We start from the raw sequence: 115006 nt of genomic DNA, 5'->3' as shown, positions 1-115006 counted from the left end.
GGTGCGCACATAGCCGAGGGCCGTCTCCCCGTCGACCGTCTGGCAGCCGGCCTCCATGTCGAGGAGGGCGTTGTCGTCCTTGATGGCCTGCTCGGGGCAGACCTCTATGCCGTCCAGGGCGTCGACCATCCCCTTGAAGCCCTGGAAGTCGACGGACATGAAGTTGTCGATGCGCAGACCGGTGTTGGCCTCGACCGTCCTGATCGAGCAGGCGGCCGCGCCGGCGACCTCACCGCTGGAGCCGCCGATCGCGAACGCCTCGTTGATCTTCGCCAGGTGCCGGCCCGACGTACTGCCGTCGCCCTTCTCGCACGCCGCTATCTCGACCCACGAGTCACGCGGGAACGACACCACGGTGGCCCACTCCCGGTTCGCGGGGAGGTGCAGCACCATGAGCGTGTCGGACTGCATGGTGGTCAGGTCCTTGCCGTACTTCGCGTTGGCCCCGTCGCGGCTGTCCGAGCCGACCACCATGATGTTCTTCGAACCCGGGCTCAGATTGACCGGGCGGTCGCCGCCGAGCTTGCCGTCGACGTCGGCGCCCGTGATGTTGTTGTCGAGGTCCTTGTAGACCCAGGCCCCGACGCCGCCGACACCGAGGACGAGCAGGGCCGCGCCGCCGGCGAGCCAGCTCACCGTCCGGCCCCGCCGCGTCAGCCGCGTCCTCCCGCCTCCGGCACCCGCGCGCCGCCTACCCGTACCACTCACCGGCCCTCCCCCACCTCGGCCGCACCCGGCCGGTCGACTGCCCCCAGCACATCCGGCGGTCGTGATCACCGAACCCGCAGGACTCTACATGCAGGTAGATATACGGATCGGCGTCTCACACGACTCACCACGCCCCGCGCCCCCGGACGTCACAGAGGCGTCGCAGCGTACAGAGAGACGACCGTCGGCACGCCCGAGTTGCCCGAGGACCTGAACGGACCGACGGCAACCAGTGCCGCACGGCTGCGAGTTGGGAACACCTGTGGGCGAACGCCGCCCGCCGGGCGGCGCCTTGGGGGCGGCATCCGCCCCCTCCCCCGTGACGCCACTGTGGCGGCGCGGCACTGCTCGGCCGCGCCGCTCGCAGGAGCTGTCTCCACCGAGGGACCGCTCGCTCAGTGGAGCGCGGACCCGGAATCGTCCCACCTCGTCACGCACAGGGCCCAGATGATGAAGGCCGAGAAGGCGATCATCACGATGGACCAGACGGGGTAGTACGGCAGGGACAGGAAGTTGGCGATGATGATCAGCCCCGCGATGGCGACGCCGGCGACCCGGGCCCACAGGGATTCCTGGAAGAGGCCCAGACTGACCAGCACGGCCACGGCGCCGAGGGCGAGGTGGACCCAGCCCCAGCCGGTCAGATCGAACTGGAAGACGTAGTCGGGCGTGGAGACGAAGACCTCGTCCTCGGCGATGGCCATGACGCCCCGCAGGATGTCGAGAACGCCCGCGATCATGAGTATGACGGCGGCGAAGACCGTCAGCCCCTCGGCGAAGGGCCGTGACCGCTTGGCCGAGTGCATGTGTCCGGTGTGTGTGGTCATACCGTTGCCTCGATTCGGTGTCGTCGTGCGGTGAGTGTCGGATCGGCCCTCAGCGCCCGGCGGCGGTCGGGCCGACGCCCGTGCCCGCCGAGGCTCCGTGGCCGCTCAGGACCAGTTCCTTCGCGCGGCGGAACTCGTCGTCCGTGATGTCGCCGCGCGAACGGATCTCGGACAGCCTGGCGAGCTCGTCGACGCTGCTGGACCGTCCGTCGCTGCCTTTGGCCGTCTGCCTGATGTAGTCGTCGAAGGCCGCCTGCTGCGCACGCGCCTGCGACACCTCGCGGAGGCCCATGTTCTTGCCCCGGGCGATCACATAGACGAACACGCCCAGGAACGGCAGCAGGATCGTGAAGACCAGCCAGCCCGCCTTGGCCCAGCCGCTCATGTCGTCGTCGCGGAAGATGTCGACGACGACCCGGAAGAGCAGCACGAACCACATGATCCACAGGAACAGCAGGAGCATGGACCAGAAGACGCTCAGCAGCGGGTAGTCGTACGCGAGGTACGTCGGACCACTCATGTCTCTCCTCCGTCCCGGGCGTTCGCCCGGCAGGTGTCCTGCCGTCCTCGGCGCGCCCGTGGCACCACGGTCGGCGCCGATCCCAGCGTGCCCACGCCCGGGGCCGCCCGGCCTCACCCCGGGCGGGTGAGACCGGCCTCCTTCGGGGCGGGGTCCGCCGCGGCGGCGACCATCGACACCAGCGCCAGTACGGCCACGACCAGGACGGCGACCAGGACGACCGCGCCGACCGTGGGGCGGTTCCAGAGCAGCAGGGCCAGCGCGCCCGCCCCGAGGACCACACCGGTGGTCCAGCGGGGGTGGGCCGCCAGGCCTCGCCCGGCGCGCCCGGTGCTCAGTCCCGCGCTCCGCAGCGACCGCCCGGCCGCCGTGGTTCCGCGCCGGGACAGGGCCCGCACCCTGCGTGCGAGCCGCCCGGGACCGTACAGATAGGCGGCGAGGGCCGTGGCCAGGAAGAGGACGAGCAAGGTGCGCGTACTGTCGCGCAGGAAGCGCAGGAAGGTGTCGAAGATGGCCGCGGCCGCGTCGGGCGGCAGGGTCGCCGCAGGTACTGCGTCCAGGTAGACACGGCGGACGACGGCCAGCGCGACGAGCAGCACCCCCATCATCAGGCTGAGGCCGAGGGACGTGATCAGCAGCATCACCCGGTGGCCCGGGGCGGTCCACACCGCCAGGGCGGCGAGGGCGATCGTGATCACGGGCAGCCAGGTGCCGAGGATGTTCAGCAGCCGCATGGCGTCCTGCGCCTTGCCCAGCTCGTCGGTGTGGAACAGGGTGATCGTACGGTCGCTGTCGGGGATGGCGGCGGCCTTGTCGAAGCCCGCGTCCACGAGACGCTCCCGCACCTGGTCGACGACGGCGCCCACGTCGAGCTGGATCGTGTCGCCGGTGGCGCGCAGCGCGCCCTCCCGCTCGCCGGTGAGCATGTGCACCACGGCCGCGTGCGCCCGCCGGTTCGAGCCCTCCCAGACCTGCTGGAAGAGCTCGCTGGTGATCACGCGGGTGACGTTGCGGTCCACGACGGTCCTGACCACGGAGCGCAGCGGGCCGTCGAGAGCCTCGGCGCCGGCCACGACCTGCGGCGGCGCGCCGTTCTCGGCGAGCACCTTGGTGAGAGCGTCCGTCACCGCTTTCACGTCCACGTTCTTGACGACCTCGTCGGTGAGCCGCTCGATCACGACGTTCTGGATCGCCGGGTCGGACGCCAGCGGAGCGACCGTCTCGACGTACCGGTCGGTGTCGGCGACGGTGTCCTCCACCCAGGCCGCGACGACGGCGAGCGGAGCGAGCAGCAGGGTCACCACGAGCAGAACAGCGGCCCCTGCCTTGCGCAGCCGCCGATGCCGCACACCGGCGTGCCGCCGCAGCCGCTCGTACTCGGCCCGCTCCTCGGCACTGATCACATGCCCACCGCCCCCGGCGCCCCCGGCCGCCGAGCCGGCCCCACCGGCCGCCTGGCCCCCCTCGCCCGTGCCGGTCCCACCGCCCGAGCCGCTCCTACCGCGCGAGCCGGTCCCATCGCCCCCGGCGCCCGCGCCCATCACGCGACCCGCCGCGGCCCCCTCGCCCGGTTCGGGCTCGCCGCCTGATCCGGTCGCTCTGCCAGGCTCGGTCCCGCCCGGGCCGGCCCCGCCGGGGGTGGGTACGTCATCAGGCCCGACCGACGACACCGGCCCGGGTTCGCCGGCCCGACCGGGCTGTCCGCCCCGCTCGGTCCCCCCACCCCTGGCGGCGGCCCCGCCACCCGAGCCGGTGTCGTCGGTCGGGCCACTGTCGCCGCGCGGGTCGCTGTCGCCGCTCGGGCCGGCGTCGTCGGCCGGGCCGGTGTGGCCGCTCGGGCCGGTACGGTCGGCCGGACCGGTGCTGTCGGCCGGGGGGTCTGAGTTCGGTGGTACGGGGTCGTTGCCCGGGAACATGGCTCCTCCTCGGGGTGTGCGGGAGGCTCAGACGGCGCCCGTGGTCGGATGGGCGTGGGAGCCCGTGAGGCCCGCCCGGCGGAGGGCGGCCCGCCAGGCGAGGGCGACCGTCGCCTCGGCCAGGCCGAGCAGGACGAGCCACAGGCCGAGCAGCCGGGTCAGTGCCGTGGCCGACTCGGTCGGCAGGGCCAGCACCACGATCCCCGCGACGATGCCGAGCACCGCCACGCCGAGGACGAAGCCCCGGTGGGGCAGGCTCTTGGCGGCGAGGGCGGTGTAGAGCGTGAGGATGCCGGTCGCCAGCCAGACGATCCCCACGATCAGCGAGAGCGCGGTGATGGTCTGCAGCGGGTTCCGCAGGCACAGGACACCGGCCAGGACGTACAGCAGCGCGAGGAGGAGCCCCGGCAGCCGCTCGCCCGCCTCTTCCCGGGCGAAGACGTCGACGAACCGGAACGCCCCGATCGCGAGCAGGTACAGCCCGAGCAGAACCGCGATGACGTGCAGGGTCCCGTCCGGCCAGACCAGGAGGATGACGCCCGGCACGAGCGTGGCCAGCGCCGAGCCGAGGATCCATTTCCAGGACCGGCCGACCCTCCCCAGCGCCTCCGCCGGATCACCCAGCACCGCGGAGGCGTCCCCGCCCGGTATGGGGCCCGCCTCCCCCGGACCGGGCGCTTCGCCCGCGCCACCGGGCACACCGCCCCCCGCTCCGGGACCGGCCCCGGCCCCACCAGGCCTGTAGTCGTCCGCCCCGGTACGCGGTGCCGGGCCAGGGGACTCGGTCATGGCTCCTCCTCGCGTCCTCGCGTCGCGTCCTCGCGGCCGAGCGGGCCGCTTCCGCACCGTCGGCGCACGGCGGTGCGGTGACCTCACCGGGCCAGCGTCCCGCCCCCGCCCCGCCGGTCGGATCACCCCCCGCGGGTGATCCCCGGGCACCGCACGGCCGAGGAGGGTGGACGGAACGCCGGGCCGGCGGTTCAGGAGGTGTGTGTCATGACCAGCGCGAGCGCATCCAGGACGTCACTGACCGTGGCCGAGAGGGCCGCGCACGGCCGGGAGGCACGCAAACGCGCCTCCCGGTCCTGCCACGGCTGGTTCGAGTCGGACGCGGACGCCGACCGGACCGACCCCATCGAGGTGATCGAGCGTCAGTCGGCCACCCGGGTACCGGAGTTGGTGCCCATCCGCTACGGCCGCATGCTCGAATCCCCGTTCCGCTTCTACCGGGGCGCGGCGGCCGTCATGGCATCGGACCTCGGCCCCCTCCCCAACACCGGCCTGACCGTGCAGCTCTGCGGTGACGCCCATCTGCTCAACTTCCGGTTGCTGGCCTCGCCCGAACGCCACCTCGTCTTCGACATCAACGACTTCGACGAGACCCTGCCCGGCCCGTTCGAATGGGACGTGAAACGGCTGGCTGCCAGCTTCGTGATCGCGGGCCGGGCCAACGGCTTCTCCACCGAGGATCAGGACCAGGCGGTACGGACGTGCGTGAAGACGTACCGGCGCCGCATGCGCGAGTTCGCCGGCATGCCCACCCTGGACATCTGGTACGCCCAGGACGACGCCGACCGGCTGCGGGAACTGCTGGCCTCGTCTATGGACGAGAAGAGCCGACGCCGTACGGCCGAGGCGACCGCGAAGGCCCGTACGCGCACCCACCTCCAGGCCTTCGAGAAGCTGACCCGGGTCACCGCCGAGGGCCGGCTGATCGCCCCCGACCCCCCGCTGATCACCCCGCTCCGGGACCTGCTCGCGGACTCCGCCGTGGAGGGCCAGGAGAAGGAGCTGGGGAAGGTGCTGGACCTGTACGCACGGACCCTGTCGTCCGAGCGCCGGCATCTGCTGCGCCGCTACCACCTGGTCGACATGGCCCGGAAGGTGGTGGGTGTCGGCAGCGTCGGCACGCGTTGCTGGATCGTGCTGCTGCTCGGCCGCGACGACACCGACCCGCTGCTGCTCCAGGCCAAGGAGGCACAGGAGTCCGTGCTCTCCGCCCAGCTCGGCGGCGACAACTTCGACAACCAGGGCCGCCGGGTGGTGTCGGGGCAGCGGCTGATGCAGACGACCAGCGACATCTTCCTCGGCTGGACCCATGTCCTCGGCCTCGACGGACGCGAACGGGACTTCTACGTACGGCAGTTGCGTGACTGGAAGGGCATCGCGCGCCCGGAGACATGGGACCCGGGACTGCTGCGGCTCTTCGCCCGGGTGTGCGGCGCCAGCCTGGCGCGGGCCCATGCCCGCTCCGGCGACCCCGTCGCCATCGCCGCCTACCTGGGCGGCAGCGACCGCTTCGACCGGGCGCTCGCCGAGTTCGCGCAGTCCTACGCCGACCGCAACGACCGGGACTTCGAGGCGCTGGGCGTGGCCGCGCACACGGGCCGGGTCCGCGCGGAAAGCCTCTGACGTACCAGCGGCCCTCCGGGGTTCACTCCGGCAGCTGACGCATCTCCAGGACGCGCAGCCCCAGGGACTGGCAACGGGCCAGCAGCCCGTACAGATGCGCCTCGTCCACGACGTGCCCGAACAGGACGGTGTGGCCGGACATCACCACATGGTCCAGTTCGGGGAAGGCACCGGTCAGCGCCTTCGACAGCTTTCCGTCGACGCGGATCTCGTAGCGCATGAGCGGTGTACCCCCATTCGTCGTCTCTTCGATCGTCGGTCCTGCGGCACCGGCCCGGCCTCACCCCGGGGAGGTGAGTCAATGGGTCGGGGAGTCAGTGGGTCAGGTAGAGCTTGAACGCGATGATCAGGAGGCCGAGCAGCAGGTTCACCGACGCCGTGACGGCGACCAGGCCCCACGGGGCGCGGACGCGGCGGGCCGCCGCCACCGACCAGCCCACCTGTCCGGCCACGGCCACCGCGAGCGCCAGCCAGAGGGCGCCCGGCACATCGAGGCCGAGGAGCGGACTGACCGCGACGGCGGCGGCCGGCGGGACCGCTGCCTTGACGATCGGCCACTCGTCGCGGCACACCTCCAGCACGACCCGGCGGTCCGGATGCCGTTGCGCGAGCCGCGCTCCGAACAGTTGGGCGTGCACATGCGCGATCCAGAACGCCAGGCCGGTGAGCAGCAGCAGAAGGACGATTTCGAGGCGGGGGTACTCCCCCAGGGTCCCGGCGCCGATGATCACGGAGGAGGCGAGCATCGATCCGTAGACGCCGCCGGTGTAGTCGGCCCGGGCCCGTCGCTCCGCGTGGCGCTCGTCCCGGGACGCGGCTCGCCCTGTCGCGGACATCGTCCCCACCTCCTCTCGACGTCGGCCGAGTCAGTGTTCCGAGCGGCGCGGGGCGGCCGGGTCGCCCCGGGTGCCGGTGCCACGCGGCTGGGACCGGTCCGGCACCGGTGGCGTCTCCCGGTCCGTTCCCGGAGGTACCGGACGGCCGGTTCCAGGTGCTGCCGGACGGTCCGACCGTCCGCCCGGCAGTCCTGGGGTGACCAGGAACGCGGCGAGGGTGATGCCTCCGGTGGCGAGGATCGCCGCCTTCAGGCCGTCCAGCTGGGCCGAGGCATAGGAGTCGGCCAGGGCGTCGACCTCGGCCGGCGGCAGCCCGGCGCGCTCGGCCGCCGTACGCACCTGGTCGGTGGGGACGAAGCTGATCCCGGCCTCGAGCGCGACACCCGTCTGCTGCCTGGCCTCCTGCGACAGCGCCGGGTCATCCTCGACCTGTGAGGTGACGGCATGGGCCAGGGCGCCGATGAGCAGCGATCCGATGAGCGCGGTGCCGAGGGCGGAGCCCAGGTTCTGGGCCGTGAACTGCAGACCGCCGACCTCGCTGCGTTCCTCCTCGCCCGCGCTGGACTGCACCACGTTGCCCAGCTGTGAGGCGAGCAGCCCCATGCCGATGCCGAGCAGTGCCATGGCGAGCGCGAACTGGGTGTCGTCGATGACGGGGTCGATGGTGGACAGCAGCCACACGATGGCCCCGACCAGGGTCGCCAGCGCCAGCCGTACCACCCGGCGCGGTCCGGCCCGCCGGCCCAGCCGGGAGGCCACCAGGGAGGCGGCGAGCATGGCGACGGACACGGGGAGCAGCCGGAGTCCGGTCTGGAAGGCGTCGAAGCCCTGCACGACCTGGAGGTAGAGCGGGATGGTGAAGAACAGCCCGAGCAGGATCAGGTTCTGGCTGAGCAGGGCCAGCAGACCCGAGCGCAGCGGGGGCCGGTGCAGGAGGGGCAGGTGGACCAGGGGTTCGCTGCCACGGGCCGTGCGTCGGCGCTCCCAGCGCGCGAAGGCGGCCAGGACCAGCACCCCCGCACCGACGACGAAGAGGGTCGGGGCGAAGCCCATGACGGTGAACGGCGGGTTGCGGGGCTGCACCCAGCCCCAGGTGCTGCTCTGCAGCACACCGAGCACGCCGAGACCGAGGCCCGCCGCCGACAGCGCGGCGCCGACCCCGTCCATCGAGGGCCGGAGCCCGGTCCGGGGTGCTTCGGTGATCGCCCGGCGGAAGCACAGGACGGCCAGGACGACCACGACCTCGCCGGCGAAGACCAGTCTCCAGGTGAGGTACGTCGTCACCCAGCCGCCGAGCAGCGGGCCGACGGCGATACCGGCCCCGGCCAGCCCGCCGATGACGCCGTAGGCGACGGCACGGTCCCGGCCCCGGTAGGACTCGGCGACGAGGGCGGCCATGGCCGGCAGCACCATCGCGGCGCCGAGGCCCTCGATGACCGACCAGCCGAGGGCGAGGACCCACAGGGTGGGCGCGACGGCGGTCAGGGCCGAGCCGGTGCCGTAGACCACGAGCCCGAGGAAGAAGAGCCGACGGCGGCCGAAGATGTCGCCCAGTCTCCCTCCGATGATCATGAAGGCAGCCATGACCAGGGCGTACAGCGTGATGACGGCTTGGATGGCGGTGACCTCGGTGTCGAAGTCCTCGACCAGTTGACTGATCGAGACGTTCATGACGGACGTGTCCAGCACCATCAGGAACTGCGCCGTCCCGAGGACGATCAGAGCCCGCCACTGCTTCACGGTGTCCTCCTCGCCGATCAGACAGGGAACGCCACCGCCGCCACCCGGACGACGGCCGTTCCACCGTCTCCATCGCAGCTCAGAATCCGTGTCGGCACCTCACCCTCCACGGGCGAGGCAGCCGTCACACGGCCGACGACCACGATCCACCGGAGCTGCGGGTAGGTCCTGCCAACGGAGCCCGCGCGCCCGGCGCAACGCCGCAAAGAACGACCGCGATCAGGCCCGGGGAGAACCTGGGGAGTTTCGACCAGCGGTCGGGCTCCCCAGCAGTCCGACGATGACGGTGCGCCCCTTCCTTCCGGCTTCCGGGCTGAAGCGGACGCAGTAACGGAGCGTGACCGTTGGCGACGAGACGCGGGCCCTTTGGCTCGTGGGCCACTCTCGTGCACTGCCTCAGTAGACGGTTGCCCGTCTCAGGACTGAACGGCCGAGCGCAGCTCGGGCAGGGACAGGACCTCGTCCAGCACGTCGACGTAGAGATCCACGTGCTCGCGACGGAACGTCATGGGCGGTTTGATCTTCAGTACGTTGTCGTGCACGCCATTGGGGAAGACGATGACGCCTCGCTCCTTCATGAGCTCGGTGACCATGAAGGCCTGCTCGGTGGCCGGCATCTTGGTGGTGCGGTTGCGGACCAGTTCGACGCCGAGGTAGAGCCCTTCCGCCCGTACGTCACCGATGAGCGGTTGGCGCTGCTGGAGCTCGCGCAGCGACTGGGCGAAGTACCCGCCCACGCTCATGGCGTTCTCCCTCAGCCCGTCCTGCTCGACGATGTCGAGCACGGCCTCGCCGATCGCGCAGGAGACCGGGTTGCCGCCGAAGGTGTTGAAGTACTTCATGCCCGTGTCGAACGCGTCGGCGATCTCCCGGGTCGTGACCACCGCCGCGAGGGGATGCCCGTTCCCGAGCGGCTTGCCCATCGTGACGATGTCCGGGACCACCCCCTGGAGCTCGAACCCCCACCAGGGCCCGAGTCGTCCGACGCCGACCTGGACCTCGTCGGAGATGCACAGGGCGCCAGCCCGCCTGGCAGCGGTGAACACGCCGTCGAGGTAGCCGTCGGGGAACACGATGTTCCCACCCGATCCCATCAGGGACTCGGCGATGAAGGCGGCCGGGGGTCGGCCGTCGGCCGTGATCCGCTCGATGACAGCGGCGGCGTCGCGCGCATACTTGGCTCCGGCGTCCGCGTCGTCGTACCCGTAGGTGCTGCGGTAGCGGTCCGGAATGACGACCTCGTGGGTGGTCGCGGGCGCACCGGCACCGCCGGGGCCCTTGTAACGGTTCGGGCTGATCCCGGTCACCACGCCGGTGTTTCCGTGGTACGCGCCGTCGATGTTGACGATGTGCCGGCGCCCTGTCACCTGGCGGGCGATCCGCAGCGCCAGGTCGTTCGCCTCGCTGCCGGTGCACACAAGGAAGACGACCTCGAGCGGGTCGGGCAGGGTGGCCACCAGCTTCTGTACGTAACTGGCGATCTGCGGGTAGACGAAACGGCTGTTGGTGTTGAGCTTGCGCAGCTGTCGGGTGGCGGCGGCCGTCACCCGCGGCTCGGCATGGCCGACGTGGGTGACGTTGTTCAGCGAGTCCAGATAGGCCAGGCCGTCCTCGTCGTGGAACCACACGTCCCGCCCACGCACGAGGTTCATCGGGGTGCGGTAGTAGTTGCGCTGGGAGCGAGCGATGTGGCGACGGCGCACTGAGACGACGTCGTCAATGGTGGGGACCTCGGCGGGGGATTCGGTGAATCCGAGGAGCCGGGCGGGGTCGGGTGACAGGTGGCTCCACACCTGCCGTGCGGAAGGCGGCACGACACGAGGCGGCGGCCACGTGGCCATCCGCGCGGTGCGGTGGACCTGCACCTGGACGCAGGGCCCGAGCGGGTCCTTCTCCTCGCTCGCGGCGGCGCGTCCCAACAGCGCCCCGGCCGGGACCGTCGCCGCGACGGGCGGCGTGTCGTCGAGTCCCCACCAGCACGTCCAGAACTCCAGCCCCTCGACGGCATGTCGCAGCACCAACGGCATCCCGGCGCCACCGCGGGCTTCGACGACTCCGGACAGCGGGCTGGCAACCTCCTCGGTGTCTGCCACGATCAGCGAACCGCCGAGCTGAACCGTCGCGGGCTCGTCGGCCCCCGGGCGGCGCCGGTCCCCCAGGAGCAACGATGCGCCGAGGTGGGGCACATAGCCCCGCAGCCGTCGTCCGTCGAGGACATCGTCGATGTTCGCCCGCACCGCCCTGGCGTCGTGCCAGTCGACTTCGTCGAAGAGATCACTTGCGGGTCGCAGGTCGAGCGGCTGCGGGGCCGGTGCGTACGGGGCACAGTCTCGGGCCGCCTCTGCCAGAGCCTCTTCCAGACCCCGCTGCTCCCGCGTCGGGGGGAGCCCGCACGCGACCCGGAACGTCGCCTCGGCGACATCGGGGCAGACCTCGGCGACCTGCCTGATCGTGGGCCAGGTGTGTTGCATGCGGGTCCGCCCGTACGGCGTGTCGCTCTCGGCGACCCGGCGCGTCCACGTCACGGCGTTCATGCACAGCCGGGCGGCCGCCAACGGATAGACAGCCGCCAGTTCCTCAGCCGTGAGGGGGAGCACCGAGTGGAAACCGGCCACGACTTCGGCCGCCGCAGCGAGCGGGTCGGCCTTGCGGACCATGGCGTAGCCCGCCGCGATCGCCACCTCCGCCGCGCGCACACTGTAGAGCGAGTCGCCCAGGTCGACGATGCCCGAGATCCGCAGCACCCCGTGCGCGTCGACGTCGGCCAGGACATTGGCGTCATTGAGATCCTGGTGTACGACGCTCCGCGGCAGTCGGTCCCAGGCCGGCAGGAGATCGTCGTACCAGCCCATGATCGTGCGCACCGACTCCCGCCGGTCCGCATCCTGTACGGCGTGCAGCGACGCCTCGACGATCTCGGCGGCCCGGCGCATGTCCCAGTCGTGCGGTTCCAGGCCCACCGGTGGCTCCATGCTGGAGAGTCCGAGGCTCAGCCGCCCGGCGGCTTCTCCCAGCTGACGCAGAAGTGCCGCGGGGTGGTCGTCGAGTTCCGCCAGGACCCGGCCCTCGAGCCAGCTCATCACGCGGACCACGTGCGTTCGGCCGTCGTGGACGACGGCGGCAAGGAACTTCCCCTCGCGTGTCGGGACCAGCCGTGGCACCGGGAGGTCGGGAACGGTGGCGGCCAGATGCTGGAGAAGCGAGTTCTGCCAGAGGACGTCGGCCGAGTCCGGCTCCGCGCGGGTGACCCGTACGAAGTAGCGCATGCCGTCGTCGCCGGTGATCCGGACGTTCTGGTCGATCTCCCCTCCCAGTGGGTGCTGGACATATCCCTCGAGTCCGAAGGACTGCCGCAGCACGTGATCGAGGAGCGAGCCCGGCAGTTGGCCGGTGTGACCGGGGACGGTCGTTCCGTCCTGGCCGGTGGTGGACGCTGAGGTCATCGGTGCGTTCTCTCTCTCGTCGTCAGGTCGCGATCGATTGCGGTTCCCGGGGGTGACAGGCAGGGCTGCCGCGGCTGTGTCTCGATCGCTGCACGGGCTGCGCAGACTTTGGCCAAGTCGGCGACCGACAGGTCCAGAGCGAACTCCCCCGTTCGGTCCTTCCCCTCGATGCCCCACTCCGACGACCGCGGGGGCCGGGCCAGGACGCGCTCCAGCACCCGGTCGGCGATCAGGTCCGAGGTGGGCCGTCCGTCAAAGGCGGAGGGCCTCGGCGGGTTCCATCGGTCTCCTCATGGTCATCGGCCCTCGCCTTGAGCTCGGCGTAGTCTCTGGGGGAAGTCCTGGGTGATCTCGATCCCGCTCCGCCTGGCGAACCGCCGACACTGACCCGGGGAACGCGGCGCCCATGTCACGAGCTCTCTTCAGGTGATGCGTCAGATGAAACACCGCGGAGAATCCGGCAACAAGGGACGCGAGGCCGCGATATCGATCCCGTATTTTGTGCCTGTGCACAATTACTGCCAGGGAGCCCCACCGGCATTGCAGCGGCATCACCCGGAAACGGCCCCGGATCCGTCCGGTGACGGCTGTCGTCGGGAGAGGCGGTCCTCGTGAGCGGGCCGGGACGCCGTCAGGGCCGGGCCCGCCACGACGCCGTGCAGGCGATCGCGCGCCGGCTCCTCGAGGAACGGCTCGACGAACTGACCTCTCGCGCTCTCGAACAGCTGGAAGCCGAGGAGCCTGCCTACGCGTCGGCGGACTGGGACCCGGTCCAGAAAAGGGAGGGGATGCGACGAACCCTCGAACTCGCGCTGACCCGGCTGGCCGGCGGTCCCGTGCCCCGGACAGTCTCGCGCGCCACCGAGGACGTGGGACGCGAGCGAGCGGAGCAGGCTTTTCCCCTGACCGCTCTGATGCACTCCTTCCAGCTGGACCTCAGGACCCTGTGGGAGGCCGTGCTCGCAGAGGGGCGAGCACGTGGCATCAGCGCCGATCCCGACTTCCTCGACGGGCTGATCCGCGTCTGGGAGGCGACGGACGCCAACAGCGTCGAGGTCGTCGACGCCTACCGCCGCACCGAGCGCGACCTGGCGAGCCGTCGTACGGAGGTGCGCAACCGCGCCTTCAGCCGCCTGGTCCTGGAAGGGGAGCAGGATCCCTCCACCGTCGCCGAGGCCTCCACGTTGCTGGGCTTCTCCGAGAACGTCGCCCTGACCGTGGTCGTGGTCGAATCCGTTCCTACCGGGGACCCGGCTGTGTCCCAGGTCGACGATGCGCTGCGTCGGGGCGGCCTGGTACGTCACTTCGGATGGATGGGCGACGAGCTCCTCGGCATCATCGGTCACGGACGGTGCGATGAAGAGGCCATGCTTGCCATGCTCCGGCCGTTCGCCCCGTGGCGCTGCGGCGTCGCGGAAGTCCCCGGGCTGGCGCTGACGGCGCGGGGCATCCGGTTCGCACGTGCCGCGATCCGCAGCTCCGCGCAGCCCGGAGTGCGACACGTGGAGGGCCACTGGATCGGGGCGATCATGTCGGCGCAGGAGGAGCTCACCAGTGCGATGGCCGCCGACGTGCTGCGCCCACTGCTCAGGCTGCGCGACCGCGACAGCATCGTCGAGACCCTGCGCTGGTACCTCGACCTGGGCTCTGTCGCCGAGGTGGCCGCACGCACCTACCGTCACCGGAACACGGTGGGCAATCGCCTGCAGGCCGCGGAAGAGGCGACCGGGCTGAAGCTGTCCCGACCGAACGAGGCCGCCCGGCTGGTCCTCGCCCTGGCATGGCTGGAGACGGAAGCGGGCGCCCGCTTCCGGGCGACGACGTCCTGATCCACCGATCGCTGGACGGGCCTGGGCGACAACCGGGCCGGGGCCGCGACCGAGGGAGCTTGAGCCGAAGCGTGGCGGTCAGAGGCCATATGCGTTTCATGAGGACTGCAGCCTTGGCCGCCGAGCAGAACTGCATCGGAACCCCGACAGGAGATTGTGCACAAGCACAAAATACGCGGTCGATCTCGCGGCCTCACGTCCCTTGTTGCCGGATTCTCCACAGTGCTTCACTGACGCATCGCCTCAAGCCGGAGAGCGGCTCATCGCATCAGCATCCGCCGTAACAGGTCGCCGCCCCAACGCCTCGGCAGCTCCTGAACTTCCCATGCGGCCGACCTGGCCGCACTCGACGAGATCGTCACTCCCGTAAAAAGAATGCCCTTTATATCCGAAGAGAGGTTGAATATCATGCGCCAGATCGTCACCTTCGATGCCTACGGCACTCTGGTCGACTTCCAGCTCGGCCCCACCACCCTGAAGGTCCTGGCGGACCGGCTGGACCTGGACCGTCTGAACGTCGACGAGTTCCTCGACGACTTCCGCATCATGCGGTTCCACGCCGTCCTGGAGGCATACCGCCCCTTTCGCGAGCTGCTGCCCGCCAGCCTGGAGATAGCGATGCGGCTGCACGGCCTGGAGTACCGGCAGTCCGACGGCGAGGCCCTGGTCGCGGCCGTGCCCACCTTCGGCCCCCACCCCGAGGTCCCGGCCGCCCTGCGGGCGCTGAAGTCCCGGTACGAGATCGCCATCATCTCCAACACGGACGACGACCTCATCGCCCAGAACCTGGCCAACATGGGCGTCGAGTTCGACCATGTCATCACCGCCCAGCAGGCCAAGGCGTACAAGCCGTCCCGGCAGACCTTCGAGTACGCCTTCCAGACGATGGACATCGACCCCGCCCACGTCATCCACGTCGCCCAGGGCTGGGAGTACGACCTCATCCCGACCCGCGACCTCGGCCTCGCTCGCCGCGTGTGGATCAACCGCTACGGCCACAACGGTTCCATCGGCGCCCGCGGCAGCGCCGACTACCAGCCCTTCGACGAGCTGCCCGACCTGTCCGGCCTGCCGGCCCTGCTCGGCTGCTGAGCCGGGACCCGGACAAGACACCCCTGGACGACCCCGAGCAGGCGGACCTGGTGGTCATCGGCGGCGACCTCACCGGCCTGTCCACCGCCTACCACGCGGCACGCAAGGGCTCCCACGTCATCCCGTGGAGAAGGACAAGGCCGGCTCCGGCGCCTCCGGGCGCAACGGCAGCATGTGCACCCTGGGCATCACCATCAGTCCCGCCGAGGCGCGAAAGCACTACGGGCAGCCGCGGGCCCGGGATCTGTACGACGCCTTCCGCGAGGCGGTGGACCTGGCGGAGGAGCTGACGGTCAAGGAGCAGATCGACTGCGACTCCCACCGCGTAGGACGTCTGGGCGTCGCGTTCAAGCCGCAGCACTTCGAGAGCATACGGGCCAAGCAGCGCGATCTGGGCGACTGCTTCGGCCACGACACCACGCTGCTGAGCAAGAGCGATCTACGTGCCGAGCCGGGCTCCGACTACTACCACGGAGCCCTGCTCGACCCGCTAAGCGCGCATCTTCACGTCGGCAAATACGACCATGGCCTGGCCGAGGCCGCCGAACTCGCAGGGGCTCAGATCCACGAACGCAAGCGCCGCCACCGCGCTGCACCGCCTCCCCGAGGGTTTCCTCGTCGAGCCCCTGCACGGCACCATCCGCGCCACGCAGGCCATGGCGGCCACCGACGTCTACACCGACAGGGCCATGCCCTGGTTCCGCAAGCGGCCACTTGGGCGAGGAGGGGGCCCGGCAGCTCATCCCCAACAACCGCGTGGTCGTGTCCTCCGATCGACTATGTGTGGGGCGGCATGGTCGGGTTCTCCTTCGACCGCGTTCCGCACGCGGGCGAGGACAACGGCCTCTACTACTCCATGGGTTACTGCGGCCACGGCATCCAGATGGCCACCTACATGGGCCGCGCCATGGCCGAGGTCATGGACGGCCACCCGCAGGCCAACCCCATGCGCGGCTTCGGCTTCCCCGAGGTTCCGGTGCCGTTCTACAACGGCACCGCCTGGTTCCTGCCCTTCGCCGGGGCGTACTACAAGGCCAAGGACCGGCTGCGCTGACCCTCAAACAAGAGACAGCCCGATCGTGCGGTACGGCATGCCCGCGGCGCTCGAGCCGGGCGAGTAATCGGGCGAACGGCGAAGTTCAGTGTCCCCTGACGACGTGCGCCAGGAGCCCTGACCTGCTGCGCACCCGTGAGCGGCTGATGTCCGCGTCGGAGAGGTTGACCGGGCTCGCAGCGAGGCCGTACCTCGGTCGAGGGGATCCGCCGAGTCCGGCACTCAGGTCGCCCAGGTCAAGGCCTACCTCGGCGACCTGAGTGCCGAGGAACGGGCACAGATTCAGGAGGCCGTCGCCGTGGTCCGGCGCAGCCGCAGCATGAAGCTCGGCATGCCCCGTATCGGACAGCCCCTGCCCGACGTCCGCCCCCGGAAGTACGCATGATGCGCCAAGGCCGCCAGGACAGCACTGACCGCCGACAGCAGCGGATGGTCGGCGCCCTCGAAGCAGGGGCCCAGAATGGCTCACCCGTCAGCGTCTCCGGCGTCGCCCGACAGGCCGGGGTGGACCGCATGGGGATGCTCGGTATCACTGACCTCGCCACCCGCCGACTCGGAGAACTCTCCGGCGGACAGCGGCAACGCGCCCTGATCGCCCAAGGACTCGTCCAAGGACTCGCCCAAGAGTCGGACCTGCTCGTCCTGGACGAACCGACCACCGGCCTGGCCCCCGAAGCAAGGGACCGGATCGCCGCGCTGCTGACGGAGTTGGTCGCCGACGGCAGCACCGTCGTTCAGGCCACCCACGACCTGGGAACCGCACGCTCGGCGGACGCCTGCCTCCTGCTCCACGACGGTCGGCCGGCGGGGCAGGGACACCCCGAGCAACTCCTCACCGCCTCAACGCTCGCCCAGATATGGCAACCGGTGTGAGATCTGACGCGCCGGTAGGCAGCGGGGTCAGGACGCCGCTGCCATGCCGACCATGCCGAGGCGAGAACTGACGCACCACCCTCAACGACGCGACCTTCGTCTCCGAGTCCACCGCCCGAGCGGCGGATCACCTGGGGGAAGTGGGAGTGGTCGTGCTCTGCCACGGCGATTCCAGCAGTCCAGCTCGCTCGGGGAGACGACTGCCGATGACGCACGCGACCTGCTCGACAACAACCCCCTGAACGCGTTCCTGGTCATGAAGCTGACCGATGCCGCTCGATGCTCCGGTGATCGCGGCGTTGACATCCTGGAGTCTCATGTTCGTTCCCTGTCAGGCCAGCACCTGACCGCTGCCCGCCACGGCCTCTGGCCGCAGCAGGTCGGCGAGTGTCTCGGCGGGCAACAGGCCCTTTTCCAAGACGAGTTCGGCCACGCCCCGGCCGGTGGCGAGGGCTTCCTTGGCGATGTCGGTGGCGGCCGTGTAGCCGATGTGCGGGTTGAGGGCGGTGACCAGGCCGATGGAGTTCTCCACGGTCTGGCGCAGTGCCTCGGTGTTGGCGGTGATGCCGTTCACACAGCGCTCGGCCAGGGTCAAGCAGGCGGCCCGCAGGTGGGTGATGGACTCCGAGAGGGAGTGCAGGATGATCGGCTCGAAGGCGTTGAGCTGGAGCTGTCCGGCTTCGGCAGCCATGGTGATGGTGACGTCGTTGCCGATGACCTCGAAGGCGACCTGGTTGACAACCTCGGGGATCACCGGGTTGACCTTGCCCGGCATGATCGACGAACCCGCCTGCACCGGCGGCAGGTTGATCTCACCCAGGCCCGCGCGCGGCCCGGACGACAGCAGCCGCAGGTCGTTGCAGCTCTTGGACAGCTTCACCGCGATCCGCTTGAGCACACCCGACATCTGCACGAACGCACCGCAGTCCTGGGTGGCCTCGACCAGGTTGGCCGCGGTGACCAGCGGCAGACCGGTGATCTCGGCGAGGTGGCGGCGCACCGACTCCGCGTACCCCGCAGGGGCATTGAGGCCCGTGCCGATGGCCGTCGCACCCAGGTTGATCTCATGGATCAACTCGACCGCCTCGGCAAGACGGGACCGGTCCTCCTCGATCATGACGGCATACGCCGAGAACTCCTGCCCGAGCGTCATGGGCACCGCGTCCTGCAACTGGGTCCGGCCCATCTTCAGCACGTCACGGAACTCGACCGCCTTGCGCGCGAACGCGTCCTGAAGCACCGACATCGCCTTGAGCAGCCCGCGCACCGCGAACACCGTCGCGATCTTCACGGCGGTCGGGTAGACGTCATTGGTCGACTGACCGAGGTTGACGTCCTCGTTGGGATGCAGGTACCGGTACTGGCCCTTTTCGAACCCCAGCAACTCCAAAGCCCGGTTGGCGACGACCTCGTTGGCGTTCATGTTCGTCGAGGTGCCGGCGCCGCCCTGGATCACGTCGACGACGAACTGGTCGTGCAGCGAGCTGTCACGGATCTCCCGGCACGCGGCGACGATCGCGGCGGCCTTCTCCGGCGCCAGCAGCCCGAGTTCCTCGTTGGCGAGAGCGGCGGCCTCCTTCACGGCGGCCAGGGCGTCGATCAGATGCGGATAGGCGGAGATGGGAGTGCCGGTGATCGGGAAGTTCTCCGTGGCACGCAGGGTGTGCACACCCCAGTAGGCGTCGACGGGGACATCCCGGTCGCCGAGCAGGTCGTGCTCGATGCGGGTGGCGGCGTTCATGAGGCTGAGGGCTTCTCTCGGGAGGCAGGGGGGCCTTCCGCGCGGCTGCGCGGAAGGCCCCGTGGTGTCGCCGGTGTCGGTACCTGCTCAGAGCAGGCGGTCCTTCGCCTTGTAGTAGGCGCCGCCGAACGGCAGGAACCAGGGAGTGCCGTTGTAGAAGGGGACAGGCACCTTCGGGAAGCCGAAGCCGCGCATCGGGTTGGCCTCCGGATTGCCGTCCATCATCTCGGCGACCGCGCGGCCCATGTACGTGGCCATCTGGACGCCGTGGCCGCAGTAACCCATGGAGTAGTAGAGGCCGTTGACCTCGCCCGCGTGCGGGATGCGGTCCCAGGAGAAACCGACCATGCCGCCCCACACGTAGTCGATGCGCACCCCCGCGAGCTGCGGGAAGATCTCGGTCATCTCCCGCTTGAGGATGTCACCGCTCTTGACGTCGGAGGCCGGGTTGGAGGGAGCGAAGCGGGCCCGGCCGCCGAAGGCGAGGCGGTTGTCCGGCGTGAGACGGATGTAGTTGCCGACATTCTTGTGGGCGACCAGCAGGCGGCCGTTGGGGATGAGCTCCTTGGCGCGCGCCTCCCCCAGCGGCTCGGTGACGATGATGAAGCTGCCGACGTTGATCAGCCGCTTGCGGAACCACGGCATCGACTGGTCGGTGTAGGCGTCCGTCGCCGCCATGACCTGCTTGGCACGGATGGTGCCGCGCATGGTCTCCACCACGAAGCCGCCGCCAGGGAGGCGGGTGAGGCCGGTGGCGGCGTTGCGCTCGTGGATCTCGGCACCGGCACGCTCGGCGGCGTCCGCCAGGCCGACGACGAACTTGCCCACGTGCAGGGCTGCGCCGAGCGGGTCGAGCAGGGCGCCGTGGTAGTGGTCCGAGCCCAGCTCGGCGCGCAGCTCGCTCTTGCTCAGGACGACCGTCTCGTGGCCGAAGTTCTCGGCCAGGTCGCGCTGCTTGGCGTGCATGCCCTCGAGGTGCTTGGGCTTGCAGACCAAGCCGAGGCGCCCGGCACGGTGGAAGTCGCAGTCGATCTTCTCCTTGACCGCGATCTCCTCGACGAGGTCCACTGCGACACGGAACGCGTCGTAGAGCTCGCGAGCACGTTCCTGCCCGTATCGCTGGCGGGCCTGGGCCGGGCTGATGGTGATGCCGGGGTTGCAGTGGCTGCCGTTGCGCCCGGAGGCTCCCGAACCGACCTGGTCCTTCTCGACCAGGACGACCCGGGCGCCCTTGCGGGCGGCGTGGTAAGCGGTGGACAGGCCGGTGAGGCCGCCGCCGATCACCACCACATCCGCCTCGTCGGGCAGGTCCTTCCCGGAACGGTCGGGCAGGGCGGGGGCTGTGTCCATCCAGTAGGGGATCTGCTTCATGGCGTGCGTCCTCTGTGTTCTCGGTCTGTTTCGCCGTTGCGCCGTCGGTCAGCAGCCGAGCAGCTTCGGCAGGCCCGACAGGTCGGGCAGCTCGTCGTAGGGCTGGTAGTCGGCGCTGCCCTTGCGGCCGTAGCGGTTGATCCACACGCGGCGCTTCAGGCCGAGGTCGCGGGTCGGGATGTGGTCGTACTCCCAACCCTGGGCGACGTGAATGACCTGCGACGACTCGACACCCATGGTCCGGAAGGCGTGCTTGAAGGTCTGACGGTCCGGCTTGTAGGCGCCGGCCTGCTGAGCGGTGATGACGTAGTCGAACTCGACTCCGATGTTCTCCACGTTCCGCGCGATCAGGTTGTCGTCGGAGTTGGAGATGATGGCGATCTCGTACTTGGTCTTCAGCTTCCGCAGGGCCTCCGGGACTTCCGGCCAGGGGCCGAAGGTGGGGACGGCGTCCACGAGGGCCTCGCCGTCGGTCTCGCGGTACTCCAGGCCGTGCAGGCGCATGGCGTTGCGCAGGCTGGAGTGCAGGACCTCGTGGTAGGGGCGGTAGGCCTCCAGGACGGCCTGGAAGCGCATGACGCGGAAGTCGTCGAGGAACTCGTCGACATCCAGGTTGTCCAGGTCGAGCCGGTCCTCCAGAACCTTCAGGGTGGTGGGACCGAGCTCGAAGTTGATCAGGGTGGCGTAGGCGTCGAAGGTGACGATCTCTCGCATGGTGTCCAGCCTTGCTCTCGCGGTTCTCTCAACAGGGGGTGGGGACTTCAGACGACGCGTTCGCCAGGGGCGACGATCGCGTCGAGTACGGCCAGGTCGGCCGGGCTCGGTATCCAGTCGGCCGCCGCCGCGTTGGCGGTGACCTGTTCGGGGGTCATGGCGCCGCAGATGACGGAGCCGACGGCAGGGAGGGCCGCCAGTGCGCCGATCGCGACCTGGAGGAGGGTCAGGCCGCGATCGGCGCCGTACTCGGTGAGCGCCTCGACCTTGCCGAGGGCCGCGTCGGTGAGCCAGCCCTGCCGCCAGGACAGCCGGCTGCCCGGCGGGGGCTCCTCACCGCGCCGGTACTTGCCGCTGAGCAGGCCGTTGGCCAGCGGGTAGTACGGCAGCAGACCTACGCCGTGGCGCAGGCAGGCCGGGATCAGGTCCTGCTCCACGCCGCGGTCGAGCAGGTGGTAGCGGTTCTGAGTGGACACGAAAACGTCCGTGACGTACTCGGCGGGGAGGTTGGAGCAGCCGATGTACCGGATCTTGCCCTCGTGGACCAGCTCCTGGAGCGCGGCTTGCGTCTCCTCCAGCGGCGTGACGCCGTCCGGCTCGTGGTACTGGTACAGGTCGATCCGGTCGGTGCCGAGCCGGCGCAGTGACGCCTCCACCGCGTACCTGATGTAGGCGCGGGACCCACGCGGACCGTACAGGTCGGCGTCCCGGCTCATCTCCATGCCGAACTTGGTGGCCAGCACCACGTGGTCACGGCTGCCCTTGAGCGCTGCACCGAGGAGCCGTTCGCCGTCGCCGCGGGAGCCGCCCCGTTCGCCGGCCCCGCCGTACATGTCGGCGGTGTCGAACAGAGTGATCCCCGCGTCGAGCGCGGCGTGGACGACGGCCTTGGTGCCCTCCTCGTCGAGGCGGGCGCCGAAGTTGTTGCCGCCGACGCCGACCGCGGAGACGATCGGGCCGCGCTCGCCGAGCGTCCGGTATCTCATGACCGGTTCCCGAACCCGATGCAGACGTTCTTGGTCTGCAGGTAGCTGGCCAGGCCTTCGAGACCCTTCTCCCGGCCCCAGCCGCTGTGCTTGTAGCCGCCGAAGGGCAGCTCCACGCCGGTGCCGACGCCGGTGGCGTTGACATAGACCTGGCCTGCACGGATGCCCTCGGCCAGCCGCATCGCCTTGTCGATGTCGCGGGTCCACACGTACGAGGCCAGGCCGTACGGGCTGTCGTTGGCGATCTCCAGCGCCTCGTCCACGTCGTCGAACTCGATGACCGTGACAACGGGGCCGAAGATCTCCTCGCGGGCACAACGGGCCTGGTTGTCCAGTCCGGTGAGCACGGTCGGCTGAACGTAGTAGCCGTCGGCCAGTTCGGGGTCGGCGGGGGCACCTCCGCCGACTCGCGCCACGGCGCCCTCCTCCCGCGCCAACTCCAGGTAGCCAAGGACCTGGTCCCTTTGCCGTGCGGCGACCAGCGGGCCGACGTCCGGGTCGGTGAGCCCCGGCCCGAGGCGCAGGGACGCGACGTGCGCGACGAGCTTGTCCAGGAACTCCTCGGCGCCGCGCTGGAGGAGCAGCCGGGTGCCGGCCGAGCAGGTCTGCCCGGCGTTGCCGAACGCGGAGGCGGCTACCGCGCCGAGCGCCAGGTCGAAGTCGGCGTCGGCGAAGACGACGACCGGCGACTTGCCGCCCAGTTCGGTGACGGAGGGCACCACGTTGGCGGCGGCGGCCTGGGCGACCTTGATGCCGGTGGGCACGGACCCGGTGAAGGTGACCTGGTCGATGTCCGGGTGGCCGGCGAGGGCCGCGCCGGTCTCGCCGTCGCCGGGGACCACGTTGAGCACGCCCGGCGGAAGGCCGCACTCAAGGGCGATCCTGCCGATCTCCAGCGGGGTGAGCGGCGCCTCGGGGGACGGCTTGAGCACCACCGTGCAGCCGGCGGCCAGCGCCGGGGCGGAGCCCCTCGCCGTGTTCTGCAGCGGGTAGTTGAACGGGATGATGTGGCCGGATACGCCGATCGGCTCGCGGACGGTGTAGTCGAGCAGGCCGGGGCCGAGCGGGACCGTCGAGCCGCCGAGCTTGTCGGCGACGCCCGCGTAGAACTCGAAGTAGCGGGCGGCCGCTTCGACATCGGCCTTCGCCTGGCGCAGCGGCTTGCCGACGTCCTGGCTCTCCAGGCGGGCGAGCCGTTCGCTCTGGTAGCGGATGGCCTCCGCGATGCGGAACAGGATCCGGCCCCGGTCGGCGGCACGCATCCCGGACCACTCGGGAGCGGTGAAGGCCGCGCGGGCGGCGGCCACCGCCTGGTCCACGTCCGCCTTGCCGGCCAGCGCCACCTGGGCGATGGCCGTGTCGTTCGACGGGTCGAGGACCGTGAAGAAGCGTCCGTCGGCGGCCGGGACGTGCTTGCCGTCGATCAGCAGCTCGGTCAGTTGCAGTTCGGTCGGTTGCAGTTGGTCGCTCATGGCTGGATCTCTCCCAGCACCTCGCCGAAGATGACGACCTCGTCGCCCGGGCGGACCGTGCGGATCCGGCGGACCCAGAGCACGATGCCCTCCTGTGGGGCAATGACCTCTTCCAGCGTGTTGCCGTAGTGGTCGGTGATGGTGGCGATCAGGTCGCCTTCCTTGCAGGTCTCTCCCGGCTCGGCGCGGGCGACGAAGAAGCCGCCGGCGGCGGAGCGGGCGAAGGTGCCGGAGACCGTCGTGTAGGTGTCCCGCAGCTCCGCCTCGCCGTCGATCATGCCGAGGCTGCGCAGGATGTTGCGGATCGAGTGCATGTGGTGCTCGACGTTGGTCTCGCGGTAGGTGGCGCCGCCGCACTCGATGGTGATGGCGGGCTTGCCTGCTTCGAGGACGGGGTGGCGGACCGTGCCGCCCCACTTGCCGCCCTTCCAGACCAGCTCGTGCCCTGCGGCGAGGGCCAGGTCCGTCGCCAGGTCCTCGTAGCCGCCCTGGAGGATGACCAGCGGGGCGATCTCGCCGTAGGCGCCACCGGTGTGCAGGTCGACCACGGCGTCGACGGCGGGGACGACCTTCTCGACGAAGGTGGCGGCCAGACGCTGGGAGTAGGAGCCCTCCGCGTCGCCCGGGAAGATGCGGTTGAGGTTGAGGTGGTCGATGCCGCTGGCACGGGCCGCCGCCTCGAAAGCCGGGGTGTTGAGGCAGGGGATGCCGACGACGGTGCCGCGCAGGGTGGCCGGGTCGACCTCGGCGAGCACGCGGCGGATGGCCTCCTGACCGTCGTACTCGTCGCCGTGCACGCCCGCGTCCACACACAGGACCGGGCCGTCCTGGACGCCGTTGACGACGATCAGCGGGATGCCGAGCTCCACGCCGTAGCTGCTGGTGCCGACCGGGATCAGGCCCTGGGCGCGCTCGCCGGGGGCGACGGTCAGCGGACCGATGGAGTACATGTGGATCCTTTCCAAGAGGTGGATCAGATGCGGGCCGATGCCTCGGCGAGGACGCCCGCGATGATCGCGGCGATACGGTCGAGGACGGCGCGGTCGCTGATCAGCGGGGGCGCGATCTGGACCAGCGGCGCGGAGCGGTTGTAGACGCGGGCCAGCAGGCCGGCCTCGCGCAGCCGACGAGGGATCAGGTCGCCGATGAGTTCGGTTCGGGCCTTGGCGCTGAAAGCGCCGTCGTCGAGGTCGCCGACGAGTTCGCAGGAGTAGAAGAACCCGGTGCCGCGGACGTCGCCGACGATCGGCAGGTCCTTGAGCGCCGCAATGCGCCTCGCCAGGTTGCCCTGGAGACCGCGGACGTTGTCCAGGATGCGGTCCCGCTCCATGATCTCCAGGTTGCGCAGGGCGATGGCCGTGCTCAGCGGGTGCCCGGCGAAGGTGTAGCCGTGGTTGAGGACCGCGCCGGGGCGGTTGATGACCTCGGTGACCTTGGTACCGACCAGGGTCGCGCCCAGGGGGGCGTATCCGGCCGTGATGCCTTTGGCGACAGTGACCATGTCCGGGCGGGCGCCGTAGCGGTCACCGCCGAACCACTCGCCGATCCGGCCGAAGGCTGTGATGACCTCGTCGGCGACGAGCAGGAAGCCGTACCGGTCGGCGAGCGCCCGCAAGCCCTGCCAGTAGCCCTGGGGCGGGGTGATGCAGCCGCCCCGGTTCTGCACCGGCTCGGCGATCAGCATCGCGACGGTCTCGGGGCCCTCGGTCAGGATCGCGGCCTCCAACTCCGCGAGCAGCCAGGCCGTGTACACCTCGTCGTCCGCGAACTCCGCTGCAAGGCCCATGCGGTTGGTGTTCGACACGAACCTGGTGTCGATCGCCGGCTGGCCGTACGGCTCCGTCAGCCCGGGGTCGTCGTTGAACGACAGCGTGCCGATGGTCAGTCCGTGGTAGGCGCCGCGCCGGGCGATAGCCTTGACCCGTCCCGGCTCCCCGCGCAGGGCGTGGTAGCGGCGGGCGATCTTCCAGGCGGTCTCGACGGCTTCGGCGCCGCCGCTCGAGAAGAAGGTGTGCTCGATGTCGACGGGGGCGATCCGGGACAGCCGTTCGGCGAGCTCGATGGCCGAGGGGTGCGCGGACCCGGTCCACAGCGGGCTGTAGCACAGCTCGCGCAGTTGCCGTTCGGCGGCCTCGGCGAACTCGGGGCCGTAGGAGTAGCCGAGTTGGCAGCAGTACAGCCCCGACAGGCCGTCGATGTAGCGCCTGCCGTCCGCGTCCTCGACGTACGGGCCCTCCCCTCGCTGGACGACGAGGAGGTCTTCGCCCTCGTCGCCGAGCGATCCGTTGGCGGTCATGTGCAGCAGCAGGTGCCGCTGAGCGGTGGCCGCGGTCAGCTGAGCGGCGGCGGTGGTCATACGGCTTCGCCTCCCGGGTTGGCGACGCCGACGGTGTTCTCGACCGAGAGCAGGGATTCCTGCCGTCCGGAGCCGAGCCAGCGCACCAGGGCGACCAGGCCGAGCGCGAGGATCGCGAAGGCGATGAGGATCGCGCTGACCGCGGTGACGCTGGGGTCGATCTCGAAGGTGAGCGAGTTGTAGACCTGGACGGGGAGGGTGACGGTGTCGACGGAGGAGAGGAACTGGGAGATGTAGAACTCGTCGAAGCTGGTGATGAAGGAGAAGATCGCCGCCGCGATCATGCCCGGTGCCGCGAGAGGGAAGGTGATCTTCCGGGCGATGGTGAGCCGGCCGGCGCCCATGCTGGCGGCGGCGTCTTCGAGGCGTTCGTCGATGCCGCGCAGGGTCGCGATCAGGATCAGCACCGCGATGGGTGAGGCGAGGACGGTGTGGCCGAGGGCGATGGCGATGGGGCTGCCCAGCATCGCGGCCGGCTCGAAGAGCAGGAACAGGCCGAGTGCGGTGACGATCTGCGGGATCACCAGCGGGCCGAGGACCAGGGCGAAGACCGCGGAGCGCAGCGGGAGTTCGCTGCGGACGAGGGCGGTCGCCGCGGTGACGCCGATGATGAGGGAGAAGACGGTGCTCAGGGCGGCGATCAAGGCGGACAGGGAGAGCGCGGCGGGCCACTTGCTGCCGTCGGCGAACAGGGCCTTGTACCAGTTCAGCGTCCACGCCTCGGGCGGGAAGGCGGCGAAGGCGTTGTTGCTGAAGGAGGTGACGAGGATGACGGCGATCGGCAGCGCGAGGAAGAGGAGGATGACGGTGGCCACGGCGGTGAGGGCGATGCGGCCGGTGAGGGACTTGCGCAGTTCCATCATGTGGCGCTCCTCTTCTTACGGCTGGCGCCGAGCGAGGTCACGGCCTTGACCAGCAGCAGTCCGGCCAGGGTGAGGACCAGCAGGATCACGCCCTGCGCGGCGGCCCCGTTCCACTGGTTCTCCTTGGTCACCTGCTGGTTGATGAGGGTGGCGATCATCGTCTGGTTGGGGCCGCCCATCAGGGCCGGGGTGATGTAGTAGCCCAGCGACAGGATGAAGCTGAGCAGTCCGGCACTGGCCAGGCCCGGGGCGACCAGCGGCAGATAGATCCGCCGGAAGATGGTCACCTTGCCCGCGCCCATGCTGGACGCGGCCGCCAGCAGCCGGCGGTCCACCCCGCGCATCACCCCGTACAGCAGCAGCACCGTGTACGGCAGCATCATCGACGTCGTACCGATGACCACACCGAGCTCGTTGTAGAGCAGCTGGAACGGCGTCCCGGGGACCGCCATCGCGGCCAGGGACTCGTTCACCAGGCCCTTGTCGCCCAGCATGATGATCCAGCCATAGGTACGCACCAGCGCGCTGACGAAGTGCGGGACGACCACGACCAGCATGGCCAGACCCGCCCAGATGGGCTTGAGCCGGGTGATGGCCTGGGCCAGGACGAACCCGAACACCAGACTCAGCACCGCTGTCTCGGCGGAGATCCGCAGCGTCGTGAACAGCACCGACAGGTTCACGCCGGTCAGTGCGTCGGCGTACCAGTGCAGGGTGAACGATCCGTCGGCGTCCTTCAGGCTGAGCAGCAGCGTGGAGAAGATCGGGTAGACGAACAGCAGCAGCAGATAGACGACGACCGGCAGCGCGTAGAAGATCCCGACCCGCGTCCGGCGCGAAGCCAGCAGCTTGCGCGGACGGGCGGGAGCCCCCGCGGTGAGGGTGGCGGCCATGACTCACCCCGCCTTTTCGTCGGCGAAGAGGTTGACGTCCTCAGGGTCGGCGCTGATACCGACCCGCTCGCCGGCGACCGGACCCCGGCCGGCCGGGACCTCCAGGCGCAGCAGCGGCCCGTCACCGCCGTCGACCCGCACACCGGCGCGGACCAGAGTGCCCACGTAAGTGGCCATCTCGACCGTGCCCGTACAGAACCCGTCATCACTGGCACAGGCCCGCAGCCGGCCCGGCTGCACCGCAACCTTCACCGCGGTACCGGAGGGCAGCTGGTGGCGACGCGCCTTCAGCAAAGTGCCGCCGGCATCCAGGCGGACCAGGGTGTGCTCGTCGGTGTGCTGCTCGATGCGTCCGGGCAGGAAGTTGGCCGCGCCGAGGAAGTCGGCGACGAAGGGGGTCCTCGGCCGTTCGAACAGCTCCCGGGGGGTGTCGAACTGCTCGATCAGACCGTTGCGCATCACCGCGATACGGTCCGACATCACCAGTGCCTCTTCCTGATCATGCGTCACATAGATGACCGTCAGACCCAGTTCCTGCTGGATGGACTTGATCTCCACCTGGAGCTGATCGCGCAGCTTCTTGTCCAGAGCACCCAGCGGCTCGTCCATGAGAATCACCGGCGGGCGATAGACCAGCGCCCGGCACAACGCCACACGCTGCTGCTGACCACCCGACAGCTCACGCGGCTTGCGCCCACCGAACCCGGACAGGCCCGCGATCTCCAGCGTCTCCCCAACCCGCCGGCGGATCTCGGCCTTCGACACACCACGCAGCGTCAGCGGGAACGCGACGTTCTCCTGCACGGTCATGTGCGGGAAGAGCAGGTACTGCTGGAAGACGAAGCCCAAACCCCGCTTCTGCGGAGCCAGCCGCGTCACATCACGGTCCCCGACGGTGATGGTGCCGGAGTCGGGCTCACAGAACCCAGCGATCATCATCAGCGTCGTGGTCTTGCCCGACCCCGAAGAGCCCAGGAAGGTGACGAACTCCCCCGCCGCGATCTCCATGGACGCCTCGTCGACGGCGACGACGTCGCCGTAGGTCTTGCGCAGGGCCACCACCGACAGCGATTTGCCGGTCGCGGTGGCCGGCTTGTTGCCGGCCACCTTCACCGACGGTACGGCGATACCGAACTCAGCCACGAGCCCACTCCAACCAGCGCTTGGTGACGGCCGATTCGTTCTTCAGCCACCAGTCGATGTCCGCGTCGAAACCCTTGTCGTAGTACTGCGGCGCACCCGCGAGCGCGTTGCGCTCCTCCTCGGTGAGCTTGGCGTAAGCCACCGGCGAGGACGGGTTCGACGGGAACGCCTTGGCCAGAGCGGCCTGGCTCTCCGCCCGCAGCGAGAAGTCCATGAGCTTGTAGGCGTTGTCCACGTTGGCCGCGTCCTTGGCGATGGCGTAGCCCTGGAACTGGCGGCGCATCCCGTTGAGCTGCCTGGTGACCGGGACACCCTGCTTCTCCAGATCGGCGATCCGGCCGTCCCACACGGTGGACATCGTCACTTCCTGGCGGCTGAGCAGCACACCGGGGAGCGGGCCGCTGTCCCAGAACTTCTTGATGTCACCCCGCAGCCGCGTCAGCACCTTGAAAGCACGGTCCACATCCAGCGGGTACAGCTTGTCCATGGGAACACCGTCGGCCAGCAGCGCGAACTCCAACTCCGGCAGGTCACCGTCCGGGTTGCACATCGAACGGCCACCCTGGAACGCCTTGGTGTCCCAGAAGTCCGCCCACGACTCGGGCTTCTTACCCCCGAAAGCATCCGTGCGGTACGCCATACAGGCGCCGTAGAAGCTGTTCCCGATGGCATGGTCGGTGACCTGGCCCTCGGGGATCTTCGCGCTCTTGACGCTCTTGATCCGGTCGAGGTCCAGCGCCTCCAGCGCCTCCTGCTTGACGTACTTGTTGTGCGACATCATCGAGTTGTTGATCAGGTCGCACTGCGGCCGGCCCTGCTTGATCTGCGCCAGCAGCGGGGCGTCGTCCAGGTTCAGCACCTTCACCTGGATACCGGTCTCCTGCGTGAACGGCGTGTAGATCGCCTTCTGCAGAGCCGCGCCATACGAACCGCCGCTGTCACGGACGACCACCGTCTTGCCGCCGCCCTTGCCCCCGCCGGACGACACACGGCTGGTGCCGGTACCGCAGGCGGAGAGGGTGGTCGCGGCGGCGACACCCGCCGTGACCCCTCCTATTCCTCGCAGGAACAGTCTGCGGTCTATTCGGGCGTCTTTCATTTGGTGCCTCCTGGAGGTACTGGCCGTGAGAAAGGGCGGCTGGGGACGTGGGAAGGGGGGCGGCTGAAATGGGGGGTCTAGGGGCGGGGATCCGCCTCATCGGATCCGGCACCGAGGCCGGGGGCCCGGAGGGTGTCGGCCCGCTCTGCCGTGTCGGGGTCCCATGGGAGCGCGAGGGCGGCGAGTTCCTTGCCAGGGGCGACGGTGAGGCCGTGCATGCCGTAGAAGATCCGTCCGTCGGCCGGAGCGTGGACGGTGTGCTCCGTGCCGTCAACCGGGTCGATGATGCGGCCGAGGAGGTCGCCTTCGGCGACTTCACCGATGATGTCGGCGTCGAAGGAGAACTCCGGGTACCACAGGCCGGTGGCCTCGGCGGTGACGCCGGCGGACCAGACCCACTCGCGGATCGGTGCCGGAGCGGAACCGTCCTGGTCGAGGACGCCCAGGTGGCGAAGTGCTGTCAGCAGGCCGTCGACGCGGCGGAGGGCGGTGGCCTCATCCCGCTGGCCGAGCTGGCCCACCTCGACGAGGACCGCCGAGATGCCCCGGCGGGCGGCGGCCGCGTGGCTGTTGCCTCCCTCGGGCGTCAGCCCGAGGATGACGTCCTCGATGCCGAAGGAGCCTGCCAGTTCGGCCGTCGCCTTGTCCAGGTCCGGGTCACCGGTGATGCGGTAGCCGACGAAGTCCCGCAGGACCTGGTCGATGCCGCCGCAGTGCAGGTCGATGTAGACGTCGGCGCCGTCGAGGAGGTGGGTGAAGAGCCAGGCGGCCAGCCGCTCGGTGGGGCCGCCGGCCGCGTCGCCGGGGAAGACGCGGTTGAGGTTGACGCCGTCGACCGGGGAGATGTTGAGCCGACCCTGGTACACGGCGGGTGGGTTGGCGACCGGACAGATGATCACCTGTCCGTGCACCGCGTCGGGTTCCAGGCCGTCCGCGAGTCGCACGGCGGCGTCGATGGGCGGGAACTCGCCGCCGTGCACACCCGCGGTGAGGACGACCCGGGGGCCGGGGCGGGTCCCGTTGACGAGGGTCAGCGGAATGTCCGCGGTGAGAGTGCCCAGGTCGGCACGGACGGTGCCGCGGGCCTTGGTTCCCGGCTCGGCCACCAGGGTGCCGACGGAGAGCGTGGTGTCGTTCATGGTCATGCCTCCGTACGGCCGACGGTGGACAGGAAGTCGATGGGCTGGGGCGAGGCGCCGTCCAGCGCGAGGTCCGCGGCGATGTCGCCGAAGGCGGGCGAGAGTTTGAAACCGTGACCGGAGAAGCCGGCGAGGAGGATGACGTTCTCGGCGCCGGGCAGGGGGCCGACCAAGGGGCGGCTGCTCTCCGTGTAGCCCTCCATGTAGACGGAGAGGCGGGTGGGGTCCGGGTGCAGGTCGGGCAGGTATCGCCCGATCAGCTCGGAGAAGATGTCCAGCTCGTCCGGGCGCACGGTGCGATCCAGCTGGTTGGGGTCGTCGGCGAGCCGATGCAGCGCACGGGACAGTCCGAGCTTGACCGAGATGCCGTCCGGGGAGGGCAGGCCGTAGCAGTGGGTGGGGGCGGTGCGGATGAACGCCGGGCGCTCCTCGCCGAACCAGGCGTCGGGGGCGGTGGGCACGTACCAGGCACTGACGAGCCGGCGGACCTCCACCTCCCAGGGCAGGTCGGGCAGGAGGTCGTTGACCCAGGGACCGGGGGTGACGACGACGGTGTCGAAGCGCTCGCTGCCGGAGTCGGTGCGGACTTCCACGCCGCCGGCGACGGGGACGATCTCGCGGACCGTGCTGTAGCGGTGGATCACGGCGCCCAGCTGCTCGGCGCGGCGCGCGGCGGTCTGGATCGTCAGCTCCGGGCGGATGAACCCGGCGCGGCGGTCGAGTACGGCCGCGTCGCCGTCCTCGATGCGGTACTGCGGGAAGCGCTTGGCGAGCGTGTCGGCGTCCAGTACCTCGTGGTCGAGGTCGTGGTCGGCGATGGACTCGAGGACGGTGGCCATCTGCTGGTGGTCGGTCGGCCCCATGAGCAGGCATCCGGTCAGGCGGCGCAGCTCGCGGCCGGTCTCCTGCTGGAGCTGCTCCCAGAGGGCGTCGGCGTGCTTGAGGAGCGGGACGTACCGGGAATCCTCGAAGTGCGCGCTGCGGAAGATGCGGGTCTCACCGCCGGCCGCGCTGCGGTCGTGGCCGGGAGCGTATCGGTCGTATCCGACGACCTCGGCGCCGCGGGCCGCCAGCCGCCAGGCGGCCTGGCTGCCCATCGTTCCGACGCCGACCACCGCGACGCGCTTCCTGGCAGCTGACACAGGACTTTCCTTTCGTATCGCCGAGGCGCATGCTGGCCCTTCGACGTGAGGATTGTTCGATTCGAGATGGTTTGGCGGGAGCCAGGTCCCCATGTGGACCTGCGGCTCGCAACCGCCGCGTCTCGCAGTCCGGCCCACTTCCGAGGGAATCCCCCCGAAGGCCGTGCCACTATGTGGAATGCTGTGCTAGAATCTGGCACAGAGAATGACAGCGGCCTCAGTGAGGAGTCAAGAGGGTGTCCATCAGAAATTTCGAGGATTAACGGGGGGAAACCGGATGGAAATGAAGAGCGTCACCAGGTCGCTTCGGATCCTGGAGGCGGTCGCCCAGCATCAGCCCGTAACCGTAGGGGAGTTGACGAAGCTCTTCGGGCTACCCAAGTCCACGGTGCAGCGCACCTTGGTCACACTGGCGGAGGCCGGCTGGCTGCGCGCCAACCGCAAGGACACCACCCGCTGGGAGATCGGCGCCCGAGTCCTGGCCGTACGGCCCGCCGCACTGCAGGGCTCCAGCCTGTTCGCCGCCGCCCGTGAACCCATGGTTCGCCTTCGGGACGCGGTGAACGAGACCATCCACCTGTCGGTGCCGGACGCCCTCCAGTGCATGGTCGTGGTGGACCGCGTCGACTGCGACCACCCGGTACGCACCTTCCACACGATCGGCGACACCTCACCTCTGCACGCCACAGCCGTCGGGCGCGCCGTACTCGCACGCCTTCCGAGGCGGGACGTGGAAGACCTCGTCACGGCCGGGCTGGAGCGGTTCAGCGACACGACGCCCGGTGACCCCGACGAGTTGCGTGCCGAGCTGGACCGGATCCGCACCGACGGCTACGCGGTCAACCGCAACCAGTTCCGTCCGGGCGTCTGCGCCGTCGCCGCCGCCGTGCTCGACGAGGACGGCACCCCGCTGGCGGCCGTGGCCATCTCCATGCCCGAGGCGCGCTACGACGAGGAACAGGCACCCAAGTGGGGCCGCCTCGTCGCGGACACCGCCGCGGAGATCTCACAGCGCCGCCTGGGCGCCTGAACGGCGGACGACGACCGCACCGCAAGCCCCGTCGACCCGAGGGCCGGCCTCGCACACTGGCATGTGCGAGGCCGGCCCTCGGTCACGCGTCACGGCAGCCACCGCTCTACGCCCGGCCAGGGGAAGGCCGGACGCAGAGCGGCCGCACCACGCGGCTCGGCAGGCCTGGTCAGGGCCCTGCCGCTGCCCATCGCCGCGGGGAATGGGGACCCCGGCACACCGCAAGGCCGGTCCACCGATCCACCGAACCCTAGCCACGTGCCATATCGTGGCACGCTATGCTGGAATACGGCACAGATCATGACCGTGACTCCGTGCTGGAGTCGAGAAGTGAGAATCAGGGATCCACGGGTCTGAGGGGGCATCGAATGGAAATGAAGAGCGTCACCAGGTCACTGCGGGTACTGGAGGCGGTCGCCCGGCACCAACCCGTGACCGTCGGGGAGCTGACGAAGATCTTCGGGCTGCCGAAGTCCACCGTGCAGCGCACACTGGTCACCCTCAACGAGGCGGGCTGGCTGCGGGCGAACCGCAAGGACACCACCCGCTGGGAGATCGGCGCCCGAGTCCTGGCCGTACGACCGACCGCACTGCAGGGCTCCAGCCTGTTCGCCGCCGCCCGCGAACCCATGATCCGGCTCCGCGACGCCGTGAACGAGACCATCCACCTGTCGGTGCCCGACGCACTGCAAGGCATGGTCGTCGTCGACCGCGTCGACTGCGACCACGCCGTACGCACCTTCCACGCCATCGGCGACACTTCGCCCCTGCACGCCACCGCCGCCGGAAACGCCGTCCTCGCCCATCTGAGGAAGTCCGAGATAGACGAGGTCACCGCGGGGACACTGGAGGGTTACGGCGAAGAGACCATCACCGACCCGAAGCAACTGCGGGCGGAGCTCCACCGCGTGAGAGAGCGCGGCTACGCCGTCAACCACAACCAGTACCTGCAGGGTGTCTGCGCGATCGCGGCACCCGTGCTCGACGGCGAGGGAACTCCGCTGGCCGCCGTGGCAGTCTCCCTGCCCGACTCCCGCTTCGAGCCCGGACGGCTGCCCGAGCTGGGCCGGCTGGTCGCCGAGACGGCGGCGGAGATCACCGCCCGGCACCTGGCCTGACGACGCTACCGGCGTCACTTCACGATCACGTAGATCTTGCGCACGGTTTCAACGGTCTTCCAGACACCGACGAAGCCCGGCTTCATGACAAAGCTGTCGCCCGCCTTGTAGACCACCGGCTCGCCGCCTTCCGGCGTGAGTTCCACGACGCCGGCGAGGATGTGGCAGAACTCGAAGGCCTCGCCCTTGATCGAGCGCGTCTCGCCGGGCGTCGCTTCCCAGACGCCTGTATGGATCATCTCCCCGCGGGCGATGTCCTGGGGCCAGGTCATGAACGCGGGGTCTCCGGACACCAGACGCTCCGGGAGCGGGCCGGACTTGTGCGGCGCGAAGGAGGGATTGGTGTCGATGGTCTTCAGGAACGACATGTTCTTTCTTTCCTAGGAGTCGAGAGATTGATGGCCGCACACCCGTGCCCGGCGGCGTGGAAGACCGGGCACGGGTGAGGCCCGTCGCGGTGCGTGCTGCGGCGCGGTCAGGGCATGACCGCCGTCAGCTCACGGGCACCGCGAGGTACTGGTACTCCAGGAACTCGTCGATCCCGACCCGGCCGCCCTCGCGGCCCAGCCCGGACTGCTTGACGCCGCCGAACGGCGCGGCCGGGTTGGACACCAGGCCCGTGTTCAGCCCGACCATGCCCACCTCCAGCCGCTCGCTCACCCGCAGGGCGCGGTCGAGGCCCTCGGTGAAGACGTAGCCGACCAGGCCCCAGGGGGTGTCGTTGGCCCGGCGTATCACCTCGTCCTCGTCGTCGAAGGTGAGGATCGCGGCGACGGGGCCGAAGATCTCCGTGTCCATCAGGCGGCTGCCGGGATCGACGTCGGCCAGCACGGTCGGTGGGTAGAAGCAGCCGGGGCCTTCGGGGGTACGGCCGCCCACGAGCACCTGCGCCCCGCGCTCCACCGCGTCGCTGACGAGTTCCTCCACCTTGGCACGTCCCCGCCTGTCGATCAGCGGGCCGACGTCGACGCCGTCCCGGGTGCCCGGACCGACGACCAGCGCGCCCATCCGCTCGGCCAGCCGCCGCCCGAACTCCTCCGCCACCGAGCGATGCACGAAGAAACGGTTGGCGGCCGTGCAGGCCTCGCCCATGTTGCGCATCTTGGCGACCATCGCGCCGTCCACGGCCTTGTCCAGGTCGGCGTCCTCGAAGACCACGAACGGCGCGTTGCCGCCCAGCTCCATCGACGTCCGGACCACCGCATCCGCGCTCTGGGCGAGGAGCAGCTGTCCGACGGCCGTGGAACCGGTGAAGGAGAGCTTGCGAATCCGCCCGCCGCGCAGGAGCGGTTCGCACACCTCCCCCGCACGGGAGGTGGTGACGACGTTCAGCACGCCGTCCGGCAGCCCGGCCTCCTTGAGGATCGCGGCGAGGGCAAGGCTGGACAGAGGGGTCTGCGGGGCCGGCTTGAGCACCATCGTGCAACCGGCGGCGACCGCCGGGCCGATCTTGCGGGTGCCCATGGCCAGCGGGAAGTTCCACGGGGTGATCAGCAGGCAGGGGCCGACCGGGCGGCGGGAGAGCAGCATGCGGTTGCGGCCGTCCGGCAGGGTGGCGAGGCCGCCGTCGATACGCACGGCCTCCTCGGAGAACCAGCGGAAGAACTCCGCCGCGTACGCCACCTCTCCTCTGGCCTCGGCCAGCGGCTTGCCCATCTCGGACGTCATCAGGTGGGCGAGCTCGTCGGTGCGCTCGATGATGATCTCGTAGGCGCGGCGCAGGATCTCGCTGCGCACCCGGGGCGCCGTACGCGCCCAGTCCTCCTGCGCCCGCACGGCCGCTTCCTCGGCGAGCTTCGCGTCCTTGGCACCGGCGTCGGCGACGTGGCAGAGGATCTCGCCGGTGGCGGGGTCGTCGACGGGCATGGTGGCGCCGTCCGAGGCGTCCACCCAGGCACCACCGATGAACAACTGCGTGGGCGTGTCGGTCATGAGTTCTCTCCTGGTTGTCCGGGTCGGTCGGCGGCGGGGTCGAGCAGTTCCGCGAGGTGCAGGGCGCGGATGCCCCGGTCTCCGGCGAGGTGGTCGATCTGGGTGGCGCAGCTGAAGCCGTCGGCCACGACGACGGCCGGTGTGCCCGGGCCGATGTCGTCGAGGCGTGGCTTGAGGGCGAGGTCGGCAACGGCCATCGAGGTGTCGTAGTGCTGCTCCTCGAAGCCGAAGTTGCCGGCGAGTCCGCAGCAGCCCTCGGCCTCGTCGACCTTCGCCACGCCGAGGCGGCCGAGCAGGTCGCGGGGGTGGCGGCCCTTGAAGGTGGCGTACTCGTGGCAGTGGGTCTGCAGCACGACGTTGTCCGGTAGCTCCGGGGGCGTCCAGCCGGGCTCGGCGAAGTCGGTGAGGGCTCCGGTGAGGGTGTGGACGCGGGCCGCGACACGCCGGGCGGCGTCGGTGCCGAGGAGTTCGGGCACGTCACGCTTGAGTGCCGCGGCGCAACTGGGTTCGGCCACGACGATGGGCCGTTCGTCGCCGTTGTCCAGGCGGGCGACGGTACGGGCCATGACGCGGCGTGCGAGGGACAGCTGTCCGGTGCTCACCCAGGTCAGGCCGCAGCACAGGTCGTCCTCGGCCGTGCAGGGGATGCCCGCGTCGGCGAGTACGCGGCTCGTGGCCTCGGCCACCTCGGGGCGGAAGGCGCGGGTGAAGCTGTCCACGAACAGCAGCGTCTTCGCCGGTTCGCCGGTCCTCGACGCCCGCAGGGAGCGGCGCACCGCGCGGCGGGAGGCGAAGGCCGGGATCCGGCGCTTGGTGGTCACCCCGCCGAGGCGCGCGAGCAGCTTCCCGACGGGTCCGCGCAGCAGCGCGTTCAGCGGGCGGGCCGCGTACCCGACGAGCTTGGACGTCAGGGGCAGCCAGCCGAGGGAGTAGTGGGAGCGGGGTCTGACTCTGCCCCTGTAGTGCTGGTGCAGGAACTCCGCCTTGTACGTGGCCATGTCGACGCCGACCGGACAGTCGCTGGAGCAGGCCTTGCAGGACAGGCACAGGTCGAGGGCGTCACGCACCTCCGTGGAGCGCCAGCCGTCCTGGACGGTGCCGCCCCGCACCATCTCCTGGAGCAGGCGGGCCCGGCCGCGGGTGGAGGCGTTCTCCTCCCTGGTGGCCCGGTAGCTCGGGCACATCACGCCGCCCGCGTCGCTGCGGCAGCGGCCGACGCCGACACAGCGGCGTACCGCGCCCGCGAAACCGTCCTCGTCGTGTGGGAAGGAGAAGAGGGTCTCGACGGGCAGCACGTCGGAGGGGGTGTGCAGCGCCAGATCGGCGTCGAGGGGGGCCGGGGCCACGATGACGCCCGGGTTGAGCAGGCCTTCGGGGTCGAAGATCTCCTTGAAGGCGGCGAAGGTCCGGATCATCCGGTGGCTGTACATGACCTCCAGCAGTTCGCCCCGGGCCCGTCCGTCGCCGTGTTCGCCCGACAGGGTTCCGCCGTGCGCGACGACCAGGGCCGCGGCCTCCGACAGGAACCGGCGGGTGGCGGCCCGCCCTGTGTCCGTGGCGAGGTCGAAGTCGATGCGTACGTGGACGCAGCCCGCGCCGAAGTGCCCGTACAGCACGCCGGTCAGGCTGTGCGCGGCCAGCAGCTTGCGGAAGTCGCGCAGGTAGGCGGCCAGCTCCTCGGGGGCGACGGCCGCGTCCTCCCAGCCGGGCCATGACTCCCCGCCGTCGACGAGTCGGGCGGCAAGCCCCGCTCCGTCCTCGCGGACCCGCCACAGCGAGCGCTGTTCGGCCGGGCTGTGCACGACCCGCCCGCCGGTCATCCGGCCCTGTGCCTTGAGCACGTCCAGCAGTTCGCCGGCGCGGGCGTCGACGGCCGCCTGGTCGTCGCCGTCGAGTTCGACGTACAGCCAGGCACGGCCGTCAGGGAGACCGGTGACGGAGTCGGGGCCGCGCCGGGCCCTCATGGTGGCGACGATCGCCTCGTCCATGCCCTCCACGGCAGTGGGATTCCAGCGCAGGATCTCCGGGACATCCTCGGCGGCGTCGACCACGTCGTCGTATCCGAGGGTGAGGAGGGTGGAAGCCTGTGCGGTCGCCACCAGGCGGACCGTCGCGGCGGTGACGACCGCACAGGAGCCCTCGGTGCCCACCAGCGCACGGGCCATGTCGAAGCCGTGCTCGGGCAGCAGGTGATGCAGCTGGTAGCCGGAGACCTGGCGCGGAATACGGCCCAGTTCGGTGCGGAGCAACGCAAGGTTGGCGTCGATCAGGCGGCGCAGATCCGCTTCCAGACCTGCGACACTCTGGACGGCGTCCCTGTCCTCCGGGTCGGCGGCCCGCAGTCCGGTCCGGTCGGCGACGGCCCGCACGCCGCCGGCCGTCACGATCTCCAGCGCCTCTATGTGCCCGCTGGTGCGCCCGTGCCGCACGGACCGGTTACCGCACGCGTCGTTGCCGATCATGCCGCCGATGGTGCAGCGGCTGTGCGAGGAGGGGTCGGGGCCGAAGGTGAGCCCGTGCAGGGCGGTCGCGGACCGCAGCACGTCCAGGATCACCCCGGCCTCGACGCGCGCGGTACGCGCCTCGGGGTCGATGTCCAGGATCCGGTTCAGGTACCGGGAGAAGTCCAGTACGACGCCGGGTCCGACGGCGTTGCCCGCCATACTGGTGCCGCCGCCGCGTGCGGTGACGGGGATGCCGGTCTCACGGCAGGCCCGCAGCACCACGACGACGTCGTCGGCGCAGCGGGGAAACACCACGGCCCTCGGCGGGACCCGGTAGTTGGAGGCGTCGTAGGCGTAGGGACCGGTGGAGCCAGGGCCGGTCTCCACCCGCAGGCCGGGAGCGGTCTCGGCAAGCCGCGCGACCAGCGGCTTCAGGGCCGTGGCGGTGTCCGTCATCGCTCGGCCGCTCCCGATGTGCCGGCCTCGACCGCGGTCGTCCACGCCTGGAGGCCCTCGTCCACCGCGGTCTCGTCGATGACGAGTGCCGGGATCATGCGGACGACCTGGTTCCAGGCGCCGCACAGCAACAGGAGCAGGCCCTGGTCGACGGCGGCGCGCTGGACTCGGGCGGCGGTTTCGGGGTCGGGGCTGCCGTCCTCGTTGACGAACTCGGTGGCGAGCATCAAACCGAGGCCGCGCACGTCTCCGATGCCCGGCGTCCGGTCGGCGACGGCCTCAAGGCCCTGCCGCAGCCGCTTGCCCATGGCCTCCGCGTTCTCGACGAGCTTCTCGTCGCGTACGACGTCGAGGGTGGCGCACGCCGCGGCGCAGGCGACGGCGTTGGCGCCGTACGTGCCGCCCTGCGAGCCGGGCCACGCCTTGGTCATCAGCTCCTCGGAGGCGGCGATGCCCGACAGCGGGAAGCCGCTGGCCAGGCCCTTGGCGGTGACGAGGATGTCGGGCGTGACGCCGAAGTGGTCGTGGCCCCAGAAGCGGCCGGTGCGGCCGACGCCGGTCTGCACCTCGTCGTGGATGAGGAGGAAGCCGTGGCGGTCCGCGCGCTCGCGCAGGCCTTCCATGAAGGCGTGGTTGGCGGGGACGTAGCCACCCTCGCCGAGGACCGGTTCGACGATGATCGCGGCCGTGTCGGCGGGCGAGGAGATCGTCTGGAGCGTGTAGTCGAGCTCCTTCAGGGCGAAGCGGGTGGCGGTCTCCTCGTCCCAGCCGTACCGGTACGCGGACGGGAAGGGGGTGACGACGACGCCGCTCATCAGCGGGGAGAATCCGGAGCGGAAACGAGTACCGGAGGTCGTCATGGAGGCGGCTGCGACGGTGCGGCCGTGGAAGCCGCCGTGGCAGACGATGACGTTGGGGCGGCCGGTGGCCTGGCGGGCCAGCCGCAGCGCGGCCTCCACCGCCTCGCTGCCGGAGTTGGTGAAGAACAGGCTGTCCAGGCCGGCCGGCAGCACCTCGCCGAGCTTGTCGACGAGGCGGCGCAGCGGCTCGTGCATGACCGTCGTGTACTGGCCGTGGATCAGCGTGCCCACCTGCTCCTGGGCTGCCGCGACGACCTTGGGGTGACAGTGCCCGGTGCTGGTGACGCCGATGCCGGCGGTGAAGTCGAGGTAGCGGCGGCCGTCCTGGTCGAAGAGGTGGACGCCCTCGCCCCGGGCCGCCACCACGGGCGTGGCCTGGCGAAGGTGCGGCGACAGTGCGGTCATGTTCGTCTCCCGGCCTCGGTTTTCGGTCTGCTGCGTTTCTGCGTCGGTTCTACTGGGGTTCTGCTGCGGTCTGACGAGCATCTCGGCGGACCGGGGCCGCGCCAACGCGCGATCTGTCCGGCCGGGACGCGGTATCCGGACGTTGTGTCAGGCGGGCCGGGCCCTCACCCCCCGCCCCTGCGCCCCGTAGCTGCCGTCTCCGGGCTCTTGCGCAGGTCAGCGACGCTTGTCAGAGTGACCGGGCACGTCCCCAAGCTCCGTGGCTGCACCAGAGCCGGGACCCCCATGGAGGCACCGTGAACGAGAACCACCCCACGGCTCCAGGGCCGGGCGCCGACGGCCCCGAGGCCTGCGTGCCGGGCCGCGAGATGAACACCGTCGGCCGCCCGCTCACCGTGGCCGACGTGCTGGCCCTTCCCGTCCTGGCCGCCGGACAGCCACAGGTGGTCACCGGCTTGTCCCGGCTCGACAGGCCCGTCCGCTGGGTCCACATCACCGAGCTGACCGACCCCGCCTCCTTCCTGAAGGGCGGCGAACTCGTCCTTACCACCGGCATGCCTCTGCCCGAGGAGCCGGCCGGCGTACGTCGTTACGTCGACGAACTCGCCGACATCGGCGCGGCGGCCCTGGTCATCGAACTGGTCCGCCGCTACCACCGCCCGCCCGACGCCCTGGTCCACGCCTGCCAGGCCCGCGGCCTGCCCCTCGTCACCCTGGCCAAGGACGTCAACTTCCTGGAGGTCACCCAGGTCGTCCACGCGTTCATCCTCGGCAACCAGGCCGAGGTGATGCGGCGGACCCAGCGCGTCCACGAGGCGTTCACCGCCCTCACCCTGCGCGGTGCCGGGCCCGAGGACGTCGTACGCGCCGCCGCCGAGATGAGCGGCCGCACCGTTGTACTGGAGAACCTGGTCCATCAGGCCCTCGTCTGTGAGCCTTCCGGTGACACGGCCGAGGCGGCGCTCACCTCGTGGGAACAGCGCTCCCGAGCAACACCACCCGCCGACCACACCACCGTCTCCGGCCCCGAGGGCTGGCTCGTGACGCCTGTGGAGTACCAGGGCGAACGCTGGGGCAGGGTGGCCATGCTCCCGCCTCCGCCCAGCCCGGCTCCTCACTCGCCCTCCGGCCCGTTCGGCCCGGAAGCCGTCACCGTCCTGGAGAGAACCGCGATGGCTCTCACCATCGCCCGTCTCACCCATCCCACGCCGTGGGAACGCGCCGCTCACCGCAGCGTGCTGCGCGACCTCGTCGAACAACGCCACCGCTCTCCCGACGACGCCGAGACCCGGATCGCCGCGCTGGGCCTGCCCACGGCGGACTCCCGCTTCATCGCGGTACTCGCCGACGTCCCAGGCGAGGACGACGCGGTCAAGGCGGAGGAGCTCCTCTCCGAGGAGCTGAAGAAGAAGGGAACACAGGCCCTCGTCGGCCTCCTCGGACCGACCCGCGTCGGCATGCTCCTGTCCCTGCGTCTCGAGCAACCATGGCGACCCGTCGTCGAACACCTGAGCCGCACCACACTCGACCTGGTTCCCGGGACAACGGTGAGCACGGGCAGCGAGGCGACAGACCTCCCCGCCGTCGCCCGCTCCTTCCGTGAGGCGACCCGCGTCGCCGAAGCCACCGAGCCCGGTCAGCCTCTCCCTCCGGAACGCTCCTACCACGAACGATCCGACATCGGCCTGCGCCGCCTCCTCTTCGCCCTCCGCGAAGACGCCCGGATCCAGGACTACGCCGAACGCCGGCTCGGCCGGCTCGCCGACCACGATGCCCGCCACGGCACGGACCTGCTGACCACCCTGCGCCACTACCTGGACGCGGCAGGCAACAAGACGGTGGCCGCCCGCACCGGTGGTCTGTCCCGCGAGACCGTCTACCAACGTCTGCGCGCCATCGAGCGGATCCTCGACTGTGACCTCGAGTCCGGCGAACAGCGCACCGAACTGCACGTGGCACTCACGGCCCTCGACGTCCTGCGGGTCCGCTGACGGGCGTGCCGGCCGCTGGACTCGTACGGGCTGGGGTGAACGAGCCACGATCCTGATCGGTCGGCCTGCCGGGGAACGCCGCGTACGCGCCCCCGCTCACCCGTAGCTGCTGCTAGGAGACCGCTGAAGATCTTGCTCTGGCCGCCCAACTCACCCTGGATTGCCGGTAAATGTCAATCGCCATCAAGTAGGGCAAGCCGGGCGCATTTTCAAGATCTTCAGGACGCTTCTAGGCCCTGTCGTCACCTTCCCGCCTGCCCCGCGACGCCATGCACGCGCTCTCGACGCACCGGGCACTGACCCGAGTACGTCCGGTACGCGGGGCAGTGCCCGGCACGCCGAGAGCACGCTCCCCCGGTCTCGGCGTGCCGGACCGGGAGGTACCCCCACGACGCCGCGGGGCCGCCCTTCGGGCGACGACGGGAATGTGACGACAGGGCCTTTAAGCCGCCGAACTCACGCCCCCGCGCAGGCCCCGAGGCGCTGGGGAACAGGTCCGCCGTCGAGCTGCCGCGATACGGCGGCGTCATACAACCGACAGGGGTTCGGTTCGCCCGGCACTGACCTTGTCCTCCTCCCCTTGCACACCTCTCCTACGGGACCGGCGGGACGTCCGAACCCGGACTGACGTCGGGCGGCGCATAGCCGCGGCGTCCGTGCCGGAGAGGGCGAGGACGGAGAACAGGACGAGTGCGCAGGCCGGGCCGAGTACGGTCCAGGGCGCCAGTTCCGCGTACTGCTGGTTCTCGGACAGGAGGCGACCCCACTCTGCGGTGGGCGGCTGCTCACCCAGACCGAGGAAGCCGAGGGAGGCCAGTACGAGGACCGTTGTGGGCAGGCGCAGGAGCGCGTTGCGCAGGACGCCGGGCAGTACGGCGGGCAGCAGGTGGTGGCGGAGCAGATACCGCGGGCCGGCGCCGAAGGAGATGGACGCGAGCATGTGGCCGCTGGCCCGTTCCTGTTCCAGCAGGGCCGCGGCCTGGGCGGCGTACGGGGTCCAGCCGACCAGGCATACCGCGAGGGCGGCACCCGGGGCCGACGGGCCTGTCACCGCCGTGGTCAGCATCCCGGCGAGGACCGCCGGCATCGTCGACACCACTTCCGTGAGCCCCGCGCCGACCTGTGCCGCCATGCCGAGCAGCAGCCCGGTGAGCGCGCACAGCGCGGTCACCACGAGGGCCATGCCCACCGTGCGCAGCGCCCCGTGGCCCAGCCGTGCCAGCAGATCGCGGCCGAGGGAGTCCGTACCCAGCGGGTGCGCGGCCGAGGGCGGGAGCAGTCGGGCCGCCGTGTCCACGTGCAGGGGGTCGCGGAGCAGTCCGGCGACGACCAGGATGAGGAGCGCGACGGCACAGACTCCCGCGACCCAGCGGGTGGAGCGCCCTCGCGGGAGGCGCGGTGCGTGCAGGGCGGGCAGAGCCCCGTCCCGCAGAGCCGGGCCGAGCAGCGCGCGGCGCAGGGCATGGATGAGGAGGCCGGCGACGACGCCGAGCAGGATGAGGGCCAGGGTCGCGGTCTGCAGGGGCGGAAGGTCCTGGGCAATGGCGGCGTCCAGGGCGAGGCGGCCGAGTCCGGGAATGTTGAAGATCTTCTCCACGGCGACCGCGCCGCCGACCAGGGCCACGACGTTCGGCAGGAGTTGCGGGAGCACACCGGCCAGCGTGCGCCGCAGCGCGTGCCGGGCGACGTGGTTGGGTGGGAAGCCGTAGGCGTGCCAGGTCCGGGCCCACGGTTCGTTGAAGGCGGCGGGCAGCGACTGGTCGAGCAGGCCGCCGATCATCGCCCCGGACGGGACGCCGAGGGCGAGCGCGGGCAGCACCATCGACGATGGTCCCTCCCACCCACTGGACGGGAACCAGCCCAGCCACACCCCGCACACGGTGGCGAGGAGCGAGGCGAGCAGGAACTTGGGCAGCGCCGCGAGTACGGCGACCCCGATGGCGCCGCTCCCCCGGTGCAGCCGTCGCCGGGAGCCGAGATACAGGGTGCGGGCGCTGACCAGTGCGGAGACGGCGATGGCGACGACGAGCGCTCCGAACATCAGCGTGACGGAGACCGCGAAGGCGCTCGTCACCTGGGGCAGAACCGCCTCCCCTGACACCCAGGATGTGCCCGCGTCGCCCCGCGGCAGCCCGCCCAGCCAGTGCACGAGATGCGCGAACGGTCCCTCGTCCAGACCCAGTTGCTCCCGAACGGAGGCCAGCTGGGCGGGCGTGGGATCCTGGTCGGCGGAGCGGGCCCGCAGGACGGTCAGTGCAGGGTCGTTGCCGGACAGCCAGGGCAGCAGGGCCACGGCCGTCAGCAGCGCGGCCCCGGCGGTGAGGCGGCCGAGGCCCGCGCGCCACCGGGACGGGCGGGCCTCGGTATCGGCCGACATGACGCTCATCGGCCGCTACTTCAGGTGGGTGTCGACGTCGATCAGGGAGCGCTCGCGCGGGTCGAGGAGCACGCCCTCGACGTCGGCGGCGATGCCCTGGACGACCCTTTCGTGGACCAGCGGGACGACGGCGTCGGCGCGCAGGATCTGCGCCTCGGCGGCCATGATCATCTGCCGGCGCTTCGTCGTGTCGCCTTCCTCGGCGGCGGACTTGATGGCTTGGTCCACCTTGGAGTCCTTCAGACGGGCGATGTTGTACACGCCGTCGCTCGTGTAGTCGCTCGCCAGGTAGGCGACCGCGTCGCCGGTGTCGAGGAGCACCACTCGGGACATGACCAGGGCGTCGTACTTGCCGGCGAGGAGGTCGGCTTCCATCTGTGTGTACTCGCGGACGTCCTGCTTTACGGTGAACCCGGCCTTCTCCAGCTGCTGCTGCAGCACGGTGGCGGTCTCGGGCAGTTCCGCCCGGTTGGTGAAGGCGGCCAGACGCAGGACCTTGCCCTTCGTCTTGGACCTGACCTGTGCCGGTGTCGCGGCCTTGGCGCGGCCGGTGACCTCGACACGCTTGTCGGCCGCCCAGGAAACAGCGGGTCCGAACAGGCCCTGAGCGGGGTCGGCGTAGCCGCCGAAGATCGAGTCGACGAACGCGGAGCCGTCGACGGCCTCGCGGGCGGCCGCGCGCAGCGCGGGGTCGGTGAAGATGCCGTTGCCGGTGTTGAGGATGAGGCTGTCGGTCCGTACGGACGGCATCTCATGCCGGGTGTTCGCGTCCAGCAGCTTCGCCTGTGCGGTGGGGATCCACTCGGCGATGTCGACATCGCCGCCGCGCAGGGCGTTGGCGCGGGCGGTGCCGTCGGCTATCCACGTCACGTCGATGCCGGACGCCTTGGCCTTGCCGCCCCAGTAGCCGTCGTAACGGTCGAGCGTGGCCTTGGACTTGCCGATGAGCTTCGTGACCTTGAAGGGGCCCGTTCCGGTGCCGATCGCGCTGGCGGTGCCGTCCTTGGCGTACGCCTTTTCGGAGAGGATGGCCAGCACCGGGCTGGCCAGTCGCAGCGGGAGCACCGGGTCCGCGGCCTTGGTGGTGACGGTGACGGTGTTGGCGTCCTCGACCTTCGCGGTGAGGGTCACGTCGCTGAGGACACGTGGCTTGGGCGTTGCGGCGTCCGCGTGGTCGAGGGCGCTCACGACCGCGTCGGCGGTGACCGGCGTGCCGTCCTGGAAGGTGGCCTTGCGCAGCTCGAAGGTCCAGGTGGTGGGGCTGTTCTGCTTCCAGGACTTCGCCAGCGCGGGAGCTGCGGCGCCGTTCTTGTCCAGGGCGGTGAGGCCTTCGACCACGGAGAGCTTGCCCAGCAAGGTGGCGTCGTCGCTGTATGTGGACAGCGCCTGCACCGGCGGCCGGGCGAGCGCGACCCTCAGCCGACCGGCCGACCCGTCTCCCGTGTCCGAACCGGATCCTGCTGCGCCGGACACGAAGCAGCCGGCCAGCAGCGGAGTGAGGGCAAGCGTCAAGACGAGACCGCGGGAGGTCGTACGCATGGGAGTCCTGTCATGCGGGAGAGAGTGGTACGAGCCCGTGCGCGCTCAGATGGGCCGGGCTCGATCAGCATATAAGGCAACCCTTACTTGATCTACCTCGATAGGTGAATTTTTAACCAATGAGATTGCCGGGTACGAGGTGACGCCATCCGCGACCCGAAGGCTCGGCCATGGAGTCACCTGGCTAATCCCCACTCCGGCTGACTCGCGAGCCTGCTTCCGCCCATCAGCGAGCGTCGGCGGCGTACTCGCGAACTGCCTGTCATTGGAGCCCGCAACGGCTTCGCGGGAGACATACGGCCCCCTGGCACGACGATGCCCTCACGCCGAGCGCCGCACCCGGTTCGGGTCCACAGTGTCCTGAGCGTGAGTTGCCACCACAGGACAGGGACGAGGCAACGGCGCCGCCCACCCCGGTGCCGTGGAACTCCGCCCTCCTCGCGGGCGGTTGACGACGCTGGACAGCGTGAGCGCCGTGACCGTGTCCCGTACGCCGGGCATCGTGGCGATGTCCTCCCAGATGCTCCGTACACGTTCAAGCGAGGCGGCCTCCAGGCGCACCATGATGTCGAAGTCGCCGCTGAGGATCTCGCAGACAACGACCTCCGGAATGCGTTTGAGCGCGGCCAGGACGTCGCCGCCGCGCATGCGGTCCTGGCGGTAGACGAGGACCAGCGCCGAGACGACATCGCCGGTGCCCTCGCCCGCGCGGACGATGGTGTACCCGGCGATGTGGCCCTGCCGCTCCAACCGTTCGATGCGCTGGCGCACCACATTGCGGGACAGCAGCACCTTGCCGGCCAGCTCCGAGTGCGGCATGCGGGCGTTGCGGGTCAGCTCGGCGATGATCTTCTCGTCGACGGCGTCCACAGCGGACCATCTCCTTCGCGATCGGTCGAGGTGGCAGACCTCCACGGCAAGCGGGGGTGCCGGCAGACCATGAGGCGCCACGACCGCGACAACCGCCTGGGCCGGCTCACCCGGGGGTGTCGAACTGCTCGATCAGGCCTACGCGTATGACCGCGATGCGGTCACACATGAACCAGGGCGTCTTCCTGATCATGTGTCACATAGATGACGGTCAGGCCGAGTTCCTGCCCAAGCTCATTCAATCTCCACGGTTGCTCTTCGACGGCGACAGCGTCCCCACAGGACAGCGCTTTGCCTGTCGCGGTGGCCGGCTTGACGGCGGCTCACCTCGACAGACGCTGTGGCGACGCCGAGTTGAGTTCAGGCCGCGGTGCGGCCGTGTGTGGTGATGAAGTCGATCGGCTGGGAGGTACGGCCCTCCAGGGCGAGGTCCGCGGCGATGTCGCCCATGGCGGGCGAGATCTTGAAGCCCTGGCCGGAGAAGCCGGCCAGCAGGACGATGTCGTCGCAGCCCGGCAGGGGACCGACCAGCGGGCGCGTGCTGTCGGTGTAGCCCTCCATGAAGACGGAGAGGCGCACCGGGTCGGGGTTCAGGCCGGGCAGGTGGCGTCGCACCGCCATGGTGAAGGTCTCCAGTTCCTCGGGTGCGACGGTCCCGCTCAGCCGGTTGGGGTCGTCCACAGACTTGTGGTGCGGCTGCGGCAGGCCCAGCTTGACGGCCAGGCCGTCCGGGGACGGGATGCCGTAGAAGGGGGTGTCGCCGCAGCGGATGAAGGCGGGACGCTCGGCGTCTGCTGGGTGGTCCTCGTGGGGCAGGAACCAGGCGCTGATCGTGCGGTAGACGCTCACTTCCCACGGCAGGCCGGGCAGCAGGTCGCCCACCCAGGGGCCCGGAGTGACGACCGCGGCGTCGAAGCGCTCGGCGTCGGTGTCGGTGCGGATCTCCACGCCTCCCCCGACGACGGGAGTGACTTCCCGTACCGGGGTGTAGCGGCGGATCCGGGCGCCCAGCTCCTCGGCACGCCGGGCCGCGGTCTGAACCGTCAGCTCGGGGCGGACGAACCCCGCGTGGGAGTCGAGGACCACCAGGTCGCCGCCGTCGACACGGAACTGCGGGAAACGCTTCGTCATCGCCTCGGTGTCGATCACCTCGTGGTCGAGGCCGTGCTCGGCGATGCCATCCATGACGGTACGCATCTCGGGGTCGTCGGCCGGCCCCATGACCAGGGCTCCCGTCAGACGGCGCAGTTCCCGCCCGGTCTCCGCCTGCAACTGCTTCCACAGGGCGTCGGCGTGCCGGACGAGCGGCACATAGCGGCCGTCGTGGGTCTGCACACTGCGGAAGACGCGGGTCTCACCGCCTGCGGCGCTGCGGTCGTGGCCGGGCGCGAACCGGTCATAGCCGACGACCTCGGCACCCCGGGTGGCCAGCCGCCAGGCGGCCTGGCTGCCCATCGTTCCCACGCCGACCACCGCGACGCGCTTCCTCGCAGCTGACACAGGATCTTCCTTTCGCATCAGCGGGCCGCAAGCTGGCCCCCCGAGCATGCGGATGCTTTTGTGGCGACTTGGAAGGGTGCGCCCCCTTGGGCCCCAGGGCTCGTGTTCGCCCGGGTTCGGGGATCCACCCCAGCTCCCGGATGGGTCGTGCCACAATATGGCATGTTGTGCTATTATCTGGCACAGAGAATGGCAGCGGCTCAGGGGGGAGTCAAGAGGTCCAGTGGATGGCCGCGCACTTCGACCTCGCACAGGCAGAGTCGTCGGCACGAAGAGCCCCCAGCGCAGCAGGGAATCTCGCTTCGACATGAAGCGTGGATTCGCTTGGCGGCCGAGTCAGAAGGCGGGCGCGGATCGCTCTGCGGGTTGACCCTGTCGACGCGCCCCGAGCACAGCGTTCCGTAGCCGGTCCTGAGCCAAGGCCAGGCACGCGTACACCGCTCCTTGTGCCGTCGACAGGCCGATCACCTGCGTCACCGTCCTGACCTCTGGCACCGCCGGAAGGCTCTGGTCCAGTCGTCTGCGCACCTCGGGAAGCACTTCTTCGACGAGCGGGCGCAATCGACCCACGAAGTAGACCGATTCAGGGTCCAGCATCACGGCGACGACGCCGACAGCGGTTGCGACTGCCATGGTGAACGCTTCCAGCACCTCGGCGCGCGGCATCTCTTCGTGCGGTTCCAGCCAGAGGTCTTCGATGCGTTCCAGGTCGAGTCCACGCCCACGAGCAAAGCGCAGAAGACCTCTTGTGCTCAGCACCTCACCGAGGATCTCATCGTCAACCCCGGAGGAGAGCACACCGATGTCCCCGAAGGCAGGTGTCCGCCCGCGGGCGAGCTCGCGATCTGTGCAGCTGGCGAGGTTCAGGTTGGTGCTGAGGCTGAAGAGCGCGGCGTTCCTGACAGTGGCGTCGTCGGTGAGGATCCCGAGCAAGGACGCATTGGCGTCGCTGTCGAGGAGCACGGGAGCATTGATCAGGCCTGCGACGGCTCGCTGAAGATCAGAGCCGGCGAAGATCTTCAGCGACTCCGCCGGGCCGAAAATCTCCTTGCCGTTCCGGACCCGGCCTGGCACTGCGGCGACGACCTGGCGCAGTGGCCCCTGTGCGGACTCACTGGCCTTCGCAATCAAGCCGACCAGCCATTCTGCGCCGGTCCTGACCTCGTCGTGGTCCGCGGTGGGAACCATCACGTGGTCGACCTCGCGGCCCCTCAGATCGGTCACGAGGACACAGGTGGTCTGCGCTCCGAAGCCGATACCGACGACGTGCCCGGTCGTGGCGGGCACGTCCAGGTAGGTGGACCGTCGGCCACGGCCGACAACCTCATCGACTCCGCCGTCGATGACGAAGCCATCCGCCCGAAGCTCCTCTACGGCTCGGGACACCGTGGCCTTGCTCAAGCCCGTGAGCTCGATGAGCTCATTCCGCGTCAAGGGCGCCCGGGTCAGGACCACATCAAGGACCGAGGCCTTGTTGTAGTCGCGCGATGTGGGGTTGCTGGTCACCTCATGACCATAGCGAGCCCGATACATCGAGCGAGCCGGGTCCGGTTTGGGAACCGTTTTTGTTTCAGGTTGGAACTGGAACTAAAAATGGATAGAGTCTCAGCCACAGCAGCGAGCAACTCCGACGGAACCAGGCCGAAAGGTGTGCCCACGATGACTTCGACGGTGAGTAGAGCCCTCGCCCACTACCCCAACCGGTTCGACCCGGGCGGGCTGAGCGAACTCCCCGAGCACCTCCAGGAGACGATCCGACGCCGGAACAAGGTGCTCGGTCCTGGCTATACGCTCATCTACAAGGAGCCGGTCGAGTTCGTCTCCGGTCGCGGAGCCCACCTGATCGACCGCGACGGCAACGACTACCTCGACGCGTACAACAACGTTCCGTGCGTCGGGCACGCCCATCCGCACGTGGCCGAGGCCGTCTCCCGCCAGATGACGGCAGTCAACACCAACACTCGCTACGTCCAGGAGTCGCTGGTCGACTACGCGGAGCGACTTCTCGCAACCTTCCCCGAGGAGCTGTCGAAGCTGAGCCTCGCGTGCAGCGGGTCGGAGGCGAACGACCTCGCGGTGCGGGTGGCGAGGTTCCACACGGGTGGTGAGGGAATCATCGTGACTCGCTGGGCCTACCACGGCCTCACTCGTGAGGTGGCGAGCTTCTCGCCGACCCTGGGCACAGGATCACCGCTGGGACCGAACGTCCGGCTCATCGATCCTCCTGACCCGCGCCTCGTCGCGCCCGGGTCCACGCTCGCCGAGCACATGCGCAACCAGGTGCGCGGCGCGATCGACGACCTGGAGCGCCACGGATACCGGCTCGCGGCGCTGATCACCGACTGTGCCTACTCCAGCGATGGGATCTTCACGGACCCGGTCGGTTATATGAAGGCCGTGGTGGAGGAGGTGCACGCGTCCGGCGGTGTCTACATCGCGGACGAGGTGCAGTCGGGATTCGCCCGGCTCGGGGATTCGATGTGGGGCTTCACCCGCCACGCTGTGCTGCCGGACATCGTCACCATGGGTAAGCCGATGGGCAACGGATTGCCGATCTCCGGTGTAGTTTTCCGCCCCGAGGTCTGCGAAGCGTTCGGACAGAACGTTCGCTACTTCAACACCTTTGCCGGCAGCTCGATCCCTGTGGCCGCCGGCGCCGCGGTCCTGGACGTCTTCGAGAACGAGAACGTGCAGCAGCGCGCCCTCCAGAACGGTACTGCTCTGCGTGCAGGGCTCCAGGAGATCACGAAGAATTCCCCTTACGTAGCTGAGGTGCGCGGCAGCGGTCTCTACGTCGGTGTGGAACTCGTCAAGGACCGGAAGACGCTCGAGCCCGACCGCTCACGCACCGAAGATGTCATCAACGACATGCGCGACCGTCGGATCCTCATCAGCGGCACGGGCAGGGCGGCGAACGTTCTGAAGATCCGCCCCCCGCTGGCCTTCACCTCCGCCGATGTGACCCGATTCCTGGAGGCCTTCTCCGAGGTCGCGAAGGACCGTCTGTAGCAGGCTGGCCAAGGAACTGATCATGAACAACTCACCGGCGATGAGAATCGCTCAACGGCTCTTCGAGGAGAGCGGCCTGGCATCGTCTCACGAGCCCATCGACGTCATGCTGGTGAGCGCCCTCCTTGAGAGGCGTTACCACATCGGCGGACGTCTCGAGCGACTGGCGACGGAGAAGGATGACACGTTCAGGCTCAGGACCGACTCGGACGACTGCCTCGTGAAGGTTTCACCTCCTGACGAGGCAGAGATGGCTGTCGCTCTACAGACCGCCGTGATGCGTTTCCTCCAAGGTGCCGCTCCGGAAGTGCCGGTCCAGCGGGTGAAGCTGACCGTGGGCGGAGACGACCGCGTGCCCATCAAGACGGACGACGGCAGGACTCGAGTCCTGCGGGTGTTCGACTTCGTCGAAGGTCCGGTCCTGGCGCGAACGAATCCCACCGCGGAACAGCTCGCCAAGGTGGGCGAGATGCTGGGACGAGTCGACGTGGCGCTCAAAGCATTTGAGCACCCTGCGGACCGACGAGGGCTGGTATGGGACATTCGGCATTTCCACCAGCTGACCGGACTCCTGGAACACACGCCGAATACCGAGCACCGTCAGTTGGCTCAGGAGGTCTTCCGGCTATTCGACGGAGCCATCGTCCCGAGGCTGAATGATCTCGAAACGCAAGTGATCCACGGCGACTACAGCCCTTACAACGTCGTGGTGGATCCGCAGAGCGACGACTTTGTCACCGGCGTCATCGACTTCGGTGACACCATGCGCAGTGCCGTGATCTTCGACCCCGCTGTCTCCCTGGCGAACCTGCTCGGCCGGGCACCGGATCACCCCTGGCTGGATGCCTGCGCCTTCGTCGCCGGCTACGAGCGGGCACGCGCCATCGCGGACTGGGAACTTCCGCTGCTGCCGATTGCCGCGCTCGCACGACTCACGCTGCGCGCGCTGATCACGAACTGGCGCGCGGAGCGTGTACCAGAACGGCGCGACTACCTCCTCGGCCACGCCAAAGACGACTGGATCAACGTCGGGCGGGCCATGGCCGTACCCCTGGACGACGTCATCGCGCAACTCCGAGAAGGCCGTCATGACCTCGCCTGAACGTCGGCGTCGACACCCAGGAGTTCCTCAACACCACACCGGATCAACCGACGGCGCCTGCCTGGGGCCCTCCGCCTACCCATCGATCGCCGCGCGGGGCGCGTGTTCGCCGTGGATCGAAGTTCCCGACGGCCTTGTCGCCGGAGCGACGTCGGCTGGGTGACCGGGTGAGCGGCGATGGGAAGAAGGGGGGCCGGAACAGCAGGTGACCGGCGGAGGGGGTGGTCATCAGCAGAGCCGGAGCATCGGCTCCGGTGAGAGATGAAGCAGATCCTGGCCTGCGGCTGCGCGACGGGCCGAGCGGTCCATCGGCCGCGGCGACGTTGCTCGGCAGGTGGCTTCGCGTGGGCCCAGGAAGTCAATCGGTGCCGGGTATCGCATCACGTCACGGTCACGTAGATCTTGCGCACGGTTTCGATGGTCTTCCAGACGCCGACGTAGCCCGGCTTCATGACGAAGCTGCCGTCGGCCTTCTAGATCACCGGCTCGCCGCCTTCGGGTATGAGTTCGCCAATACGGGCGAGGATGTGGCAGAACTCGAAGTGCTCGCCCTTGATCGGGCGCATCTTGCCGGGTGTCGCTTCCCAGACGCCCGTATGGATCGACTCCCCACGGGCGACGTCTTCAGGGAACGACGTGTTTTTCCTTTTGGAACTCGGGAAATCGGTGGCCGCGGCCACGGTCGATGAGGTGCTGCCCAGCCGCTTCTGACACACGCTCACGGGTACGGCCCGTTCCTGATGTGCGGAGGCCGACGAGGCATCATGGCTGGCGGGCACGATGGTGCTACCCGGCAGGGGGTTCAGCCGGCGGTGTACCCGCCGTCCACGGTCAGGACCGATCCGGTCACGTACGACGACTCCCGCGAGGCGAAGAAGAGCACCGCGTCAGCAACCTCTTCGGGGGTGGCGAGGCGTTGGAGCGGGATCGTGCTCTCGCGCTGGCGGCGGTAGGCCTCGGGGTCGGGCCTGCGCTGGAACGCCGCTTCGATGATCGGGGTTGCTGTCAGGCCCGGAGCGACGACGTTGACCCGGATGTTGCGCGGGGCCCATTCGATCGCGGCGCCCTTGGCGAGCATGATGAGGCCCCCCTTGGCAGCGGAATACAGGACCTGCCCGGACATGCCGACCATGCCCAGCCGTGAGCTGACGCAGACGAACGAGCCGCCGGTCTCGGGCATCAGCGGGGCGAAGTGCTTCATCACCAGGAACGCGCTGAGCAGGTTGCTCTCGAGCACGTTCCTCGCGTCGTCGCAGGCCATCTCGGTGAGCGGACCGTCGGCCTGCAGGCCGTGGTTGAGGACTACGACGTCAACGGTGCCGAAGGACTCTGCGGCCTGCTCGGCCAGGTGCTCGACGAACGTCTCGTCGTTGAGGTCTCCGGGTACGTACAGATCGTCGGGCTCAGCGCTGTGGAGCCGCTCCCTGCGGCCGGTGAGCAGAAGCCGCCCGCCCTCGCGGCGGAAGTGCGAACTCACCGCCTGCCCTATGCCACTGCTGGCGCCTGTCACCAGGGCCGTGACGTTCTTGAGTCTCATGTCGGGCACTCCTCTTGAGGGGGAGGTCGGTCGGGGGTGGGGCTTGGGGAGGACGGGGGTCTGGTCCCGTGCCGGTCAGTTGAGGAAACCGCGGGCGTCGACCGGCCACCGCTGCAGCGACGTGCCCGTGCTGTCGGTGACGACCAGTTCCTCGAAACCGAGGACGACCGGGCATACATGGTTCGGCACCACGGGGACGACGGTGCCGACGCTGGGGCGGAAGTCGCCGTCCGGCAGTGCAAGGAACCCGTGGTACTCGTTGACCTTGGACAGGAGCGCCTTCGTGCCGGCGATGCCGCCGTAGCCGATCTCGGGGCTGCCTTCTTTACTGAGGGCCTTGTTGCCCACGTCGACGATGACCTGGCCGGGGACCCAGTCACTGACCACGGTCCCGGCGACGAACAGCGCGATCTGGTCCTCCGTGCAGGCGCCCAGCCGGGCGTTGTTCAGATCTCCGAAGACGTACTCGCCGGGACGGATCTCGGTGATCACGCTGCTGCTGGTGGAGAACTCGACAGTGGGCGTGGAGCCCGCGCTGACCACCTCTGCGGTGACACCGACGCCTTCGAGGCTGCGTACCGCGGTGGTGAGCGCGGCCTCCTGGTCCTGCGCGGCACGTCGGCGAGCGTCCCGGTCGGCGCAGCCGTGACCGGGATAAGTGAAGACGCCCACCGGCACCAGACCGCGCTTGCGGGCGGCGAGCGCGAGGTCGCCCGCGAGCTCGGGCGGCGCCCCGGAACGACGGGCGCCGCAGTCGATCTCGACCACGACCTGCAGCCGGTCGGGTTCGTCTCCCATCGCGTCGGCGAGGGCCTCGATCGCCGCGACGTTGTCGACGCCGACCCGCAGCCGGGCGGACTCGGCGAGCCGGCGGATCCGGGCTCGCTTCGTTCCCGCGGCCCAGATCGGGTAGGCGAGGAAGATGTCGTCGAACCCGGCCGCGGCGAAGACCTCGGCCTCACCGACGTTGCCCGCGGTGATCCCGACCGCGCCGGCCTCGATCTGGCGCCGACCGATCTCCACGCACTTGTGTGTCTTCACGTGGGGCCTGACCTTGATGTTGTGCTGGTCGGCGAAGCCCTGCATGCGGTCGATGTTGCCCTGCATGACGTCGACCAGCACGATCGGCGCGGGGGTGTCGATCCGCTCGATCAGAGCGTCGAGTGCTCGTTGCAGCTGATTCACGCTGCCCTCCTTGTGGTTCTGCCTGGCACGATCGAGGGGAAATGATCGACGGGCGAGGATGCAGACTCCCCTGGATGCCGAGCGCGCGGGGCCTGCCATACAGCGCGCACTCGGGTACACCGCCGTCGGGGCCGCCCTACGCAGCGGTGCAGATCATCTGGATCTCGACCGGACTGTTGAGGGGCAGCCCGGCGACTCCGATCGCGGTGCGGGCGTGCCGTCCGTTCTCCCCCAGGACCTCGATGAGCAGTTCACCGGCCGCGTTGGCGACCTGCGACTGCTCACCGAAGTCCGGTGTGCTGGCCACGAAGACCAGCATCTGCACGATCCGGACCCGGTCCAGATCGCCCACCGCCTGCACAGCGGCCGCAAGGCAGTTCAGCGCGGCATGGCGCGCGAGCTCCTTCGCGGTCTCCAGCTCCACGTCCCGGCCGACAACGCCCTGCCCCAGCAGCCAACCGTCCTTGTAGGGCAGCTGGCCCGAGATGTAGACGCTGGAGCCCACGGTCCGGTGGTGCACGTAGTACGGGTTGTCACGCAGCTCGGGAAGGGCCAGCGCCGTGGCCTGAAGCCGATCGGAAGCCGAGTCGGTGTTCGCTGCCGAAGTCTCATGCGACTTGATCATCTGTACTCGGCGCTCCTCTCGAGCAACGGTGGCGACAAAACACCTTAAGGTGGCTTAAAACCGTCAGCCATTGTCGTTTGTCGACCATATGGTTGCCCGTCGAGCACTGTCAACACGAGCTTCAACCTCGAACGCGGCCGCGGAATCAGTTCGAGGGTGCGATGTCGCGGTTCAGGGCGGTCCCTTCACCGTGCTGGGACGAAGGCCAAGAGCGGCCCGGACGGCCGGCGCACGTTCGGCCAGCGATGATGCGGTGCGACAAGCGCACCATGCGGGTCAGCGCACCGCCGCTTGCCCCCCCTTGACCCGCTGGCCCGTCCGACCTGACCACCGGTCAGCGCTTGCCGTTCAGCGGCACAGCGAACGCGGTCCGCGCCCCCGAGCCCCGCGACACCGCACCCAGGCAGAGTCGCCCGCAGATACGTCGGCACGGCACGGACGGCGCCGCCGGAACGCATGCCGATCAACGGTTACGCATGCGCCTCACCGGCCGCGACCGGACGCGGCCGCCCCACGCCGAACGGCGTCGGTGGCAGCGGCGCATGACCGGGTCGCGACACACGATCGAGTCCGCCACCGAACACAGCACAGTCGACGCCGCGGCGAGCGGGCTTGGACGTTTCACGCGGGCGGCACGGTCTCAGACATGCCGGGACGTACGCTCCCCCGGATCTTCCGCCCTGGCCCCCAGCCCCACGGGGAAATGGGCAGCCAGTTCCCGGCGGAACGTGTCGATGTCCCCGTCCAGGGCGACCGCGGCCAACCTCTCGTGCTCGACGACCAGTTGCTGCGGGTCGTCGCTGTAGGTGCGGTGGTCGACGCTGAGGTGGAGGCGCAGCTTGGTCTCCCAGCCGTTCCAGAGACTCTGCAGGACGCCGTGACCCGAGAGATCGTAGAAGAGCCTGTGGAATCTGAGGTGCGCGTCAATGCTGGCCGGGATGTCGTCCTTCTCCATGGCCCGGCGGAGATCCTCGACGGTTTGCAGCAACTGGGGCCGCTCAGGACCGCGCAGGGCTTCGGCCGAGAGCTCGGCGGCGTACGGCTCGACACGCAGCCGGACCGAGTCGATCTCGGCGACCTCCCGAGCGCTCACCTCTACGACGAACGCCCCGCGGTAGGGAAACTTTACGACGAGGCCTTCCTCCTCCAGCTTGGTCAGCGCCTCGCGCAGCGGGGACCGGCTGATCCCGAGATCCGCGGCGATGTGCGCCTCGCGCAGTTGGCCACCAGGAGGCACGGTCCCATCAAGGATGGCGGCACGCAGTGTGCGGTAGACGCCTTCCGGCGTCGTCGTCCGCTGCTCCTGCCACTCGAACTTGTGCTCCACCCCGTGGCCCTCCCTCAGTGATTGCCGACCACTTGGTCGTTTGTCGACTATACCGCCGCCGGTTGCGTCAACGTCGTCGAAGGGGCTGCGCCGACGGATCACCTCATGCGCACAGAGCGGGGTCAGCGCCGTCCCGCCCCGGGCATTCCACTGCTGCTGTTGACAGCCGCGAGATATTTGGTCGACAATCGACCAGCAAATGGTCGACAATCGACCAAAGTGAAGCTGCTCCACTTAAGCACACAGGAGGACCAGTGGGATTCGACATCACGCCCAAGTTCGCGACGTTCGACATGAACGGGACGCTGATCAAGTTCAGCATCAACGACACGATGCGCGAGATCCTGGGCGACCGGCTGCCGGCCGAGGTCGCTGATGAGTACCTGCGGATCTGCAAGGCGTACCGGATCGACGAGTGCACGGGCGCGTACCAGCCGTTCCACCAGGTCGTCGCGCGCTCGATGGAGCGCGCCTCGCGCAGCGTCGGCATCGAGTACCGCGAGGACGAGGCGCGGGCGGTGTACGAGCGCATCCCCACCTGGGGCCCGTACCCCGGCGTCACCGAGGCACTGAACCGCCTGGCCGAGGAAGTCCCGCTGGCCATCATCACCAACAGCGACACCGCCCATGCCGTGCGCCTCGCGGAGAACCTCAAGGCCCCCTTCGAGGTCATCATCAGCGCCGAGGAGATGGGCGTCTACAAGCCGCGGCTCCGCGCCTTCGAGTACATGCTCGACAAGCTCGCCGTGACACCCGACGAGATCGTCCACGTCTCCGCGAGCCCGATGTACGACCACCGCTCCGCGGCCATCATGGGCATCGAGAACAAGGTGTACGTCGACCGCGGCTGGGAGCACGACGAGCACTGGCTCGGCTACGAGCGGATCACCGACATCGCCGACCTTCCGGTTCTCTTCGGCCTGCCGCGCCCCTGACGCCCGAGCGGAGAACTGGAGAACTCGAGAACAGGAGAACTGAGGAAATGGTCCACAGCAAGGCGGTGGCGGCATGAGTCTGCCCCTGCCTCAGACCGTCAGGGGCGACTCGGCTTCGGAAAGGCTCCAGAACCTCGGACTGGAGCTGCCCGACCTTCCCGGCAACGCATACTTCGTGCACCACAGGGCGGTGGACTCCAGCATCCACATCTCCGGCCAACTCCCTTACAGGGAATGTGCGTTGTTGGGGCAGGGCGTTGTCGGCCGGGACGTGGAGCTGGAGACCGCGAAGGAGCTCGCGCGCCATGCCGCGCTGAACTGCCTTGCGGCCGCTGTGCAGGCGGTGGGCGATCTGGACCGGGTCCGGATCGTGCAGATGCTGGTCTTCGTGGCCAGCACACCGGACTTCGGTGAGCAGTCGCAGGTCGCCAACGCGGCCGGTGAACTGCTCATCGAGGTCCTGGGGGAGAACGGACGGCACGCCCGCACCGCGATCGGAGTCGCCGGGCTACCGCTCAACACACCGGTTGAGATCCAGATGATCTGCACCGCGGTGTAGCGGCGCGTACCGAAGCGCCGATGGTGCCGGTCGGCGTGATGCGGGAGTCACGTGATGCGGGAGTCATCAGCCGTGCGCAGGACGCCGGCGCCGAGCACAGCCTCGGCTCCGGGCCGTGCGTCACAACGCGCATATCAAGGCGTCCTTCCAGTGCAGGTCCCGAGCCCCGAGGCCCCCATCCGCGGGCGTGGGAGGCCTCGGCGCCGGCGTCGGCACCCGCTCAGGCACCTCGCCACTCCCCCGAGGAAATCGCCGCCGCCGTCGTCTTCCTCGCGTCGTCCGAGTCCTCGTACATCACCGGGGCAGCCCCGCCCCGTCGACGGCGACCACACCGCCTTCCAGCACCGGCCCACACGGTTCCCAGACACAGAAGAAGGACACGCCATGAACGCGCTTGCGGCACCACCCCGAAACGGAGAGCTCGGCTTCTGGGTGGCCCAACTGGCCGACAAGAAGCCCTCGTTCCCCCGGTTCACCGGACAGGACTCCGTCGACGTCGCCATAGTCGGCGGCGGCTACACCGGCCTGTGGGCGGCGTACTTCGCCAAGAAGCTCGAACCGTCCCTCTCGGTCGCCGTCTTCGAGGCCGAACAGGTGGGCTACGGCGCATCAGGACGCAACGGCGGCTGGCTCTCGGCCATGCCGCCGGGAAGCCGTGCCACCTTCGCCCGCGCCGGCGGAGGGCTGGAGACAAGCCGGGCACTGCAGCAGGCGTTCGTCGCCGGCGTCGACGCGGTCCTGGGCATCCTTGAGGCCGAGGGCATCGAGGCCGACCAGCACAAGGGTGGCGCGCTCGTCGCCGCCCATACTCAGGCGGGGCTGGGCCGGCTGGTGGCCAGACGTGATGCCGAACTGAAGTACGGGCTGACCGACGACGAAGTCCACCTGCTCGACCGGGACGAGTTCCAGTCACAGATCAACATCTCCACCGTCCACGGCGGGCTCTTCTACAAGCACTGCGCGCGAATTCACCCCGCGAAGCTCGTCCACGGCCTCGCCGACACCCTGACCTCCATGGGGGTCAGGATCTACGAGGGCAGCCGCGTGGACAGCGTCGCGGACAAGACCCTCACCCTGGCCGACGGGCGTGTCACCGCGGCGAAGACGTTCATCTGCACCGAAGGCTATTCGGGACGGCTGCTGGGCCGCCGGAGCCTGATCCCGGTCAATTCCTCGATGATCGTGACCAAGCCCCTGCCGGAGGAGGCGTGGAAGCAGATCGGCTGGGACGGTCCCCAGTGTCTCAACGACTCCGCGTACACGTTCATCTACGCCCAGCGGACGTCGGACGGCCGTATCGCCATGGGCGGCCGCGGTGTCCCGTACCGCTTCGGGTCCGGCACGGGGGGAGCCGGTGCGACCGCCCAGTCCACCATCGACCTGATCTCGCACAAGCTCAGTACCTTCTTCCCGGGCATCCCCTTCGAGGTGGAGCACGCCTGGTCGGGAGTCCTGGGCGTCACGCGTGACTGGAACGGCGGCGTGCACTGGGATCCGGCATCGGGTATCGGGTCGTCCACCGGCTATGCAGGACACGGTGTCACGGCGTCCTATGTCGGCGGCAGGACTCTCGTGGAGCTCGCCTTCGAGCAGGAAACCGAACGGACCGCCCTTCCCTGGGTCGGCTACCGGGCGCGGAAATGGGAACCGGAACCCTTTCGCTGGCTGGGTGTTCACGCCATGTACCGACTCTTCGGTATCGCCGACCGGTGGGAAGAGCGCAGGGGCTCCAGCACGACCTCACTGCTGGCCCGATTCGGCAGCAGGCTCGCCGGACTTCACGAGTAGACGAAAAGGGAACTGCTCTCATGGACGCACAACTCGCAGTCATCGGCCTGGGCAGCATCGGGAGCATGGCCCTGTGGCAGGCCTCCCGGCTGTCCGGCTCGGTGGTGGGCTTCGAGGCAGCCACCCCTGCCCACGGCCGCAGTGCGGTGGGCGGGGACACCCGCCTGTTCCGCATGGTCTACCTCGGCAGGCCGGAGTACTACCGCATCATCGAACGGTCCCGCGGCCTCTGGGCCGAGCTCGAAGCCGAATCCGGGCGGCGGGGCATCCTCACGCCTACCGGGGGCCTGTCCATCGGGACGGCGAACGGCAGCTACATCAACAGCCTCCTCGCGGCAACGCGCGTCACCGGAGCCGAGCACCGCGTCCTCAGCCGGGAGGAGTTGGCCAGGCGCTACCCCCAGCACCACCTCCGCCCGGACGACTGCGCCGTCTACGACCCCCACGGCGGCGTTCTGCGCACCGACCGCGCCGTCAGCGCTGCCGTCGCGGCGGCCCAGGCCAACGGCGCCACCGTTCTTCAGAACACACCCGTGGACAGCATCGCCGAAACCGACCACGGCGTCGTCGTCACCTCGGGCGACAGAACCTGGACGTTCGAGAAGGTCATCGTCGCCTCGGGCGGCTGGTCCCGCAGGCTCATGCCCGACCACCTCAAGGCCGTCACGGAAACCCACCGGATCGTCCTGACCTGGTTCATCGCCCAGGACGGCACACAGTTCTCGCCGGAGAACTTCCCCGCCTTCAGCCGGTGGTACGAGGACCGCTCCATGTACGGCGCACCCGCCGTCGACGGCGTGACGGTCAAGGCATCAATCGACGGACCGCTGGCCGGACGCGCGAGGGCAACCCCCGACCCGGACGCCGTGCCCAGGGAACTCACCCGGGAAGAAATCGAAAAGGTCACCGAGATCGTCACCGAGTTCTTCCCCGGCCTGATCCCCACCATCGCGCGCTCCGATGCCTTCCCCGACCTTTTCACCGAGGACAGGCATCCCCTCGTCGGCTGGCTGAACGAGAACAGCAGGATCTACTGCGCCACCGGATTCTCCGGAAAGGGCTTCAAGATGGCCACCGGCTACGGCCACATCGCCGCACACGAGGCACTCGGCAAGCAGACCGTCGAAGGCCTGGACTTCGTGCGTCCGGACCGGTTCAGGACCAGGTAGCCGCCCACTCCGGCCGCCTCGGCACGGGGGCCTCGGTATCGCCATCCGGCTGACGGTCGTTGCGGAACCCGTCTCCTGATGTCCCGCAACGATGCCGCGAACCAGCCGTATGCCGAACGCGCCCGCTGGGCCGAGCGGGCCCGACAGCCGTCCCGTCCCTGCTCGGGGGCTCGCGGTCACGACGGCCGGTGGAGTACGTATCCCGCGGCCGAGGCGGCGGGCGTCGGCCTCTACACCGGCGCGCTGTCCTGCGTCTCCGGCCTGATCGTCCTCATCGGCAGCTCAGTCACGGGCTCCCTGCTCGACCTCGACCTGATACGTGCCGTGCCCTGGCTGGTCCTCGCCGCAGTGCCGGCGCCAGCTATGGCGATCCTGCCGAGCCGCTCGGAACGGTAGGCGGATGCGGGAGTGCGGGCCGCCGACAGCCGCATGCCGCCGACCCCGACCGCGCCTCCTCGGCCCCCGGCGTCCACGCCTGCCAAGCGGCACCGCTGAACCCGAACTCGTCCCGAAGCACTGGCCCGGCCAACCGGCGACGCCGGGCACACCACACCGGTACGTCGATCCTGATCGACTACCGATGCCGCAGGACGGGCGGCGTCTCGGGACACGACCACCGCCTCGTGACCATCACCGCCCGGCCCCCGCACCACACGCGGAAATGGCCCGGTAGCAGAAGCCTCTGCGGAGCTGAGCGCCGGTGGCGCGGCGAACGAGACAGTCGTGTTCCCCTCCTGCCGATGGGCCTCGGGGGCGCGCTCACCATGCATGCCCGATGGAAGGGCGGGTCATCGGACAGGCGCCTACCGCATCAGACAGGGACGGTTGCCGTCGAACTTCCAGTCGCGGATGAGGTACTGCATGGGGACGGCATCATCGCGTGCCCCCAACGCCTTCTCCCGGTAGAGGTCGTGGGCCGCGAGCAGCCGGTCCATGTCGAGGTGGACGCCCAGCCCCGGGCCGTCCGGGACGGCGATCTCACCGCCGACGATGCGTGGCGGGGCGGTGGTGATCCGTTCCATTCCCTCCTGCCAGATCCAGTGTGTGTCCAGGGCGTTGTACTCACCCGGGGCCGCGGCGCCGCAGTGGGTCACCATGGCCAGGGAGATGTCGAAGTGGTTGTTGGAGTGGCAGCCCCAGGTCAGGCCCATCGCGTTGCACAGCTGCGCTACCCGGACAGAGCCCTGCATGGTCCAGAAGTGCGGGTCGGCCAGCGGAATGGAGACCGACTGAAGGGCCAGGGCGTGGGCCATTTGACGCCAGTCCGTGGCGATCATGTTGGTCGCTGTGGGAAGGCCGGTGGCGCGCCGGAACTCGGCGAGGATCTCCCGTCCGGAGTAGCCGCCTTCGGCTCCGCAGGGGTCCTCGGCGTAGGCGAGCGTGCCGACGAGGGGCCGGCACAGCTCGATCGCCTCGCGCAGGGACCACGCGCCGTTCGGGTCGAGGGTGATCCGCGCCTCGGGGAAGCGGTTCTTGAGCGCGCGTGCGGCCATGACCTCCTCGGCCCCCTCCAGGACGCCCCCCTTGAGCTTGAAGTCCCGGAAGCCGTAGAGATCGTAGACCGCCTCGGCCTGACAGACGATCGCTTCCGGCGTCAGGGCCTCCTCGTGGCGGACCCGGTACCACTCCACAGGGGAGTCGGGTTCGCGAACGTACTCCAGGTCGGTCCGGTCCGGGTCGCCGACGTAGAAGAGATAACCCAGCACTCGCACGGAATCCCGCTGTTGGCCGTCGCCCAGGAGCGCCGCGACGGGCACGTCGAGGTGCTGCCCCAGGAGGTCGAGCAGGGCCGACTCGACGGCGGTGACCGTGTGGACAGTGGTCCGCAGGTCGAAGGTCTGGACGCCCCGTCCACCGGCGTCGCGATCGGCGAACCGGTCACCGATCTCGCGCAGAACGCGCTTGTAGTCCCCCACCTTCGCCCCGACGACCAGCGACTCGGCGTCACGCAGCGTCTGCGTGATCTTCTCCCCGCCGGGCACCTCCCCCAGCCCGGTACGCCCCTCGGAGTCGGTGAGGACAACGACGTTGCGGGTGAAGTAGGGGCCGTGCGCGCCGGAAAGGTTCAGCTCCATGCTGTCCCGGCCGGCGACCGGGTAGACGGAGAACGCCGTGACGGTGGGTTGTCCGATGCTCATCGGGTGCCTCTCTGCGGTGAGGTGGTGCGGGGAACGAAGATTTCCGGGCTCGGGGGAATGGCGGGCTCGGGGGAATGGCGGGCTCGGGAGGTTTGCGAGTCCAGACGCTTGCGAGTTCAGACGTTCAGGACGTCGAGGGCCCACTCGGCCATCAGGACGCCGCCCAGGCCGAGGACGGCGAGCACCGTCGTATAGGTGGTACGGACCTTGATCGCCTCGATGACGGAGAGGTTGAAGTACTCCTTGAACAGCCAGAATCCCGGATCGTTGACATAGGAGCACGCAATGGAACCGCAGGCGACGGCAAGCACCATCATCTCCGGGTGGACCCCGCCGCCCGCCAGGAGCGGCAGCACCACGCCGGAGGCCGTGACGACGGCGACCGTCGCCGAGCCGAGCGCTATGCGGAGGATGACGGCGACGAGCCAGGCGAGGACGATCGGCGAGATGGACCAGCCCTGCGTGGCGTCCTTGATGTAGTCGGAGATCCCGCCTTCGACGAGGACGTTCTTGAAGCGTCGGACGCGCTGGGCGAGACGATCCACATGGCACGGCTCGACGGCCCGGACGTCGTCTACCTCGCCACCCGGGAGTCCCACGAGTACCTGCGTACCATCAGCCGAGTCGGCCGCCGCGTCCCGGCCCACGCCGGAGCCCTCGGGAAGGCGCTGCTCGCCGAGCGCGCCGAGGACGAACTACCGGGCGCGGACGGACCGTTGTCGGCCCTCACGGAGAACACGCACACCCACCGTGCCGCACTGCTCGCCGACCTGGCCCAAGTGCGCGAGCGCGGCTACTCCATCGACCGCGAAGAGACGGTGACCGGTATCGTCGGCTTCGGCTTCGCCCTGAGGTACGACACACCGGCCACCGATGCCATCAGTTGCTCGGTTCCGGTGGCCCGGCTGACCCCGGAACACGAGGTCCACATCGTCTCCGTGATGCGGGAGACACGAGCGAAGATCGAAACTCACCTTCCGCCCGTCTCAGGGGTACCCGACTGGCGCTGAGGGCTGCGAGCCCGCCCGATCCTCGCTGCTCGACGCCGCAACCGGCCGCACACGGCGCATCAGCGTTCTGGCCTTCAGAGGCTTGATCTCCGCGTTCGTGAGCGCGGTGCGCATGGTCGCGGAGATCTGTCCCCACTGCTCGACCACCGGCGAACTCGGGAGAGTGGCATCGGGCCCCTTGATCGCTGCGGAAAATGGCTTCTGCCGGACTGCCGAGGGTTGCTGCGGCTGCCCTGAGCGCGGCGGGGCCAGAGAGGTGCGCATCCCGGGCAACCGTTCGCAGATGAGTGGTCACCACGGGTCGGGCGGCCCGTGCCCCGCCTCGACCTCGGTTTCGGTCTCGCCTTCAGCAGCCCGCGCAGTGGTTTGTCGGGACGATTGCGCTGTCCCGGCCCCGCCACGGTTCACCTCGCTGTGGGGGGCTGACCTGGGCTGTGCGCCTGTCCTCGCAGCTGCGATCACCGAACCGGATTCCAGCCGTCGGTGCCTGCCAGGTACTTCTGGGCGGTGAATTGCCATGCCTCGGCGTCGGTCGGCTTCGCCGCGTCCGCACCGTTGCCGGCTCCGAGACCGGAGTTCCGGTACTCGCTGAACCGGGCCCTTTGCCATGTGAAGAGCTCCGGGTCCGATGGAGGCTCGATTCCCCGAGAGGATCGAGTCATGGCACGTCCGTCCCCCTGTCCGCCCGAGCTGTTACGACGAGTTGCGGATACGGCGGTCCATGGGAACCGATCGGCGCAGGCAAGGACAACGCGCTCGCAGTGTCGTTCCACGCCGACCTTAAACGCGAGAGCTCCATGGCACCCACCGTTTCGAAAGGTCCCACCCCTTCCGCCCGGTGATCTTGCCCTGGACCGCCCGCCACCGCACCTGCGCAAGACGCGCCGCCGACAAAAGCGATCCGCAGGGGTCCGGCTCCTCGGAAAGGACCCACCCCGGCGGACACTCACCGCTTCAGCGAGTCACGGAAGCGGGGGTAGGCGTTCTGCATCAGCTGCCGGAGCTGGGCGGAGAACCAGTGTCCGGCGACGGGCGCGTTCGGCGGTGAGCCGGTGGGGTTGTTGCCGTTGCGGGGGTTGCCGCCACAGGTCGGGTCGCACATGCGGTCGAAGCCCTTGCCCTCGTCGTTGGGGATGGCGGCGCTGGAAGGTCCGTCGGACTCCCCCTGGCGGCTTGACCCACACATAGACGTCGATGCCGGCGGCCGGTGCCGCGGTGGGCCGTTCACCGATGGCGGCGCCGCTCTGGTTGCACCAGTTGCCGGCGTGGATGCGCCGGTCGATGCGGCTGCCGTCGACGTAGGCGTCCACAGAGGTCATCGGGCCGGGGCCGAGGGCGGGCGGAGCCGCCCCAGCCGTTGCGGAAGGTATCGATCAGCATGCCGAAGCCGGCGGCGACGAGCTTGTCCCGCATCGCCTGGGCGAAGGACTGCTCGTCCGCGTACTGGTTCCAGTCCAGCCACTTCGACTGCCGCGCCGTCTGCCCGCCGACCGAGTCGGTGATCTTCAGGTACGGCTCCTTGGTCGGGCTGTAGTTGGCGGTGTTGACGATGAACCCGGCCACGTCGTTCAGGCTCGCTCCGTTGGTGGTGGCGACCTTGTGGAACTGCTGCACGGGGGGCCGAGGTTGCTGTCCCAGCCGAGCCAGCCGTGGTGTGCGGCGTCGATGTAGTTGTAGACGTTCGGGATGGCGCCCAGCTTGTCGAGGGCGTAGGAGACACCCTTTTCGTAGTTGCCGTTGGCCTGCATGGTCACGCAGGCGTCGGTGGTGGTGGGGGTGCCGCCGGCATTGGTGACCGGGTTGGGCAGCGAGTCGGGCTCGATGACGGTGGCGATCCGAAGGGACGCGTACTTCGGCTCGGAGAGGATCGAGGCGATCGGGTCGATGTACCGGGTCCTGTACCTGTCGATCTCGTCGGGCTTGAGCTCACCGTTGGAGGCGAGGGCGGCGCAGTCACGGCCCGGTAGTTCACGACCTGGATGACGAGCTCACCGGAGCCCTTCTGCTTCAAGGCCTCGTCGAGGTGGGCGCGCAGACCCATTCCGTTGTTCACTCCGTTGATCGCGGCGATGCGGTCGAGCCAGACGGCCGTGGGCTGGTCGGAGATGCGGCTGCCACCCGGCTCGGCGGCGCGGCCTTGGCCGACCACTCGGGGTTCACATAGGGCCAGTACACGCCGTTGCAGGCGGCCCACAGCGTCCTCGGGTCGAGCCAGGAGATCTTCTCGACCCGGGACGGCATCAGGTTGGGATATGCGCCGCGTTCCGCCCTGCCCCAGCCGGCGCCTTCTGCGGTATCGCGTGAGGGTTCAGACGCCGGGGAACCGTAGCGAGGGGCCAGGTGAGGACGGCAAGGGGCTGGCGCTTAAACGGTGTTGACGCGTTCCGGTACGGCCTCGGCCCGGGCGGTGTCGCGGGGCAGTCGGCCGAGTGCGGCCGACAGCCACAGCAGGATCCCGCCGACCGCGATGTGAAGCGCGCTGGTGAGCGGCGAGTCGGGCAGCCCCGTCAGGAACGCGAACAGCGGTACGACGACGGCGTATCCCCACGACGGCACCCTCGGGAACATCCGGCCGCGGACCATGGCCGCCCCGAACAGGGCGCAGCCCAGGGCGAACACGGCCGCAGAGCCGAGCAGCGCCGGAATCGTGGGGCCGGTCAGAGTGGCCTTGGTCGTGTCCTCGTCGAAGTAGAACAGCACGAGGTTCGCCGCGTAGGCGGCCCCGCCGAACAGTCCGAGTCCGACCAGGTTGACCACATGGGCGACGTCGCCGAAGCGTCCGCCGACCGGGCCCTGCCGCCGGTGCAGCGCGGTGAGCAGCGGCAGCGCGAAGGCGGGGGCGATGGCGAGGAGCAGGCTTGTGGTGGCGGTCTCACCGGTGAAGGCCTCCACCAGCGCGGGCAGCGCGATCAGCAGACCGGACAGTGCCCCGCACAGGGCACCGGCACGCAGGAACAGTGCGGACATGAGAGTCAACTCCCTTGACTCGACGGGCAGATCAGGCTCGAACCGTAGGAAGGCGGCGGCCGGGCGGGGGAGATGAAGAACGGGGAGACCGGTAACCGGAGGTCACCGGCCATGCCGCCGGTCGGCATGTGCCGTTCGGCCACACTTGCCCCGTACCCCGGGTTGCCCCGCCGGACAGCGCCTAGCCTGACCGCGAGGGAAGAGGGGGCGCGCATGGCGGGCAGTGTGCCGGTGCGGTGGGTGGCGCCGTTGCTGTACGGCGCGGTTCTGGTCAGCGGGCTGTACTACGCCGCGGCGGACCTGGACGACGGTCCCGGGCCACCGCTGTGGCGGACGGTCGGCTTCGGTGCGGCGCTGGCCGCGCTGTTCGCCCTGGAGCAGACCGTCCGGCGGTGGCCCGCCGCCCGGCTGCCGGTGATGCTGGTCCGGGCCGCCCTGATCGGTGCGGTGGTGCTCCTCGACGCCTCGGGACTCTCCCAGGTCCTGTTCGTACTGCTGCCGTTCACCGCCTACTTCGCCTTCGGCGCGGCGACCGCGCTGGCGCTGGCCGCGCTGTGTCCGGCCGGGCTGCTCACCGCGTACATGGTCGGCCCGCCCGGCTGGTACAGGGACGTGGACCGGGTGAACGACCTGCTGATGCTGGTCGTCGGGCTGGTGCTGGCGCTCGCCATGGCGGCCGTCGCCGTCGGCGAACAGCGCGCCCGGCATGCCCTGGAGGAGTACGCGGACCGGGTCGCGGAGCTGTCCGCCGCCGCCGAGCGCAACCGGCTCGCCCGGGACCTGCACGACAGTCTCGGCCATCATCTCACCGCGATGTCCGTGCAGTTGGAGATGGCGTCGGAGTTCCGCACCCACGATCCCGAGGCGGCCCGGGAGGCCGTGGACGAGGCGCGGCGCTCGGTGACCCTCGCGCTGGCCGACGTACGTCAGTCGGTGCGGGTGCTGCGCGGCGAGGCGTCGCGGCCCGCCCTGGCCGCCGACCTCGCCGCCCTGGCCCGCGAGGGCGATGCGCGGCTGCGGGTCACCGTGGAGGTGAGCGGCCCGGAGGACGGCTACGGGACGGCCGAGCTGACCACCTTGTACCGGGCGGCGCAGGAGGCCGTGACCAACGCGCGTCGGCACGCCCGGGCCTCCCGGGTGACGGTCGCGCTGCGGCTCGCGGACGAGGGGGCCCTCCTGGTCGTCGCCGACGACGGCCGGGGATTCGTCCCCGACGCGGCCGACGCGGGGTACGGTCTGCTGGGCATGCGGGAACGGGTGCAGCTGGTGGCGGGGACCGTACACATCGACAGCAGCCCCGGCGCCGGCACACGACTGACGGTGACCGTGCCCAGGGGAGGGACGGGATGAGCTGGGAGCCCGCGGGGCCGGGGTCGGGGCCGGAGCCTGTGCGGGTGCTGGTCGTGGATGATCAGCGGCTCATTCGGGACGGCATCGCCTCGCTGCTCTCCGTCCGGCCGGGTATCGACATCGTCGGCACCGCCGTCGACGGCCGCGACGCCGTGGCCAAGACGCTCGAACTGCGACCCGACGTGGTCCTGATGGACGTCCGCATGCCGGAGCTCGACGGCGTCGAGGCGGTCGCCGTCCTGCGAGGCAGGGTGCCGCGATGCCGTGTGGTGATGCTGACGACCTTCGACGACGAGGAGTACGTAGTCCAGGCCCTGCGCGCCGGAGCGAGCGGTTACCTCCTCAAGGACCTGCCGGCGGACGACCTCGCCCAGGCGGTCCGGCTGGCGCACGCCGGTGTCACCCAGCTCGACTCCTCGGTGGCCCACCGCCTCACCGACTCCCTGGCCTCCTCGACGTCCTCGGCCTCTTCCACCTCCTCCTCCGGCCCGCGCCCCGAAGTCCCGCTCAGCCCACGCGAGATCGACATTCTCCGGCTGGTGGCGCACGGGCACACCAACCGGGAGATCGCCGCCCGGTTGTATCTGAGCGAGGGCACCGTGAAGAACCACGTCTCCCGCATCCTCGGCCGCCTCGCACTGCGCGACCGCACCCAGGCCGCGGTGCGAGCCCGGGACCTCGGCCTGCTGTGACGCCCGCCTGCCGAGGCGCCCTCAGCCGCCGGTGCGGGTCCAGCCAGCCGGTGCCGGGTGGTGTGCTCTCCGCGGCTTGGTGCCGGGTCGGGTCTGCCGGTCCAGTACTGGGCGGTGTTGATGTCGCGTCCGGTCCGGACGTCGGCGAGTGCCCCGCCGTGTTGGAGGCGGTCGTCGAGGATGAGGAGGTAGCGGCCGTAGCATCCCGGGGTGAGTGGGAGGCAGAGGGGGTCGAGGGCGTGTCGGACGCGGCGGTCGTAGAGGGCCATCCGCTGTGGTGCTGCTGCGGTCAGGACGGCTGAGGCGAGGGCGTCGCCGGTGCGGAAGCCGGGCAGTTTTCAACACCCTCACCGAGCGGACCGAGAACCAGGCCCTGTCCGCGGCCCGGGCACCCGTCGAACGAGGCATGACACGGCTGAAGTCCTGGCAGATCTTCCGCAGATCCCGCATCAGCCCCAACCGCATGAGCGTCATCACCCACGCCCACAAGCTCATTGACGCCCGCATGCAACGTCAACGATGATCGTCACCCTCCATGACCACCGAATACGGGACACGACCTCCGCCGGCGCGTGACGGCACCGATGACGTGGGTGGGCGAGGGACATGGATGGGCTCTCCCTCAAGGGACATGCGTGTGCTCTCTTTCAGCCGTTGCATCTGACCGGACCACTGAGCGGACAGCACCGAGTGGTCCACCGGGCCGAAAGGCTGCCGCGGAGATCAAGAATTTTTTCGCCTCGGCCGCTTCGCTCGAAGGCTTGTCCTGGGCCGACTCCCTGACGCCGACGGCAGTATGCCCCGTGCGGGCCGGGACGCGCCTCGGCCCGCACGGAGCAATGGGTCACGCGGGGAGTGCGTGCGCGTCTCAGACGACCATCCACTGCTGGTTGGCGCCGGAGGCGCAGGTCGACTGCTCCAGGGCCGCCCCGTTGGCAGTGGACCCCCCTGCCACCTGGAGGCACTTTCCGCTGTTGACGTTGGTGAAGGTGACGTAGCCGCCGATCACCGCGGTCCTCGTCCACAGTTGGTGCGGGGCTCCGGTGCAGGTCGACTGGACGGCCACCGCGCCGTTGGCCCTGAGGCTCCGGAGATCTGCAGGCACTTGCCGCTGTTGACGTTGACCAGTTGGTGGTTCGAGCCCACGGCGGTGGGCACCCACTGCTGGTTGGCGCCGGAGTTGCAGTTGCCGGAGTTCACCGCTGCCCCATCGGCGGTGCTCTCGAACCAGACGTCCGCGCACTTGCCGCTGTTGCGGTTCGGCAGGTGGTTGTTCGGGGCGCCGAGCGGACCGGCCATGACCGGCCATGACCGGCCAGCCGTTCTGGAAGGTCACCTGGCGGATGTCCAGGGTCTCGCGACCGGCGTTGTTGCCGTCGTAGTAGTGGTAGGCGAGGTGCTTGGACGTGCCGTCGTCGTAGGCGTCGACACCGCCGGCGGCCACCCTCGGGTAGGCACCGGTGAGGACGGTGGTCCCGCCGCCCGTGGCCATGTCCGTGCCGCTCTGGTCGAGGTACGGTCCCGTGATGCTGGTGGACCGGCCGACCACGGTGGAGTAGTTGCTGTTGGTCCCGCTGCAGCAGAGGCCTTTGGAGCCGAAGAGGTAGTAGTGGCCGCCGCTGAGGATGATCGTCGGGTTCTCGATGTCGACGGCGATGCGCCAGAGGTTGTGGTCGGTCGTGGAGAGCTTGCCGGTGGACTCGTCCAGGACGTGCACGCAGATGCCCGAGCCGGTCCAGGAGCCCCAGGAGATGTACAGCCGGCCGTCGCGCCCCAGTCGACGTCGGGGTCGATCGGGTAGTTCACGTCCGTGACCATGCCCTGGTCGGTCCAGGGACCCTCGATGTTCGTGGCCGTGGCGAGTCCCATCACGGCGTAGTTCGTGCCCCAGCGGGAACCGGCGTAGTACAGGTGAGGCTATGCCGTTGAGGACGTTCACGGACTCCGGGGTCACGCTGCCGTCGCCCTTGGGGCCGATGTTGAGCAGGTAGTTTCCGTCACGGGAGACGATCGTGACCAACTCCTGGATGTGGGTCGTGACCGAGCGGTAGTGCACCCTCTCGTCGTTGTAGCCCCAGGCCCAGTTCATGGTGGCGCAGGCTTCCCAAGCCCTCTCCATCGGCGCCTCGGGGATACCGAACTCCGCCACCGCGTAGTCGCCGAGACCGAGGTCCCGCCTGATGCGTTCGTTGATGACGAGGCCGGGCTTGCGGGCGATCAGCCAGTTGAATCCGCCCAGTTCCTGGCCGTCGGACTGGGACCACCAGTCGCACCAGTCGCACCAGTCGCACCAGTCGCCGTCGAACCACAGGAGGGACGGGTCGTAGCGGTCCAGCAGTTCCTGCAGATGACCCTTCATGTCGTTGATGTAGCCGGTGCGGGCGGTCGCGGAGGCCATGGACGTGGACCAGTTGCTGGGGTGCACGTCTGGGAGGGGTGGTTCCAGTCCATGATCGAGTAGTAGAGCCCGAACTTGATGCCCCGGTTCAGGCACTCGGTCCGCAGCTCTGCCAGCAGATCGGGCTGGAAGTTGTTGTAGTCGCGCAGGTTGTACTGCTTGGTGCCGGTGACGTCCTTGAAGCCGGCGACGTTGGAGTCCCACATCGCGTAGCCCTCGTGGTGCTTGGCGGTGATCACGCGGTACTTCATGCCGGCGTTCTGGGCCAGCTGGGCGATCTGGGCTGCGTTGAAGTTGGTCGGGTTGAACGGCGTGGTCACCTGGTTCTGCCAGTCGGCCTTGCTCCACCCCTTGTCGCTGAAGGCCCACTCACCGTCGCCGAGGTAGGAGTAGGAACCGAAGTGGATGAACATCCCGAACCTGGCCTGGTACCACCAGTCCAGCTTCGAGGGGAGCGAGTACGCCGAGGCGGTGGCGGGCCACAGGGCCTGCGGCAGCCCGACGGCGACGGCTCCTCCGACGAGGGTGGCGGCCTTGAGAAGGGAGCGTCTGCTGAGCGGCGAGGTGGACATGAGGCGGCTCCTTGAGGTGTCGACAGGGCACCGGTGGAAGGCGAACGTGGCAGATGCCCGGAGGACTTCGTGGGACAGCGGCTCGGCCGCTGCAGGGGGCGAGGGCTCAAGAGGTTGGACGAACTCGACTGCCGGGCCCGAGGAGCGGAGCACGGTCGCCGTGCTGCCGACACCCTCGACTGACATCGGATGTATTAATAGGCGTGAAGCCGCAGCGCGTCCAAAGTTACGGGCAAATCACCAAGTGAGGGCAGCTTCATCGCACGTGAACCGACCGGGTGGCATGCAAAACATCCGATGCAAGTGGCGTCATCGATCGCATGTGACATGCGTCGACCGATGGGTTGCTCGGCACCCCAGGGTCGCCCAGGTGTCGCCCTGGTCATGGGTCATGCGTTCAGCGAGAAATCGTCGGCAACCTTTTCGCTTCCCGCGGTCACCGAGTAGTGCGACACCAGCTCGATCTTCCGAAACGGACAGGCAATGAACACACCAAGGCAGGCCGCGCGACAGCGCAGACACAGACGCACGCTCTTCATGGGCACCACGGTGGCGTTGACCGCCGTGAGCGTTCTCGCCTACCTGCTCATGGGATCGTCACCCGACCACACCACGGATGCGGGACCTGCCGCGGCCTCCCCCCGCGCCACCACACAGAAGAAGGCGGCCACCGCCGCCGAGTCAGGCGTTCCGAGCACCACGGCGAGCCCGAGCGGCTCCCCCAGCCCGAAGGCCTCCCCGACCACCACGACAGCCAAGCCCTCGCCCAAGGACACCCCGCGGCCCCCGCGGGAGGCGTCCACCACGCCTCCGTCAGCAGGACGGATCAAGCCCAACACGACCCACCAGGGCGTCGCCACCGCCTACAAGGCCGGAGTCGGGGACGGCGCCTGTCTCTTCGGCCCGAGCCCCGACCTCATGGTCGCGGCCATGAACACCACCGACTACGAGACGTCCAAGGCATGCGGCGCGTACGTTCTCGTCCGCGCCGCCAACGGCAAGTCCGTCACGGTGCGGATCACCAACGAGTGCCCCCTGCCCTGCGCACCCGGACAGATCGACCTCAGCGAACAGGCCTTCGCGGAACTCGCCGACCTCAAGCTCGGCCGACTTGCCATCACCTGGAGCCTGGTGAGCCCCAGCACGGCCGGCACGATCTCCTTCAGGTACAAGACCGGGTCCAGCCAATACTGGTGTGCCATCCAGGCGATCAACCACCGGAATCCGGTCACCGGTCTGGAGGTCCGCACCGCGGGCGGCTGGCGGCAACTGCCCCGCACCGCCTACAACTACTTCATCTCCGCCGACGGCAGCGGGTGCGGCGGAGCGATCAGAATCACCGACATCTACGGCGAACAGCTCACCGTCTCGGGACTCACGGTGCGGCCGAACGTCGTCCAGCCCACCCAGGTCCAGTTCGCCCGACACTGAACCCACCGCCCGCCCCAGCCACCGCCGCCCTCCCCCGGTGTCCCGACGGCATGGGCGACGGCCGCACACAGGCGGCCGACTGTTCCGGACCGTGCCGGCGAACGCACCGGGGGCGGGCGGCCCAGCGCCCCTGTGCCGCCCGCCCCCTGTGCCGGGTGCGGCGGGCTCGGGAGACCGGCTGGGGTTCCCGGGGCAGGCTCGCTGTGCTTCGGTACGGCCCTCGCAAGGCCGGCGCCATTGACGTCGAGGGCGAGCAGGACACGGTCGAGCCAGGCGGGAAGCCACCAGGCGGGTAGCCCGGCGAGGGCGAAGACCGCCGGAACGAGGATCAGCCGGACGGCGAAGGCGTCAATCGCGACGCCGACGGCGAGGGCGCCGGGAAATACATCCCAGGAATCTGCGGTAGTTGGTCATACGGGGCGGACGACGCCCGCTCGTCACGTCCGCGCGGTCGTCCCGGAAGGCAGGGCTTCGCCGGCGCGCAGGTGTTCCCTCAGCCACTGCTCCGTGTTGCTCACGTGCAGCAACGCGGCGGCCTGGCTGAGGGCGGCGTCACGACTGGCGAGGGCGTCGAAGATCGCCTCGTGCTCGGCGACGGTGCGGTCCGCCGCCTTGCCGTCGACCAGACCGCGCCAGATGCGGGCGCGCAGGGTACGGCCGGAGATCCCCTCCAGGAGGGCGAGGAGGGTCTCGTTGCCCGTGGCCGAGACGACGGCCCGGTGGAAGGCTACGTCATGGGCGTTGAGTCGCTCGACGTCGTCGCGGGCCTCGCGCATGGCGTCCAGGTGCCGCTTCACCTCGGCCAGTTGGTCGTCGGAGATCCGAGTGGCGGCGAGTGTCGTGGCCATCGGTTCGAGGAGCCGCCGTACCTCCATCAGGTCCTGCAGGGCTACCGCGTCACCCTGCAGCAACTCCACCGCGCCGCCGAGCCCCTCCAGGAGCAGGCTGGGCTGCAGGCTGGTCACATACGTGCCGTCGCCCCGCCGGACCTCCAGGACCCTCGCCACGGCCAACGCCTTGACGGCCTCCCGGGCGAGGTTGCGGGACAGTCCCAGCTGGGCGGCCAGGTCAGGCTCCGGAGGCAACTTCGAGCCCGGCGGCAGGGCGCCGGTGCTGATCAGCTCGCGGATCCGGTCGATGGCCTTGTCCGTCAGCGACACCGCTCATCCCTCCCCCCACTGTGCCCCGCGAGCACATCCGACCTGATCAGCCCCTGAGCGCGGAGATCGTCCCAGAGGCCGTCGGGGACGAGCTGATCATGGAGTTCCACGTTTCGTCCGACCTGTTCCGGAGTCCGCATGCCGAGGGTGACGTTGATGATACGGGGATGCGTGTACGGGAAGGCGATCGCGGCGGCGGGCAGGGTGGCCACGTGTACCTCGCACACCTCAGCGAACTCCAGCGCCCGCGCGACGAGCTCCGGCGGGGCGTCCCGGTAGGCGCACTTCATACCCTCGGCGGGCCGGTCGCGGGAGCGGAGCCCGGAGTTGATACGCGGTGGCGCCACCACGCTCTTGCCCAGGTCCCGTGCGGCGGCCAGCGTGTCGTCCGGCTCCGACTGGTCCAGGAGCGCGTAGCGACCGGCGAGCATCACCACGCCGACGGCCGTCTCGCGCGGGAAGCGGGCGAGCACCGCCGTCCGTGGCGCGTCACCACAACGACGCCGCACGCTCTGATGTCATGCCGCGGTACCGGATCGACGGCCGCTGTACCGGTTCGCCGAGTCCACGCGGGGCCTTCGAGCACGTCGAGTGACAGTGCGACATGGTTACGCGAACCCCGCGCGCCGGCGCGGCGTGCGGACGCGTTCCTCAGGGGCGCGGGCACTCGGCACCCTGCCCCTTGTCCGACACGGCGGAAGGGTGGAGCAGAGCTCGCCGGAACTGGTCCGCGTCGAGGCTGCGGGCCAGTGCCCGCGCCCCGTGGCTCCCTTACGTCGCGACGCTCATCTCCCCCCGCGGTCACGGTGGCGAGGACGTGGCGGCCAAGGCCCGCAGCGCGGCGACCGGTTTGCGCAGTCCGTAGGCGACCGCCGTCGACGTTCCGTCTGCATGACTCCAGGTCAGCAGCGCACGTCCGTCGGCCACACTGCCCTGCACTGTGGTGGGTTCGCCGAGCAGCGGCAGACGGCCGACGATCTTGACGGTGAGACCGGCGACGTCGGTCCAGAAGTAGTCGTCCTGCGCTGGTCCCGGCGACGGGAGACCGAGGGCCGAGGCCGCCGCCGTCCTGCCCTGGGCGACGGCGTTGGACCAGAAGGGCGCACGCCGGTCGGGTCGTGTGCCGTCGCCGCGGAGGTAGGTGACGTCGCCGGCGGCGAACACGCCGGGCACGGTGGTGGCGCAGGCATCGTCGATACCGACACCGAGGCGGTCGGCGAGGCCCGTCCCTGCCAGCCAGCCGACGCAGGGCACTTCTCCGGCGCAGGTGACCACCAGGGCGGCGGTGAGCTCGGTGCCGTCCGGGAGCGCCACGCCGCCCACGGGGTCGCCGGTCAGGGTGGCGAAGCCGCTGACCCGCACGAAGCGGATGCCGTGTGCTGAGGCACGTGCGGTGATCTCGGCGGACAGGTGGTCGCCGAGGATACGTCGCAGCGGCCGGTCGGCGTCCACGACGGTGACCGGGATGCCGCGGGCGGCGCAGGCACTGGCCACCTCCATGCCGAGGAAGCCGGCGCCGATCACGATCGCCGAGTCGGCGTCCGCCAGGCGGGCGCGGAGCAGGCGGGCGTCGTCCAGGGTGCGCAGGACGAGTTCTCCCCGCTGCCCGGGCGTGGCGAGCCGGCGGGCGGCCGCGCCGGTGGCGACGATCAGCGCGTCGTAGCCGACGTGGCGGCCGTCGGTTGTTGTGACGGTGCGGCGCCGGGTGTCGGCGGCGACGGCGGGCGAGCGGATGACCTCGATGTCGAGCCCGTCGAGGGACAGACCCAGGGTCTGGTCCGCGGCCGGGTCTTTCAGGACTGCCTTGGACAGGGGCGGGCGGGAGTAGGCGCCGTGCTCCTCGTCGCCGATGATCGTGACCGGTCCGGTGTGGCCGAGGCTGCGCAGGTGGCGGGCGGCGGTGATACCGGCGAGCGACTCTCCGACGATGAGCACCGAGCGCGGTGTGGTCACGACAGGACTCGCAGGGCGGCGACCGGGCAAGCGCCCACGGCCGCGCGGGCGGCGGGCTGATGCTCGTCGGGGACGTCGGCGTCCTCGAAGTGGTAGGTGAGTTCGGCGTCGTCGTCCAGGCTGAAGACGTCGGGGGCCTGGTCGGCGCACAGGCCGTGGCCTTCGCAGCGGGGACGGTCGACGGAGATCTTCATGATGCTGTCCTCAGCTGTGCTCGAACGGGCGAGCGGCGGGGCTCAGGCGGGGATGAGTTCGAGCGGCAGGCGCTCGAGGCGATGGATGACGTTGTTCAGGGCCCACTCGGGTGGGCCGGTCACCTCGATGCGGTCGACGCGTTCGACCAGGGCGCGCAGGAACGCGGAGGTCTCCATGCGCGCCAGGCCCTGGCCCGCGCAGCCGTGGGAACCCTGCCCGAAGCCGAGTTGGCGGGCGGCGTCGCGGCGGATGTCGAAGGTGTCCGGGTCGTCCCACTCCAGCGGGTCGCGGTTGGCGGAGCCGTAGAGGACCAGCACCCGGGAGCCCTTGCGGAGGGGGACGCCCGCGAGTTCCGTGTCATGGGCTGCGGTGCGGGAGAAGGCGCGGATGGGGGATTCGTAGCGGACGATCTCGTTGACGGCCTTCGGGACCAGGTCGGGGTCCTCGCCCGCTCGAAGCGACGCCCGCCCGGGTCGTCAGCCGCCGGCGATCACCGCCCCGGCGTACGCCAGCGCCGTCAGAACCAGTACGGCGGCAGGCAGGGCCTGCACGGGCGGGTCGCCATGGCGCAGGTGAACCACCGCGGCAGCGGCCATGAGCAGAGCCAGCCCGGCAGCGGCGGCCACCCCGAGAGGGGCCGCGAACAGGCCGAGCAGCAGGCCGACGGCTCCCGCCACTTCCAGGGTGCCGATGACGCGGTAGAGGCCCGCTGACATGCCCAGGTGCGCGGCTGCCTGCCGCATGAACGGCACCGCGGCGATCTTCGCCAGCCCCAGGGGGAGGAAGACCAGGGTCAGGACGATGGCGAGGGTGGTGTGTGCGGTCGTCATGCTGATCGATTCCTGCGTTCGGCGCCCAGACGGGCGTAGTGGTCGATGAGGTCGGGAGCATCCACGGTGGCCAGATTGACGACCTGCTCGACCGGGGCACCCTGGAGGAGGCGTTTGACGGGGACTTCGAGCTTCTTGCCGGTGCGGGTGTGGGGGATGCCTGGTACCTCGAGGATCTCGTCGGGGACGTGCCGGGGTGAGGCACCGCTGCGGATAGCCTCACGAATGCGGTCGCGGAGAGCGTCGTCCAGTTCGGCCCCGGCGGCGAGAACCACGAACAAGGGCATCCAGTAGCCGCCGTCGGATTCCTCCGCGCCGATGACCAGGGCTTCCGCGATCTCGGGAAGGCGTTCGGCGACGTCGTGGATGTCGGCGCTGCCAAGGCGTACACCGTTGCGGTTCAGGGTGCTGTCGGAGCGGCCGTGGACGACGACCGAGCCGTGAGAGGTGAGGGTGATCCAGTCGCCGTGCCGCCAAACGCCGGGGTACACCGCGAAGTAGGCGTCGTGGTAGCGGCTGCCGTCGGGGTCGTTCCAGAAGTACAGCGGCATCGACGGCATCGGGCGGGTGATGACCAGCTCGCCGACCTGATCCACGACCGGGAAGCCCTCGGCGTCGTAGGCGGACAGCGCGACACCCAGGTGGGGTGCGGACAACTCCCCCGCCCACACGGGAGTGTTGGGCGCGCTGCCCGCGAAGCCGGAGACAACGTCCGTGCCGCCGCTGATGGAGGCGAGGAGAACGTTCTCGCCGACGTGTTCGCGGACCCAGGGGTAGGCGGAGGCGGGCAGGGCGGAGCCGGTGCAGCCGACCACCCGGATCGACGACAGGTCGTGGACGGACGGGTCGATGCCGAACTTGGCCATGCCCAGCAGGTACTGGGGGCTGGTGCCGAAGACGGTCACCCGGTGGCGAGCGGCCAGCTTCCACAGGATGTCGGGCTCGGCGAGGGGCGCCGGGCTGCCGTCGTAGGTGCAGGTCGCGGCGCCGGTCAGCAGCGTGGAGGCAACCAGGTTCCACATCATCCAGTGCGTGGTGGTGTACCACAGGAAGCGGTCGCCCGGACCTAGGTCGGAGTGCAGGCCCAAGGTCTTGAGGTGCTCCAGCAGGACACCGCCGTGGCCGTGCACAATGCCCTTGGGCAGGCCGGTCGTGCCGGAGGAGAAAACGACCCACAGCGGGTGGTCGAACGGCACCGGAGTGCAGGCGAGTGTCTCGGTGCGGGTCGAGGCGTCCTCCCATGGGACCACCGGCGACGGGTACGTCCTCGACGGCCACGGCAGGCCCACGTGGTCCACCAGGAGCGTCGCCTTCAATGTCGGCAGCGCGCCCGCGAGTTCAAGGGTGGCATCGCGTCGGTCGTGGGTGGTTCCGTTGAAGAGGTAGCCGTCGGCGGCTATCAGGACGGTGGGTTCGAGCTGGGCGAAGCGGTCCGTGGCGGCCTGGGGGGCGTAGTCCTGCCCGCACACCGACCACACGGCGCCCAGACTCGCGGCGGCGAGGAACGCGACGACCGCGTGCGGGGTGTTGGGCAGGTAGCCCACCACCCGGTCGCCCGTGCCGACACCGAGGTCGCGCAGGGTGGCGGCGACGGAGGCGACCTGGGAGCGCAGGCGTCTGGCGGTCACCTCGTAGCAGGAGCCGGTCTCGTCGAAGGCCATGATCGCCACGGCGTCGTCGGCGAGGTTGCGCAGGGCATGGTGGGCGTAGTTGAGGGTCGCGCCGGGGAACCAGCGGGTGCCGGGCATCCGCTGCTCTGCCAGCACCTGCTCGTACGGGGTGTCCGCGTCGATGTCGAAGTACTCCCAGACGGTGCCCCAGAAGCCCTCCAGGTCGTTGACCGACCAGCGGTGCAGAGTGGCGTAGTCGGCCTCGGGCATCCCGACGTGTCGAGCGAAGTCCATGATGTGGCTGGCCGCGACGGCCTGCGGATCAGGCGTCGTGAAAGGCTCGGGCACGGTCATCATGGGGCACTCCTCTGCAGACTGTTGTCGACGGTCCGTCGGGGTGGATGGGGGCTGCGGGTGGTGTGCAGGAGGGACGCCCAGGCCGCGGTGCCGGTGAAAGCGCGGGCCCCTGCCGGGACGATGTCCACGACGACGCGGTCGGGGCGCAGCAGTACGGCGTCCGCGCGGCCGGCGCGCAGCCAGGCGGCGAGGGTGCCGTCGTCGCAGAGGTCGCTCACGGCGATCGCCCGGATGCCGAGTGCGTGGGCGAGGGCGTTCAGCGAGGGCCCGGGTTCGGTGGCGGTCAGGATGGTGAAGGAGTCGCCGAGCACGTCGTCGAGGCGGGTACGCCGTCCGTCGGCGGCGATCCACGGCTGTGGGCAGTGCGTGCCCGCGAGGCGGCCCTTGCGGAAGCGGCGGCGGACGAGGGGTCCCGTGGTCAGGGGCGGGCTGAGGTCGCGGCCGGCCGCCGTTGCGAGCCCGGGCATGCGGCAGGCCGCGGCCAGCAGCCCTCGGCGGATCGCGGCGGCACTGTCCTGGCCACCGGTCATGGCCCAGCCCATGGCGACCGCGAGGCGGATCACATGCCGGGCGTGCGGCTTGCGCTCACTCTCGTAGGTCTCCAGAATTCGCTCCTCAGCGCCCTGCTGGAGGACGCGGGCCAGCTTCCAGGTGAGGTTGTAGGCGTCCCGCAGCCCGGAGCACAGTCCCTGGCCGATGAACGGCGGGGTGAGGTGGGCGGCGTCGCCGAGGAGGAAGACCCGTCCGCCGCGCCAGCGGTCGGCGAGGCGTGCCCGGAAGGTGTACTGCGCTTCGCGGACGATCTCGAAGTCCTCGTCGTACCTGGGCGGCAGCCACGGGGCGACCAGCTCGCGAACCGGCTGCTCCACCCCCTCGCGCAGCCGGAACTCCCAGCGGTAGCGGTCCTCCCCGACGCGCATGAACGTCGCTGGCCGGTCCGGGTCGCAGACCTGGTCGACCCCCTCCCAGCAGCGGACGTCGGCGTCCGTCCGGACGTCGATGACGCGCCAGCGTTCCTCGAAGCGCAGGTCCTCCCAGACGGCTCCGATGGCCTCGCGGGTGAGACTGTTCGCGCCGTCGCAGCCGAGGACCGCCTCGGCCCACAGCTCGTGCTCGCCGTCGTCGTCGCGGTACGTCACGCGCACGGGGCCCGTGATCGCCGGGCCGACGCCGGTGACCTCCACGCCGTCCCGCAGTTCGCATTCCGGGTGACGGGCCAGGGCGTCGCGCAGCAGCCGTTCCAGCTCGGGCTGGTCGAACATGCTGGTCTGCGGATAGCCGTGCGGGCCGTGCCCGGTGCGCCGGAACTCGGCCATCACCCGGTGCCGGGCGTCCAGCAGCCGCAGCCCGTTCGCCGGGCGGGAGATCGCGGTGAACTCCTCCCCCACGCCTGCGGCCTGGAGGATCCGGTGGACCTCGTCGTCGGTGGCGACGGCGCGCGGGAGCGGGTAGACACCCTGGTGACGTTCGAGGACGACGGTGCGGATTCCGCGCCGGGCGAGGAGGAGGGCGGCGGTCACGCCCACCGGTCCGGCGCCGATGATCACCACGGGCACTTCAGCCCCATTACGTTCGACGATCATGTGCTTCGGGTCTCATTTCGCGTCCGTGACGGGGGTGCGCTGCTCGCCGAGGTCGATCCGGCCGTCCGGGGTCGCGATCGTCGCCGTCATCACGTCACCCGTGTGCAGGTAGTGCGGGTTCTTCGCCTGGGACTTGAAGAACGCCTTCCACTTCACGGCGGGCGGCAGCAGCGCGCCGATCTTCTCGACCGCCTTCGGCGGGGCCTTGAGGGCCGTACCGCCCGGGGTGCCGGTCAGCAGCAGGTCACCGGCATCGAGGGTCTGGAACCGGGCCAGCAGCGTCAGAGCCTGCGCCGGGCGGACGATCATGTCGGTGAGAGTGCGGTCCTGGCGCAGGTCGCCGTTGACGGACAGCTTCAGGCGCAGGTCGAGAAGATGGGGGAAGTCCTCCGGGTCCAGCAGCGCCAGGTACGGGCCGGTCGGCGTGAAGGTGGGGTAGGACTTGCTCTCGTAGAACTGGGTCTTGGTCAGCTGGACGTCGCGGGCGCTGACGTCGTTGGTGATCACCAATCCGGCGACGTACGACGGCAGGTCGCGCTCCTCGACCACGGTGCCGACGGGCAGGGCGGCGCCCATGACGATCCCGAGTTCGATCTCGTAGTCGAGGAACTCCACATGTGAGGGACGGACGACGGCGTCGCCGGGTCCGCTGACCGAGCCGGACGCCTTACGGAAGAAGGTGGGCGGGATGTCGTCGGTGAAGCCCGAATCGCGGGCGTGGCTGCGGTAGTTGACCATCTGGGCGACGACCCGGCAGGGGGTGGTGACCGGTGAGAGGGCGACCAGGCCGGTGACGGGCGTGCCCGTGTCGGCCGACAGTGCCGCCTCCCGTACGGCGTCACGGTCGGCGATCAGCTCGGCGGTGGTTGCGGCCTTGGTGTCGACGGGGATGGCCCGGTCGCCGCGGACCACCCACCAGCCTTCGGCGGTGCGCAGGACATTGGTGCTCATGTCAGTACCTTCGTGAGGGGGTTGGAGGTTCAGGACGTGGCGGCCCTGAGGAGACCCAGTAGGCGTGCAGGGTCCATCTCGTTGTCACCGCGCAGCGCCTCGATGACGTCGCGGACGCGCTGGGGGGAAGGACTCGCGCCGAGGAAGTCGCGGGTGGCGGGCGGGCCCCACTGCGCCAGACCGCTGGTCGACATGGGCGCCCAGCCGGGTTCGACGTCGCAGGAGAACAGGTCACCGTCGGCGAAGTGCTCCAGCATGAAGCGGTCGGGGTCACGCCAGTAGTCGAAGAGCTGGCTGCCCTGGATGTGCCGACCGATGCCCCAACTGCGCTGGTAGCCACGCTCCTTGAGGTATTCGCCGCCGGCGGCGATCGAGTCGAGGTCGGTCACCTGGTAGGCGGAATGGACGTACCCCGTCCCCGGGCCCAGATGCATGGCCAGCGTGTGGTGATCGGTCGGCGTACTGCCCAGGTCGCAGCGGATGAACGCCATGACCGGGCCGCGCTCGCGCTGCCCGTCCAGGAACTGGAAGTCGGACACGATCATCCCCAGCATGTCCAGGTACCAGTCCAGGGCCCGGCTGAATACGCGGGTCTCCAGGACCACATGGCCCAGGCGCTGGATGCGCGACGGCTCGCGCGGAGGCCGCTGCGTGGCGTTCGTACGACGGTGATCGGTGCCGAAGTTGAGCAGCAGCGGCTGCTGTTCCGGTAGTGCGGGGAGCTGTTCGCCGCAGTGCACGACCCGCACGGGGAAGCCCGAGGGATCCAGCAGGCCGACCGCCTTGCCGCCGCCCGGCACGTCCGCGTCCCGCACGTCGGAGCCGGTGGCGCGCGCCAGCCGGTCGAGGTCGGCCCGCTCCGCCGCGCGGAACGCCGGGCCGATGAAACGGGAGGTACGCCCGCGCCGGATCACCATGCACGGTGAGCCCGCGAAGGTGCCCCGCAGCCATAGTGCACGCTCCGTGCGCGCGGCGACCTGGAAGCCGAAGTCCCGGGAGAAGACCTCGGCCCGCGCCAGGTCCGGCTTCTCGAACTCCAGCCAGGCCAGGTCCGCCACCTTGATCACCGGGTTCCGGGAGCGGCCGGGATGCTCCCCGCGCAGGGCTCCCTGTTCACTGTGCAGGTCCTGGTGGGCCGTCTTGACATCAGGCCCGTGGACGCGGGTTTCAGACATGGTGCCCTCCGAGCAACATCGCCACAATGAGGAAATCATCAGGTTTGACAATCTCTGCCGTCAAGATGTTGACGGCAGGGAAATGATGAAATCATCAGAGCTGCTGCCATCGTCGCTCCGGCGTGCGGGTTCGTCGCACGCCATGCGCCGGTCTGCCCGGCAACCGGTTCGAGCGGCGACGTGCCGAGACTCGTCGCGCCCACCGACGCAGCCCGGCAGATCCTCGCCGAGACCGGGGACGTCGGCGCCGACATCCAGGCGATCGCCGAGCGCGCGGCTGCCGGTTTCGCTCCTTCTGCAACCGAGGCGGTGGTGCGGGCGCGCGTGGCGGCCGCCGCATCGCCGAGATGGGATGCGACTGACGCGCGCTCCCCACGCACTCCTGGACCGGGCAGTTCAGCGTCGTCGTGGTGGCGGTCGGCGGAGCGGCCGGACTCGGTGCACCAGATCTGGTCGACATGGACGGCGCTCGACGCCCTTGCGCCGGTAGGCCGCCACGGCGGCGACCGTGAGCCACGCGATGCCGGTTCGCGAGATCCGGCGACTCGCCGTCCGTCCGACGAGGGGGCGTGCATGTGGCCGGCGAGTAGGGGATCGGGCGTCCGACCCTCCTGACCATGGCCGACAACCTGCGCTCGATGCTTCTCCGACATCCCTGGCTTCTGACCGCCATGACGATTCAGCCTCTCGACGGCCCGGCCAGGGACCATGACCGACACGACTCACCCGATCCGGGTGCGGGCCCGCGCCTACGCACGCGGCGCCGCCCCCGGCCTCCGCCCGCCGCACCGCCCCAGGCTCTCGCTGTGCCCGTACGCCACCCCGCACCCTGCCGTGCCCGTCCGGCTCCTCCGCGACCCCGCCGGGACCCGGGGTGCACGGCCGGGCCACAACGCGGCCAAGACGGTGCGACAGGAACCCCGCCTTCACCGGCGCGCCGAGTGACATTCCGAGCAACATCACGAGCCGACAAAGGTCTTCACACTTTCTCCATGTGCATGTTCAAGTGGCATGGGTAAGTTGCCGCCATGAAAGATCGGAGAGCGTTACCGGGCTCCCGCTCGCGGCCTGCCGTGAGCCTCGCCGACCTCGCACAACTCGTCCGGGCCCCGGCCGCGTTGAGCGTCCCCGGTGACGTCCTCGCGGGCGCCGCCGCCGCGAGGCACCCGCTGGGTGTGCGGACGGTCGGCGTGATGGGTTCGTCCGTCTGCCTCTACTGGGCCGGCATGGCCCTCAACGACTACGCCGACGCCACGGTCGACGCCGTCGAGCGCCCCGAGCGCCCCGTCCCGTCCGGCCGTGTCCCGCGCCGCACCGCCCTCGCCGTCGCCGGCACCCTGACCGCCGGGGGCCTCGCCCTCGCCGCCGCCTCGGGGGGCCGCCGCAGCCTGCTGGGAGCGCTTCCGCTGACCGTCGCCGTCTGGGCCTACGACCTGAAGCTCAAGTCCACACCGGCCGGCCCGGCCGCCATGGCCTCGGCGCGCGCCCTCGACGTCCTCGCGGGTGCGCTCGCCGCCGGGCGCGGACCGGACCGCACGACCCGGGCCGGGACCGCCCTGCTGCGCGGCGCCGTCCCCGCCGCGCTGGTCGGCGCCCACACCTACACCCTGACCGCCCTCAGCCGCCACGAGATCTCGGGCGCCCCCGCCCGGCTGCCGGCCGCGACCCTCGCCGCCTCCACCACCACCGCCCTCGCCACGGCACTTCCGGCCGCCCGCACGGCTCTCGCCTGGCGTGCCGGGCGACTCCGGGGGCCTGCCGCCACCACCACCGCCGCCCGGGCCGGCGTGGTGACCGCGGGCGCCCTCGCCTACCTCGGCAGCTACGGAACGGCTCAGGCCCGTGCCGTACGGGAGCCGTCGGGCGAGAACGTCCGACGGGCCGTCGGGGCCGGCATCCTCGGCCTCGTGCCCCTGCAGGCGGCGTTGACCGCCCGCAGCGGAGCCACGGCAGCGGCGGCGGCCCTCGGCGTCGTCCACCCCCTCGCGCGGCGGCTCGCCCGGCGCATATCCCCCACCTGAGCAGCGCGGATTTCCGTAGGAGAAAAGCCGGAATGACCCCGCCCCCCACCCCCCTCAGATTCGGCTACGGCACCAACGGCTTCACCAACCACCGGCTGAACGACGTGCTCGCGGTCCTCGCAGACCTCGGCTACGACGGCGTCGCCCTCACCCTCGACCACGGCCACCTCGACCCGTACGCGGACGACCTGCCCCGGCGGGTGGCCGCCGTCGCCCGGGACCTGGCCCGCTACGGACTGGACGTCACCGTGGAGACCGGCGCGCCCTACCTCCTCGACCCCTGGGGCAAGCACCACCCGACCCTCATGGCGGACGGGGCCGAGCGCAGGGTCGACCTGCTGCGGCGGGCCGTGCGCGTCGCGGCCGACCTCGGCTCGCCCACCGTCCACCTGTGCAGCGGACCCGCGCCGGACGAGGGGCTTCCCGAGCGGGACGCGTGGAAGCGGCTCGCGGCGGGCGTCGAGACCGTCCTGGAGACGGCGGAGGAGTACGGCGTCTCACTGGCCTTCGAACCCGAGCCCTACATGTTCGTCGACACCGTGGAGCGGTGCCTCGAACTCGCCGAACTGGTCGGCGGGCACGAGCTGTTCGGGATCACCCTCGACATCGGGCACGCGCACTGCGTGGAGGACCGGACCGTGCTGGAGTGCGTCAGCCTCGCCGCCCCGCGTCTGCTGAACGTGCAGATCGAGGACATGCGGCGGGGCGTCCACCAGCATCTCGAACTCGGCACCGGAGAGATCGACTTCCCACCCGTCCTCGCTGCCCTCCAGGACCTCGACCACCGAGGACTGGTCTCCGTGGAGATCCAGGGCGGCTCCCTCGACGCCCCCGAAGTGGCCCGCCGCTCGCTCGACTTCCTGCACGCGGCGACGGCCTGACCCGACCACGCCGGAAACCCCCGACCACACCTCGCCACCTCTCACGTCCCTCACCTCCGGCGTTCGTCGCCCCTGGTGTCCCTCACCACTCGCTTCCCCCACCCCTCACGTCCTCCACTCCACCGGAGGTTGTTCCGTCATGGTTTCCACCGGTACGTCGTCCTCCGGGACGGCCGAACCCACCGACCCCCGAGCCCTCCTCGCCCGCCACCCGCTGGACCCGGCCGCCCGCGCCTGGCTCGACCAGGCCGTGGCCCGTGTCACCGAGCGCCCCGCGGCCGTACGCGCGCTGTTCCCCGCCGCCCGAAGGCACTGCGGACGTGCCCGGCTGGACGCGCGCCGGACCGTCGACGAGGCCGCCCGCGCCGTCCTGCTCACCGCGCTGCCGCTGGGCGGACAGCCGCTCGCCGACGAACTGGCGGGTCTGTACCGCCACGGTGACCCGGCCGAACAGCGGGCGATCCTGCGGGCCCTGCCGCTGCTCGCCGCCCCGGACGGCGGTGACGCGAAACGGGAGCCCCTCGGTGACCTCGCGCTGCCGCTCGTCCGTGAGGCACTGCGGGGCAACGACAGCGGCATCATCGAGGCCGCCCTCGGCCCGTACGGGGCCGCCCGGCTGCCGGATGCGGAGTACCGGCAGGCGGTGTTGAAGTGTGTGTTCCAGGAGATCCCCCTGACCGGGATCGACGGGCTCCCCACCCGCGCCGACGCCGAACTCGCCCGGATGCTGGCCGACTTCGCGCACGAGCGGGTCGCCGCGGGCCGTGACGTGCCGGCGGACATCTGGCCCGTCGTCCGCCCCTTCCCCGCCGCCGACCGGCTCAGCGAGCGACTCACCGCCGAGACGCGGACCGCGGGCCCCGAGCGCCGGGAGGCCGCCGAGCGGGCCCTGGCGGCGCTCCACCGGGACCACGGCCTCGCCACCACCCCGCCCACCGACCACCCCGCCCTCCCTTGACCGAGCCGTACATCCACACAGCGTCATCGCCCTGGCCACAGCCGGAGCGCCCCACCGGACCGCCCGAGGGAAAGGCCTGCCCGTGCGCATCTTCGACCCCCACATCCACATGACCTCCCGCACCACCGACGACTACGAGGCGATGCACGCGGCCGGGGTGCGCGCCGTCGTCGAGCCGGCGTTCTGGCTGGGTCAGCCCCGCACGTCGCCCGAGAGCTTCTACGACTACTTCGACGGGCTGCTCGGCTGGGAGCCCTACCGGGCCGCCCAGTTCGGCATTCAGCACTTCTGCACGATCGCCCTCAACCCCAAGGAGGCCAACGACCCGCGCTGCCGGCCGGTGCTGGACGAACTGCCGCGCTACCTCGCCAAGGACCGGGTGGTCGCGGTCGGCGAGATCGGCTACGACTCCATGACGCCGGAGGAGGACGAGGCGCTCGCATCCCAGCTCCAGCTCGCGATCGAGCACGAACTGCCGGCCCTCGTGCACACCCCGCACCGCGACAAGGCCACCGGCACCCGCCGAACCCTGGACGTCGTACGCGAGTCGGGCATCGCCCCCGAACTCGTCGTCCTCGACCACCTCAACGAGCTGACCGTCGGCATGGTCCTGGACAGCGGCTGCTGGGCGGGGTTCTCGATCTACCCGAGGACCAAGATGAGCGAGGACCGCATGGTGACCATCCTCCAAGAGCACGGCACCGAGCGCGTCCTCGTCAACTCGGCGGCCGACTGGGGTCGTTCGGACCCGCTCAAGACCCGGAAGACCGCCGACGCCATGCTCGCCGCCGGGTTCGACGACGACGCCGTGGACCGGGTGCTGTGGCGCAACCCGGTCGGCTTCTACGGCCAGAGCGGACGGCTGGACCTCGACGAGCCCAAGCCGGACGAGGAGTCGAGCTTCCAGGGCAACTCCGTCCGGCGCGGCGGGGAGTGAGGAACCCCCATGCGCTTCCGTCACCCGGACGGCTCCACCGTCCACCTCGGCTACTGCAGCAACGTCCACCAGGCCGAAGACCTCGACGGCGTCCTCACCCAACTCGCCGACCACGCCGAACCGGTCCGGGAGCGCCTGGGGGTGGACCGGCTGGGCATCGGACTCTGGCTCGCCCGTGACGTGGTCACCCGGCTCACCTCCGCACCGGGCGAGGTGCGGCGCCTGAAGAGCGAGCTCGACACCCGAGGTCTGGAGACCGTCACCCTCAACGCCTTCCCCTACGCCGGGTTCCACCGCGACGTGGTCAAGAAGGACGTCTACCTCCCCGACTGGGCGGACGAGGCCCGCCTGGCGCACACCCTCGACTGCGCCCGCGTCCTCGCCGCGCTCCTGCCCGACGACGCGGAACGCGGCAGTGTCTCCACCCTGCCGCTGGCCTGGCGCACGCCTTGGCCACCGGACCGCGCCGAGGCCGCCCGCCGCGCCCTGGACCGGCTCGCCGCCGGACTCGCCACGATCGAGGCGGACACCGGCCGCCGTGTCCGCGTCGGTTTCGAGCCGGAGCCCGGCTGCGTGGTGGAGACCACCGCCCAGGCCGTACGGGAACTGCGCGGCCTCGACCCCGAACGGCTCGGCGTCTGCCTCGACGCCTGCCACCTCGCCGTGCAGTTCGAGGACCCCGGCGCCGCCCTGCGCCGCCTGGCCGAGGCCGGGTTGCCGGTCGTCAAGCTCCAGGCGTCCTGCGCGGTCGAGGCCCCCGACCCGTCCGAGCCTGCAGCCCGCACGGCCCTGCACCGCCTCGCGGAACCCCGCTTCCTGCACCAGACCCGCACGGCGGCGGGGTGGGACCGGAAGGCCGAGGAGCCGAGCCGGGCGGGAGGGGTGCAGCGGACGGCGGACCGGCGGGCGGAGCCGGAGGTGCGGGGCGTCGACGATCTGCCGGACGCGCTGGACGGGGGCCTGCCCACGGACAGCGGCCCCTGGCGTGTCCACTTCCACGCCCCGCTGCACGCCGACCCCGAGCCGCCGCTGCGCACCACCGCCGATCAGTTGGGCCAGGTGCTCGCCGGACTCCTCGGCGGGCCCTCGGCCGACTGCGACCACATCGAGGTCGAGACCTACACCTGGTCCGTCCTTCCCGACCCGCCCACCGACCTGCCCGGCGGTATCGCCGCCGAACTCGTCTGGGCCCGCGACCGGTTGACCGGCCTCGGTCTCAAGGACGACCGGCGATGACCCGGACGACGCGGCCCCACCGGGAAGCCCCCGGTCGGCTCCCGGCCCACCATCGAGGAGAACCCGCGATGAACCTCCGGACCAGCACCGAGGAGAACCAGCGATGAGTACCCGACCCAGCCGGCTCGTCGTTCTCGACATCGTCGGTCTCACCCCCAAGCTGCTCGCGCACATGCCCGCCGTGGCAGCCCTCGGCGAGCGCGGCTTCCGAGCCCGGCTCGACCCCGTCCTGCCCGCCGTGACCTGCACGGTCCAGTCCACGTTCCTCACCGGCGAACCGCCCTCCGGGCACGGCGCGGTCGGCAACGGCTGGTACTTCCGTGACCTCGGCGAGGTGCTGCTGTGGCGCCAGCACAACGCACTGGTCGGCGGGGAGAAGATCTGGGAGACCGCCCGCAGGACCGACCCCGACTACAAGGTCGCCAACATCTGCTGGTGGTACGCGATGGGCGCGGACGTCGACCTCACCGTCACCCCGCGCCCGGTCTACTACTCCGACGGCCGCAAGGAACCCGACTGCTACACCTGGCCGCCGACGCTGCACGACGAACTCATCGACCGCCTCGGCCCGTTCCCCCTGTTCACCTACTGGGGCCCCAACGCCGGCATGCCCTCCACCCAGTGGATCCTGGGCGCCGCCCGCCAGGTCTTCGACGAGCACGACCCGGACCTCACCCTCGTCTACCTCCCCCAACTCGACTACGAGCCCCAGCGATCCGGCCCGGACTCACCCGCCACGATCCGCGCCGCACGCGAACTCGACGACGCGCTGCGCCCGTTGCTCGACCACTTCCTGCGTGAGGGCGCCACCGTGGTCGCGCTCAGCGAGTACGGCATCACGCCCGTCTCCCGCCCCGTGGACATCAACCGCGCCCTGCGCCGGGCCGGACTGCTCCAGGTGTACACCCAGGACGGCATGGAGTACCTCGACCCCTGGACCTCACGGGCCTTCGCGGTCGCCGACCACCAGGTGGCCCACGTGTACGTACGGGACCCGGCCGACACCGCGGAGGTCACCAAGCTCCTGGCCGAACTCGACGGTGTGGAACAGGTGTTGGACGCCGAGGGCAAGGCCTCGCACGGCCTGGACCACGAACGCTCCGGCGAACTCGTCGCGGTCGCCGACCCGGACGCCTGGTTCACGTACTACTACTGGCTCGACGACGAGCGTGCCCCCGACTTCGCCCGCCAGGTCGAGATCCACCGCAAGCCCGGCTACGACCCCGCCGAGCTGCTCTACGACGAGACCGTCCCCGCGGTGAAGCTGCGCGCCGTCGGCCAGGTCGCCCGCAAGAAGCTGGGCTTCCGCTACCGCATCAGCACGGTGCCGCTGAATCCCGCCGGCGTCAGCGGCAGCCACGGCCGGCTCCCCGCCCACCCCGACGACGGCCCCGTCCTGCTGTGCTCCACGAGCGAGCCGGCCCGGGAGGCGTACGCCGCCACTGAGATCAAGTCCCTGCTGCTGGGCCTCGCGGGCCTGTCGGAAGAGGAGCCCCACGCATGACCACCCACCCGTCTCTCCCCACCCTCCGCCCGCTGCTCGACCCCTCGCCCGAGTACGCCAAGTGGCGTACCGAGGAGCCGATCCGCCGGGTGACGATCTGGGGCGACAACAGCCCCTGGCTGATCACCCGGCACGAGGACGCCCGCGCGGTCCTCGCCGACCCCCGCTTCAGCGCCGACGCGACCCTCGACGGCTTCCCCGGTTTCCGCCCGCAGTCACCGCCCCGCGCGCCGGGCCAGTTCTTCATGATGGAACCGCCCGACCACACCCGTCTGCGCCGTGTCCTGATCCCCGACTTCACCTTCCGTCGCATCGAGCAGCTGAGGCCGGCGATCGCCCGGATCTGCGGCGAACTGCTCGACGCGATGACGGCGGACGGCGCCACGGCCGCCGACCTGGTCGAGGCGTACGCCCTGCCGCTGCCGTCGCTCGCCATCTGCGAGCTGCTCGGCGTGCCGTACGAGGACCACGACTTCTTCCAGCGGCAGGCCAAAGCGTTCAGCAGTCTGTCGTCGGGGCCGGACGAGATGATGGCCGCCCGCAAGGCCCTCCACACCTACCTGGGCGAGCTGCTGGCCCGGCGCGGCCGGGAGCCCTCCGACGACCTCCTCTCCCGGCTCGCGCGGGACCGGGTGGCGACCGGCGAGATCAGCGCGCCCGAGGCCGTCGGCATCGCCTCGCTGCTGCTGGTGGCCGGCCACGAGACGACCGCGAACATGTTCCCGCTGGCGGTCGTGGCCCTGCTGCGCAACCCCGCACAACTGGCCGCCCTGCGCGCGGACCCCGGCCTGTGGCCCGGTGCCGTGGAGGAACTCCTGCGTCATCTGACCGTCGCGCACTCGGGACTGCGCCGGGTGGCCACCGAGGACGTGGAGGTGGCCGGTGTCCGCATCCGCGCTGGCGAGGGCGTGGTCGTGGCGCTCCAGGCCGCCAACCGCGACCCGTCCGTCTTCGCCGAGCCCGACACCCTGGACGTGCGCCGCGGTGCCTCCGGCCATCTGGCCTTCGGCCACGGACTGCACCAGTGCATCGGCCAGTCCCTGGCCCGCGCGGAACTCCAGGTCGGCCTGCCCGCGCTCTTCGACCGTCTGCCGGGCCTGCGGCTGACCGCATCGCCGGAGGACTTCGCGCTGACGATGACCACGGTCCACGGGGTGCGGTCGCTGCCGGTCGGCTGGTAGCCGGCGCGGTTTCGGCGGAGGCCGGTGAGGCCGGGGCAGGAACGTCGGCCTCCCGGCCGGTTCGCAAGCCGACAGGGGAGCGGCCCCGGCCGGCCAGGTGCTGCTGATGAGCACCCGCGTGCTCGGCGAACTGACCATGCGGGCCGAGTGGGCCTCCACCCGGTCCGCGCGGTCACCGGCCTGGGGGTCCGTCACGAGGTCGGGCTCCGCGACCATTCGCTGCTCGGCTGCCGAGTCCTGCAGGAGCACCTGGTCGGCTGCGGGCCGGGACGAGCGCCTCCGCACTGCTGCGGCCAGCCCGCGGGGTGCTGCTCGTCCCCGCCGCCGATTCCGCGGCGGCGGTCGGCTCCCCTGGGGCTGCACCGCTGGTTCGGCACCCGTGCTGACCCGCCCCCACCGGAGCTACCGACCTGACCTCACGAAGAGGACACGGATGCACAGCGCTCTGATCGCCGCCTGGATGTCTCCCGAATCGTCTGCCGAAGCCGCCCGGCGCTTCGGCGTGTTCGACGCGAGGGAGATCTCCCGTCTGAGGGGGTCCCGGCGTCGCAGGCTCTCCTCCTTCGAGCGGATCGGCGCCGATCCACGGTCCGTCATCGACCGGACGACCCCGCGTGGCAGACCCCGTCGGACGCGATGGACAGGCGCATGGCCCTGTGGAACCCACAGGGGATCGAGACGCAATCCGTTCCGTCCAGCAGTTCGATCATTCCGATCGGTACGACTTCCCCAGCTCGGCAAGATCGATCAGACCTGCGGCAACACCTGGAAAGGATGGGCCCGATGCCCGTACGCCGGCTCAATCACGCTGTCCTGTTCGTCCGCGATATCGAATGTTCCGTCGCCTTCTACAGCCAGGTCTTCGACTTCTCCGTCGCGCACGAGATGCCCGGCAGAGCCGCCTTCCTCAGGGCCCGGGGCAGCGACAACGACCACGACCTCGGCCTCTTCGCCCTAGGACCCGACGCGCGAGGCCCTCAGCGCGACCGCGTCGGACTGCACCATCTCGCCTGGGAGGTCGGCACACTTGGTGAACTCGCCGAGACGGCGGAGCTGCTCAAGGCGCGCCAGGCTCTGACCGGGAGCACCGACTTCCTGACGGCCAAGTCCCTGCACGGCGTGGACCCGGACGGCAACGAGTTCGAGGTGCTGTGGCGCACCCCACGCGCCGACTGGCCGATCTCGGGCGAGAACCAGAAACCGCTCCCGCTGGACCTCCGGTCGGCGATCGACCGATGGGGCCCCGATCTCAGAACGGGAGCGGCCGCCGGGGCGGTCACGTGACAGCGCGTCGGACCCGGCTGCGCGAGACCGGTCGGCGGGCAGGGTGCCGTGACATGCACCCGTTCAAAGGTCTTGCCGGCCGGATGGTCTCTCGACTACCGGCCCAGCGGTGAGGCCTTCTTCCCCGCCCGACTCTCCGACGTCCACGCGGGACTGCGCTGGCCGGCCGCGCGCTGCGAGGACCTCGAACTCCACCTCGACGTTGCCGGTGTCGTGCTCTGGGGAGAGTCGGCGGCGGCCACCGGGCGGCGCTGGTCGGACTGGACGCGCCGACCGGCTCCGGCACCCTCACCGAGGAGACGCACGGCACCGCAGACTCGCTCGTGCCCTTCGCGCAGAGCCGCGCGCCGGCCGAGGCACGGGCCCGGGCGGGAGCCGAGGCCGTGCTGATGGCCGTGCCGGCGGGGAGCACGGCGGTCGGCATGAGGAACACCGCGAGCCCGCGTGCCAGGTCCACACCGATCGGGCGCCCCACCTGGAAACGTCCGCTCTCGGGAGCGGGCTCGGTGCTCGCACCGGGGCTTCGGGCGACGCGGCACCCGGGGTGACGTCGCCGTGTCGTCTGCGTCTGGTCATACGTCCAGGCTGTGGAACAACCCGCGCCCGAAGTATCCGGCGAATGTCCGGCCCGCCCCCGCCCCTCGGGGGGACCCTGCTCCGGCTGATGCCCCTTCCGGACGGCTGTGGCCGAGGCCGGCTGTACGACCGCGGCCGGGACCGGCTACACGACTGTGGCCGCCGGCGTCGGCCACGCTCCGCGGTCCACCAGGTCGAGGACGAGTGCCGCAATGTTCCACGCGTCGTCCTCGCCACGGTGGTGGCGTCCTTCGAGGGGCAGCCCGGCGATCCGCAGGGCGTGGCTCATGCCGGGCTTCTTGCACAGCCCGTACGCCGCGGCGAACGCGGCCTTGGCATTGGTGTGCGTACGCTCCGTCGGACGGCCGAAGGGGTAGGCCACCCTGCCGGCCTGGCTCTGCCGGGCGAACTGCAGCCGGTCGTACTCGCCCCAGCTCGCCCAGGGACGCTCGGCCGCCTGGTGCTCTGCGACGAGGATCCGGCATGCCTCGGCGAAAGAGACGCCCCGGTCCACCTCGGCCTGCGTCAGGCCGGTCAGTTCCGTGCAGAAGTCGCTGACGGCCGACCGGGCGGGGCGGACCAGGATCCGGTGCCGGGACACACGGCTCCGTGCCGACACGTCCACGACGGTCAGACCGATCTCGATGATCTCGTGCACGGAGCCGGGCGGCGGTTGCCCGTCCCAGCAGGTGGCTTCGACATCGATGACGTTCAGCAGGCCGGGATCGTGACGCATGGGGACGAGGTTAGGGACGCGCACCCGGGTCCGGCACCTGGATTTCTCGGCCGAGGGGGCGGGTCAGCGCGGGTCCGCCATGCCGGCGGCGAACGTCGTGCCGTCCGTCGGGTCGATCAGGAGGAAGGAGCCGGTGCGGCGGGAGTCGGCGTAGGAGTCGAGAGCGACCGGTTCGGCGGTGCGGATCCTCACGCGCCCGATGTCGTTGGCGACCAGGCTGCCGGGGGCGGGATACGGCGCCAGGGTGTCGAGGGTGAGCCGGGACGGGATCTCCTCGACGATCGCCCTGACCGTGCGGGTGGTGTGCTTGAGCAGGACGCGCCGGCCGACGGTCAGCGGCTGGTCGGCGACATGGCAGACGGTCGCCTCGACGCTTCGGGTGAGGGCGGGTGCCCGGTCGCTCGCCACGATCAGATCACCGCGCGCGATGTCGATGTCGTCCTCCAGCAGGACAGTCACCGACTGGGGGGCCCAGGCGGCCTCCACCGGCCCGCCCAGTTCGTCGATGGCCGTCACGGTCGAGGTGCGGCCGCCGGGCAGGACGGTCACGCGGTCGCCGACGCGCAGTGTGCCGCGGGCGATCTGCCCCGCGTAACCGCGGTAGTCGGAACGCTCGTCGGTCCGCGGGCGGATCACGCACTGCACGGGGAGACGGGCTGGTTCACGTGCCGTGTCCCGCTCCACGGGGACAGAGGCGAGGTGTTCGAGAATGGTGGGGCCAGCGTACCAGTCCATGTTCGCGGACGGTTCCACCACGTTGTCGCCGGACAGCGCCGAGATCGGGATGGTGGTGACCTCGTGGGCGCCGAGGGCGCCGGCGTAGGCCGTGAACTCCTCGGCGATCGCGGCGAAGACAGATTCACGGTGGTCGACGAGGTCCATCTTGTTGACCGCGAGCACGATGTGCGGGACCCGCAGCAGCGTCGTGAGCGCGGCGTGGCGACGGGTCTGCTCGACCACTCCGTTGCGGGCGTCGACGAGGACGACGGCGAGGTCGGCGGTGGAGGCGCCGGTGACCATGTTGCGGGTGTACTGCACGTGGCCGGGGGTGTCGGCGAGGATGAAGCGGCGGCGGGGCGTGGCGAAGTAGCGGTAGGCCACATCGATGGTGATGCCCTGTTCCCGCTCGGCCCGCAGGCCGTCGGTCAGCAGCGCCAGATCCGGGGTGTCCGTGGCGGAGGCCCTCGTGACGGCCACCAGTTGGTCGGTGAGGACCGACTTGGAGTCGTGCAGCAGGCGGCCCACCAGGGTGGACTTGCCGTCGTCGACCGACCCGGCCGTCGCGAAGCGCAGCGTGTCGATGGTCGTCATGGCTAGAAGTACCCCTCCCGTTTGCGGTCTTCCATCGCGGCCTCGGACATCTTGTCGTCGGCGCGGGTCGCGCCCCGCTCGGTGAGCCGGGAGGCGGCGATCTCGGTGATCACGGCGTCCAGCGTGGTCGCGTCCGAATCCACGGCACCCGTGCAGGACATGTCGCCCACCGTCCGGTACCGCACCCGGCGCTTCTCGACCCTCTCGTTCTCGCGCGGCCCGCCCCACTCGCCGGCGGTCAGCCACATCCCGGCCCGCTGGAACACCTCACGCTCGTGCGCGAAGTAGATCTCCGGCAGCTCGATGCCCTCGCGGGCGATGTACTGCCAGACGTCCAGCTCGGTCCAGTTGGAGAGGGGGAAGACGCGGACGTGTTCGCCGGGTGCGTGGCGGCCGTTGTAGAGGTTCCACAGCTCGGGGCGCTGGCGTCGCGGGTCCCACTGGGAGAACTCGTCGCGCAGTGAGAACACCCGCTCCTTGGCCCGTGCCTTCTCCTCGTCGCGGCGGCCGCCGCCGAAGACGGCGTCGAACTTCTCCGCCTGGATCCTCTCGGTGAGCGGCACGGTCTGCAGGGGGTTGCGGGTGCCGTCGGGGCGTTCGCGCAGCACTCCGCGGTCGATGTAGTCCTGGACGGAGGCCACGTGCAGCCGCAGCCCGTGGCGGGCCACCGTGCGGTCGCGGTACTCCAGCACCTCGGGGAAGTTGTGTCCGGTGTCGACGTGCAGCAGGGAGAAGGGGACCGCGGCGGGGGCGAAGGCCTTCAGTGCCAGGTGCAGCATGACGATGGAGTCCTTGCCGCCGGAGAAGAGGATCACCGGCCGCTCGAACTCGCCCGCGACCTCGCGGAAGATGTGGACCGCCTCGGACTCCAGCGCGTCCAGGTGCGACAGCGTGTACGGGGTGGTGCCGGTCTTGCCGGAGACACGGGTGACGGTCGTCATGCCAGACCCCTCTCGGTGAGCAATGTGTACAGCGCCGTCGCGGACTGCCGTACGGACTGGGCTTGCGAGTCGATCCGGAGATCGGGCGACTCCGGTTCCTCGTACGGGTCGTCCACACCGGTGAGCCCGGAGATCCGCCCAGCGGCCTGCCGGGCGTACAACCCCTTCACATCGCGTTCGGAGCACACCTCGACCGGCGTCGCCACATGAACCTCGACGTAGGCAGTCCCGGTCGCCCGATGACGCTCCCGGACGGCGGCGCGGCTGTCCGCGTACGGCGCGATCACCGGCACCAGTGCCAGCACCCCGTTGCGGGCGAGAACCTCGGCGACCAGTCCGATGCGCTGCACATTGGTGTTCCGGTCCGCGCGGGAGAAGCCCAGGCCGGCCGAGAGGAAGCGGCGGATCTCGTCGCCGTCCAGTACTTCCACACGGCGGTTCTCCGAGCGCAGCACCCGCGCCAGTTCGCATGCGATCGTCGTCTTCCCGGCGCTCGGCAGACCGGTGAGCCATATCGTCGCGCCCGGCCGGCAGGTGCAGTAGGCGACCGGGGTGGTCCGGGTATCGGTCTTCGTGGTGCAGCTAGGCATGGGAGAGGTCCTTGTCACTGGTGGGCGGTCCGGTGCGACCGATGGCACTCTCGGGTGACCCCTCGCGGGGGAGCTGCAGGGTCAGCGCGCCCAGGACCAGCGTGGTCACCGCGATCACGACGTAGTACCAGGTGAAATCCCCGGTCCATGACTTGAGGAAGCCCGCCGTGTAGTTCCCGACGATTCCGCCCAGCCCCTGCGTCACGTTGGTGACGCCGAAGATGACGGTGGCGGCGGCACCGGAGGCGGTCTTCGACACATAGGCGGGAACGAGCCCGTAGATGGGATAGAAGGCGAGGGCGAAGAGGACTCCGGAGACCATGGGGAGATAACCGACGGGCGCCAGCACGAGCAGGACCGCCGAGACGAAGAACATGCCGTAGCACAGGACCAGCGAGCTGCGAACACCGATCCTGTCGGAGAGCCAGCCGACGGCGAAGCCCGCGAACATGCCGATGACGCCGATGACGCCCCACACCTGTGCCGCGAATCCGATGTCGAAGCCGAGTCCCTCACGCAGGTAGGGCGAGAGATAGTTCTGGAACGGCATACAGGCGAACCCGTTGAGGAACTTCATCACCCAGACGATGACGACCCACCGCACGAGCACCATGCGCCAGCCCGCCCGCGCGCTGTCGTCGCGGTCCGTGGTTCCCTGCGTTCGGGGGCCCAGCGCGTCGCCGGCCGGATCGGAGGCCCGCTCGCTCCGGAACAGTCCCAGCCGGTGGAAGGCGAAGGCCGCGATGGCGGTGGAGGTCAGGGTGCCGAGTCCGACGCAGTACCAGAGGCCGCGCCAGTTGCCGGCGCCGACGAACGACGGGACCAGGAGACTGTTGACGAAGACGCCGTAGCTGGTGCCGCTGGAGATCAGGCCCAGCACCTTGCCGCGGTGTTCGTAGTCGATGGTCCTGCCGACGATCTCGACCAGCGGTACATAGACGGAGGCCGCCGTACCGCCCATGATCGTGAGCAGCACGCCGATGACGACGATGCTGTCCGTGAGCGGTATGAGCACCAGGCACAGACCGCACAGGGCAGCCGAGCCGATGGTCACCTGACCGCCGCCCACTCGGGTGGAGAGCCAGGTGCCGAGCAGCGCGAACAGCAGGAATCCGAGCTGTCCCGACGCCGTGACCGTACCGACGACGGTGTAGCCGAAGCCGAGGTCCTTGCGCATGTCGGTGACGATCTGCGCGAAGAGATAGAACCCGAATCCGTAGGTGGCCGCCACGAAGCTGGTCAGCAGCGCCGTGATGACGAACGCGGCGACGACGCGTGAGCGTGGTGTGGGTGGCGAAGTCTCGGTTGCCACAACCGGTGCCTTTCTCTACCTGTCCGACCAACTGGTGTGGGCCGGTCGTGTCAGGGCTTCCTGGCGACGTGGATGATGAAATCGGTGGTGTCGTCGTCGAAGTTCCGGTCGAAGTCACCGAATTCCTCGACCGCCGCGAATCCGGAGTCCACGAGCAGGTCGGACAGTTCGGCGGACAGGATCGGGTACACCTCCAGATGGTGGGTGTCGCCGCCCGGGAAGTCGTAGCGGAAACGGCAGAGCCGGTCGTCGATGTGCGCGACCGAGACCGAGGCCCCCGTCCCGCAGTAGTAGTGGTTGCCGCTGCTGCGGTAGCGGTGGCGGCGGATGGCGTCGAAGTTGCGGTGGTCGACGACGAGCACACCGCCGGGGTTCAGCGCCTGATGGAACTCGGCGAGGACCGCTCGGCGCTCGGACTCCTGGAAGAGATGGGGGAAGGAGCTCCCGAGGCAGACGATCGCGTCGTAACGGCCGTCGATGTTCTCCCGCAGCCGTCGCCAGTCCGACTGGACGATGGGAAACGACTGGCCGTGACGGGCGGCGTTGACACGGGTGCGTTCGATCATCTCCGCGCTGCCGTCGACCGCGGTGACGTCGAATCCGGCCTGTGCCAGCGTCACCGCGTGGTACCCGGTGCCGGCCGCGACGTCCAGCACACGACGGGCTGCGGCCGCCTGCAGGATGTCCACGAAGAAGCCCTGTTCGGACTCCCCGCGGCGGTCCCAGTCGATGAGGTCGTCCCAGTGGTCGACGAGTGTGCGGACGTACTGGCCCGCGAAGTCGTCCGCCGATGGGGCGGTGTCGGTGGTCATGTGTCTCCCCGGTCGTCTGTCGGTGTGAGGGGATCGATCGCTTCGCGGCGGCGGGCTCAGCGGAACCCGGCGGCGAAGGCGGCGTACTTGCGGCCCAGTTCGTCGGCCCAGTCGGCGCAGTCCCCGAGCTTCATGCTGGGGCAGTCGTAGCCGAGCAACCGCTTCATGACGGACATCTCCGGCTCGGTGAAGTGCACGGTCGCGTCGTCGTCGATCCGGTCGATGCCGTCCGCGCGTTGGCAGTCCTCGTTGAGGCGGACCGCTTCCTCCTGGGTGAGCCCGTCCGGCAGGTCGAGCGTGCCGCCCTCCCGGTGCACACGGACCGGATACCCACCGGGGAGCCCGCCCGGTGCCGGGGCGTGCGCCAGGACTCCGCTGTCCGTCGCCATGCCGTGCAGGACCCGCACGGCGGAGGAGGCGGTGAGCAGTTGGCCGTCGATGCCGCCCAGCCGTTTGAGCCGGTGGTCGAGCTGGGCGAACAGCGCGTGGTGATCGACCTCGGCGGTGCTCGCGCGGCCGTCGACGCGCACGTCCAGGTGGTACGCGCCCTTGCCCGCGTCACCGAACCGGGGGACGTAGTGACTGAAGTAGTGCTGGGCGACCAGGCGCAGCCGCACGTCGGCCGGGTGTTCGCCCAGGAGATGTGCCGCCCCGTGGGTGAGGGCGGGCACGATGTTGGCGACGTTGCCCACGCCGATGGTGGGAGCGAGGCCGACCTTGCCGAGCACGGGGCCCACGGCGTCCGGGAAGGCGGCGTTCACCACCCTCGTGTCGACGGCGGACTCCCGCACCGCCCGCATCAGCAGGTGGTTGAGTGTCAGGTGCATGGGCAGCCAGGGCCCGAACTGGGCCTCGTCCAGCTCCTCGAACGTCTGCCGGGGCAGTTGGGTGATGACCCGCCACGACTGGAGTGAGCCGCCCATGAAGACGATGTCCGGGCGCACCCGCGCGAGGGTCTCGGCCGTGGCCCCGACGTTCCTCAGGTCCATGTGCACCGTGTCGACGCTGCCGTGCCGGCCCAGGTTGGTGGCGGTGAACAGGGCGAGATTGCCTCGCCTGCGGATGGTCTCGGTGTCTCGCCCGGCCAGCACGACCCGGTCGGTCGCCGGATCGCCGAGCAGCATGGTGAGGACCTTGGCCGAGAGGTCGCCCATGCCGACGAGCATGATGAGGGGTTTTTCCTCGGGGCTCGGTGTCGTGCCCCGGGTGCGGGAGTGTCGGCTCACCGTCTTCGCCTCTCTCTCAGCGCGGGTAGCAGCCGTTGTCGGCGCGCAGCAGGGCGCCCGTCAGGGTCCGGGACCGGTCGCTCAGCAGGTAGGCGCACACGTCGGCGACGTACTCGGGGAGGATGTCGCCGTCGAGCAGCTCCTGCCGCTTGTACTCGGCGTACCGGTGGTCGGGGATGCGGTCGGCGATGGCCGTACGGACGATCAGTCCGGGTGAGACCACGTTGACCCTGATGTACGGGGCGAAGTTCATGGCGTTGGACTTGGTGAGCCCGATGACGCCCGACTTGACCGTTCCGTACAGCGCGTCGGAGCTGCCCACCTCTCCGGCGACCGAGGCCAGGTTCACGATCGCGCCACGCCGCTCGGCGGGCAGGAGGTGGCCGGCGAAGCGCCGCGAGAGCCACAACGGGCCCTTGATGTTGACGGCGATGACCCGTTCGATCGTCTCGTCGTCGTACTCCCACACCGGTTGTCCGAGGTAGAGCCCCGCGTTGTTGACCAGCCCGTCGACGTCCGGATGGGCGTCGATGACCGCGTCCATGAAGGCGTCGCAGTCCTCGTGCGAGGCGACGTCGCGGACGTGCGTCTCCAGCGGCCGTCCGTCGTGCTCGTCGGCGAGGGACTTCAGTCCGGCCTCGTCGATGTCGCAGGTGACGACCGTCCTGCCCTCGTCGAGGAGACGGCCCACCAGGGCCCGGCCCACTCCGCCGGCTCCGCCGGTGACGATCACGGTGCGGGCGCTCACAGCGCCACCTCCTTCGCCGGCCGGAGCCGGAACTGGTCCAGGTGTGTGTAGAAGGGCAGGCAGTGGCGCACGAAATCCCGCAGGTGCGGCTTGTCGGCGTAGCTGAACCGGTAGTCGCGCCGCGGGGCCCGGATTCCGCTGCTCGCCGAGACGTCGGTGTGCCATCCGCTCCACGTGGTCCACTCCGGCCGCTCCCCCGCCGACCAGCGGAGGGCTTCCGGCAGGAACGGCACGTCGATGGCCTCGCAGTAGGCGGCGATGGTCTCCGTCGGCCGGGCCGCCAGGTCCGCGGCGTTGAGGACGATCGGTTCGGTGCCCGTCAGTTCGGTCACGTGGTCGAAAAGCCGGGCGAGTTCCTCGTAGCCGAGTACGTCCCGGGTGACGTCGGGGTGCACGGTGGCGTGCGAGAGGACCGCCTCCTCCGGGTCCCGGATCAGGAAGGTGTTGACCTGACCCCGCAGGTACTCGGGGTCGGCCAGCAGATGGTCCAGGCAGTGGTAGGGGAAGTCCTTGTGGAACACCGGCTGTTCCCGCCGCGCCTCCTCCATCGTCCGCTTGAGGTCGGGGTAGGTGAGCGGGTGCCCCGGCTGGGGGTTCTTGTGGGGGATCGCGGCGCGTTCCTCGTGCATGAAGAAGACGTAGGCGAACTCCTCGTGGAAGACCTTGAAGTCGCCACGCTCGATGAAGGACCGTTCGAGCGCCGTCGACATCGATCTGGGATGACTCCACAGCGCGATGGACGGGTGCATGGGGGATTCATCTCCTCGGGCCGTGGTCATCGGGTGCTTCCGGAGAGCAGCAGCGGCTGCGTGGAGTGGGACATCGTCTGCAGTTGATGGGCGATGAAGTCGAGCAACTTCCGTGTGTTGCCGAGGACTTCGGCGTAGGTCTCGATGAACGATCCGTAGTGCGAGAACTCGTCCACGCCCATGCCCTGCGGGTCGTAGGCCCGGTGGAAGGAGGGGAGCCACATCAGCTTCTCCAGCACCCGGGCCGGGACCTCGCGCTCGATGGCGTCGGCGGCGAAGGCCGGCAGCTCATGGTCACGGCGCATCACATCGGCCACGAACCGGGGCTTGCAGGTGTAGGCGATCGCTCCGCCCGCGCTCTCCTCCAGATGCATGCTCAGCGCCCCGGACCCCGTCGCCGGATCCTCGACCTCGAGGCTGGACAGCAGCAGCTTCACCGGGTGGCCGTGTTCCGCGATACGGCGGTGGACGCGTTTGAGGATGGCGACCTCGGCCCAGCGGATCTCACTCGGGGTGAGGTCCATGCCGCGGATGGCGGCCTCGCACCGCAGATCGGTGTTGGCCCCGAAGCGCCCGGTCATATGGGTGAAGACGGCACGCCACCGGTCGGTCGCGACGCCCCGGCGGCGGGCCTCCGCGAGCCCGGACTCCACGGCCTCGGCGCAGGCGAGGAACTGCGGAACGGTGTACGAGAGTGTGTTGTTGACAGACGTCCCGCGGGCGACCAGGTTCCGGATCACCTCGTACCCGGCCGCGGATCCGGGCACCTTCACCATCAGGTTCGGCGCTATCCGAGCGATCCGCAGCGCCTGTTCGAGCATGAGGTCGGCGTTGAACATCAGCCGTGGATCGAGCTGTCCGGAAACCCAGCCGAACCGACCGTCGCTGGCCTCCCACATCGGCAGCATCCGGGCCGCCGCCCGGCGCAGCGCCTCCTCGTACACGAGACGGAAGGTGCTCTCCACGTCCGGGAGGCTCTGCCTGCGAATCGTCTCCCGGATCTCCGCCCGCCACGTGTCGGGCGAGGCGAGAATGCTCTTCGCCACCAGTGAGGGGTTGGTCGTGATGCCACGGACCAGCGAGGTGTCGGGTTCCTCCGGACAGAGAAAACGGTCGAGTTGCCGGCTCCAGCGACAGCGCGATTCCGTGTCCGGCGCGTCGTCCAGGAAAAGCTTGCGCCACCGGGGGAAATCGAGCGGTGAGGAGTCCCACCAGATTTCGGCGGCGGGGCTGACGCGCTGCAGTTCTTCAAGAACGATGGGCATGCGAAGAGCACCTTCCGGTCTGATCCCCGAACTCGGGGAAAGACGGCACACGTACTGAAGCAGGCCGTTCTAGCGAGCCGATATCGAACCGCTCACGGGCCGCCGCGCCGGCCCCGTCGTGAGCAGAGCGGGCAGCGCGGCCATCGACTCGAAGGTGACCGCGCCGGCCGCGCCGAGAACGGCGGCCGTGCCGTTCTCGGGCGGCGCGTACCCGAACACCGTCATTCCGGCGGCGACCGCGGCCTGCACGCCGACGAGGCTGTCCTCGACGACGACGCATCGGTCGGCCGGAACGCCCAGATCACGCGCGGCGTGCAGGAAGAGTCCGGGGTCCGGCTTCCACGCGCCGACCTCGTACGCGCTGTAGATGCGGTCGGCGAACCGCGGCAGCAGGCCGGTCAGTCCGAGCGTGTGCTCGATCTTGTCGCGGGGTGCGCTGGAGGCCGTGCAGAACGGCACGGTGAGTTCGTCGAGCATCCTCGGCACGTCGGGCACCGGCCGCAGGGCGACGGTGAACAGGGCGGCCGCCCTCCGGCGGAACTCCGGCACGAAGTCGGGCGCCAGCGACCTGCCGAGGCGGGTTTCGAGCTCCGCGACCCAGGTGGCGACCTTGCGGCCGCGGATGAAGGCGAGGGCGGCGTCCGGTGTGAGGACGATTCCCTCGTCCGCCGCCATCTCCAGCATGGCCTGTGAGCTGAGCTTCTCGCTGTCCACCAGTACGCCGTCGCAGTCGAAGACGACCAGACTCTTTTCCACGGTCGGGGCCTTTCGTCGAGATGCGAACGAATCCCACAGCACCACGGCTGCCTCACGATTCACTCCTCGTCGGATATCACGGGTATCAGCGCGGCCAAAAAGGTTGAAAACGGGCGCGGTTGACATAGTCCTGAGTGATTCGAGCCGGAAAGTGGAGCCGTTGTGGTGCCCGAGTTACGTTCTGCAGCACCGGAAACTTCGACACGAGAGGAATTCCCATGGAGTTCGGAGTTCTCGGCCCGCTTTCCGTGACGGATTCGACGGCGAGTTCCACGGCCCGCGCCGCGTCGGGTGAGCGTCCGTGCGACATCGGGGGCCGACTGCCGTCCGCGCCCAAGACACGACAACTGCTCGCGCTGCTGCTCCTGCACGCGGGCGACCAGGTCTCGCTCGACACCTGTGTCCAGGAGTTGTGGGGTGACGACTCACCACGCAGCGCGGTACAGAGCGTGCACACCCGGGTCTTCCAGCTGCGCAGGGCACTCGCGGCGTGGCCGTCCGTGGGTTCCGCGGACGCGGCGAAGCAGCTCCTGCAGACGCGCTACCAGGGCTACGTACTGCGCGTGCGGCAGGGCGGCCTGGACCTGCACGCGCTGGAGGGCCGCCTGGCGCAGGCCCGCCGTGCCCAGGCGTTCGACGACGACGTGCTCCTGGCGACCTCGCTGCGCTCCGCACTCGCGCTGTGGCGCGGCCGCACCCTCGTCGACGTCCAGGCCGGCCCGCACATCCAGGCCCAGGTCGCCCGCCTCGAAGGCGTGCGGATGACGGTCCTCGAACAGTGTCTGGACGCCGAACTGAGGCTCGGTCTGCACCACCAGTTGCTGTCCGAGCTGGGGCTGCTCGTCTCCCGCTATCCGATGCACGAGAACCTGCACGCCCAGTACATGATCGCCCTCTACCGGTGCGGGCGCACCGCGCACGCGCTGGAGGTCTTCCACCTGCTGAGCCGCCATCTCGCCGACGAGTTGGGCATCGAGCCGTCGCACAAGCTGCGCAAGCTGCAGACCGCCGTGCTGACCGAGAACGCGGAGCTGGACGTGCGGCCCCCGCAGAACCTGCGGCTCTCCCTGGATCTCGTCGCCAGCCGCTGACACCCCTCGCCGACGAAAGCGCCCGGGCACCCACGAGAGCCACCGCACCCCATGAGAGAAGAGTCAGCGATGCCGGCCCCGTCTCCCCGCGCCGCCACCGTCCCGGCCACCCCCGAGGAACGCCGTGTCCACCGTTTCCAGACCCGTGTCACGGTCTGCGCCGGCGGCGGCGAGGTGTGCGACGGATGGATCCTCGGGGTCGTGGGCACCGCCCTGCCGCTCGCACGCGCCGACCTCGCGCTCACCTCGCTCCAGACAGGACTGATCGGTGCCGCCACGCTGATCGGCATCTTCTTCGGAGGGATCGTCTTCGGACGGCTCACCGACAGGTTCGGACGCCAGAAGATGTACCTCTTCGACCTGCTGGTCTTCCTCGTGGGCTCGGTGCTCCAACTCGTCGTCGACAACGCCCTGCACCTCTTCGCCGTACGGCTGCTCATGGGTGCCGCCGTGGGCGCCGACTACGCCATCGCCGGGGCGCTGGTCGCGGAGTTCGCCCCACCCGAGCGCCGGGGACGACTGCTGGCCTCGCTCATCGCGTTCTGGTACGTCGGCTACACACTCGCGGCGACCGTCGGCCTGGCCCTGTCGTCCTTGAGCACCGACCCGTCCCTGTGGCGCTGGATCCTCGCCAGCAGCGCCGTGCCGTCCCTCGTCGTGCTCGTGGCCCGGCTGGGCACCCCCGAATCACCGCACTGGCTGGCGAGCAGGGGCCGGTTCGCCGAGGCCGACGCGATCAGCCGGCGCTGGCTCGGCACCGGCTACGACGGGACGGGCACGGAAGGGACCCTGCCGGCACGGTCCGGCCGCGCCGGGACCGGAGCCGACGGGACGAGGGACGAGAGGACCAGGGACGGCAGGAGCAGGGACGAGAGGACACCTGCCGCACCGGCCGGCCTCGCGGCGCTGTTCTCCAGCCCCTACCGGCGCAGGACCGCCTTCACCAGCCTCTTCTGGCTCTGCCAGATCACCCCGTTCTTCGCCATCTCCACCTTCGCCCCGCAGGTGCTGTCCTCGCTCGGCGCGGGCGACGACGGCACCGGTGAGGTGGCGCTCAACCTCTTCCTGCTGCTCGGCTGCCTGAGCGGGGTCCTGCTGATGGACCGGGTCGGCCGGAGGCGGCTGCTCATCCACCCGTTCCTGGTCACCGCGGCGGCCCTGCTGGCTCTGGGTCTGTGGCCACACGGCCCGCGGTGGGCGATCGTCGGCTGCTTCGCCGTCTTCGCGTTGTTCCACGCGGCGTCCAGCACGCTCCAGGCGGTCTACCCCAGCGAGGTCTTCCCCACCGAGATCCGGGCCACCGGTATCGGCTTCGCCGCCGCCGTCAGCCGTGTCGGCGGCGCGGTCGGTACCTTCCTCGTCCCCGTCGGCCTGCAGGAATGGGGGGTGAGCGCCGTCGTCCTCTGTGGCTGCGCCCTCTCCCTGGTGGGAGCGCTGGTGTCGGTGGCCTGGGCCCCCGAGACGAGCGGCCTGTCGCTGTCGACGTCGAGTGCGCCGTACGACGTGCCGCCGCGCGACCCGAACGCGGAGAACCAGCCTGTCTGACCTGCCCCCGCGCCTCTCGCACCAGTTGCCGAAGGAGAGCCCATGTCCCGCCGTCTGTTCACGTCGGAGTCGGTCACCGAGGGCCACCCCGACAAGATCGCCGATCAGATCAGCGATGCCGTCCTGGACGCGCTGCTGAGTGAGGACCCCCTGTCACGCGTCGCCGTGGAGACACTGATCACCACGGGACACGTCCACGTGGCGGGCGAGGTGACCACAGGCGCGTACGCCCCGATCGCCGCCCTCGTGCGCGACACGATCCTCCGGATCGGCTACGACTCGTCGGCGAAGGGCTTCGACGGGGCCTCGTGCGGGGTGTCGGTGTCGATCGGCTCGCAGTCGCCCGACATCGCCCAGGGCGTGGACACCGCCTACGAGAAGCGCCTCGCGGGAGAGGCCGCGAGTGAGCGGGACGATGGGCTCGACGCGCAGGGCGCGGGCGACCAGGGCCTGATGTTCGGCTACGCGACCGACGAGACGCCCGAGTTGATGCCGCTGCCGATCCACCTCGCGCACCGGTTGTCCCGACGTCTGGCCGAGGTCAGGAAGGACGGGACGATCCCCTACCTCCGTCCGGACGGCAAGACCCAGGTCACCGTCGAGTACGAGGGGGACCGACCGGTCCGCCTCGACACCGTCGTCGTCTCCTCCCAGCACGCGCGCGACATCGACCTGGACGCCCTGCTCACGCCCGACCTGCGGGAACACGTCGTGGAGCACGTCCTCGCCGGGCTCGCCGAGGACGGCGTCAAACTGGAGACCGAGGGGTACCGGCTGTTGGTGAACCCGACCGGCCGCTTCGAGATCGGCGGCCCCATGGGGGACGCGGGGCTGACCGGGCGGAAGATCATCATCGACACGTACGGCGGCATGGCCCGCCACGGCGGCGGCGCGTTCTCGGGCAAGGACCCCTCCAAGGTGGACCGCTCGGCGGCGTACGCGATGCGCTGGGTGGCGAAGAACGTCGTGGCGGCCGGTCTGGCCCGTCGCTGCGAGGTCCAGGTGGCCTACGCCATCGGCAAGGCCAGGCCGGTCGGACTGTTCGTGGAGACCTTCGGCACCAACACCGTCGACACCGAACGCCTCGAACGGGCCGTCACCGAGGTGTTCGACCTGCGCCCGGCCGCCCTCGTCCGTGACCTCGACCTGCTGCGCCCCATCTACTCCGGGACGGCGGCGTACGGGCACTTCGGCCGTACGCACCCGGACTTCACCTGGGAACGCACCGACCGAGCCGCCGAGCTCCGGCGCCGAGCGCTCCTCTCACGGTGACCGGCGCCGGCGGGCCCGCGGCGGGCATCCTGGAGAGGAACGGGGCACCGGGCCCGCGCCTGCCGGGCGCTCCGGCCGACCGCGAACGGCCCAGTTTCTCCTTCGAGTTCTTCCCTCCGAGGACCGAGGCGGGCGCCCGCACCCTGTGGGAGGCGGTCCGCCGCGTCGAGGCACTGTCGCCGGCTTTCGTCTCCGTCACGTACGGCGCCGGCGGTTCGTCCCGCCACCGCACCGTCGAGGTCACCCGGCGGATCGCCGCCGACACCACGCTGCGGCCCGTCGCCCATCTGACGGCGGTCGGGCACTCGGTCGCCGAACTGCGCGGCGTCATCGGGCAGTACGCCGACGCGGGCGTGCGGGACGTCCTGGTCCTGCGCGGTGACCCTCCCGGAGACCCGCGCGGCCCCTGGGTGCCCCATCCGCGGGGCCTGCGCCACGCCTACCAGCTCGTCGAACTGGTGCGCTCCCTGGGGGACTTCTCCGTGGGAGTGGCCGCCTTCCCCGAGCGTCATCCCCGCTCCCCGGACTGGGAGAGCGACATCCGGCACTTCGTCGCCAAGTGCCGAGCGGGCGCCGACTACGCGATCACGCAGATGTTCTTCCACGTCGACGACTTCCTGCGCCTGCGGGACCGGATCACGGCGGCGGGCTGCCACACGCCGATCATCCCGGAGATCATGCCCGCCACCGACGTCCGCCAGATCCGCCGCTTCGCAGCGCTGAGCGACGCCGCCTTCCCCGAGGACCTCGCGCATCGTCTGGAGGCCGCGCGCGGCGACCCCGCCGAGGGCCACCGCATCGGGGTGGAGTACGCCACCGCGATGGCAGCCCGGCTGCTGGACGAGGGCGCGCCGGGGCTGCACTACATCACCCTCAACAGGTCCACCGCGACCCTGGAGATCCACCGGAACATCGAGCCCGTCCGGGTCCCCCACGGACCACCCGCCCACGAGTACGGCTGGAGAGCGACACGATGCGCATCGCCGTCACAGGTTCCATCGCCACCGACCATCTGGCCACCTTCCCCGGGAGGTTCGCCGACCAGTTGATCGAAGGCCGGCTCGATCACGTGTCGCTCTCCTTCCTCGTCGACGAACTCGACGTACGCCGTGGCGGAGCCGCCGCCAACATCGCGTACGGCCTCGGCGTACTCGGGCTGACACCCCTTCTCGTCGGCGCGGTGGGAGCCGACTTCGACGAGTACGAGATCCTGCTCAAGGAGCACGGCGTCGACACGGGCCACGTCCATGTGTCGGCCACGCGCCGCACCGCGCGCTTCATGTGCACGACCGACGCGGACCAGAACCAGATCGCCTCGTTCTACGCGGGAGCGATGGCCGAGGCACCCCGCATCGATCTCGCGCGGGTGGCCGACCGCGGCGGGGCGCTCGATCTGGTCGTGGTCTCCCCGAACGATCCGGCAGCGATGCTGCGCCACACCGAGCAGTGCCGGGAGCTGGGCATCCCCTTCGCGGCGGACCCCTCGCAGCAGCTCGCCCGCCTGGGCCGCGACGAGGTCCGCCGGCTCGTGAGCGGAGCGGGTTGGCTCTTCACCAACGAGTACGAGGCCGCCATGCTGCTGAGCCTGAGCGGCTGGACGCGCGAGGAAGTGCTGGGCCGGGCGGGGATGTGGGTCACCACCCGGGGAGCTGAGGGCGTCAGGATCGACACGGCGGAGGCGCAACCGCGGTACTTCCCGGCGGTGCCGACGAGTCGGGTCGTGGACCCCACGGGCACCGGCGACGCGTTCCGGGCGGGATTCTTCGCCGCACGGAGCTGGGGCCTTCCCCTGCGGGCCGCCGTACCCCTGGGCTGTGCCCTGGCCACGACGGCCCTGGAAGCCCTGGGACCGCAGCAGTACGCGGTGTCGCCGACGGACCTGCTGGACCGGGTCGAGGCCGTGTACGGCGGCGAGGTCGTCGCGCTGCTGGCCCCCCGCCTGGCGCGGGCCGACTGCCGGTGACGGCGGTGGACGCGCTGACGACAGGAGGACGGATGGGAGACGAACACTGTGCCGCCGAGGGCCCCGGGGACGGCTCGGTGCTGCGGACTCTCGCCGCGGAGGGGGTGTCCCTCTGGCTCGCGGGGGTGGGCAGGCCGGAACTCGTGGACGGCTCGCTGCGGGCATGGGTCGCCGACGCGTACGTCACCGGCGTGGTTCTGTCCGCTGCGGCGATGACGCGTGAGCTCCGGCGGCACGGCGACCACGCCTACCTCGAACAGTTGAGTCTCCTCGCGCGGCGGCGCGCCTCGCCGGAGGAGATCGTGCGCGCCCTGTCCGCGTACGACGCGCGCTGGGCGTGCGACCTCCTCGCCCCCGTGCACGCGGCCGCGGAGGGCCTCGACGGCTGGGTCTGCGCGGAACTCGACGCACGGCTGGCGGACGACGGCCCGTCCGCGCTCGACGAGGTGCGCGCCCTCGCCCTGGCGGTCAACCGCCCGAACCTGCTGGTGACGGTCGCCGCGACCGACGCCGGTCTGGACGTGGTGCGCGCGTGCATGGCCGAAGGCATCGGCGTGTACGTGGCTCCCCTGCACTCGGTGGAGCGCTACGCGGAGGTCCTCGACGCCGGTTGGGAGGGCCTGGAGCGGGCGCACCGCGCCGGGCGGGCGCCCCGGGGCGCCTGTGTGGCCGCCCTGGACGTGGCCGCGGTGGAGGCCGCGGTGGACCGCCGGCTCGGCGGGCCGGGCGGCTCCGCTGACGCCGCCGGACCGCGCGGCCGTACCGCCCTCGCCCTGGCCCGCGTCGCCTACGACCTCCATGAGCGGCGGCTGGACTCCTGCCGCTGGCGCGCGCTGCGCAACGCCGGCGCCCGACCGCAGCGGCTCGTCTGGTCCCGCGCCGACCAGGACGAGGACCTCGGCGCCGGTGAGCCGGATACCGACGTGCGTCAGGTGGAGGAGATCGTGGCGTGGCGGACGGCCCATGTACTGGCGCCCCGTGGCGCGGCGGAAGCCGCTCGCCGTGCGCGGCCGCGCGGCGACTCCCTGTCCGGGGAGGCGCCGGCGGCGCACGACACCGTGGCGGCACTGCGGCGGCGGGGCGTCGACGTCGGCAGGCTGGGCGCGGACCTGGACCGGCTCCGGTTGCGGCAGCGGTCGCGGGATCGTGCGGAGTTGCTCGACGCCGTACGGGACGCCCCGTGCGTCAGGGCGTACCTGTGAGGCCCGCCTCCGTGAGCGCCGGCCGTCGGCCCGGGAACTCCCCGCCGATCAGCGCGAGCAGCGGGGCCGCCTTCACCGCCGTCTCCTCGAACTCGGCCTCGGGGTCCGACAACGCGGTGATCGCCCCGCCGATGCCGTACCGCACGCGGTCGGGTGTGACCACCGCCGTACGGATCACGATGGACAGGTCAGCGGTGCCGAGCAGGGAGAAGTAGCCGATCGCGCCGGAGTAGACGCCCCGCGCCCCGCCCTCCAGGTCGTCGATGATCCGCATGGTCCGTTCCTTCGGGGCTCCGGTCATGGAACCCCCGGGGAACGCGGCGCGCACGCAGCGCACCGCGCCGCTGTCCGGCCGCAGAGTGCCGCGTACGGTGCTGACCAGTTGGTGCACGGTGGCGTGCGTCTCCACGGTGAAGACCTCGGAGGCGGTGACCGAGCCGATCTCGCAGCATCGGCCGAGGTCGTTGCGGACCAGGTCGACGATCATCAGGTTCTCCGCGCGTTCCTTCTCGTCCGCGCGCAGTTCCTTGGCGAGGGCACGGTCGTGAGCGGGAGTGTTCCCGCGCGGACGGGTGCCCTTGATGGGGCGGGACTCGGCCGTGCCGTCGGTCCGCACCCGCAGGAAGCGCTCCGGCGAACTGCTCAACACGGACAGGTCGCCGAACCGCAGCAGGGAGCCGTGGGCGCTGGGGCTGATCCGGCGCAGCCGGCGGTAGCCCTGCCAGGGATCCAGCACGGCCGCTGCCTCGGCCATGTTGGTGAGACAGATCTCGTACGACTCGCCGGCGGCGATCTGTTCCTGGCAGCGCCGGATCAGTTCCAGGTAGGCGTCCCGGTCGTGGCGCAACTCGATCCGGCCGCCCTCCGCGGGTGCGGGTGCGGCAGGCGCCGGTGCCGGTTCCCTGCCCGCCAGGAGGGCCAGTCGGGCGGCCGTCCGGTCGAGCCAGGAGGTCGCGGTGGAGGTCGCGTCGTCCTCGGCCAGCGCCAGCAGATGGGTGGTTCCGGTGTGGTGGTCGAACACCACCGCTCGGTCGACGAACAGCATGGTCGCGTCCGGTTCGGAGGACTGGTGGGTCGGCCGGCCGCCGCATTCGGCCGCCAGTTCGTAGCCCAGGCTGCCGACCCAGCCGAGTGCGAAGTCGAACGGCAGGTCCGGGGCGTCGACCCGTAGCGAACGCAGGTCCTTGTCGAGCCAGTCGAGGAAGCCGCCCGTGACCAGGCGCAGGCCGTCCCGCGTGGTGATCCGGACCGTCCGGCTGTGCACGTCGGCGGTGGCGACGCGGGAGAGCGGGCCGGACGCGTCGCCCATGAAGGAGAACCGGCCGGAGTCGTCGTCGGTGCGGCTGCTGTCGAGCCAGAACGCGTGGGTGGCGGCCCCGTAGAGGTGCTCGAAGACCACTTCCTCGTTCCAACGGGTCGCCAACTGGCGGGCGTGGACGGTCAGTCGACGTCGAGCGGGCCGCTCCGGCGATTTCGCCGCGGGCACCGGCCCGCGCCGTCGTCCGCCGGCCCGTCGCAGGAAGTTGCGCAGGAGCCGACGGCCGTACGGGGTACCGATGGACTCAGGGTGGAACTGGACTCCCCACAGGGGACGGTCCCGATGGCGCAGGCCCATGAGTGTGCCGTCCGGGGTCCAGGCGGTCGCTTCGAGGGCGGCGGGGAGGGTGTGCACCGCGAGGGAGTGGTACCGCACGGCTTCGAAGGGGCTCGGCAGTCCGGCGAAGATCTCCCGGCCCGTGTGGAAGACGGGGGAGGCACGGCCGTGGCGGGGCTCCGGTGCCCGGCCCACCACTCCCCCGCCCGCCACGGCTATGCCCTGGTGGCCCAGGCACACGCCGAGGAGGGGGATGCCGGCGGTGTCGACGATCTCGCGGCAGATGCCGAAGTCGCCCACACGGCCCGGGTGCCCGGGTCCGGGCGAGAGGACCACGGCGTCGAAGGCCGCGAGGTGGGCGGCCCGCCAGTGGGGGTCGTCGTTGCCGACGACGGTCGGTTCCCGGCCGCCGAGTTCGGCCAGGTGGTGGAACAGGTTGTAGGTGAAGGAGTCGTGGTTGTCGACGAGCAGTGTGCGCATGGGGGTGGGGCCCTTTTCGTGGTCGGTGCCGTCAGGCGTGGGCGAGGTCGAGGCCCGGTCCGGGCCGGGCCCCGCGCTCCCGGGCCGGTCGTATCTCCAGCAGCATGTGCTCCACCGGGTCGGGTCCTTCGTGGACGGTGCGGGTCCGGAGCGTGCGCAGTTCCCGGTCGCACCCGGCGGCGATCCGGCGCAGGGCGCCGAGGTCGCCCCGGTCGCTGAAGTGCAGGAGGGCGATCCCCTCGTCGGTCAGATGGTGCAGGACCTCGGAGAGGTACCTGCCGTGCGCGCGGTAGCCGGGGTCGACGTAGGCCCGCTCGTGGTCGCTGCGGTACGTGTAGTCGGGCGGCGCCATCACGTAGTTGGAGCTCCAGAAGATCCGGTCGAACCGGGCCCCGGGGTCGAGGGCCGAGAAGAGGTCGCCGTGCAGTGCGGTGACGCGGTCGGTGACCCGGTGCCGTTCGGCGTTGAGGCGTGTGTTCTCCACAGCACGTTCGTTGATGTCCGTCGCGACGACGGGGCCCCAGCCGGCGAGTGCC

The 115006-nt window shown here is 70.2% G+C and carries 96 protein-coding genes and 10 pseudogenes (2 of these 106 only partly in view); 36 read left to right on the top strand and 70 right to left on the bottom strand.

The genetic code is table 11. The features are described from left to right. The 5 genes from P8T65_RS43430 to P8T65_RS43410 all read right to left on the bottom strand — a co-directional run. Window positions 1-636, bottom strand: the 5' end (the start) of a protein-coding gene (locus P8T65_RS43430) for an LCP family protein (protein WP_316730936.1). The gene continues 678 nt to the left of window position 1, outside the view; the window shows 636 of its 1314 coding nt (coding positions 1-636); its start codon is at window positions 634-636; the stop codon falls past the left edge of the window. Window positions 637-1103: 467 nt separating this feature from the next. Next, complete coding sequence (locus P8T65_RS43425; protein ID WP_316730935.1) at window positions 1104-1535, bottom strand: hypothetical protein; 432 nt, start codon at window positions 1533-1535, stop codon at window positions 1104-1106. A gap of 49 nt (window positions 1536-1584) precedes the next feature. Beyond that, window positions 1585-2055 carry an SHOCT domain-containing protein gene (locus P8T65_RS43420; protein ID WP_316730934.1) on the bottom strand — a complete coding sequence of 157 codons (471 nt, stop codon included), beginning with the start codon at window positions 2053-2055 and terminating at the stop codon, window positions 1585-1587. Window positions 2056-2168: 113 nt separating this feature from the next. After that, window positions 2169-3458 (bottom strand): hypothetical protein, encoded by a 1290-nt coding sequence (locus P8T65_RS43415; RefSeq protein ID WP_316731912.1) that lies wholly within the window; start codon window positions 3456-3458, stop codon window positions 2169-2171. A 540-nt stretch (window positions 3459-3998) separates the two neighbouring features. Next, the gene (locus P8T65_RS43410; RefSeq protein WP_316730933.1) at window positions 3999-4760 is read right to left on the bottom strand and encodes a DUF308 domain-containing protein; all 762 of its coding nucleotides are present in this window, start codon (window positions 4758-4760) and stop codon (window positions 3999-4001) included. Between the two features lie 207 nt (window positions 4761-4967). Between P8T65_RS43410 and P8T65_RS43405 the strand changes: the two genes are divergently transcribed. Beyond that, entirely contained in the window at window positions 4968-6383 is a 1416-nt protein-coding gene (locus tag P8T65_RS43405) for a DUF2252 domain-containing protein (protein ID WP_316730932.1), read from the top strand. 22 nt (window positions 6384-6405) lie between these two features. Here P8T65_RS43405 and P8T65_RS43400 read toward each other — a convergent pair whose 3' ends face one another. The 4 genes from P8T65_RS43400 to P8T65_RS43385 form a co-directional block, all read right to left on the bottom strand. Beyond that, window positions 6406-6603, bottom strand: coding sequence for a hypothetical protein (locus P8T65_RS43400; protein ID WP_045560456.1), 198 nt, complete (start codon window positions 6601-6603; stop codon window positions 6406-6408). Window positions 6604-6697: 94 nt separating this feature from the next. Beyond that, complete coding sequence (locus P8T65_RS43395; RefSeq protein WP_316730931.1) at window positions 6698-7219, bottom strand: hypothetical protein; 522 nt, start codon at window positions 7217-7219, stop codon at window positions 6698-6700. A 30-nt stretch (window positions 7220-7249) separates the two neighbouring features. Beyond that, window positions 7250-8959: an MFS transporter gene (locus P8T65_RS43390; RefSeq protein ID WP_316730930.1), complete on the bottom strand. Its 1710-nt coding sequence runs from the start codon at window positions 8957-8959 to the stop codon at window positions 7250-7252. Between the two features lie 416 nt (window positions 8960-9375). Next, window positions 9376-12402 carry an aminotransferase class III-fold pyridoxal phosphate-dependent enzyme gene (locus tag P8T65_RS43385; RefSeq protein WP_316730929.1) on the bottom strand — a complete coding sequence of 1009 codons (3027 nt, stop codon included), beginning with the start codon at window positions 12400-12402 and terminating at the stop codon, window positions 9376-9378. A 611-nt stretch (window positions 12403-13013) separates the two neighbouring features. Here P8T65_RS43385 and P8T65_RS43380 point away from each other — a divergent pair. The 4 genes from P8T65_RS43380 to P8T65_RS43365 all read left to right on the top strand — a co-directional run bounded on the left by P8T65_RS43380 (window position 13014) and on the right by P8T65_RS43365 (window position 17250). Then, complete coding sequence (locus P8T65_RS43380) at window positions 13014-14231, top strand: helix-turn-helix domain-containing protein (protein ID WP_316730928.1); 1218 nt, start codon at window positions 13014-13016, stop codon at window positions 14229-14231. A gap of 408 nt (window positions 14232-14639) precedes the next feature. Further along, window positions 14640-15323: a haloacid dehalogenase type II gene (locus tag P8T65_RS43375; protein WP_316730927.1), complete on the top strand. Its 684-nt coding sequence runs from the start codon at window positions 14640-14642 to the stop codon at window positions 15321-15323. Window positions 15324-15447: 124 nt separating this feature from the next. Then, a complete protein-coding gene (locus P8T65_RS43370; protein WP_316730926.1) occupies window positions 15448-16377 on the top strand; it encodes an FAD-binding oxidoreductase in 930 nt (309 codons plus the stop codon). A 429-nt stretch (window positions 16378-16806) separates the two neighbouring features. Next, window positions 16807-17250, top strand: a complete 444-nt coding sequence (locus P8T65_RS43365) for an ATP-binding cassette domain-containing protein (RefSeq protein ID WP_399103396.1) — start codon at window positions 16807-16809, stop codon at window positions 17248-17250. Between the two features lie 331 nt (window positions 17251-17581). Here P8T65_RS43365 and aspA read toward each other — a convergent pair whose 3' ends face one another. From aspA to solA (P8T65_RS43300), 13 genes are all read right to left on the bottom strand, one after another. After that, window positions 17582-18991 (bottom strand): aspartate ammonia-lyase, encoded by a 1410-nt coding sequence (gene aspA / locus P8T65_RS43360; protein WP_316730925.1) that lies wholly within the window; start codon window positions 18989-18991, stop codon window positions 17582-17584. Window positions 18992-19078: 87 nt separating this feature from the next. Continuing rightward, window positions 19079-20362 carry an FAD-binding oxidoreductase gene (locus tag P8T65_RS43355; protein WP_316730924.1) on the bottom strand — a complete coding sequence of 428 codons (1284 nt, stop codon included), beginning with the start codon at window positions 20360-20362 and terminating at the stop codon, window positions 19079-19081. Window positions 20363-20410: 48 nt separating this feature from the next. After that, on the bottom strand, window positions 20411-21076 hold the full coding sequence (locus P8T65_RS43350) for a haloacid dehalogenase type II (RefSeq protein WP_031484183.1): 666 nt from the start codon (window positions 21074-21076) through the stop codon (window positions 20411-20413). A gap of 47 nt (window positions 21077-21123) precedes the next feature. After that, window positions 21124-22062 (bottom strand): aldo/keto reductase, encoded by a 939-nt coding sequence (locus tag P8T65_RS43345; protein ID WP_316730923.1) that lies wholly within the window; start codon window positions 22060-22062, stop codon window positions 21124-21126. Then, the gene (locus P8T65_RS43340; protein ID WP_316730922.1) at window positions 22059-23534 is read right to left on the bottom strand and encodes an aldehyde dehydrogenase family protein; all 1476 of its coding nucleotides are present in this window, start codon (window positions 23532-23534) and stop codon (window positions 22059-22061) included. Before P8T65_RS43340 ends, P8T65_RS43345 begins: the two co-directional genes overlap by 4 nt. Beyond that, window positions 23531-24484, bottom strand: coding sequence for a M14 family metallopeptidase (locus P8T65_RS43335; RefSeq protein ID WP_316730921.1), 954 nt, complete (start codon window positions 24482-24484; stop codon window positions 23531-23533). The genes P8T65_RS43340 and P8T65_RS43335 overlap by 4 nt, the downstream gene beginning before the upstream one ends. A gap of 23 nt (window positions 24485-24507) precedes the next feature. Continuing rightward, complete coding sequence (locus P8T65_RS43330; RefSeq protein WP_316730920.1) at window positions 24508-25890, bottom strand: aminotransferase class III-fold pyridoxal phosphate-dependent enzyme; 1383 nt, start codon at window positions 25888-25890, stop codon at window positions 24508-24510. Beyond that, a complete protein-coding gene (locus P8T65_RS43325) occupies window positions 25887-26753 on the bottom strand; it encodes an ABC transporter permease (RefSeq protein WP_316730919.1) in 867 nt (288 codons plus the stop codon). The genes P8T65_RS43330 and P8T65_RS43325 overlap by 4 nt, the downstream gene beginning before the upstream one ends. Next, window positions 26750-27646, bottom strand: a complete 897-nt coding sequence (locus P8T65_RS43320) for an ABC transporter permease (RefSeq protein ID WP_316730918.1) — start codon at window positions 27644-27646, stop codon at window positions 26750-26752. The genes P8T65_RS43325 and P8T65_RS43320 overlap by 4 nt, the downstream gene beginning before the upstream one ends. Window positions 27647-27649: 3 nt before the next feature. Further along, window positions 27650-28789: an ABC transporter ATP-binding protein gene (locus tag P8T65_RS43315; RefSeq protein ID WP_316730917.1), complete on the bottom strand. Its 1140-nt coding sequence runs from the start codon at window positions 28787-28789 to the stop codon at window positions 27650-27652. Continuing rightward, entirely contained in the window at window positions 28782-29888 is a 1107-nt protein-coding gene (locus P8T65_RS43310) for an ABC transporter substrate-binding protein (protein ID WP_316730916.1), read from the bottom strand. Before P8T65_RS43310 ends, P8T65_RS43315 begins: the two co-directional genes overlap by 8 nt. Before the next feature lie 77 nt (window positions 29889-29965). Continuing rightward, window positions 29966-31027 carry a succinylglutamate desuccinylase/aspartoacylase family protein gene (locus tag P8T65_RS43305; protein WP_316730915.1) on the bottom strand — a complete coding sequence of 354 codons (1062 nt, stop codon included), beginning with the start codon at window positions 31025-31027 and terminating at the stop codon, window positions 29966-29968. Between the two features lie 2 nt (window positions 31028-31029). Beyond that, entirely contained in the window at window positions 31030-32169 is a 1140-nt protein-coding gene (gene solA / locus P8T65_RS43300) for an N-methyl-L-tryptophan oxidase (protein WP_316730914.1), read from the bottom strand. 283 nt (window positions 32170-32452) lie between these two features. On the opposite strand from solA (P8T65_RS43300), the gene P8T65_RS43295 reads away from it, so the two are divergent. Together P8T65_RS43295 and P8T65_RS43290 are read left to right on the top strand one after the other, a co-directional pair. After that, window positions 32453-33199, top strand: coding sequence for an IclR family transcriptional regulator (locus P8T65_RS43295; RefSeq protein WP_316731911.1), 747 nt, complete (start codon window positions 32453-32455; stop codon window positions 33197-33199). Between the two features lie 374 nt (window positions 33200-33573). Further along, a complete protein-coding gene (locus P8T65_RS43290) occupies window positions 33574-34317 on the top strand; it encodes an IclR family transcriptional regulator (RefSeq protein ID WP_316731909.1) in 744 nt (247 codons plus the stop codon). A 14-nt stretch (window positions 34318-34331) separates the two neighbouring features. On the opposite strand, the gene P8T65_RS43285 is transcribed toward P8T65_RS43290, so the two are convergent. The 4 genes from P8T65_RS43285 to P8T65_RS43270 form a co-directional block, all read right to left on the bottom strand. Then, window positions 34332-34685 (bottom strand): cupin domain-containing protein, encoded by a 354-nt coding sequence (locus tag P8T65_RS43285; RefSeq protein ID WP_316730913.1) that lies wholly within the window; start codon window positions 34683-34685, stop codon window positions 34332-34334. A 124-nt stretch (window positions 34686-34809) separates the two neighbouring features. Then, on the bottom strand, window positions 34810-36249 hold the full coding sequence (locus P8T65_RS43280) for an NAD-dependent succinate-semialdehyde dehydrogenase (protein WP_316730912.1): 1440 nt from the start codon (window positions 36247-36249) through the stop codon (window positions 34810-34812). Beyond that, window positions 36246-39149 (bottom strand): FAD-binding and (Fe-S)-binding domain-containing protein, encoded by a 2904-nt coding sequence (locus tag P8T65_RS43275; RefSeq protein ID WP_316730911.1) that lies wholly within the window; start codon window positions 39147-39149, stop codon window positions 36246-36248. The genes P8T65_RS43280 and P8T65_RS43275 overlap by 4 nt, the downstream gene beginning before the upstream one ends. Next, window positions 39146-40414, bottom strand: a complete 1269-nt coding sequence (locus P8T65_RS43270) for an aminotransferase class III-fold pyridoxal phosphate-dependent enzyme (protein ID WP_316730910.1) — start codon at window positions 40412-40414, stop codon at window positions 39146-39148. The genes P8T65_RS43275 and P8T65_RS43270 overlap by 4 nt, the downstream gene beginning before the upstream one ends. A gap of 296 nt (window positions 40415-40710) precedes the next feature. Between P8T65_RS43270 and P8T65_RS43265 the strand changes: the two genes are divergently transcribed. Continuing rightward, the gene (locus P8T65_RS43265; protein ID WP_399102559.1) at window positions 40711-42405 is read left to right on the top strand and encodes a PucR family transcriptional regulator; all 1695 of its coding nucleotides are present in this window, start codon (window positions 40711-40713) and stop codon (window positions 42403-42405) included. Window positions 42406-42931: 526 nt separating this feature from the next. Here P8T65_RS43265 and P8T65_RS43260 read toward each other — a convergent pair. From P8T65_RS43260 to P8T65_RS43240, 6 genes and pseudogenes are all read right to left on the bottom strand, one after another. Beyond that, the gene (locus P8T65_RS43260; protein WP_316730909.1) at window positions 42932-44791 is read right to left on the bottom strand and encodes an ABC transporter permease subunit; all 1860 of its coding nucleotides are present in this window, start codon (window positions 44789-44791) and stop codon (window positions 42932-42934) included. 6 nt (window positions 44792-44797) lie between these two features. Continuing rightward, window positions 44798-46321, bottom strand: coding sequence for an ABC transporter substrate-binding protein (locus P8T65_RS43255; protein ID WP_316730908.1), 1524 nt, complete (start codon window positions 46319-46321; stop codon window positions 44798-44800). Window positions 46322-46642: 321 nt separating this feature from the next. Then, window positions 46643-47191, bottom strand: a complete 549-nt coding sequence (locus P8T65_RS43250; RefSeq protein ID WP_316730907.1) for an Lrp/AsnC family transcriptional regulator — start codon at window positions 47189-47191, stop codon at window positions 46643-46645. Window positions 47192-47303: 112 nt separating this feature from the next. After that, window positions 47304-47421: pseudogene (locus P8T65_RS47550) on the bottom strand (polyamine ABC transporter ATP-binding protein); the annotation flags it as partial. A gap of 130 nt (window positions 47422-47551) precedes the next feature. Continuing rightward, on the bottom strand, window positions 47552-48691 hold the full coding sequence (gene solA, locus P8T65_RS43245) for an N-methyl-L-tryptophan oxidase (RefSeq protein WP_316730906.1): 1140 nt from the start codon (window positions 48689-48691) through the stop codon (window positions 47552-47554). A gap of 336 nt (window positions 48692-49027) precedes the next feature. Beyond that, window positions 49028-50197, bottom strand: a complete 1170-nt coding sequence (locus P8T65_RS43240) for an ROK family transcriptional regulator (RefSeq protein WP_316730904.1) — start codon at window positions 50195-50197, stop codon at window positions 49028-49030. Between the two features lie 153 nt (window positions 50198-50350). Here P8T65_RS43240 and P8T65_RS43235 point away from each other — a divergent pair, with 153 nt between their 5' ends. Next, window positions 50351-51700: an aspartate aminotransferase family protein gene (locus tag P8T65_RS43235; protein ID WP_316730903.1), complete on the top strand. Its 1350-nt coding sequence runs from the start codon at window positions 50351-50353 to the stop codon at window positions 51698-51700. A gap of 22 nt (window positions 51701-51722) precedes the next feature. Next, window positions 51723-52802 (top strand): phosphotransferase, encoded by a 1080-nt coding sequence (locus P8T65_RS43230; protein WP_316730902.1) that lies wholly within the window; start codon window positions 51723-51725, stop codon window positions 52800-52802. A 473-nt stretch (window positions 52803-53275) separates the two neighbouring features. Here P8T65_RS43230 and P8T65_RS43225 read toward each other — a convergent pair whose 3' ends face one another. From P8T65_RS43225 to P8T65_RS43205, 5 genes are all read right to left on the bottom strand, one after another. Then, a complete protein-coding gene (locus P8T65_RS43225; RefSeq protein ID WP_316730901.1) occupies window positions 53276-53581 on the bottom strand; it encodes a cupin domain-containing protein in 306 nt (101 codons plus the stop codon). 23 nt (window positions 53582-53604) lie between these two features. Beyond that, window positions 53605-54339 carry an SDR family NAD(P)-dependent oxidoreductase gene (locus P8T65_RS43220; protein WP_230216587.1) on the bottom strand — a complete coding sequence of 245 codons (735 nt, stop codon included), beginning with the start codon at window positions 54337-54339 and terminating at the stop codon, window positions 53605-53607. A gap of 75 nt (window positions 54340-54414) precedes the next feature. Beyond that, window positions 54415-55524 carry an alanine racemase gene (locus tag P8T65_RS43215; RefSeq protein ID WP_316730900.1) on the bottom strand — a complete coding sequence of 370 codons (1110 nt, stop codon included), beginning with the start codon at window positions 55522-55524 and terminating at the stop codon, window positions 54415-54417. Window positions 55525-55660: 136 nt separating this feature from the next. Beyond that, complete coding sequence (locus tag P8T65_RS43210) at window positions 55661-56149, bottom strand: RidA family protein (protein WP_316730899.1); 489 nt, start codon at window positions 56147-56149, stop codon at window positions 55661-55663. A gap of 640 nt (window positions 56150-56789) precedes the next feature. Beyond that, on the bottom strand, window positions 56790-57476 hold the full coding sequence (locus tag P8T65_RS43205) for a GntR family transcriptional regulator (RefSeq protein WP_316730898.1): 687 nt from the start codon (window positions 57474-57476) through the stop codon (window positions 56790-56792). Between the two features lie 254 nt (window positions 57477-57730). Between P8T65_RS43205 and P8T65_RS43200 the strand changes: the two genes are divergently transcribed. The 5 genes from P8T65_RS43200 (at window position 57731) to P8T65_RS43180 (ending at window position 62323) form a co-directional block, all read left to right on the top strand. Next, window positions 57731-58411 carry a haloacid dehalogenase type II gene (locus P8T65_RS43200; RefSeq protein ID WP_316730897.1) on the top strand — a complete coding sequence of 227 codons (681 nt, stop codon included), beginning with the start codon at window positions 57731-57733 and terminating at the stop codon, window positions 58409-58411. A gap of 73 nt (window positions 58412-58484) precedes the next feature. Then, complete coding sequence (locus P8T65_RS43195; RefSeq protein WP_316730896.1) at window positions 58485-58970, top strand: RidA family protein; 486 nt, start codon at window positions 58485-58487, stop codon at window positions 58968-58970. A gap of 384 nt (window positions 58971-59354) precedes the next feature. Beyond that, window positions 59355-60758: an FAD-dependent oxidoreductase gene (locus tag P8T65_RS43190; RefSeq protein ID WP_316730895.1), complete on the top strand. Its 1404-nt coding sequence runs from the start codon at window positions 59355-59357 to the stop codon at window positions 60756-60758. A 20-nt stretch (window positions 60759-60778) separates the two neighbouring features. Continuing rightward, the gene (locus tag P8T65_RS43185) at window positions 60779-61927 is read left to right on the top strand and encodes an FAD-dependent oxidoreductase (RefSeq protein ID WP_316730894.1); all 1149 of its coding nucleotides are present in this window, start codon (window positions 60779-60781) and stop codon (window positions 61925-61927) included. 78 nt (window positions 61928-62005) lie between these two features. Further along, window positions 62006-62323, top strand: a complete 318-nt coding sequence (locus P8T65_RS43180; protein ID WP_316730893.1) for a hypothetical protein — start codon at window positions 62006-62008, stop codon at window positions 62321-62323. Between the two features lie 407 nt (window positions 62324-62730). Here the strand turns inward: P8T65_RS43180 and P8T65_RS43175 are convergent, their stop codons facing one another. Together P8T65_RS43175 and P8T65_RS43170 are read right to left on the bottom strand one after the other, a co-directional pair. Then, on the bottom strand, window positions 62731-64059 hold the full coding sequence (locus tag P8T65_RS43175) for an enolase C-terminal domain-like protein (RefSeq protein ID WP_316731907.1): 1329 nt from the start codon (window positions 64057-64059) through the stop codon (window positions 62731-62733). Window positions 64060-64181: 122 nt separating this feature from the next. Beyond that, window positions 64182-64580 (bottom strand): annotated as a pseudogene (locus tag P8T65_RS43170) (gluconate permease); the annotation flags it as partial. On the opposite strand from P8T65_RS43170, the pseudogene P8T65_RS43165 reads away from it, so the two are divergent. Further along, window positions 64578-65075, top strand: a pseudogene (locus P8T65_RS43165) (IclR family transcriptional regulator); the annotation flags it as partial. The pseudogenes P8T65_RS43170 and P8T65_RS43165 overlap by 3 nt on opposite strands. 946 nt (window positions 65076-66021) lie before the next feature. Here the strand turns inward: P8T65_RS43165 and P8T65_RS43160 are convergent. From P8T65_RS43160 to P8T65_RS43150, 3 genes and pseudogenes are all read right to left on the bottom strand, one after another. Next, window positions 66022-67238 (bottom strand): annotated as a pseudogene (locus P8T65_RS43160) (glycoside hydrolase family 6 protein); the annotation flags it as partial. Between the two features lie 9 nt (window positions 67239-67247). Beyond that, window positions 67248-67415, bottom strand: a pseudogene (locus P8T65_RS43155) (metallophosphoesterase); the annotation flags it as partial. A 24-nt stretch (window positions 67416-67439) separates the two neighbouring features. Then, window positions 67440-68042: a hypothetical protein gene (locus P8T65_RS43150; RefSeq protein ID WP_316730892.1), complete on the bottom strand. Its 603-nt coding sequence runs from the start codon at window positions 68040-68042 to the stop codon at window positions 67440-67442. Window positions 68043-68255: 213 nt separating this feature from the next. Between P8T65_RS43150 and P8T65_RS43145 the strand changes: the two genes are divergently transcribed. The 3 genes and pseudogenes from P8T65_RS43145 to P8T65_RS43135 all read left to right on the top strand — a co-directional run. After that, window positions 68256-69392 carry a sensor histidine kinase gene (locus tag P8T65_RS43145; RefSeq protein ID WP_316730891.1) on the top strand — a complete coding sequence of 379 codons (1137 nt, stop codon included), beginning with the start codon at window positions 68256-68258 and terminating at the stop codon, window positions 69390-69392. After that, window positions 69389-70084, top strand: coding sequence for a response regulator transcription factor (locus P8T65_RS43140; RefSeq protein ID WP_316730890.1), 696 nt, complete (start codon window positions 69389-69391; stop codon window positions 70082-70084). The genes P8T65_RS43145 and P8T65_RS43140 overlap by 4 nt, the downstream gene beginning before the upstream one ends. Before the next feature lie 343 nt (window positions 70085-70427). Then, window positions 70428-70607 (top strand): annotated as a pseudogene (locus P8T65_RS43135) (transposase family protein); the annotation flags it as partial. A 345-nt stretch (window positions 70608-70952) separates the two neighbouring features. Here the strand turns inward: P8T65_RS43135 and P8T65_RS43130 are convergent. From P8T65_RS43130 to P8T65_RS43110, 5 genes and pseudogenes are all read right to left on the bottom strand, one after another. Then, window positions 70953-71039 carry an RICIN domain-containing protein gene (locus P8T65_RS43130; RefSeq protein ID WP_316731906.1) on the bottom strand — a complete coding sequence of 29 codons (87 nt, stop codon included), beginning with the start codon at window positions 71037-71039 and terminating at the stop codon, window positions 70953-70955. A gap of 50 nt (window positions 71040-71089) precedes the next feature. Continuing rightward, a complete protein-coding gene (locus tag P8T65_RS43125) occupies window positions 71090-71383 on the bottom strand; it encodes an RICIN domain-containing protein (RefSeq protein ID WP_316731905.1) in 294 nt (97 codons plus the stop codon). 73 nt (window positions 71384-71456) lie between these two features. Further along, window positions 71457-72482, bottom strand: a pseudogene (locus P8T65_RS43120) (alpha-L-fucosidase); the annotation flags it as partial. Further along, a complete protein-coding gene (locus P8T65_RS43115; protein WP_316730889.1) occupies window positions 72440-73054 on the bottom strand; it encodes an alpha-L-fucosidase in 615 nt (204 codons plus the stop codon). The pseudogene P8T65_RS43120 and the gene P8T65_RS43115, both read right to left, overlap by 43 nt. Window positions 73055-73443: 389 nt before the next feature. Beyond that, the gene (locus tag P8T65_RS43110) at window positions 73444-73593 is read right to left on the bottom strand and encodes a hypothetical protein (RefSeq protein ID WP_230216564.1); all 150 of its coding nucleotides are present in this window, start codon (window positions 73591-73593) and stop codon (window positions 73444-73446) included. On the opposite strand from P8T65_RS43110, the gene P8T65_RS43105 reads away from it, so the two are divergent. Next, window positions 73592-74485, top strand: coding sequence for an expansin EXLX1 family cellulose-binding protein (locus tag P8T65_RS43105; RefSeq protein ID WP_316730888.1), 894 nt, complete (start codon window positions 73592-73594; stop codon window positions 74483-74485). The genes P8T65_RS43110 and P8T65_RS43105 overlap by 2 nt on opposite strands. Before the next feature lie 437 nt (window positions 74486-74922). On the opposite strand, the gene P8T65_RS43095 is transcribed toward P8T65_RS43105, so the two are convergent. The 10 genes and pseudogenes from P8T65_RS43095 to P8T65_RS43050 form a co-directional block, all read right to left on the bottom strand. Next, complete coding sequence (locus P8T65_RS43095; protein ID WP_316730887.1) at window positions 74923-75645, bottom strand: FadR/GntR family transcriptional regulator; 723 nt, start codon at window positions 75643-75645, stop codon at window positions 74923-74925. Further along, window positions 75636-76127: pseudogene (locus P8T65_RS43090) on the bottom strand (aldo/keto reductase); the annotation flags it as partial. The pseudogene P8T65_RS43090 and the gene P8T65_RS43095, both read right to left, overlap by 10 nt. Before the next feature lie 319 nt (window positions 76128-76446). Beyond that, complete coding sequence (locus P8T65_RS43085; RefSeq protein WP_316730886.1) at window positions 76447-77598, bottom strand: NAD(P)/FAD-dependent oxidoreductase; 1152 nt, start codon at window positions 77596-77598, stop codon at window positions 76447-76449. Further along, window positions 77595-77792 (bottom strand): ferredoxin, encoded by a 198-nt coding sequence (locus tag P8T65_RS43080; protein WP_316730885.1) that lies wholly within the window; start codon window positions 77790-77792, stop codon window positions 77595-77597. The genes P8T65_RS43085 and P8T65_RS43080 overlap by 4 nt, the downstream gene beginning before the upstream one ends. A 42-nt stretch (window positions 77793-77834) precedes the next feature. Next, a complete protein-coding gene (locus P8T65_RS43075) occupies window positions 77835-78227 on the bottom strand; it encodes a cytochrome P450 (RefSeq protein ID WP_316731904.1) in 393 nt (130 codons plus the stop codon). 42 nt (window positions 78228-78269) lie between these two features. Next, on the bottom strand, window positions 78270-78623 hold the full coding sequence (locus tag P8T65_RS43070; protein WP_316730884.1) for a DoxX family protein: 354 nt from the start codon (window positions 78621-78623) through the stop codon (window positions 78270-78272). Beyond that, a complete protein-coding gene (locus P8T65_RS43065; RefSeq protein ID WP_316731903.1) occupies window positions 78620-80587 on the bottom strand; it encodes an acetoacetate--CoA ligase in 1968 nt (655 codons plus the stop codon). Before P8T65_RS43065 ends, P8T65_RS43070 begins: the two co-directional genes overlap by 4 nt. Further along, complete coding sequence (locus P8T65_RS43060) at window positions 80587-82173, bottom strand: bifunctional 3-(3-hydroxy-phenyl)propionate/3-hydroxycinnamic acid hydroxylase (protein ID WP_316730883.1); 1587 nt, start codon at window positions 82171-82173, stop codon at window positions 80587-80589. The genes P8T65_RS43065 and P8T65_RS43060 overlap by 1 nt, the downstream gene beginning before the upstream one ends. Window positions 82174-82185: 12 nt before the next feature. Continuing rightward, window positions 82186-83124 carry a fumarylacetoacetate hydrolase family protein gene (locus tag P8T65_RS43055; protein ID WP_316730882.1) on the bottom strand — a complete coding sequence of 313 codons (939 nt, stop codon included), beginning with the start codon at window positions 83122-83124 and terminating at the stop codon, window positions 82186-82188. Between the two features lie 29 nt (window positions 83125-83153). After that, entirely contained in the window at window positions 83154-84299 is a 1146-nt protein-coding gene (locus tag P8T65_RS43050) for a VOC family protein (protein ID WP_316730881.1), read from the bottom strand. Window positions 84300-84451: 152 nt separating this feature from the next. Between P8T65_RS43050 and P8T65_RS43045 the strand changes: the two are divergent. From P8T65_RS43045 to P8T65_RS43000, 10 genes and pseudogenes are all read left to right on the top strand, one after another. Then, window positions 84452-84587: pseudogene (locus P8T65_RS43045) on the top strand (TetR/AcrR family transcriptional regulator); the annotation flags it as partial. A gap of 465 nt (window positions 84588-85052) precedes the next feature. After that, window positions 85053-85244, top strand: a pseudogene (locus tag P8T65_RS43040) (hypothetical protein); the annotation flags it as partial. An 83-nt stretch (window positions 85245-85327) separates the two neighbouring features. After that, window positions 85328-86320 (top strand): SCO3242 family prenyltransferase, encoded by a 993-nt coding sequence (locus P8T65_RS43035; RefSeq protein ID WP_316730880.1) that lies wholly within the window; start codon window positions 85328-85330, stop codon window positions 86318-86320. A gap of 32 nt (window positions 86321-86352) precedes the next feature. Then, window positions 86353-87201 carry a sugar phosphate isomerase/epimerase family protein gene (locus tag P8T65_RS43030; protein WP_316730879.1) on the top strand — a complete coding sequence of 283 codons (849 nt, stop codon included), beginning with the start codon at window positions 86353-86355 and terminating at the stop codon, window positions 87199-87201. A 139-nt stretch (window positions 87202-87340) separates the two neighbouring features. Then, entirely contained in the window at window positions 87341-88159 is an 819-nt protein-coding gene (locus tag P8T65_RS43025) for an EboA domain-containing protein (protein WP_316730878.1), read from the top strand. Window positions 88160-88241: 82 nt separating this feature from the next. Further along, on the top strand, window positions 88242-89096 hold the full coding sequence (locus tag P8T65_RS43020) for a TatD family hydrolase (RefSeq protein WP_316730877.1): 855 nt from the start codon (window positions 88242-88244) through the stop codon (window positions 89094-89096). Window positions 89097-89105: 9 nt separating this feature from the next. Further along, window positions 89106-90332, top strand: a complete 1227-nt coding sequence (gene eboE, locus P8T65_RS43015; RefSeq protein ID WP_316730876.1) for a metabolite traffic protein EboE — start codon at window positions 89106-89108, stop codon at window positions 90330-90332. Window positions 90333-90435: 103 nt separating this feature from the next. Then, a complete protein-coding gene (locus P8T65_RS43010; RefSeq protein ID WP_316730875.1) occupies window positions 90436-91836 on the top strand; it encodes an alkaline phosphatase family protein in 1401 nt (466 codons plus the stop codon). Next, window positions 91833-93017 carry a cytochrome P450 gene (locus tag P8T65_RS43005; protein WP_316730874.1) on the top strand — a complete coding sequence of 395 codons (1185 nt, stop codon included), beginning with the start codon at window positions 91833-91835 and terminating at the stop codon, window positions 93015-93017. The genes P8T65_RS43010 and P8T65_RS43005 overlap by 4 nt, the downstream gene beginning before the upstream one ends. Window positions 93018-93800: 783 nt before the next feature. Next, window positions 93801-94301 carry a VOC family protein gene (locus P8T65_RS43000; protein WP_316730873.1) on the top strand — a complete coding sequence of 167 codons (501 nt, stop codon included), beginning with the start codon at window positions 93801-93803 and terminating at the stop codon, window positions 94299-94301. A 721-nt stretch (window positions 94302-95022) separates the two neighbouring features. Here P8T65_RS43000 and P8T65_RS42995 read toward each other — a convergent pair. The 11 genes from P8T65_RS42995 to P8T65_RS42945 all read right to left on the bottom strand — a co-directional run bounded on the left by P8T65_RS42995 (window position 95023) and on the right by P8T65_RS42945 (window position 105323). Next, a complete protein-coding gene (locus P8T65_RS42995) occupies window positions 95023-95613 on the bottom strand; it encodes a 3'-5' exonuclease (RefSeq protein ID WP_316730872.1) in 591 nt (196 codons plus the stop codon). 63 nt (window positions 95614-95676) lie between these two features. After that, window positions 95677-96924 carry a GTP-binding protein gene (locus P8T65_RS42990; protein WP_316730871.1) on the bottom strand — a complete coding sequence of 416 codons (1248 nt, stop codon included), beginning with the start codon at window positions 96922-96924 and terminating at the stop codon, window positions 95677-95679. 2 nt (window positions 96925-96926) lie between these two features. Then, window positions 96927-97865, bottom strand: coding sequence for a sulfate adenylyltransferase subunit CysD (gene cysD / locus P8T65_RS42985; protein WP_316730870.1), 939 nt, complete (start codon window positions 97863-97865; stop codon window positions 96927-96929). Next, complete coding sequence (gene cysC / locus P8T65_RS42980; RefSeq protein ID WP_316730869.1) at window positions 97862-98455, bottom strand: adenylyl-sulfate kinase; 594 nt, start codon at window positions 98453-98455, stop codon at window positions 97862-97864. Before cysC ends, cysD begins: the two co-directional genes overlap by 4 nt. Then, entirely contained in the window at window positions 98448-99767 is a 1320-nt protein-coding gene (locus tag P8T65_RS42975) for an MFS transporter (RefSeq protein WP_316730868.1), read from the bottom strand. Before P8T65_RS42975 ends, cysC begins: the two co-directional genes overlap by 8 nt. 50 nt (window positions 99768-99817) lie before the next feature. Continuing rightward, the gene (locus tag P8T65_RS42970; protein WP_316730867.1) at window positions 99818-100579 is read right to left on the bottom strand and encodes a methyltransferase domain-containing protein; all 762 of its coding nucleotides are present in this window, start codon (window positions 100577-100579) and stop codon (window positions 99818-99820) included. 56 nt (window positions 100580-100635) lie between these two features. Next, window positions 100636-101805, bottom strand: a complete 1170-nt coding sequence (locus P8T65_RS42965; protein ID WP_316730866.1) for a hypothetical protein — start codon at window positions 101803-101805, stop codon at window positions 100636-100638. Window positions 101806-101821: 16 nt separating this feature from the next. Beyond that, entirely contained in the window at window positions 101822-102553 is a 732-nt protein-coding gene (locus tag P8T65_RS42960; RefSeq protein WP_316730865.1) for an SDR family oxidoreductase, read from the bottom strand. After that, on the bottom strand, window positions 102550-103302 hold the full coding sequence (locus P8T65_RS42955; protein ID WP_316730864.1) for a hypothetical protein: 753 nt from the start codon (window positions 103300-103302) through the stop codon (window positions 102550-102552). The genes P8T65_RS42960 and P8T65_RS42955 overlap by 4 nt, the downstream gene beginning before the upstream one ends. 26 nt (window positions 103303-103328) lie before the next feature. Next, window positions 103329-104567 carry a transaldolase family protein gene (locus tag P8T65_RS42950; protein WP_316730863.1) on the bottom strand — a complete coding sequence of 413 codons (1239 nt, stop codon included), beginning with the start codon at window positions 104565-104567 and terminating at the stop codon, window positions 103329-103331. A gap of 69 nt (window positions 104568-104636) precedes the next feature. Continuing rightward, a complete protein-coding gene (locus P8T65_RS42945; RefSeq protein WP_316730862.1) occupies window positions 104637-105323 on the bottom strand; it encodes an HAD-IA family hydrolase in 687 nt (228 codons plus the stop codon). 218 nt (window positions 105324-105541) lie between these two features. Here P8T65_RS42945 and P8T65_RS42940 point away from each other — a divergent pair, with 218 nt between their 5' ends. From P8T65_RS42940 to P8T65_RS42915, 6 genes are all read left to right on the top strand, one after another. After that, window positions 105542-106414 (top strand): AfsR/SARP family transcriptional regulator, encoded by an 873-nt coding sequence (locus P8T65_RS42940; protein WP_316730861.1) that lies wholly within the window; start codon window positions 105542-105544, stop codon window positions 106412-106414. A 69-nt stretch (window positions 106415-106483) separates the two neighbouring features. Further along, window positions 106484-107959 carry an MFS transporter gene (locus P8T65_RS42935; protein ID WP_316730860.1) on the top strand — a complete coding sequence of 492 codons (1476 nt, stop codon included), beginning with the start codon at window positions 106484-106486 and terminating at the stop codon, window positions 107957-107959. Window positions 107960-108001: 42 nt separating this feature from the next. Continuing rightward, window positions 108002-109231, top strand: coding sequence for a methionine adenosyltransferase (metK, locus tag P8T65_RS42930; RefSeq protein WP_316730859.1), 1230 nt, complete (start codon window positions 108002-108004; stop codon window positions 109229-109231). A 59-nt stretch (window positions 109232-109290) separates the two neighbouring features. Continuing rightward, window positions 109291-110280 (top strand): methylenetetrahydrofolate reductase [NAD(P)H], encoded by a 990-nt coding sequence (gene metF, locus P8T65_RS42925; protein ID WP_316731902.1) that lies wholly within the window; start codon window positions 109291-109293, stop codon window positions 110278-110280. Beyond that, window positions 110205-111194, top strand: coding sequence for a carbohydrate kinase family protein (locus P8T65_RS42920; RefSeq protein WP_316730858.1), 990 nt, complete (start codon window positions 110205-110207; stop codon window positions 111192-111194). The genes metF and P8T65_RS42920 overlap by 76 nt, the downstream gene beginning before the upstream one ends. A gap of 32 nt (window positions 111195-111226) precedes the next feature. Continuing rightward, window positions 111227-112396 carry a transaldolase family protein gene (locus tag P8T65_RS42915; protein ID WP_316730857.1) on the top strand — a complete coding sequence of 390 codons (1170 nt, stop codon included), beginning with the start codon at window positions 111227-111229 and terminating at the stop codon, window positions 112394-112396. Here P8T65_RS42915 and pabB read toward each other — a convergent pair. Beyond that, entirely contained in the window at window positions 112380-114470 is a 2091-nt protein-coding gene (gene pabB / locus P8T65_RS42910) for an aminodeoxychorismate synthase component I (protein WP_316730856.1), read from the bottom strand. The two genes, P8T65_RS42915 and pabB, sit on opposite strands and share 17 nt — an antisense overlap. A gap of 31 nt (window positions 114471-114501) precedes the next feature. Continuing rightward, window positions 114502-115006, bottom strand: partial view of a methyltransferase domain-containing protein gene (locus tag P8T65_RS42905; protein ID WP_316730855.1) — the 3' portion only. It continues 251 nt past the right edge of the window; the window shows 505 of its 756 coding nt (coding positions 252-756); its start codon lies off the right edge, out of view; it ends in the stop codon at window positions 114502-114504.

Source organism: Streptomyces sp. 11x1 (assembly GCF_032598905.1).
GTDB lineage: Bacteria > Actinomycetota > Actinomycetes > Streptomycetales > Streptomycetaceae > Streptomyces.
Note: the sequence above shows the minus strand (reverse complement) of the source record. Positions and strands in the feature narration are given on the sequence as shown.

What these genes read in the sequence shown, in the direction of transcription:
- P8T65_RS43410 (WP_316730933.1), bottom strand. Translation starts at nt 4,760, where the DNA reads ATGACCGAGTCCCCTGGCCCGGCACCGCGTACCGGGGCGGACGACTAC.
- P8T65_RS43025 (WP_316730878.1), top strand. Translation starts at nt 87,341, where the DNA reads ATGGTTTCCACCGGTACGTCGTCCTCCGGGACGGCCGAACCCACCGAC.
- P8T65_RS43320 (WP_316730918.1), bottom strand. Translation starts at nt 27,646, where the DNA reads ATGGCCGCCACCCTCACCGCGGGGGCTCCCGCCCGTCCGCGCAAGCTG.
- P8T65_RS43065 (WP_316731903.1), bottom strand. Translation starts at nt 80,587, where the DNA reads ATGACCGTGCCCGAGCCTTTCACGACGCCTGATCCGCAGGCCGTCGCG.
- P8T65_RS43185 (WP_316730894.1), top strand. Translation starts at nt 60,779, where the DNA reads ATGGACGCACAACTCGCAGTCATCGGCCTGGGCAGCATCGGGAGCATG.
- P8T65_RS43050 (WP_316730881.1), bottom strand. Translation starts at nt 84,299, where the DNA reads ATGTCTGAAACCCGCGTCCACGGGCCTGATGTCAAGACGGCCCACCAG.
- P8T65_RS43330 (WP_316730920.1), bottom strand. Translation starts at nt 25,890, where the DNA reads ATGACCACCGCCGCCGCTCAGCTGACCGCGGCCACCGCTCAGCGGCAC.
- P8T65_RS43405 (WP_316730932.1), top strand. Translation starts at nt 4,968, where the DNA reads ATGACCAGCGCGAGCGCATCCAGGACGTCACTGACCGTGGCCGAGAGG.
- pabB (WP_316730856.1), bottom strand. Translation starts at nt 114,470, where the DNA reads ATGCGCACACTGCTCGTCGACAACCACGACTCCTTCACCTACAACCTG.
- P8T65_RS43260 (WP_316730909.1), bottom strand. Translation starts at nt 44,791, where the DNA reads ATGAGCGTCATGTCGGCCGATACCGAGGCCCGCCCGTCCCGGTGGCGC.
- P8T65_RS43280 (WP_316730912.1), bottom strand. Translation starts at nt 36,249, where the DNA reads ATGACCGACACGCCCACGCAGTTGTTCATCGGTGGTGCCTGGGTGGAC.
- P8T65_RS43125 (WP_316731905.1), bottom strand. Translation starts at nt 71,383, where the DNA reads ATGGCCGGTCCGCTCGGCGCCCCGAACAACCACCTGCCGAACCGCAAC.
- P8T65_RS43340 (WP_316730922.1), bottom strand. Translation starts at nt 23,534, where the DNA reads ATGAGCGACCAACTGCAACCGACCGAACTGCAACTGACCGAGCTGCTG.
- P8T65_RS43395 (WP_316730931.1), bottom strand. Translation starts at nt 7,219, where the DNA reads ATGTCCGCGACAGGGCGAGCCGCGTCCCGGGACGAGCGCCACGCGGAG.
- P8T65_RS43290 (WP_316731909.1), top strand. Translation starts at nt 33,574, where the DNA reads ATGAAGAGCGTCACCAGGTCACTGCGGGTACTGGAGGCGGTCGCCCGG.
- P8T65_RS43230 (WP_316730902.1), top strand. Translation starts at nt 51,723, where the DNA reads ATGAACAACTCACCGGCGATGAGAATCGCTCAACGGCTCTTCGAGGAG.
- P8T65_RS43150 (WP_316730892.1), bottom strand. Translation starts at nt 68,042, where the DNA reads ATGTCCGCACTGTTCCTGCGTGCCGGTGCCCTGTGCGGGGCACTGTCC.
- cysC (WP_316730869.1), bottom strand. Translation starts at nt 98,455, where the DNA reads ATGCCTAGCTGCACCACGAAGACCGATACCCGGACCACCCCGGTCGCC.
- P8T65_RS42995 (WP_316730872.1), bottom strand. Translation starts at nt 95,613, where the DNA reads ATGCGTCACGATCCCGGCCTGCTGAACGTCATCGATGTCGAAGCCACC.
- P8T65_RS43385 (WP_316730929.1), bottom strand. Translation starts at nt 12,402, where the DNA reads ATGACCTCAGCGTCCACCACCGGCCAGGACGGAACGACCGTCCCCGGT.
- eboE (WP_316730876.1), top strand. Translation starts at nt 89,106, where the DNA reads ATGCGCTTCCGTCACCCGGACGGCTCCACCGTCCACCTCGGCTACTGC.
- P8T65_RS42915 (WP_316730857.1), top strand. Translation starts at nt 111,227, where the DNA reads ATGGGAGACGAACACTGTGCCGCCGAGGGCCCCGGGGACGGCTCGGTG.
- P8T65_RS43190 (WP_316730895.1), top strand. Translation starts at nt 59,355, where the DNA reads ATGAACGCGCTTGCGGCACCACCCCGAAACGGAGAGCTCGGCTTCTGG.
- P8T65_RS43325 (WP_316730919.1), bottom strand. Translation starts at nt 26,753, where the DNA reads ATGATGGAACTGCGCAAGTCCCTCACCGGCCGCATCGCCCTCACCGCC.
- P8T65_RS43140 (WP_316730890.1), top strand. Translation starts at nt 69,389, where the DNA reads ATGAGCTGGGAGCCCGCGGGGCCGGGGTCGGGGCCGGAGCCTGTGCGG.
- P8T65_RS43115 (WP_316730889.1), bottom strand. Translation starts at nt 73,054, where the DNA reads ATGTCCACCTCGCCGCTCAGCAGACGCTCCCTTCTCAAGGCCGCCACC.
- P8T65_RS43105 (WP_316730888.1), top strand. Translation starts at nt 73,592, where the DNA reads ATGGGCACCACGGTGGCGTTGACCGCCGTGAGCGTTCTCGCCTACCTG.
- P8T65_RS42955 (WP_316730864.1), bottom strand. Translation starts at nt 103,302, where the DNA reads ATGCACCCGTCCATCGCGCTGTGGAGTCATCCCAGATCGATGTCGACG.
- P8T65_RS43080 (WP_316730885.1), bottom strand. Translation starts at nt 77,792, where the DNA reads ATGAAGATCTCCGTCGACCGTCCCCGCTGCGAAGGCCACGGCCTGTGC.
- P8T65_RS43350 (WP_031484183.1), bottom strand. Translation starts at nt 21,076, where the DNA reads ATGCGAGAGATCGTCACCTTCGACGCCTACGCCACCCTGATCAACTTC.
- P8T65_RS43030 (WP_316730879.1), top strand. Translation starts at nt 86,353, where the DNA reads ATGACCCCGCCCCCCACCCCCCTCAGATTCGGCTACGGCACCAACGGC.
- P8T65_RS43210 (WP_316730899.1), bottom strand. Translation starts at nt 56,149, where the DNA reads ATGATCAAGTCGCATGAGACTTCGGCAGCGAACACCGACTCGGCTTCC.
- P8T65_RS43220 (WP_230216587.1), bottom strand. Translation starts at nt 54,339, where the DNA reads ATGAGACTCAAGAACGTCACGGCCCTGGTGACAGGCGCCAGCAGTGGC.
- P8T65_RS43275 (WP_316730911.1), bottom strand. Translation starts at nt 39,149, where the DNA reads ATGACGGACACCGCCACGGCCCTGAAGCCGCTGGTCGCGCGGCTTGCC.
- P8T65_RS43310 (WP_316730916.1), bottom strand. Translation starts at nt 29,888, where the DNA reads ATGAAAGACGCCCGAATAGACCGCAGACTGTTCCTGCGAGGAATAGGA.
- P8T65_RS43375 (WP_316730927.1), top strand. Translation starts at nt 14,640, where the DNA reads ATGCGCCAGATCGTCACCTTCGATGCCTACGGCACTCTGGTCGACTTC.
- P8T65_RS42920 (WP_316730858.1), top strand. Translation starts at nt 110,205, where the DNA reads ATGCGCATCGCCGTCACAGGTTCCATCGCCACCGACCATCTGGCCACC.
- P8T65_RS43000 (WP_316730873.1), top strand. Translation starts at nt 93,801, where the DNA reads ATGCCCGTACGCCGGCTCAATCACGCTGTCCTGTTCGTCCGCGATATC.
- P8T65_RS43180 (WP_316730893.1), top strand. Translation starts at nt 62,006, where the DNA reads ATGTCCCGCAACGATGCCGCGAACCAGCCGTATGCCGAACGCGCCCGC.
- P8T65_RS43070 (WP_316730884.1), bottom strand. Translation starts at nt 78,623, where the DNA reads ATGACGACCGCACACACCACCCTCGCCATCGTCCTGACCCTGGTCTTC.
- P8T65_RS43270 (WP_316730910.1), bottom strand. Translation starts at nt 40,414, where the DNA reads ATGACCGCACTGTCGCCGCACCTTCGCCAGGCCACGCCCGTGGTGGCG.
- P8T65_RS43305 (WP_316730915.1), bottom strand. Translation starts at nt 31,027, where the DNA reads ATGAACGACACCACGCTCTCCGTCGGCACCCTGGTGGCCGAGCCGGGA.
- P8T65_RS43235 (WP_316730903.1), top strand. Translation starts at nt 50,351, where the DNA reads ATGACTTCGACGGTGAGTAGAGCCCTCGCCCACTACCCCAACCGGTTC.
- P8T65_RS43145 (WP_316730891.1), top strand. Translation starts at nt 68,256, where the DNA reads ATGGCGGGCAGTGTGCCGGTGCGGTGGGTGGCGCCGTTGCTGTACGGC.
- P8T65_RS42940 (WP_316730861.1), top strand. Translation starts at nt 105,542, where the DNA reads ATGGAGTTCGGAGTTCTCGGCCCGCTTTCCGTGACGGATTCGACGGCG.
- P8T65_RS43035 (WP_316730880.1), top strand. Translation starts at nt 85,328, where the DNA reads ATGAAAGATCGGAGAGCGTTACCGGGCTCCCGCTCGCGGCCTGCCGTG.
- P8T65_RS42935 (WP_316730860.1), top strand. Translation starts at nt 106,484, where the DNA reads ATGCCGGCCCCGTCTCCCCGCGCCGCCACCGTCCCGGCCACCCCCGAG.
- P8T65_RS42950 (WP_316730863.1), bottom strand. Translation starts at nt 104,567, where the DNA reads ATGCCCATCGTTCTTGAAGAACTGCAGCGCGTCAGCCCCGCCGCCGAA.
- P8T65_RS42990 (WP_316730871.1), bottom strand. Translation starts at nt 96,924, where the DNA reads ATGACGACCATCGACACGCTGCGCTTCGCGACGGCCGGGTCGGTCGAC.
- P8T65_RS43355 (WP_316730924.1), bottom strand. Translation starts at nt 20,362, where the DNA reads ATGAAGCAGATCCCCTACTGGATGGACACAGCCCCCGCCCTGCCCGAC.
- metK (WP_316730859.1), top strand. Translation starts at nt 108,002, where the DNA reads ATGTCCCGCCGTCTGTTCACGTCGGAGTCGGTCACCGAGGGCCACCCC.
- P8T65_RS43365 (WP_399103396.1), top strand. Translation starts at nt 16,807, where the DNA reads ATGGTCGGCGCCCTCGAAGCAGGGGCCCAGAATGGCTCACCCGTCAGC.
- P8T65_RS43420 (WP_316730934.1), bottom strand. Translation starts at nt 2,055, where the DNA reads ATGAGTGGTCCGACGTACCTCGCGTACGACTACCCGCTGCTGAGCGTC.
- P8T65_RS43400 (WP_045560456.1), bottom strand. Translation starts at nt 6,603, where the DNA reads ATGCGCTACGAGATCCGCGTCGACGGAAAGCTGTCGAAGGCGCTGACC.
- P8T65_RS43110 (WP_230216564.1), bottom strand. Translation starts at nt 73,593, where the DNA reads ATGAAGAGCGTGCGTCTGTGTCTGCGCTGTCGCGCGGCCTGCCTTGGT.
- P8T65_RS43345 (WP_316730923.1), bottom strand. Translation starts at nt 22,062, where the DNA reads ATGAGATACCGGACGCTCGGCGAGCGCGGCCCGATCGTCTCCGCGGTC.
- P8T65_RS43060 (WP_316730883.1), bottom strand. Translation starts at nt 82,173, where the DNA reads ATGATCGTCGAACGTAATGGGGCTGAAGTGCCCGTGGTGATCATCGGC.
- P8T65_RS43055 (WP_316730882.1), bottom strand. Translation starts at nt 83,124, where the DNA reads ATGAGCACCAATGTCCTGCGCACCGCCGAAGGCTGGTGGGTGGTCCGC.
- P8T65_RS42970 (WP_316730867.1), bottom strand. Translation starts at nt 100,579, where the DNA reads ATGACCACCGACACCGCCCCATCGGCGGACGACTTCGCGGGCCAGTAC.
- P8T65_RS43255 (WP_316730908.1), bottom strand. Translation starts at nt 46,321, where the DNA reads ATGCGTACGACCTCCCGCGGTCTCGTCTTGACGCTTGCCCTCACTCCG.
- P8T65_RS43010 (WP_316730875.1), top strand. Translation starts at nt 90,436, where the DNA reads ATGAGTACCCGACCCAGCCGGCTCGTCGTTCTCGACATCGTCGGTCTC.
- P8T65_RS43295 (WP_316731911.1), top strand. Translation starts at nt 32,453, where the DNA reads ATGAAGAGCGTCACCAGGTCGCTTCGGATCCTGGAGGCGGTCGCCCAG.
- P8T65_RS43285 (WP_316730913.1), bottom strand. Translation starts at nt 34,685, where the DNA reads ATGTCGTTCCTGAAGACCATCGACACCAATCCCTCCTTCGCGCCGCAC.
- cysD (WP_316730870.1), bottom strand. Translation starts at nt 97,865, where the DNA reads ATGACGACCGTCACCCGTGTCTCCGGCAAGACCGGCACCACCCCGTAC.
- P8T65_RS43005 (WP_316730874.1), top strand. Translation starts at nt 91,833, where the DNA reads ATGACCACCCACCCGTCTCTCCCCACCCTCCGCCCGCTGCTCGACCCC.
- aspA (WP_316730925.1), bottom strand. Translation starts at nt 18,991, where the DNA reads ATGAACGCCGCCACCCGCATCGAGCACGACCTGCTCGGCGACCGGGAT.
- P8T65_RS43425 (WP_316730935.1), bottom strand. Translation starts at nt 1,535, where the DNA reads ATGACCACACACACCGGACACATGCACTCGGCCAAGCGGTCACGGCCC.
- P8T65_RS43195 (WP_316730896.1), top strand. Translation starts at nt 58,485, where the DNA reads ATGAGTCTGCCCCTGCCTCAGACCGTCAGGGGCGACTCGGCTTCGGAA.
- P8T65_RS43335 (WP_316730921.1), bottom strand. Translation starts at nt 24,484, where the DNA reads ATGTACTCCATCGGTCCGCTGACCGTCGCCCCCGGCGAGCGCGCCCAG.